Genomic DNA, 115,343 nt, shown 5'->3' on the forward strand with positions numbered 1-115,343 from the left:
AAAATCAGTTTCAGAAACTGGGATCACCTGTGTTTTGTCTTGTAAACTTCTAAATGAAGATGAGAATACAATTCTGTCAAAATCTACTTCAAAACCAAGTCTAGTTTCATCTTGCTTATTCCTATCGCGTTTTTTTGTGTCTCCTGCTCTTTTCAAAGACAGCAATTGCTCCCAATTCATATATATTCTTTCAATTATGTTCTAGCTGCAATATACAATTTGAAATTGTAAATTAATTTTTTACGAATACAAAAAAAGGAACTCTATTAGAGTTCCTTTTTTTATTTTTAACAAGTATGATTTAAGAACCACACATCTCACAATCGTCGGGATTGTTTTGAGATTGAATAATCATTTGTTTTAATTCTTCCGCTGTTAATGGAGCATCTTGAACAGTTTCCGCTGCTACCGGTGCTGCAACTCCCGGCGCTTGAGCTTTCTTATCTGTAGCCAAAGAGAATTTAATCGCATTTACTGCTGATTTAGTCCTCAAATAGTACATTCCTGTTTTTAATCCAGATTTCCAAGCATAAAAATGCATTGAAGTCAATTTAGAGTAATCTGCATCTTCCATAAACAAGTTCAACGATTGAGATTGATCAATAAAGTATCCTCTCTGACGAGACATATCAATAATATCTTTCATACTCATCTCCCAAACTGTCTTATATAAGTCCTTAATATCTTGAGGAATCACATCAATATGCTGGATAGATCCATTTGCTCTCATGATATCTTCTTTCATTGCATTGTCCCATAACCCAAGTCCTACTAAGTCTTCTAACAAGTGTTTATTTACAACAATAAACTCACCTGATAATACTCTACGAGTATAGATATTAGAAGTATAAGGTTCAAACGCTTCGTTATTCCCTAAAATTTGAGAAGTCGATGCCGTTGGCATTGGAGCCATTAAAAGTGAATTACGAACTCCATGTTTTTTAACATCTTTACGCAACTTAACCCAGTCCCAATTACCACTCAATTCTGTTTCAGAAACACCCCACATATTAAATTGGAATTCTCCTTTAGACATTGGAGAACCTTCATAAGAAGAATATGGTTTATCAACTTTTGCAATCTCCATAGAAGAAGTTACAGAAGCAAAATACAATGTTTCAAATATTTCTTGATTTAATTTTTTAGCTTCATCAGAAGTAAAAGGCATACGCAACATGATAAAAGCATCTGCCAATCCTTGCACTCCTAAACCAACAGGTCTATGACGCATATTAGAATTTTCAGCTTCTTTTATTGGATAGTAATTTCTATCAATTACAGTATTTAAGTTTCGTATAACTTTCTTAGTAATTTTATACAGTTTTTTATGATCAAAAAACTTAACCCCTTCCGCATTTTCAGAAACGAACATAGGTAAAGAAATAGACGCTAAATTACATACAGCTACTTCGTCTTTGGCTGTATATTCCATTATCTCAGTACACAAGTTAGAAGAACGAATGGTACCTAAATTCTTTTGATTTGATTTTCTATTCGCTGCATCTTTATACAACATATACGGGTTTCCGGTCTCAATTTGTGATTCTAGAATTCGCTCCCAAAGTTCACGAGCCTTGATTGTTTTACGACCTTTTTGTTTCTCTTCGTAACCGACGTATAGTTTTTCAAACTCATCTCCATAACTATCATATAAACCTGGACATTCATTTGGACACATTAACGTCCAGTTCCCATCTTCTTCCACACGTTTCATAAACAAATCTGGAATCCAAAGTGCTAAGAATAAATCACGCGCACGTTTCTCTTCAGCTCCAGTATTTTTACGCAAATCTAAAAAGTCAACTACATCTGCATGCCAAGGCTCTAAATAAATAGCGAAAGAACCTTTACGTTTTCCTCCACCCTGATCTACATATCTAGCAGTATCATTGTACACTTTTAACATTGGAATAATTCCATTAGAAGTACCATTTGTACCTCTAATATAAGAACCTGTAGCTCTTACATTATGAGCAGATAAACCAATTCCTCCTGCAGATTGAGAAATCTTAGCTGTTTGTTTTAATGTATCATAAATCCCATCAATACTATCATCTTGCATCTGCAATAAGAAACAAGAAGACATTTGTGGTTTCGGTGTACCTGAGTTAAACAAAGTTGGCGTTGCATGTGTAAAAAACTTTTTACTCATCAACTCATACGTTTCAATCGCAGCTTCAATATCTTCTTTATGAATACCAATAGCTACACGCATCAACATATGCTGAGGACGTTCAGCTATTTCTCCATTTAATTTCAATAAATAAGAACGCTCTAAAGTTTTAAACCCAAAATAATCATAGTTAAAATCTCTACTGTAAATAAGTGTAGAATCTAATAAAGCAGCATTATCTTTAATAATTTGGTACACATCGTCTGCCAATAAAGCAGCATCATTTCCTGTTCTTGGGTTGATATATGTATATAAATCATCCATTACTTCAGAGAAAACTTTCTTTGTGTTTTTATGTAAATTAGACACAGAAATACGTGCCGCTAATTTTGCATAATCAGGATGAGCCGTAGTCATAGTAGCCGCAATTTCAGAAGCCAAATTATCTAATTCAGAAGTAGTTACTCCATCATACAAACCTTCAATTACGCGCATCGCAACCTTAACCGGGTCAACTAATGGATTTAATCCATAACAAATTTTTCTAATTCTAGCAGTGATCTTATCGAACATTACTAATTCCTTCTTCCCGTCTCTTTTTACTACGAACATCTTTGTGGTTTTTTTGATTTGTATTTTTTAACTCTAGGGGCTAAAATCCCTCCTCCAGCTTCTTAGGGCCGAATTAACTTATTAAAATTTCTCTATTTTGTTCTTAGAGAAAATATGTATTCGCTTTTATTTAAAAATCAGCATCAAAACTGATTGATCCTGTACCTCCAGATTTCACACCTGCTTTTTGGTACTCAGATACTCTTTTCTCGAAGAAATTTGTTTTCCCTTCCAAAGAAATCATATCCATAAAATCGAATGGATTTGATGATCCATACACTTTATCACATCCAAATTCTGATAAAAGTCTATCCGTAACAAACTCTAAGTATTGAGTCATTAATTTCGCGTTCATTCCAATCAAACTAACAGGAAGTGATTCTGTAATAAACACACGCTCTATATTCAACGCATCTACAATAATCTCAGTAATCCTTTCTTTTGGAACTTTATTCACAATATGATTGTTGTGTAAGTGTACAGCAAAATCACAATGTAACCCTTCATCTCTCGATATCAGCTCATTCGAAAATGCCAAACCAGGAAGTAATCCTCGTTTCTTTAACCAGAAAATAGAACAAAAACTACCTGAGAAGAAAATCCCCTCCACAGCAGCAAATGCGATCAATCTTTCTGCAAATGAATCAGATTCTATCCATTTCAATGCCCATTCTGCCTTTAACTTAATCGCAGGAAAAATTTCAATAGCTCTAAACAACTGATCTTTTTCTGATTCATCTTTCACATAAGTATCAATCAATAAAGAATACACCTCTGAATGAATATTCTCCATCATGATTTGGAAACCATAAAAGAATTTCGCCTCAGAATATTGCACCTCAGTCACAAAATTCTCTGCTAAATTTTCATTTACAATTCCATCTGAAGCGGCAAAAAATGCTAAAATATGCTTGATAAAGTAACGTTCATCATCGCTCAACTTATTTTCCCAATCAATTACATCTTGATGTAAATCTATTTCTTCAGCTGTCCAAATACTTGCTTCTTGTTTTTTATACCATTCCCAAATATCTTGGTGTTGAATGGGAAAAATCACAAATCTATTGTCATTTGGCTGTAAAATCGGTTCTATTTGAGACATTTTTTATGGATTTTTTTTAAAGAGTAATTAATTCATTTTATTGCGCTTCACAAAGATTGGAAAAAATGCTGCTAAATGAAAGTCTTACTTATTCACAAAACCACGAAGTTCTTAACAATACACCTAAAAATCGAGGAAAAACTTAAAAACACCACCACAAACAACTATCTATAAAACAGCCTATTAAACACAAGAAAAGAAGCTAAAACCCTGATAATATTAATATTCAAAACCCCTGCTTAAATGATAATCTCAAGACAAAAAAATGAACTAAAACAGCTCTTCAAAAAAAGCAAAACAAAACTAAAAACACGTCTCTGAAAACACCAAATCACCAACAAAAAAGAAGTTTAAAACACTAAACTCAATAACAAAAAACAATATTACTTTACTTTCATCGTTGTGGCTTTATAACCAGCTATTTTTTATCTTTATTAAGACCTTCAGCTACTTTTTCTAATTCAGCATACCAATCCTCACCAAATTTTCTTACCAGTGCTTGTTTCACAAATTTATAAATAGGCACCTGTAATTCTTTCCCTAAACTACATGCATCATCACAGATATCCCATTTATCATAATTCACCCCGGAAAACTCAGAATACTCACGTACTCTAATAGGATACAAATGGCATGAAATCGGTTTTTTCCAATCGATTAAACCACTATTATAAGCTTCTTCTATCCCACAAAGCGCCGTGTTTTTATCATCAAAAATTACATAAGCGCAATCCGCACCATCAATCAAAGTTGTTTCATGCTCACCATACTCATTGGTAGTGTAAACCCCTTGTTCTTCAATAGCCTTTACACCTTCTTCTCTTAAAAAAGGTTTGACATCCTTATAAATATCTTTCATTATCTGAAGTTCACTTTCTTCTAAAGGAGCTCCTGCATCTCCAGCAACGCAACACTCGCCTTTACAAGCTGAAAGATTACAAACAAAATCTTTTTCTATTATATCTTCCGATACTATGGTTTTTCCTAACTGAAACATGCCACAAAAATACAGATTCAAATGGAAAAAATCCCATGGAATTATTCAAAATTAATTCATTTTTACTTTTTGTAAATTCATACCTCATTTAAAAAATTTATGAGTTTCAACTTGAAAGAATTATTCGAGTCACTGGAATCTAAATTATTCAAAAAACTTTTTTGATGTAATACTACCCGCCATCACCATAAAATTATTCAGCAATAACATTCAAGAATTATTTTTGGACACAAAAAAATCCCAATACATAAAGGTATCGGGATTTTATTATTTAAAAATTCAAGTTACTATTACTCTACCGTAACTGATTTTGCCAAGTTTCTTGGTTGATCTACATTACAACCCCTTAACACAGCTACATGATAAGACAATAACTGTAGTGGAATCGTTGTTAGCAACGGACTCAAAGCCTCATCTACTTCAGGAATCTCAATCACATGATCTGCCATTTCCTTTACTGTTACATCTCCTTCAGTTACAACAGCAATAATCTTTCCTTTACGAGATTTAATCTCCTGGATATTACTCACTACTTTTTCGTAATGACCTTTGTTAATAGCTACCACTATAACCGGATAACCATCTTCAATCAACGCAATAGGTCCGTGCTTCATTTCAGCTGCAGGATACCCTTCTGCATGTATATAAGAAATCTCTTTTAACTTTAAGGCTCCTTCCAAAGCTACAGGAAAGTTATATCCTCTACCTAAAAATAAACAACTTGGAGTTGTGGCAAATTCAGAAGCAATCTCTTTTATAATTTCATTCTGCTTTAACAACACCTCTACCTTCGATGGAATCAATTCCATATTTTGCAAATAAGCATGAAAATCAGAATTGGATAAAATCCCTTTTTCCTTACCTAGCTTCAATGCAATTAAAGTAAGCAAAGTAATTTGCGTAGTAAATGCCTTGGTAGATGCCACACCAATCTCTGGCCCTGCATGTGTATAAGCACCTGAATGCGACTCACGAGCAATAGAAGACCCCACAACATTACAAACCCCAAAGACATATGCTCCACTCGCTTTAGCCATTTTAATAGCGGCTAAGGAATCTGCTGTTTCTCCTGACTGAGAAATAGCAATTACCACATCTTTTTCAGTTATTATTGGGTTTCTATACCTAAACTCAGACGCATATTCAACTTCTACTGGTATCCTAGCAATATCCTCAAATAAATATTCTGCCACCAAACCAGCATGCCATGATGTCCCACAGGCAATTATTATGATCCTATTTGCACTTTTAAAACGATCAATATATTCTTCAACTCCAGCCATCCTAATAATTCCCTCATTCGCTAATAGTCGCCCCCTGTAGGTATCTACAATAGCTTTTGGCTGCTCATAAATCTCTTTTAGCATAAAGTGATCGAAACCTTCCTTTTCAATCTGAGCTAAATTTAATTTTAAAGCATGGATCTCAGGCTCAACGGAAGAGTCATCATGAATTTTTCTTACTTCAATCTCTTTACCTTTTTCTACAATAGCCAACTCCTCATCCTGTAAATAAATTGCATTCTTTGTATACTCAATAAAGGGAGAAGCATCTGAAGCAATGAAAAACTCTTCATTATTTTCACCAATACCTATCGCTAAAGGAGAACCTAATTTTGCCGTAACTATTTTTTTATCATCTCTTTTATCAAAGACAGCAATTGCATAGGCTCCAATCACATCATTCAACGCCAACTGAACCGCTTTAGCCAAAGGACATTTTTCTTGAATCTGAACTTCCTCAATAAGATTTACAAGTACTTCTGTATCTGTATCACTTTTAAAAACATAACCTCTTTGGGTTAACTCATTTTTAATCGTGTCATAATTCTCTATAATCCCGTTATGAATTATGGTAATATTTCCAGAGTTAGACACATGAGGATGTGAATTTACATCATTAGGAACTCCATGAGTAGCCCATCTAGTATGACCGATACAGATATTCCCTTGTTGATTCTCTTCACTTACAATCCCCTGTAAGTCTATTACTTTTCCTTTGGTTTTAAAAACTGTTGATTCACCATTGTTATACAACATTAAACCAGCACTATCATAACCTCTATACTCTAATCTTCGTAATCCTTTTATAACTATTGGATAGGCATCTCTTGAACCTATATACCCAGTAATTCCGCACATAGCATTGTATTTTTATCTATTCTGATATGAATAATTTATATTCAATTTCACTCTTTTTTCATTTGTATCACCATCCCCGGTACCCCCAAATAAAACAACCCCTCTTGGGTTCCAATTTGGTGTTCTAACTAGAGAATCAATCGTAGAAGTTGGGTAATCCCCAGGGTTATAAATTTTCAAACCAAAATTATCAACATTACGGTTGTTCTTAACTCCAGCTGCATCCTTACCCGACAACAAATCTGTTAGATAATCCGTGATTTTAAACTTATAATAATACCTTGTTTTATTCTCCTCATCAATTTCCTCGGTCAAATTCCCATCTACAACAGATAAATTAGAAGCGGTAATATAATCTAGCAACTGAGAATTGTATGGCAGCGCTCCATTGATAGAAGGAACTTTTTTATACAAAAATAATTTATCAATACTGGGCTTATCCTCTCCGTCTACATAAAACAAAAGATTCGCTTCATTGATCAACCACAACATATTATCATTATCATCATTTGCTAAATTCCTTAAATCCATCAATTCATCACTAACGATAGTCTCATTACCCGGTTGATCATCATAATCAAACAACTTTATATTAGCCAAAGACCCTGCAGTACCTTGAATATATATCTTATCTGACGCTCTAGGGTACGAAGCTTTATCAAGTGACTCATGCTTACTTGCTTTTACTCCACCTAAATCAAATCTTCTTGTAGCTGCAATTGTATCTATATCCAACCCTGTAGAGACCAAAGAAATAACATTAGAATAATGCATATCTACAAAAGCATCCGTCAAAGGAAAAGTAACAGTTGAAGCACCAACCGTAGAAGTTACTTCAACATACAATCCTTTCATATATCTAATAAAACTTTCTTGACTTTGCAACACACTTGGTACCGTTCCGTCTTTTTCTGGAAGAATATCCAACAACTTCGTTTCAAAATACGAAGGATCTAGGTGCATAGACATAAATGGAGATTTATCAGTAAATGACTTTCGCCAGACATCTCCTGTTAAAGACTTAACAAAATAAGCCGCTGTATCCAAAGGTGAAACCGTAACAGCAGCCTCAGCTCTTAACAAAGCAGCGACATCATAATCTCTATTTGAATAGTATTTATTTACAGCAGAAGGATCACTTGGATCTAGTGGATTCAAAAATGTAGCCAATTCATGTACCTTAACATTAAAGCCATTATAAATCAAATTATCATCGGTATCCGTTGAGCTTTCACCAAAAACAGAATCTAATTGGTAAATATTAACCTCGTCTTCTATGGTTCTAACGGTAGAATGATATGGAATGTTAAGAATTACAGCATCCATATGTCTTGTTACAATGGTATCCGGATGAATCACCTCTGAATAATACTCAATGGTATCAGGCAACATTAACTGGGACACAAATGACGATCTTATTTTACCGACATTAGCCTCATCGTAAACACCCAATAAAAACTGACCACTTAATTCTGACTCTACACTATCGATATACTCATTAACGAACTCGACTTCAAAAACAGTATCTTTCGTAACAAAATTTAAGTTATCAATAAATCCAGCATCGATACTATTTAAATCATCATCAGAACAAGAAACTATTAACAATAACAGCAGTGAAAGTAAACTAATACTTTTCATAGCATTCCAAACTTTTATTGTCATAAAAAATAATTCGGTATTTAACTTAAAACTTCGTTCGAATAGAAGTCTAAATAGGCATCTGCGAAAGTTTCTTCAGGTTGAAAATCTAAAGTAGGCTTATTCTGCTCTGACACAAAATCCGTCAACTCAGAAGAAAGTTCTTCAGTTGCCTGAATCACACCGTCTGAATTTTCGATCGCACTCTTTAAAATATTCATATGACTTGGATCTTTCAATATTTCAGCTTTTTCATCAGAAATATTATCAAATTTCACTTTGTTGATCAACTCAGAATTCAACGCACCCTCAAAATCAGATTTATATAATGAAGTCACAATTTTACTTTCCGCAAACAAAGGATCGTCCTTGTAATATTCTTTTAGGTATAAAGGTAAAAGAGAAGCCATCCAACCGTGCACATGAATAATATCTGGCGCCCAGTTTAATTTCTTAACAGTTTCAACAACTCCTTTCGCAAAGAAAATAGCACGCTCATCATTATCTGAAAACAACTCACTGTTTTCATCTTTCACAGTCCCTTTTCTTTTAAAGTACTCTTCATTATCTATAAAGTAAACTTGCATTCTCTCTTTTGGAATAGACGCAACTTTAATGATCAATGGCATATCCATATCATTTACAATTAAATTCATTCCTGACAAACGAATTACCTCATGCAACTGATATCTTCTTTCATTAATAACACCGTATCTTGGCATAAAAATTCTTGTTTGAACACCTTTATGATGCGCTTTTCTTGCAGCTTCAAACGACGTTGACGACATCTCTGTCTCTGGTAAATAGGGTAAAACTTCAGAAGAAACGTACAATACTCTCTTATCTTTCATGGTCAAAACACTTAAATTTATAGATTCTTGCAAAAATACGAATTTTTATGCTAATTTCATGTTAAAATACTAAGTTTGCACACAATTTAGCGTTACACCAAATGAAAGTAGTTACAAATATTAAGGAAATCAACAAGATTATAACCTCCTTAAAATCATCTCAAAAGACAATTGGACTCACCCCTACGATGGGAGCACTGCATAAAGGACACATCTCTTTGATTGAAAAAGCCGCTAAAGAAAATGACTTTTCCATTACTACTATTTTCATCAACCCAACTCAATTTGATAAAAAAGAAGACTTGGACAACTACCCAACTACACTTGAGGCAGACTTAGACCTTTTGAATAAAACTGACTGCGATTTGGTTTTTACCCCAAGCGCTTCAGAAATGTATGATGACAAAATCAACCCAGAGTCTTTCTCATTTGATGGACTTGAAAAGGAAATGGAAGGAAAACATCGTGCTAATCATTTTGACGGAGTTGGTACAATTGTAAAGAAATTCTTTGAAATAATTCAACCTAACAAAGCCTATTTTGGTGAGAAAGATTTTCAACAATTGCAGATCATCAGAAACATGACAAGCAAACATGAACTTCCAATAGAAATTATTGGTTGCCCTATTTTTAGAGAAAAAGACGGACTCGCAATGAGTTCAAGAAACACCAGACTTACTCAAACCCAAAGAGCAGCAGCACCCTTTATATACAAAACACTCACTCAAGCGTTTCAATTATTTCAAACAGATACTATTCAAAACATCAACCAATGGATACAAAAGGAATTCGAATCCCATCCTTTTCTAGATCTTGAATACTTTGAAATAGCCAACGAACAAACACTACAAACTGTTGACTCCAAATCTGCAACAATTAACTATCGAGCATTTATAGCCGTCTATGCAGGAAAAATAAGATTGATTGACAATATATCACTACAATAAAGAACTTGTTCAATTTCTAACAAATTGAACTCCCTATGTTTCTACTTATATACAAATTCACTAATTTTGCAGCATGCAAATAGAAGTAGTAAAATCTAAAATACACAGAGTTACCGTTACTGGTGCTGATTTACAATACATTGGAAGTATCACTATCGATAAAGACTTGATGGATGCATCAAATTTAATTGAAGGTGAAAAAGTTCAAATTGTTAATATCAACAATGGAGAACGATTAGAAACTTATGTGATCCCTGGGCCGAGAAAAAGTGGAGAAATAACTTTAAACGGACCCGCAGCAAGAAAAGTAGCAAAAGGAGATATTGTTATCATAATTTCCTATGCAACCATGGACTTTGAAGAGGCTAAATCTTTCAAACCGTCCTTAGTTTTCCCTAACGAAACAAACAATTCCCTTTCATAATTTGGCACTATCTGTAAAAAGCCTTGTAAAAAAAACAATCCCATTGGCTTTGGGTGTATTTTTAATATGGATTTCATTATCCAAATTAACCCCCGAAGACATTGAAAGCGTAAAAACATCCTTCAAAACAGCCAATTATTGGTGGGTATTACTTTCTCTAGTTTTAGGTGTTTTGAGTCATTTTTCTAGAGCTTACAGATGGAAATTTATGCTTGAACCCCTTGGATACAAGCCTAAATTCTTAAACAGTGCCATGGCAGTTATTATTGCCTATTTGGTAAACTTAGGCATCCCAAGAGCGGGAGAACTATCTCGAGCGGCAGCTTTAGCCGAATATGAAGATGTTCCATTTGAAAAAGGTTTCGGAACTATTGTAGCAGAAAGAGTAGCAGACTTAGTAATGTATGCCTTATTCATTTTTCTTGCCTTTTTTGCTCAGTATGATTTAATCAAAACAGAACTCTCGAAAAAACTACCCAATAACCCTGTATACACCGTTATTGGACTAGTTGTTATTGGAATCATCGGATATTTATTTTTAAAATGGTTAAAAAACTCTAAGAAAGAATCTGTTTTAAAATTGAAAACCTTTATTTCTGGATTGATTGTAGGAGTCAAAAGTATCTTTACTATGAAGAAAAAATGGGCCTTTATTTTTCATACTTTCTTTATTTGGATCATGTACATAATGATGCTCTATGTTGCAAAATTCGCAATTCCAGAAACTGCTGATTTATCTATCAATGCTGTTCTAATAAGTTTTGTTATCGGAACTTTTAGCTATGCTGCAACTAACGGAGGTATTGGAGCTTATCCCCTTGCAATTCAAAGTGCACTTTTACTTTATGGTGTAAACGAAGTGGCTGGACTTAGTTTTGGCTGGATTATGTGGGCCTCTCAAACACTTATGGTTTTGGTCTTTGGAGGACTCTCCTTCTTACTGCTTCCACTTTACAACAAATCAAAAAAGATAAGCGCATAATATTTCAGAGTATTTTCTTTTCTTTGCCATAGAAGACTTTCATTATGGCAAAAACAAAAACGACTTTTTTCTGTCAAAGCTGCGGAACACAATTTCCGAAATGGCAAGGACAATGTTCATCCTGTAAAGAATGGAATACGATTGTTGAGGAAATAGTTCAAAAGGAAGAAAAACGTAATTGGAAACAATCTACAAGTAAAAAGACAGCCAACGTACCACTTCCTGTTTCTGAGATAGAAATCAATAAGGAACACAGAATCCATACACATAACAATGAACTAAATAATGTTCTTGGAGGAGGTTTAGTACCCGGGTCAGTTATTTTACTAGGAGGAGAACCTGGCATCGGAAAATCTACTCTGCTATTGCAAATTGCATTAGAAATGCAACAACAAGTCCTATATGTATCCGGAGAAGAAAGCCAATCTCAAATAAAAATGAGAGCCGAAAGACTGCAAAACAAAAACTCCAACTGCCTCATTCTAACAGAGACGAACACGCAGAACATTTTTAAAAACATAGAAAATTTAGACCCAGATATTCTGGTTATTGACTCCATACAAACACTTCACACAAACCAAATAGACGCCTCTCCTGGAACCGTTTCACAAATCAAAGAGACGACTGCTGAACTTATAAAATTCGCGAAAGAAACAGCAACTCCAGTGCTTGTGATTGGCCACATTAATAAAGAAGGAACGATTGCTGGACCAAAAATACTTGAACACATGGTAGATGTGGTATTACAATTTGAGGGAGACAGAAACCACACTTATAGAATTCTAAGATCTCAGAAAAACCGTTTTGGCTCTACAGCGGAGCTTGGAATTTATGAAATGCTTGGAACAGGCTTAAGAGAAGTTACAAATCCTTCTGAAATTCTTATTAGCGAAAAAGATGCTGACCTAAGTGGAACAGCGATTGCTGCGACGCTCGAAGGAATGAGACCTTTAATGATTGAAGTACAAGCTTTAGTGAGTACCGCGGTTTACGGAACCCCTCAACGCTCTGCAACTGGATATAACTTAAAAAGACTCAATATGATTCTTGCTGTGCTAGAAAAAAGAGCCGGATTTAGATTAGGAGCTAAAGATGTCTTTTTAAATATTACTGGGGGAATTCAGGTTGCAGATCCAGCCATTGATCTAGCAGTTGTCTCCGCCATTTTATCTTCTAATGAAGATGATGCAATTCCACAAAACTACACTTTTGCCGCTGAGATAGGACTTGCCGGTGAAATACGTCCGGTGAACAAAATAGATCAACGAATCGCAGAAGCAGAAAAACTTGGATTCGACAAAATATTTATCTCAAAATTCAACAAATACAAAAAAGACACCAAGGGAATTCAAATAATTTGTGTCTCTAAAATAGAAGAAATTTACGCTTTGTTATTCTAACAAAAAAAGCCGTTTGTAGTACAAACGGCTTTTATATTTTGTTGTCAATATTATTTTGACTTGTTCACTTCTTTTATATACTTCTCAAGCGCCATTGTCATAGAAGGAGTCTCTGGCGTAGGTGCAGAAATATCAATTTTCAACCCAGCTTCTGTCGCTGCTTTTACAGTTGTATTTCCAAAAACTGCAATTCGGGTATCATTTTGTTTGAAATTTGGAAAATTCTTAAATAAAGAATCAATTCCTGATGGGCTAAAGAAAACCAACACATCATAAAACACATTCTCTAAATTAGAAAGATCACTCATTACCGTTTTATATAAATCTAAACGAGTCCACTTTACCCCTAACTCCTCTAAGGTATTCGGAACCAATGCCTTTAATTTATCTGATGATGGCAATAAAAAGTTCTCAGTCTTATGCTTTTTAATCAATTTTCCAAGCTCTGGAAAAGTTCTTTGACCTACATAAATTTTTCTCTTTCTGTAAACAACATATTTCTGTAAGTAATAAGCGACTGCTTCAGACTGGCAAAAATATTTCATTTCAGCAGGTACAGTAAACCTCATTTCTTCAGCAATTCTAAAAAAATGATCTACAGCATTTCTACTCGTTAAAATAACTGCGGTAAATTCTTTTAAATCGATTTTTTCTGCGCGAACTTCTTTTACAGAAATACCTTCAACATGAATAAATGATCTAAAATCAATTTTTACCTTTTGCTTTTCTGACAATTCAAAATAAGGAGAATTCTCTTTAGGCTCAGGTTGTGAGACTAGAATAGTTTTCACTTTCATATAATATACTATTTATCTACCGTGATCTTAAAAATTAATAATATCGGTACTATTTCAAGTGTGCAAAGATACACAATAAAATAAAACAAATTTTCAATTATAACTTTAATATTCTTAAACACAACAAACACAGCTATTAACACCATTAACAGTATAAAAACACAGACAGACAACATCATATAGAAAGACTGATGGTTAACATCCGCATAAATCAGAAACCATAAAAATGGCATCATAATAAGAGTACTTAATTTAAAATATGTGAATTTCTGAATATGAAAAACCTTCAAAACCTCAACAAAATTAAAAACCTTTGCAATCACTAATGTGATTAAATATTTGATTATTAAAAACGCGCTCAAGCCTAAAAAAATATTACGCAGCAAGGGCCACAACTCCATATGACTGTCTATTATCCTAACTTGATAAAGCTTTGTAAAAAAAACTGAAAAAATTAAATTTTGCACAAGAAACAGCAATAGTTTAAAACCATTGAAATTAGATTTTAGCTCATTATCATAGTCTAAAAAAAAAGTTTTAGAATAGACACTAGTAAGCATTCCGTGAAAAATCTTTGGATATTTAAGTTTTATAACCGTCAACAGCAACAATATAAAAACAAAAACAATACTGTAAATATCGTTGTTCTCAAAAGACCTTTCTATCCCGTACCCCATAGCAAACAATCTCTTAAAACTAAATCCAAATTAACAAAACCTTTAACGCAAAATTAGTAATAAAAAGTTATACATTTGTAGTCAATTTTTAAGTCTATGTCTGATACTATTGTAATAATTCCAACGCTAAACGAGATTGAAAACATTAATGAAATTATTTCTGCTGTTTTCAGCGACGAAAAGAAATTTCATATTTTAGTGGTAGATGACAATTCTAAAGACGGAACACCGGAAGCTGTTGAAGAATTAATGCAAAAATTTCCAGAGCGTCTTTTTTTAGAAAAAAGAAAAGGGAAAAAAGGCCTTGGAAGCGCATACATACATGGTTTTAAATGGGCTTTAAAAAAGCAATATGAGTATATCATCGAAATGGATGCTGATTTCTCTCACAACCCAAAAGACTTGATAAAGTTATACAACGCATGCATTGAAGATGGAGCAAAATTATCAGTCGGCTCAAGATATGTGAATAATAATGTAAACGTGATTAACTGGAATATCAAAAGGTTATTACTTTCTTATTTTGCATCTAAATATGTTCAATTCATTACAAATATACCTTTATACGACACCACAGCGGGTTTTGTATGCTACCATAGAAGTGTTCTAGAAACCATCGACCTTGATAAAATCCAATTCGTTGGATATGCGTTTCAGATAGAAATGAAATTCAAGACTTGGAGACATAAATTTCCAATTAAAGAGGTTTCTATCGTATTTACAGATAGAACAAAAGGTACTTCTAAAATGAGCGGATCTATTGTGACTGAAGCTATTTTTGGAGTTATAAAATTAAGATTAAAAGGACTTTCCTAAACATATATCATGAAAATTACACTTATAAAAAACGCAAACATCGTAAACGAAGGTAAAACCATCAATGCTGATGTTTTAATTGAAGGTAAATTCATAAAATCCATTGGCGACGACATTACCGCACCAGAAAATGCGCTAATTATTGACGCTAACGGAAAATACTTGTTACCAGGGGCTATTGATGACCAAGTGCACTTTAGAGAACCAGGATTAACACATAAAGCAAATATTGCTACTGAAAGTAGAGCTGCCGCAGCAGGTGGTATCACTACTTTTATTGAAATGCCAAACACAGTTCCGCAAGCAACAACGCAAGAAGAATTAGAAAAGAAATTTACGACAGCAAGCACAGACTCTTATGTAAATTATTCATTTATGTTTGGAGGAACGAATGACAACCTAGAAGAATTATTAAAAACGGACCCTAAAAAAGTTGCCGGTATCAAATTATTCCTAGGATCTTCTACAGGAAATATGCTTGTTGACGATGAAGATGTTTTAAGAAAAATATTTTCTTCAACCAATATGGTTATTTCTGTTCACTGTGAAGACGAAGGAACTATTCGAAGAAATTTCCAAGAATACAAAGATAAATTTGGAGATGACATTCCATTAAAATATCATCCAATTATTAGAAGTGAAGAAGCTTGTTACTTATCTTCTTCAAAAGCAATCGAACTTGCAAAAGAAACAGGCGCTAGACTACACATCTTTCATCTATCTACAGCAAAAGAAACTGCTTTATTCAGAAATGACATTCCGTTAAAAGATAAAAAAATCACTGCTGAAGTTTGTGTTCACCATTTAACCTTTGAAGACAAGGACTATGAAACGAAAGGTACTTTTATCAAATGGAATCCCGCAGTAAAATCTGCCTCGGATAGAGACGGATTATGGAAGGCTCTATTAGATGATAGAATTGACGTTATCGCTACAGATCACGCTCCACATACCTTAGAAGAAAAACAAAATGTTTACACCAAAGCCCCTAGTGGTGGTCCTTTAGTACAACATGCATTGCCAGCCATGATCAATTTTGTAAAAGAAGGCAAAATAACATTAGAAAAAGTGGTTGAAAAAATGGCACACAACCCAGCGATTCTTTTTGAAGTTGAAAAAAGAGGATATATTAAAGAAGGATTTTATGCTGATTTAGTATTAGTTGACCTAGAGAAATCATGGACGGCTACTAAAGAAAATACACTCTACAAATGTGGATGGACTCCTTTTGAAGGAACAGAATTTAAATCTACGATCACACAAACTTTTATCAACGGTAATTTAATCTATAACGAAGGAAACTTTGATGATATTACTAAAGGAGAAAGAATCACATTTAATCGATAAAAAAAATGAAAAATAGTATACTTATACTTTTAATTACTTGCATGATTTCTTGTACAAGTAATACTATTTTCAAAAAACCAGATGACCTTATCTCTAAGGATTCAATGGTTCTGTTACTTTCAGATTTATATCTCGCGACTTCTTCCAAAGTTTATAGAAATAAATTCGATGAAAGAAATATTGATTATACATTTTTAGTATTTCAAAAGTACGGGATAGATAGTGCCAGGTTCAGAAGAAGTAATCACTATTACACCACTAAAATCGATGATTACGAGAAAATCTACAAAGAGGTAGAAACCAAAATAAAAGCTTTAAACGTCGAATTCAAAGCCATCAAAAAAGTAAAGGATTCTATCAACAGAGATAGTACAAAACGTGCTAGACACATAAGAGATTCTATAAAAAAAGCCAAAAAGAAAAACCTAAAAACTCAAGACAGTTTAAAGCTATCTAAATCACTAGACTCCTTGCAACCTGAAAAGATTTTGAATGCTATAGATTCTGTACAAAAAGAAAATTTTATCCAGGAAAATCATTCACAAAGGGAGTAATTATACGATATCCTTTTTAAATTGCTCGGCAGTATCTTCTATTACTTTTGCCACTTTTTGAAACTTAAAATCTAACATTTTCACCACTTTATCAGAATTGTAATAGCATTTGTTATTGGCTGATTTAGCAGCATGACGTGTAAAACTATTTGACTTACCCGTAATAATAGATTTGACCAAAGACAATCTCCAGCCTATTTCTGCCAAAAATGTATTTAATTTGACACTTGGTTTTTTCTTTTGCAATGCATCCGCTATTAAATGAAACACTTCTTTAAAACCAATGTTCTCAGAAACTAAAACAAATCGTTCATTTGAAATAGTAGATTCCATACCTTTCACCATGACAGACACAACATCATCAACTCCTACAAAACCAGTCACACCCTCTGTATAAAATGGAGTTCCTTTGTTTATCATTGAAAACAAAACACCTGAATTCTCATTCCAAAATCCAGTTCCCAATATAACTCCAGGATTTACAACAAAAACTTTAAGACCTTCTTGGGCCCCTCTCCAAACCTCCATCTCGGCTCCGTACTTAGTTATAGCGTAACTATAATTATTCGTCATTAAATTAAAGTCATCTTCTTCATCAATCAAAGGCTTCTCAACAGCCTTCGCAATCGTTGCAATTGAACTTACAAAGCACAACTTTGAAACCTTGTGTGCAATACTCAAGTTAACTATGTTAGCGGTTCCCTCAATATTTACAGTACGCATTTGTTTGGCCAACCTTTCATCAAAAGAAACCAAGGCAGCAATATGATAGACCTTTCCAACTCCTTCAAAAGCAGTTTCTAAAGCAGGTACATCGGTAATATTAGCCGCAACCCACTCTATTTTTGAAAACAATGTCTCAGCATCTTTTCCAACATAAGAAAACACCTTCCTCGTTTTTTCTATAGACTTTTCTTTCCGGTAAATTGCTCTTACCACATGCCCATTTTGTGTCAATCGCAACAACAAATGAGCGCCTACCATTCCTGTACCTCCTGTAACTAAAATCATACAACGAAAATAGCCTAAAATAATGAATTCTCCTTGCTAAATCTCAACTGTTGTCCCTTTGTCTCTTACAAGCGAATCACTATATTTGCCAAAAATTTACACATATGACTACAAATTTTGTTGAAGAATTAAGATGGAGAGGTATGCTACATGACATCATGCCTGGAACAGAAGAACTTTTAAATAAAGAAGCAACTTCTGGTTATATCGGTTTTGATCCGACTGCTGATTCTTTACATATAGGTAGTTTAATTCCTATCATTATTTTAATGCATTTCCAGAAAGCAGGTCATAAACCAATTGCTTTGGTTGGTGGAGCTACTGGAATGATTGGAGACCCTTCAGGAAAATCTGCAGAAAGAAACCTATTAGATGAAGCTGCCTTAAACAGAAATGTTGCCGGTGTAAAAAGCCAACTTGAAAGATTCTTAGACTTTAACAGCAACACAGAAAACGGAGCCGAATTAGTAAACAATTACGATTGGATGAAAGAATTTTCATTGATTGATTTTGTTCGTGATATTGGAAAACATTTGACCGTTAACTATATGATGGCCAAAGAGTCTGTAAAAAAACGTGTAAGCGGAGAAGGAGATGGAATGTCTTTTACAGAATTCACCTATCAATTATTCCAAGGTTACGATTTCTTGCATTTATACGAACACAAAAACTGTAAGCTTCAGATGGGTGGTTCAGATCAATGGGGAAACATCACAACCGGTACTGAGCTTGTAAGAAGAAAAGCCCAAGGAAAAGCATATGCTATGACTTGTCCATTAATCACCAAAGCAGACGGAACAAAATTCGGAAAATCTGAAGGAGGGAATATCTGGTTGGACAAAGAAAGAACTTCAGTTTATAAATTCTACCAATATTGGTTAAATTCTTCCGACGAGGACTCTGTTGATTTTATAAAAAAATTCACATTCTTATCTAAAGAAGAAATTGATAAACTTATTGCAGAACACAACGAAGCTCCACATACTAGACTGCTTCAAAAAACAATTGCAAAAGAGGTAACTATATTAGTACATTCAGAAGAAGATTATGAAAATGCAGTAAAAGCATCTTCTATTCTTTTCGGAAAATCTACTGCTGATGATTTAAAATCATTAGATGAACAAACATTTTTAGATGTCTTTTCTGGAGTCCCACAAGCGGAAGTAAATAAATCTCTGATAGAGGAGGGATTAGATATCGTAGCGGCTTTTGCTGATACAGGATTTTTAAAATCTAACGGAGAGGTTAGAAGAGCACTTAAAGAAAATTCTATCTCTGTGAACAAAGAAAAAGTTCAGGATGGATTTTCAATTTCAAGCAATGATTTAATTGCAGATTCTTATGTTTTATTACAACGAGGAAAGAAAAAATATTTTTTACTCAAAGTAATTTCATAATAACGATTACTGAAAACACAAAAGCCTCTAAATAAAATTTAGAGGCTTTTTAAATTACTAAACTACCCCTAATCTAATAATTATTCCAATTTTTATCAGCTTGGGCCTTTAAATTTTCAGCCCCTTCTTTATTCCACAATTTGAGCGTATTGATACCCCATGAATTATAGAACAAATACAATTTACCACCTCTAATCTCAAACGTTTTTGGGTTAATTTCAACTTTTTCGTTTTTTGCACCAATTGCATAAGCACACCAACCACCATATTGAGGCATGTACCTTTCTTGGTTACTTTTAAAAAGCTCTAAATTTTTCTGACTTGAAAATTTGTATTTCACACCTTCAATTTCAGTTTGGAAATTTTTATCTCCTTCCACTGCCGTATTTTCAAAATATGCAACTACATCATAGCCATTTGCGGCATATCCTTTTTTATCTATATTAATCTCTTTTTGAGCAACAACTGATATTGCAGATAGTATAAATAGTAATAATGCTAGATTTTTCATAATTATAGTTTACGTAAACATTTGGACGTATAAAATCAACACTCATTACATCAATAAAATTTAAATAATTCACATTTATCAAGTTTCATTTTATTTTGAAGCATAAAAAAAGTCCAGATAATAATCTGGACTTTTGATCAACAAAATAGCATTGCATTTACTATTCTTTTATAATTTTTCTAATCAAGCCATTATCAGTCTTCAAAATATAAATACCAGCAGCTAAGTCAGAAATATCAATTGAATTTTGAGCTCCAAAAGTTTTAATAATTTGACCGTTTACATTGGATATGGTAATCAAATTTACGTTAGAAACATCAGAAACATTAACAATTCCTGAGGTTGGATTTGGAAATAAACTTATTTCATCTAATCTCTCATCTTCATCACTAAGAACGTCCACTACATTAAAACTCATGCTTTCAGCCGATATTTTAGGACCAAATTGTGAAGCTCCCCAGGTCATTACATCGCCTATATTCACCGTACCCCATACGTTTAAACCCGTGTAATTTACAGTTGTTTCAACCCCAACTACTGGAGTGGTAATATTTTTTCCGGCCACCGATACATCGTTTTGATTTTTCAGTTCTGCATATATTGTTCCGCTATGATTCACGTAATAAGTTATACTATATGCACCATTTAAATCAACCAAAGTCTGTTCTGGAACTGTAATACTAATAAAGGGAGTAGTGGTTTCGGTTATTGTTATCTGAGTCTCATCAACACCTCCCCAGACTCCATTTGAATTCTCCATATACAACCTCAATACATAAAAATTATCTGCGGGTAAATCAGCACTAGGTGTCAATTCATTTGGGATAGTGATACTTGCTGTTATTGAACCGCTCTCTAGGCCATTTTTATTTTGACTTGTTGCTGCTCCACTCACTTGCGTAAAACTAACTCCATTATTTGTTGTCAAAGCTAAATCTACAAAAACATTGCCGTTAACAGTAATTCCGGTGCCACCTGCATCAAATGTCCCCTCAAGACTTAACGTAGCTCCCTGTCCCTCAGTAGTTGGAGGAGTTATTGTCCAAGCTCCTGTTGGACTTTGTGCGTTTGAAATTGATGTTGCAATAATTGCAATAAGTAAAAGTAATTTTTTAATCATAATAAATTTGTTTTAGTGGTTAAAATACGAGTTCAAAACTACCCTAATATCTCCCTTACAAAGGAATGATATGGTTTTAACAACAAAACAAATGACTTACCTAAAAACACAGTTACCTCTCAAAAAACCAGCAAATTAAGGGGTTCTGAAGACCAACAATTATTTATTTTAAAAAACTAATTTATTCTATCAAAGTAAAATTTGATTCTAAATCTGTTAAAGAACTACCTCCTACAAAAACCTTAAAATCACCTTGCTCAGCTTCCCATTTATTATTGGCTGAATAAAACTGAAGCATTTTGGAATCTATTATAAATCGCACTTCTTTTGATTCTCCTGGCGCTAATGAAATCATTTCAAATCCTTTCAGTTCTTTTACAGGCCTTGTTACACTTCCAAATAGATCTCTAATATACAATTGAACAACCTCCTTCCCTGAGTATTTACCCGTGTTACTTACGGTTACGGAAACTTCTATGGAACCGCTGGCTTTCAAAGTTTCAGAGCTTAGTTGCAACCCACTGTATTCAAAAGATGTGTATGACAAACCATAACCAAATTCGTACAAAGAAGCATTTGAAACATCTTGGTAATGGGAATGAAAAACATCATTTGCTTTTACTTTTAAAGGCCTACCTGTATTTTTATAATTGTAATAAATAGGTACCTGCCCCACATTTTTTGGAAAAGTCATCGGTAATTTACCTGATGGATTATAATCTCCGTACAGAATTTGTGCGATCGCATTTCCACTTTGTGAACCGAGTTGCCAAGCCTCTACAATAGACGGAATATGTTTGTCTGCCCAATTGATTGCTAACGGACGTCCGTTCATCAACACCAAAACTATATTTTTATTTACCTTATATATCTCTTCTAATAATTCCTGCTGTAAACCGGGTAATTTTAAATCACTTCTACTTCTAGCCTCTCCTGATTGAAAACCATGTTCTCCTAGAACCATTATAACTACATCCTTATTATTTGCTGCTTTCACTGCTTCACTTATTCCAGATCTATCCGTAGAATTAATCATAACCTCCTGTGTAAAACTTGGATTCCCAATAGCTAATTTTGGTCCTTGCTGATAGGTTACTTTGTTATTTGGATAAGCTGCTAATCCCTCTAATACTGAAATAGCTGTATGATCCTCAGCTGCAATCCTCCAACTCCCTAAAGGACTTGTTTTATCATCAGCCAAATCACCAATCACGGCAATATTCAAACCTTTTTTATCAAGTGGTAAAAGTTGTGTTTCATTTTTCAATAAAACGATAGATTTTTTGGCCATATCCAATGAAGCCTCATGCAATTTAGCACTCCCTGTAATCTCTTTCTCTCTTGCTAGATCACAATATTTATAGGGATCATCAAACAACCCTAATTCAAATTTCACTTTTAATATTCTTCTAGCGGCATCATTTACATAAGATTCCTTTACTTTTCCCTCCTCAACCAACTCCTTTAAATAAGTCACAAATGAGTAGGATTCCATATCCATATCCGACCCTGCATTTACCGCTAACTCCGCAGCATGCTTATCATCTTTTGCATAACCATGCGCCACCATTTCACCAGCTGAATCCCAATCCGATACAATAAAACCATCAAAACCCCATGCTCCTTTAAGCACATCTCTTTGTAAAAATGCATTCCCTGTCGCAGGAACTCCGTTCAACTCATTGAAAGAATTCATAAAAGTTCTAACTCCTGCTTCAGTTGCTGCCATAAATGGCGGAAAAATAATATTATACAGAGTACTAGTACCAACATCTACAGTATTATAATCTCTACCAGCCTCCGCAAATCCATATCCTGTAAAATGTTTGGCACATGCGACAATCGTAGTTGGATCTGACAAATCATCACCTTGAAAACCTTGAATTCTAGCCTTTGCAACCAAACTACCTAGAAAAGGATCTTCACCTGCCCCTTCCATTACACGTCCCCACCTTGCATCTCTTGAAACATCAACCATAGGTGCAAAAGTCCAATTGATTCCTGCTGCAGATGCTTCCAAAGCGGCATTCTTAGCAGACGCTTTAATAGCTTCTAAATCCCAACTTGCTGATTCTGCTAAAGGAATTGGTGTCAAAGTTTTGTATCCATGAATCACATCAAAACCAATAATTAGGGGAATTCCCAGCCTTGTTTTTTCTACAGCAATTTTCTGAACTGCTAATACATTTTCTACCCCTCTAACATTTAACATAGAACCAACTAAACCTTCTTCTAGGTGTTTGTATTTCAATTTAGCAGCTCCCTTTTTAGGACTTGGACCTGTTACATTCCAAAAGCCATTGTATTGGTTCATTTGACCGATTTTTTCTTGAAGCGTCATTATTGATAATAACGAATCAACTTTTACATCTATTGAAGTATTATTCGGTGACTGTTTCCGATCATTACAACCAAACAAAAGCGAGATTACCAACCCACTGAGAAAGATATACCTTTTCATATTTTTAATTTTTGCTTTACTGAAATTTCTAAAAAAAAGTTCGTTACCTAAACACCACAAACAAAAACCGAATATAATTATGACTTATAAAAACGGAAGTTATTTATTAAGAAGATTTCTGTCTCACTTAAATATTTCGATACATAGAAAGATAACTAATTATCAAAATCTATTCAATAAAAAAAAGTCTTTTTCGCTGATTTTTTTTCTTTAAAAGAAAAAAATTAAGAAATCAATAAGTTACAACCGCGAATATCTGAGTTATCAAATCTTCCTAAAATCTCAAAAGAACCATCTTCTAAAACTTTGCCTAAATCTTGAGTTGCAATAAAAGAACACGAATTTTTATTCGCCAAATCGATCACATTTATACCGCCAGTTTTACCATTAGACAAAAAATGAAATGGATCTTCAGTATCTCTGATCAATATGTACATCCAAGGTGGACAATCAAAAACACCATGACCTTTAGAATATCCTTGACTTAATAATTCGGTCATACCATACTCCGAATGAATCGTATCTACACCGAAACCTTCTTTTAATACTGCATGCAATTCTTCTCGAATCATTTCTCTACGTTTTCCCTTCATTCCACCCGTCTCCATAACAATGGTATTTTTTAGAGCAAACTGATGTTTTTCTATCAAATCTAACAAAGCAAAAGACACTCCTATTAGCAGTACCTTTTTACCTCTTGTCTCTAAATCTAACAATATTTCGCACAACTCATCCAAATTATCCAGATAGAAGCCACTCTCCACTTGTTCTGATTTTTGTATCAAATCATTAACCATATACACTAAAGAAGAACCATCCCTTTCCAAATAAGAAGGCAACAAGGCTAACACTACAAGTTCTTTGACATCTCCATAAAAGTGAGTAAAGCCTTTCAAATAACTGTCTTCATAAAGAGACAAATCCGAAACAAAATGCTTACTTTGAACTGAACCAGTTGTTCCACTGCTTAAAAATATTTGTTGCTCTACATCTCTTGAGGAAACTACTTTATGAGATTTAAAAAACTGTATCGGTAAAAAAGGAATTTCAGAGAGATTTTGAACAGCATCTATTGATACTTTCAAATGAGATAAATACTCTTTATACACCAAATTATTCTTCGCTTGAAAACGGAAAGTCTCCAAAGCTTTTTTATTAAAATCTTGGCTAGATTTTATTTCAAATATATCTCTAACTTTATCACTCATTACTAATGACAAAAATAGATTAATTTTGGATGTGCCACACTTTATTATAAAATGATGTTTAAAAAAATATTTTTTCTACTTACCTCCCTTATAACAACCGCCTGTTCTGAGAGTAAAATAGACAACCTTAAAAATGATTGCCATCTTATTGATATCGTTTGTACAGAAGAGTTTAGAACAATTACTTTAGAAATAGTTGATTCGCAAGATAACCCTGTGATTTTAGACTCTTACAGAATAACCAGAGAAGACACAGAAGAAGAAAATGAATTAAATGAAAATTCCCACCAAAATTTCTATCCTATTATCAATGACAGTTATCAAAATGAAATCGCACTCAAAGAAATAAAAATAAAATTTTCAGGATCTATAAACAGTAAAGAAGTAGTTTCTGCCAACTACGTGGTCACTGCAGATTGCTGCCATATTGATTTAGTTTCTGGTCCAACTAAAATTGTTCTGAAATAACAAACTACTAATCTTAAGAATTAGTCTTTAGGTTTGTAATTTTTATTCTTAGTCAGAATAAATTTATCAAATTCAAATCCATCCTCCCTCATTGAAAAAATAACAATATATTCACCTCTATGAGGAAACTTTAGATAAATGGTATTCGGAACACCACAATGATTCTCAGGTACCCTTTGAGCTGATGTCCACGTCCATTTATTCTTTCCTTGACATAATTGAATTCTTTGCCCACTTTCTGGCCATGTATTGTTCAACCCAACATGCAAACCATTATCTTCTGGCCCACTAGAGTAAGCCCTTGTCCAAACGTAATATTTCCCTGGTGATTTAATTTTAACCTTATAGGCAACCACTCCTCCATAACCAGGAAATGGGAAAAAATTTTCACCAACAATTAACGCATCACTATGGGTAACTCTAGTATCAGGCAAAGCCTCTAAATAACTTTCTCCGCTAGCACCTGCCATGTGATTTTCTAATTTTTCAATACCAATAGTCTCTCCAGATTTTCTCACATACCAATCTCTTGGAGACCCATTATTACTTTTAAAATGATAGGCTTCTGCCTCTACTTCTATAACACCGTTCTTCGACCCAAAAGCTTTGGCATTTTTCAATTCATTTCTTAAATTTATAACTGGACTGGGTGTTAAAAAAATAGATTGCCACCTACCTCTAGCCCATGCTGTTTCATCTTTTTCCGGAATTTTCCCATTCGTAACCGCCCTTGACATCACTTCAATAACATCTCCATGTTCCAAGTAAAGCAAACCAAGATTACTATCAAATTTAGCCAATGGCTTTTCCGTTTCTTTATTCTTTACCTTCGCAACAGTTTCTCCATTCACTTTAATCCTATAATCGGATTCCCCATCATTTTCGGTATAGGATACGAAAACAGCTTTATACATTCCGGTCTGTCCTTTAAAGCTCATTTTAGCAGCGGCATAAACATCTCTATACTTCTTGTTACCAGCATTAATCCCAAGAACTTTTGATTTTTTATCTACATAATAAACTGCATCTGAATTTTGAGAAATAGTAAAATCTTTTAAGGCATTTAACTCCATTTTTTCAGGAGCAAGTGTTATACTTGACTTTCCTTTTTGCTTGCTAATCACCAAAGCTACCCAATCTCCATTTTTAGCAGGAGGAATCCCTAATGAAACTTCCTTTCCCCCATAAACTCTTTTAACAGAGCCTTTCTGTAATTTTCCTCCTGTTCTCGGGTTGTACCACTTTACGTCAAATTTTGCATCAACACCGAATAAATCTAAAACAACATTATCTTTTATTTCAGGAATATAAATTGCGTAACAACTTCCGTTTTTTGCAAAAACATAATCACTCTTATCTTTAGTCAACTCATCGGCTGATTTCATTTCTGTAAAAGGAAGATATTTTTGAAAAAAATCTAAGGCATGATGCGTTTGCTCCCAAAGAATATCCCTAGACCTCCAATCCTCACAATTCAAGTCATTATGTGCATATTTATAACCAAAATACCATTCTACACCAGCTCCGCCAGCCATAAGGTTAGACCATAAAACATGATTTCTTATCTCATTATGCTCTGGGTCAACTGCATCAGGAAGTGCACCTTTATCTGCAGGGCCTATTTCGTCCTGGCAAGCAATCCAACGTTTCCCTGCCTTCCTAGACTTATCAATCCATTTTTTTGTGATTTCATGAATAGTTTTAGGATCATGGGTTTGAAATGATGGTCCATCTAAATAGTCATAACCTAATAAAGGCTCTAAAAACAAGTCTTGTGCCTTTGGATCGGCATGTGTATGCAATACTACAAATCCTTTGTAAGGATCATGGGTTTTAATATAACGTGCCATATCCTCACGATCCTTATCAGTTTGCCCTTTTGGTGTCCAATGCAAAGGACCATTTTCTTCTCCAAGATTCCAAGTCACACCCAAATGATGTCCAAATCTAGCAATCAACTCTCTATAATAAAGCTTGCGTTGTGTTTTTAACTCACCAATATCCAACAATAATTCATTCTCTGTTTCTTGGGTTACGATATGCAACATCAATCCTAGCGAATCCATATGATCAAAAACCACTTCCCATTGATCCAACTTACTACAATCAAAACGATAACGTTCATTGATATCATTCCATGGCCATACATCCTTTCCATCTCCTTGCACATTCATTGTCAAAAAATAAACAGAATTCATTTGTTTCGACTTTAAATAATTCAAGGCTCCCACAATATTCTTTCCCTTTCCGTTTTTCCAAGTTGGATCTCCTTCTTTCCAATCCTTAGCATGCGCTTCATATTTATGAGAAGCTGGGGTTTGATCAAACTCATAATACCCTAAAAAACTCTCCGGGCTATCAGCTCCTCCCTTTAAGAAATAATCCTTTGTTTCTTGAAAATGTAAATAACCTTTATCAGTATGAGTCAACCTTCCTTTTGCTCTAAAATCACCTCCTTTTTTATCAGACTTATCTATATTAAATGTACCTGAAACACCATCAAACCAAATAGGTTTTCCCGCCTTTACATCATCACTTACCGCAATAGCCTTTGCTTTTCTAAACGAAACCTTATAACTCCATTCCCCTGTTAAATTAGGCCTAAACCGAACTTTCCAAATAGAACCTTTAGTTGCACTTGACTCTCCTGCATTACCATCCGCTGCAAAAAAACCAGGAACGTTCATTGTTGTTTTTCCATTGGTAAAAGTCACCATTAGTCGATAATCCAAAAACGGATTGCTATCACCATTTTCAGAAAGAATCTCCCCCTGAAAGTTTAATGTTACTTTATGCCACTTTTTGAGCTCGCCATCAATAACTACTTTCTCTGTTTGTGCAAAAATTGCATTAAATACAAAAAGGATTGATACCAAAAGAGGAATTTGCTTTTTCATTAGTTTATGGTTTTGACATAGTTTAAGATGTGCAAATTAGTAAAAATGATTTATAATGATGTTTATAAAAACTCACATATAAAACAAAAAGAGTGCAATAAATTGCACTCTTTTGTTTATTTAAAAACTAAAAATTACTTTTCTACAGACAAAACATCTGCAATAATTCTTTCCAATTCTTGTTTCGGAAGTGCTCCTTGCGCCATTTGAGGTTGTCCTTCCATCGGAACAAACAACATAGAAGGAATACTTCTAATTCCAAAAGCACCAGAAAGTTCTTGTTCTGCTTCTGTGTCAACTTTATAAATATTGACCTTTCCCTTATATTCCTCGCCCAACACTTCTAAAATAGGAGCTAACGACTTACATGGCCCACACCAATCTGCATAAAAATCTATGATACATGGGATCTCCCCGTTAAATTTCCAGTCTTTATTTTCTTCGAAATTAAACACCTTTTCAAAAAAGGCTTGTTTTGTTAATAATTCTGTCATGTTTTTTTTGTTTTATTTTCAATTTAAGTCGTAAAATTCCATCAATCTTACAAGCTGCAAATATGATAAATATCATAACAAAGCCCTATCTTTGCAGGCAAATAATTTAATTCAATTTTTAAGACCTACAAATGTCTAAAACTATAAAACATTCTGAGTTTGTATTGATTGGTGGAGGAATCATGAGTGCCACATTAGCAATAATGCTCTATGAAAGATTTCCCGGTAAAAAGATCACAATCATTGAAAAACTTCCAAAAATGGCTGAAGAAAGTTCTGAAGCTTGGAATAACGCAGGAACAGGACATGCAGGTAACTGTGAATTAAACTACACACCGGAAAAAAACGGAGAGGTTGACACTTCAAAAGCTGTAAAAACGGCAAAGCAATTTAATGAAACATTAGCCTTCTGGAAAGAGTGCGCTGAAAAAGGATACTTACATAATATTGATAAATGTATCTCAACGGTTCCTCATATTAGTTTTGTAGAAGGAAAAAGCAATTGTAAATATTTAGAAAAAAGATATAATGCCTTGAAAGAAATTGAATATTTCAAGGAAATGATTTTTTCTAAAGACTATGATGAAATTCAAAAGTGGCTTCCATTGATGATGGAAGGAAGAAGTAAGAAACAACATGTTGCTGCTACTTTTGTAAAAGAAGGATATGATGTGAATTTTGGTGAAATAGCAGAGCAATTATTCAGATTCCTTTCTAAGCAAGATAATGTTCAATTATTGAATAGAAGTAATGTTTACAACCTACAAAAAACCGACAACAAACGCTGGTTGCTTACCATCAAAGGACAAAGTGTTGGTAAACACTGGAAACTAGTTTCTAATTATGTTTTTATTGGTGCTGGTGGTGGTGCGCTTTCTTTATTAGAGAAATCAGGAATTAAAGAAGCAAGAGGTTATGGTGGATTCCCAATTAGCGGATTATGGCTACGTTGCACCAACCCAGAAATTATAGAACGACATGAGGCAAAAGTATATGGAAAAGCAAAAAAAGGCTCTCCTCCTATGTCTGTACCTCATATGGATACAAGAATGATCAATGGACGTAAAGAATTATTATTTGGACCGTATGCTGGTTTCACAACAAAATTCTTAAAACATGGTTCTATGTTCGATTTACCTAAATCTGTAGAATTTGATAACATCATGAGTCTTTTAGGAGCTGGTTACAAAAACCTTCCTTTGGTAGCTTACTTGATCAAACAAGTTAGCCTTAATTTTAAAGACCGAATGGAAATGCTAAGAGAATTTTACCCTGAAGCAGATGATAATGATTGGAAACTTGTAGTAGCAGGACAACGGGTTCAAATTATTAAAAGAGACAAAAAAGGTTTCGGAAAACTTGAATTTGGTACGGAAATAATTATTTCTAAAGACAAGACTATTGGAGCATTATTGGGAGCTTCTCCTGGGGCTTCTACTTCGTACTCAGTTATGAAAAAAGTTATGGAAAAAAGTTTTAAATAAATGATATCATAAATTTTAAAAAAGCTGCTTGAGAAACCTCAAGCAGCTTTTTTAATTTAAACCACAACATCTTTTGAATTTCATTCCACTATCGCAAGGACATGGACTATTTCTACCGACCTCAACTGTTTTAGGATTTAAATTTCTCTCTGACATATCTTGATTGAAAAAATACCTCAGGTGGTCATATAATTCGGGATGTTTTCTTTTTAACAATTTTGGTCTTTCAAAAAAATACTCACTTGCAACCGAAAAAAATTCAGCTTTATTTGTACCACCATAAGGATTAATATCTGAATCACCAGAATAAATTTCTTTCAGTTTTGAATCTATAAAATCCAACCAAGGGATTGCATACTGCTTCTCCATCAACACAGAAGGAAGTCCATCAATAGTACCCCCTCTTTTATCAATCAAATGGACAAACTCATGAATTGCCGTATTTTTTTTATCTGATTCATTTTTAAATCCAATCCTTAAGGCTTCTTTAGATAAAATCATTTTTCCAACCATAGGACCATTTCCAACCATGCCTAAAATTTTTCTACCAGCACCAACTGTCTCTAGTTTTTCATTAAAAGTAGTCGGATAAATCAAAACCTTCTCTAAATCATAATACCTCCAATCTTTAAATCCAAAAACGGGAATAATTGCACTCGCAGCCACCAACAACCTATCTACATCATCAATACTTGTCCTTACCGGAATAATTTTACAATTCAACAAAAACTCCTGCACTCTTAATTCAAATTTCGCTCTATCGGAATCTCCTAAAGAAACATAAAAATGAACCTTATCTATAAGTATTTCCCTCCACTGGTCAGAAAATTGCACGCTTGGTTTCTTCCACAAACTTTTATTATTCGGAAACCAAATAAAAAACCACAACCACAAAAAAATCAATAAAAGAGCAATCAATATAAAAAGAAACATAAATTTGATTTAAAACAATTCAACAACTTGATATTCTTTCTCTTGAAAAGAAAAAACCTCCCCCACTTTCTTTCCTAACAGCAAACGACCTAAGGGAGATCCAGGAGAGATTACAAAATAATCTTCATCTGCAACTGTAATCTTACCGATACTAATTCCCATAAAATAAGTACCTAAATTTGTTTTAATCACAGAACCCAAAGCCGCTATCTTAGATAAGTTAGATACATCTATTTTTTCTACCATCAATTTCATTTGACGTACTTGACTTAATTGCTGACCAGCTTTCTCCATCTCAAGTTGCAACATGGCTCTTCCTGTTTCATGCTTGTCACCTGCTGAGCTCTTTGACTCTGAATCTAAAGATTCTTTATTTGATTGTATCGTTTTTTGAATTGTATCCATTTTTGAGGACACAAAACTTTCACAGGCAAACTTTAATTTATTTTTTAATTTTAATTGCATCAGTTAAAATTTTAATTTTAGTTGAACATCGTCAACCGTCTTATTGTTATTTGTAGCACTATTTAAATTAGTCACAGAAATTCCTAACAGCCTAACCGAATCTTTAAGTTTATCTTGATATAATAATTCTCTAACTGTAGCTAATAATATTGACCTTGATTTCACAAAATAAGGCAATGTTTTACTCCTAGTTTGCTGAGTAAAATCACTATATTTAATTTTTAACGTTACTGTTTTCCCGGCAACATTTGCTTTTAAAAGGCGCTTTTCTAACTCTATGGAAATACGTTCTAACTTCTCAATCATAAAAACTTCAGAAGTTAAGTTTTCAGAAAACGTATGCTCTGCTGCAACCGATTTTCTAATTCTATTAGGCTGTACTTCACTTTTATGAATACCACGAACAATATCGTAATAATAAGCTCCAGATTTATTAAAATGGGTTATTAAAAATTCTTTAGATTTTAACTTCAAATCTCTTCCTGAAAAAACACCTAATTTAAACATCTTCAATCTTGTTACCTTTCCAATTCCATAAAATTTTTCTATCGGCAATTCCTCTAAAAAAGAGGTAACCATTTCTTGTGGAATCGTTTTTTGTCCATTAGGCTTATTTATATCTGAAGCTATTTTTGCAATAAACTTGTTGACAGAAATCCCTGCAGAAGCATGCAAACCAACTTCATCTCTTATTTTATTTCGTATCTCAGTCGCAATATGTGTGGCAGAAACCATCCCTTTTTTATTCTTGGTAACATCCAAATATGCCTCATCTAAAGACAAAGGCTCTACCAAATCAGTGTACTCAAAAAATATTTTTCTAATTTTTTTAGAAATCTCTTTATACCTCTCAAACCTAGCAGGTACAAAAATCAAATCTGGGCATAGCTTTTTTGCTAAAACCCCAGCCATTGCTGATTTAACGCCAAATCTTCTAGCCTCATAGCTTGCTGCTGAAACAACACCTCTGATCTCACCTCCACTTACCGCAATCGGCTTCCCTCTTAACTGTGGATTATCCAATTGTTCTACAGATGCAAAAAAAGCATCCATATCTACATGGATAATTTTCCTTGAAATTATTAGATCTGTTCCATTTTCCGATTCCATACTTCTACAAAGTTATGAAACACTAAAGAATTAAAAAGATAAAATCAGATAATCCAACACCCTTCCTTCATTAATAACTTAACACAAACTCTACATATAAAGCAAATCAACAATTGTATTATATTTTTTTTGTAAATTTAAATCAACCACACATGCCATTTTTACTAAACTTAGCTATCAATTTATGTTGTACCACATCAAAAAAACACTCTTTGTACTATTTATTTTCACCTTTACAAACAGTATATCGCAAGAAATACCTCCAATTCTTAACTATACACCTGAAACTTACAATGCAGAAAACCAAAACTGGTCAATTTCTCAAACAGAAAACAACTTTATTTATGTTGCCAACAACAAAGGCTTGCTAGAGTTCAATGGTGCATCATGGAATTTATACAACTCTCCTAATCACTCTATTATTAGATCGGTAAAAGTAATCGATGAAAAAATCTATACCGGCTGTTATATGGATTTTGGTTATTGGAAAAAGAACAACTCCGGTATTTTACGATACCACTCTCTCTCCAAAGAACACAATCTTAACCTTATTGAAGATGAAGAGTTTTGGAATATTCTTGAAATGGGAGAATGGATCCTATTCCAATCTTTAAATAGAATATATATCTACAATTCAATAAATAAAGAATTTAAAATCATCAATTCTAAAACACTCTTATCCAAAATATTCAACATAGATAATACTATATATTTTCAAAAATTTAACGATGGATTATACAAAATTGAAAAGGGAGAAAGTCAATTAATTTCAAATGAAAAAATTGTACAACAAAACATCATTGTGGGTATTTTTAGTCACAACAAGAACCTCTTAATACTAACACAAGAAAAAGGGTTCTTCATTTTAAAAAACAATAAAATTACTAAATGGAAAACTAAATCAGACTCGGTACTATCTAATACTAGCGTCTATAGCTGCTTGGAGACCACAGATAAAAAAATCATAATTGGAACTATATCTCATGGGGTATATGAGCTTGATCAATTTGGTAACATTGTAGCAAAAATAGACCAAGAAAAAGGACTGAACAACAATACTGTTTTAAATATCTTTGAAGACAGCAACCAAAACATTTGGGCTGGACTTGATAACGGTATTAGCTGCCTAAATTACAATGCACCATTTCAAGTTTTTTATGACAAAAACGGTAAACTCGGAACTACATACACCTCCTTAAAACACAAAGATTTTCTATACCTTGGAACAAACCAAGGTTTGTTTTACAGAAAAAACCATTCAAAAGATCATTTTCAATTAATCTCTGGTACAGAAGGTCAAGTTTGGAATCTCCAACTTATAGACAACACGCTTTTTTGTGGTCATAATTCTGGGACTTTTACAATTAAGGAAAATGAAGCCAAACTGATATCCTCCATTCCTGGAACTTGGAAACTAGAAATGATTCCAGAATCGAAAAACATAATAATACAAGGAAATTACAAAGGGTTCTGCATCTTAAAAAAGAATAATGGCATCTGGAGTTTCTCACATAAAATAAAAAATTTTGATATTTCTAGTAGATATTTCGAGTTTATAACCCCATCAAAACTGATAGTTACACACGAACAAAAAGGAATTTACAAATTGGATCTAAATGATCTAAAAACAAGTTTTACAAATGTAGAAATCAACACGCAATTAAAAGGTGAAAAATCAAGTATCGTAAACTATCAAGGCTCCCTGTTGTACCATTTCGACAAGGGACTTTTAAAATACAACAGAAACTCGGATACTTTTAAAATCGACTCAATATTCCATATCCCATTAACAAGAAACGAATCTTATATCTCTGGGAAACTTGTAAACACTAATAATTCAAAACTATGGGCCTTCACCGAAGAAAACATATTGTATTTTTCGCCAGGAAAAATCAATTCAACCCCAGAGGTAACAAAGATTTACCTACCAACAAAACTAAGAAAAAACTATATAGGCTTTGAAAATATAACTCCTCTTTCAGAAGAAAAATTTCTTTTAGGAACTTCCTTTGGATTTCTTATCATTGACACTAAGAAACTTAACAAAAAAAAATACAAAATTGAATTAACAAAAGTAGAAAAGAGACAATTAAATGATCTTACTGAAATAGTTCCGTTGATAAACAACAACAACTATTCTTACCAATACAACAACCTTGATTTTTCATTTAGCGCTCCTTCCTATGAAAAGTTTTCGGAAATCAAATATCAATTTATATTAGAGGGGAGACACAAACACTGGAGCGAATGGACAAATGAAGGCAAGGCTTCTTTTAAAAATTTACCTTTTGGAAAATACACTTTCAGAGCGAAGGCAATGGTTGGTAACATTATTACTTCAAATGAAATAGTTTTTGATTTCACCATTGAACGACCATGGTATTTAAGCAACCGATTTATTCTGTTGTATCTAGTATTATCCGTTATTTTCATTATTATCATTCATAATATTTATAAACAGTATTACAAAAGGCAAAAACAAGAACTGCTAGACAAAACTCAAAGAGAATTTGAACGCTCTCAACTAGAAAACGAAAAAGAAATCATGAAACTGCGTAACGACAAATTACGTGGGGATATTGAAGGTAAAAATCGTGAATTGGCTGCATCTACCATGAGCATTATAAAAAAGAATGAATTCCTCAATAGTATTAAAAAAGAGTTAACAGAGCTTGAAAACAACGATTTGATAAAACCTGTTATTAAAATAATTGATAAAAATTTAAATAATACTAGTGACTGGAAACTATTCCAAGAAGCATTTAACAATGCTGATAAAGACTTTCTTACCAAGGTAAAAGATAAATACCCTGAATTAACGCCAAATGATTTACGTCTTTGTGCCTATTTGAGATTAAACTTATCCTCAAAAGAAATAGCTCCTTTACTAAATATTTCCCACAAAAGTGTTGAAATAAAACGTTACCGTCTTAGAAAAAAGATGGGATTAGCAAAAAAAGACAATTTAATTCACCATATCTTAGAAATATAGTCTTCTTTTTTCTCATACATTACCTTAACATAGGTAATTATAAGTAACAACAAACTCTAAACCAATGTTTTATTAACATTGGTTTATTTTTTTTATAAATAGCTGTTTTTCAGACTGTTATATTATTTATTGTAAATTTTACATTAAAAAAAATATTATTTGTAGTGTCTGTGTATAGGTGTTTTTTTATTGTTTACATCTTTACGTTCGTAATTTAGAGATAGAGATTTAGCAAAAACTATTCTCGTTATTTATCACCTCATATATAGTTCTTATTAAGGTTATAAATAAGTTTTAAAATCAGAAAAAGGCTCGAGACTTTTATCTACAAAAAACAACCAACTAACGAAACTTCGGTTTCAACGAACGAAAGAAACTAAATAAAATTCCAATTATTTGGAAATTGATTTAACTAAAACCAAAAACCAATGAAAATTAAACTACTCTATTTTTTGTTTTTCTGCGCAGCCGCAACTGTCACTGCTCAGCAAATGCAAATCTCAGGAACCGTAATTTCCTCAGAGGACAATTTTCCTATCGCCGGAGCTAACATTCTAGTTCAGGGTAAAAATGCAGGAACCACAACGGACTTTGATGGTAACTATCAACTGACTGTGGAAAAAGGAGATTCTATTATAATAAGCTATATCGGCTTTGCATCATCCACTATTCTTATTGATTCACAAGCAACGATTAACGCTACTCTTTCTCCTGACAATCAACTATTAGACGAAATAGTAGTTATTGGTTATGGATCTCAAAAAAAGAAAGAAATTACTGGAGCTGTTTCCGTAATTGATTCCAAAGCTATTGAAAAATTGAATCCAGTACGTGTGGAACAAGCCCTACAAGGACAAGTTTCAGGGGTGAACGTAACAACTTCATCCGGATCTCCAGGTGCTGCTTCGAATATTAGGATTCGTGGAGTCTCAACTAACGGAGATAACAATCCCTTAATTTTGGTTGATGGAAACAGAATCACAGATCTTTCTGTAATCAATCCAAATGATATTGCTAGTGTGAACGTACTTAAAGATGCGACTGCCGGTATATATGGTGTACAAGCAGCAAATGGTGTTATCTTGATCACAACCAAAAGCGGAAGAAAAAACACAGAATTAAAATTTAATATTGATTCCTACATTGGATTTCAAGAAGCCAGCAACTCAATTGACGTACTAAAACCTAGAGACTATGCTATTCTAGTGAATGAAATGTCAACCAATGGAGGAGGGGACCCAAAATATATCGTTTATCCTGAGGATGGAACAGATTGGCAAAAACAAGTTTTTACAAACGCACCAATTGCAAATGTAAACTTTGATGCGAACGGTGGTACAGAAAAGGCAGCATATTCCTTTGGTGCTTCTTACTTAAACCAAGACGGTATTGTAGGGGGAGACAAATCAAACTACAACAGAGCAACTGCCAGATTGAATTTCCAATATGATATATTGAAAAATTTAAAACTATCAACTACTGCAATTTACACTCATTCAAATAAAAATAATTTGAGTGAAGGTGCTGCTGGTTCTGTATTATTTAACGCCATCAATATGAACCCTGTAATGCCTGTTTATAATGCTTCAGAAGAAGATGGATTTCAAAAAGCTTATAATTTAGGTGGAGAAATAATAAATCCTGTTGCACAACTTGCGAACACCTACGACAAGACTCAAGTGAATAAAATTAGTGCAACTTTAGGTCTAGATTATTCCTTTTTAAATGATCATTTTAAAGTGAGTTCTAAATTCCAAATGAATCACTCAGTGGTAGATGGGCACGTATTTAAACCTGAAGTTTATTATGGACCTTCCAAAAGCTTTAACATCACCACAAACGAAGTCTATGAAAATAAAGACTATTATGATGACTATACTTGGGATAACTTCATAACTTATTCAAACACCTTCAATGAAGATCATTCTTTGACAGTTCTTTTAGGAATGTCTGCATTTAAAACATACGGAACATTTACAGGAATGTCTGGAACAAACTTACTAGTTGACGGTCAACAAGTAAACACAATAGAATATGCAACCGTTGCTAATGCTGAGACGCAAATCAATCGATTCACGGACGAACAGCTTGCACGAGGTTCTAATACTTTTGACACCAGACTACTTTCATATTTTACAAGATTACAATACAATTACAAAGGAAAATACCTATTATCAGGTGTACTTCGTAGAGATGGATCTACTAGGTTTGGACCAGAAAACAGATTTGGATATTTCCCTTCTGGATCATTAGGTTGGAATATCTCTGAGGAAGACTTCTTAGTAGACAATAGCTTTGTTAACCTATTAAAATTAAGAGTTAGTTATGGTATCATCGGATCTGACAAAATTGGAGATTACCGATACTTATCAACTTTATCAGGAGAGGCAACTTATGTAAGAAATGATGAAACAGATGCTTCTGAATTACTTCAAGGTTTAGCAGAAGGAGCCCTTTCAAATCCTGAAATTCAATGGGAAAAGCAAAAGACATTTAACATCGGTATAGACACTCGATTGTTTGGAGATAGAATTAGCATGACTATGGATGCCTTCGATAAAAGAACTGAAGATTTACTTATTACATCTCAGGTATCTGGAATTTTAGGTTCATCAGCACCAGGATCTGCTCCTCCAACGATTAATGCGGGTACCGTTCAAAACAAAGGATTTGAATTTCAAATTGCATACAACAGTAAATTTTCAGAAGATTTTAAAATCAATGCGAGTTACAACTTTACAACTTTGCACAATGAAGTCTTATTCGTTTCAGGAGAAAATGGTTTTGAAGCTGGTGGAGGATTTGGTGTAGGTATTGGGGTTGACGATGCTGGTAGAATGGAAGCAGGATACCCAATTGGATACTTTTATGGCTACAAATCAGACGGTGTTTTTACTTCACAAGAAGAAATTGACAATAGCCCTGTATCAGCAACAGCTACAGCTCCTGGAGATTTAAAATTGGTAGACGTTAACAATGACGGGGAAATAACTGCCGATGACCGAACTTATATCGGAGACCCAATAGCAGATGTTACCATGGGACTGAATTTAGGTTTCAATTATAAAAACATTGATTTCAGTGCTTCTGCTTTTGCTTCATTAGGTGCAGAAATGGTTCGTGATTATGAACGTCAAATTTTAGAAGCCAACAAAGGAACGTACAATTTAGATCGATGGACACCAACCAACAGCAACTCAAGTGTGCCTAGACTCAGTACAGGGGGAACCCCTCAAAGCAGCTACTTTTCAGATCTATATGTAGAAGATGCTTCATATTTAAGAATTCAAAACGTACAAGCAGGATATACATTCCAAGAAAATGCAGTTTCAAAAATTGGATTAGACAGATTGAGGTTATATGTATCCGTAAATAACCTATACACCTTTACAAATTACAAAGGGTATGATGCTGGAGCTTCTTCAGGAGCCCCTATCGGAGCAGGAATAGACAAAGGGTTTTATCCAGTAGCTAGAACATATATGTTAGGTCTAAACTTAAAATTTTAACACGTAGATTATGAAAAATTACAAGATATATATTACAGCTTTCATTATCGCAATGGTAACGCTTACTGCGTGTAGCGATGATTTTATTGACGTGCCTTCTAGAAATCCAAATTCTGATGATTTCTTTAAAACAGAACAAGATTACCAAGATGTTTTAATTGGCGTATATGATTTACTTCAATCCTCCTTTTGGAATGTTATGGTCGGAGAAATTGCTTCGGATAATACATTGGCTGGTGGTGACCCTGACAATATTGATGGTCCCTCAATGCAAGATATTGACAACATGGTTCACAATGATGTGAACGAACAATTAAGAGATATTTGGCGATGGATGTATGCTGGACTAAATAGAGCAAATTATATGCTTGAATTTAGAGACAATATTGATTTTGACACGAAAAATGACATGATCGGTCAAGCATTGTTCTTAAGAGCATATTTTACCTTTGAATTGGCAAAATGGTTTGGACCACTTCCATTACTAGTCGAGAACGGAAGGATTCAAAACAAAAGAATGCAGTTTGGTGAACAATTCACAATCTCTAGAACAGCAAATATAGGAGACACTTATGCACTAATAGAAGCTGATTTAATTGAAGCGATTGGTTTGCTTAACACTACTCAAGATTTAGAATATAAAGTAACTAAAGGTGCCGCCCAATCTTTATTAGGGAAAGTTTATCTATATCATGCAACTTTTGATGCTACTAAATATACTGATGCTGCAACAGTACTCGATCAAGTAATATCAGACGGGAACTACACCTTAGCATCGAATTTCGGAGACATTTTTGAACATCCAGGTGAAAATGCAGATGGGTCAATTTTTGAAGTTCAATATACCGATGTTGAAGGTGCTGGGTTTGACTGTTTACAATGTAGTGAAGGAAATGTAGCTGTCGGGTTTAGCGGAGTAAGAGAATATGTTGGTCCTACTTTTGACTCTGGTTACGGATTCAATACTCCCACAGCTGAGGCTGCAAGTATTTTTACTACGGGCGACTTAAGAAAGGATGCCACCATTTTTGATGCAGAAGCAATTGCTACAAGCTACCAACCAAGTAGAGGGGCAACTAAATTATACAATAGAAAATACCTTCCGAGAAAAGGAGATTTAGGACTGGGAGACAACAACTTAACAAACCCTAATAACTATAGAGCGATCAGATATGCAGATGTTCTTCTGATGGCTGCTGAAGCTAATGTGCAAAAAACGGCTCCAGATGTAACAAAAGCTAAAGGCTATTTAGATCTTGTAAGAGACAGAGCTTTTGGAAATACTACGAATAGAATTGATGCCACTCTTGCAAACATCCTACAAGAAAGAAGGCTTGAGCTAATGGGAGAAGGACACAGGTTCTTTGACTTAGTTAGAACGGGAAATGCAGATGGAACTATTGATGGATTCACCCCAAATAAAAATGAACTGTTTCCAATTCCGCTTATTGAACTTGAATTGGCAGGGGCAGTTGAAAGATGGGGACAAAACCCTGGATACTAATATCACAATTAAGACAATAGAGATAACCAAAAACAAACTAAATTAAAAACAGACATTATGAATTTACTAAAAAACGGGATGTACATCCTACTAGGATTAAGCTTGACTATAGCTTGTAAGAGTGACGACGAAGGTAATGGAGATTCTACTACCATAACAAACTTAGATTTTGTAATAACGGAGGAAAACGACAACGGAAATAGCGTTGGAGTTACTCCTTCTTCTACAGGGGGAACTTCCTATTCAATTGACTTCAATGATCCTAACGCAACAGGAAACGAAGATGTAATTGCCTCAAGTGGCCCGAAAGCAACTTATACATATGCAGAAGAATCTGCAACGTATGATATTACTGTTACGGCATCAGCTGCAAATGCCGCAGACGTTTCGAAAACTAAATCTCACTCGGTGCAATTTGAAGCTGCAACTGTTTTAGCAGATTTTGAAGATGCCGCAAGTTTAAACTTAAGAGACGATGCAGGTGGAGGAGCAGTAATTACAGTTGAATCTCAAACTGGAATGGATGGTTCCGCTTCAAATGTAGGTGTCGCTGTTTATAACGGTGCAGGTAACTGGGATGCTTTCTCGATCAACCCTACGAATTATATTGACGTAAGAACTAAGGGAATTATTACTGTTGAATATTATCAAAGTGAAGGATTAGCAAGAGACATTTTATTGAAATTAGAAAATCCTAAAACAGAACAAGATGATATTTTTGCTATCGAAGTATTAACTACATCTACAGCAGATACAGGATGGCAAACATTAACTTTTGATTTCCACTCGAACAGCGCAGTAGGAAGTCACCCAAATGGTGCCCTTGACGTAATCTTAGATCAATATGCTACAATGGCTTTATTCGTAGATTTCGGAACTCCAGTTGCTGGTACATACTGGTTTGACAATATTGAGGGAGCAGAATGGGGAATTGCTGTACCTGACTCTGATCAAGATGGTGTTATTGATTCTATCGACAAATGTAAAGATGAAGCAGGACCTGCAGAAAACGATGGATGCCCAATAGTTGCAACTCCGTCTACACCAGCTCCAACTCCTACAGACACCAACACTATTTCTATCTTTAGTGATGCATATACAAATATTGCAGTAAGCGAGTGGAACCCAGGATGGGGCCAAACTACTACATTAGAAACTATTTCTATTTCAGGAAATGCCACGTTAGAATATGGCCTATTTAACTATACTGGAATTGTAACTAGTTACGATAACCCAACGGATGTTAGTGGTAAAACGTATGTTCATATTGATTATCATACACCAAATGCTTCAAGCTTATCTATTAAATTAGTAAACACAGCTGAACCAGATGGGGCTACCAAAGAAGATATTGAAAGCGTAGGAACAATTGTAACAGGATCTTGGCAATCAGTTGATATCCCATTAGCAGACTATACTACAAATCTATCAGGGGTAACTCAGATTGTATTAGAATCTTCAGGAGGAACTGTATTTATTGATAATATTTACTTCCACTAAGAGTATACTATCATATTTAATAAACTCCACGTTTTTAAACGTGGAGTTCACTAAAATTCTTAAAATATGTTTAGACCATTTTTAATTCTTTCTTTCTCATTTTTACTTCTAAACTGTTCTAGTTCTGACGATGGAAATGGAGAAGAGGTTATCGTACCTCCTTCTGAAGACTCTACTTGCCCGGCAACAACAGGCCTCACTCCTACTGGCAACTACGATGTCTTAATTTGGGCAGATGAGTTTAATGAAGATGGAAGCCCTTGCTCTAATAACTGGACCTATAATGTTGGTGACAATGGTTGGGGTAATAACGAAAAACAATACTACAAATTCAACGACCCTGATAATGTTATTGTTGAAGACGGATTATTAAAAATAACAGCTAAAAGAGAAAGTTATCGTGGTGCAGAATTCACTTCTACTAGAATGCTTACTCAAGACAAGTTTAGTTTTGTTTATGGAAAAGTAGAAGTACGTGCAAAGCTTCCAGATGGAGGTGGTACTTGGCCTGCAATATGGATGCTCGGAGATAACATTACCACAGTTGGGTGGCCAGAATGTGGAGAAATTGATATTATGGAACATGTTGGTAATAGACCTGGATGGACTTCTAGTGCCATACACAATAATGCTGGTCATGGAGGTGGATATTTTGGTGAAGAACAATACATTCAAGATGCTACTTCAGAATTTCATGTATATGGAATCTTATGGACACCAGAGAAAATTGAATTCACTGTAGACGGAGTTGAACACTTTACATACAACCCTGCTGACAAAAACACAAATAACTGGCCCTACACGGCTAAACAATTTTTAATCTTAAATATTGCGATGGGTGGAGACCTAGGAGGAAACATTCCTTCTTCTTTTACCGAAAGCACCATGGAAATTGATTACGTAAGAGTATATCAATAGCCAAAAATAGCATAAACTTAAAATTAAGTTTGGTTAAGCGGAAAAGTGTGGAAATCATTGGTTTCCCTCTTTTCACTTGATCAACTCTTAATACAATACAACCTAACAGTTATGACATATTTTTCACATAAAAAATACGTTCTATGGGCGATTTGTGCTCCTATTTTACTTTTGTTTTTATTTTTTGTAAAACCTAACAAAACTTCAATCGACTACACATCTAACATATACACCACAGCACACAAAAGCAATTTAAAACTTACTGAAACGGACAATATTGTATTCTCTGATTTTCAACAAGCGACTGAAACTGAAGTGGTGATTGTAGTAAATCCTAAAAGACAATTTCAGACTTTACTTGGAATTGGAGGAGCTTTAACTGATGCGTCTGCTGAGACTTTTTTTAAACTGCCTAAAAAAGCTCAAGAAAAAGTTTTAGAAAGCTATTTCGACAAAGACAAAGGAATAGGATATAGTCTTGGGAGAACTTCCATTCATAGTTGTGATTTCGGTTCAAAAAGTTTCACCTATATAAAAGAAGGTGACACGAAACTAAAAACCTTTTCTATTGCTCAAGATAAAGAGCAAAGAATACCTTTTATAAAAAAAGCCATAAAAAAAGCTGGAGGTTCACTTACCTTCTATGTAAGTCCATGGAGTCCACCGGCATTTATGAAAACAAACAACAATATGTTACTTGGCGGCAAACTAAAAAAAGAGTTTTACCAACCATGGGCAAATTATTATGCCAAGTTTATCAAAGCATATGAAAAAGAAGGAATTCCTATCTGGGGATTGACCATTCAAAACGAACCTATGGCGAAGCAAATATGGGAATCTTGTATTTACACTGCCGAAGAAGAAAGAGATTTTTTAAAAAACAACTTAGGTCCTACTTTAAAAAACAAAGGATTAGGAGATAAAAAAATAGTTGTTTGGGATCATAATAGAGATTTATTATTTCAGAGAGCCAACACGATTTTTGACGATCCTGAAGCATCAAAATACGCATGGGGATCTGGTTTCCACTGGTATGAAGACTGGAAGGATGGAAAACCTATGTTTGACCAAGTGAAAAACGTACAAGAAGCATACCCAGACAAAAAGCTACTCTTTACAGAAGGCTGTAATGAAAGTTATGACATCAATAGAATAATAAACGAAGATCCGAAATTAGCGGAACGATATGGAAAATCTATGATCAATGATTTCAACAATGGAACTGTAGGTTGGACAGACTGGAATATTCTTTTGGATCAAAATGGAGGGCCAAATCATGTGGGAAATTTATGTTTTTCACCTGTACATGGAAATACAGAGACAGGAGAATTGACTTTCACAAATTCTTATTACTACATAGGTCATTTTTCAAAATTTATTAGACCTGACGCTAAACGAATTTCAAGCGTCTCGAGTGGTAATCAAATACTCTCAACAGCATTTAAAAACATTGATAATAGTATTGTTATTATCGTGATGAACCAAGGTGACGAAAATCAAAGTTTCACCATCGAATTAGAGGGGAAAACAGCCAGTGCTAATGCATTAGCACACTCAATTCAATCAATTGTTTTGAAACCTAACAACTAAACCTTACTACTATGCAGAAATCTTATACCATTACCATCAGTTTTATAGTTGCCTTAGGAGGATTCTTATTAGGATTTGACAGCGCCGTTATTTCTGGAGCTGTAGGAGGTATAAGAAATTATTTTGACATGTCGGACTGGGAATTAGGTTTTTCTGTAGGTTGTGTGATATTTGGCGCAATGATTGGAAATATTTTTGCCGGCCCACTAAGTGACAGATATGGTAGAAAACTAATACTTATCCTTACGGCAATTCTATTTACAATTTCTGCTGTCTGGTCTGCTTTAGCAACTGAATATTATATTTTTATAATAGCAAGAATCATTGGAGGAATCGGAATTGGCGCTGCAATTTTAATTGCACCAATCTATATCGCAGAAATTGCCCCACCGAAACTTAGAGGTAGTCTAGTATCTTTAAATCAACTTAATATAGTTTTAGGCATCTCTGTCGCATACTTTTCCAATTATTATTTAAAAGATCTAGATGGTGAAAGTTGGAGATGGATGCTAGGAGTGGAAGCAATTCCCGCAGTTATATATTTCCTAGCTCTTTTTGGTGTTCCTAAAAGTCCTAGATGGCTTATTAAAAAACTCAATAAAATATCTCTTGCCGAAACAATACTCATCAAAATTGGAGGGAAAGATTTTGCTATTGAAACGATTGAAGAAATCATTAAGGGAAAAAATAGCAAGGTAAAAACAGGATCTATCTCAGATTTGTTTAAAAGCAAGTTTAGTAAAATTTTATTAATCGCTTTTGGTTTAGCATTCTTTCAACAGATAACCGGTATCAATGCAATTTTTTATTATGCACCAACAATTTTTGAACAAGCGGGTGGTAGCTCTGACGCTTCATTTTTACAGGCCATCGTTGTAGGCCTCATCAACTTAGTATTTACTTTTGTAGCAATTTTTTTAATTGACAGACTAGGTAGAAAGCCACTATTAATAATAGGAACGGCAAGCATGACAATCGCCCTTACAATGGCAACAATTGCATTCAATAATGCCACCTACGATATCAATCAAAATAATTTACAAAAAATACAAAATACAGAAATTTCAAATGCCATTTCATCATTAGAAGGATCTCAGTACAATAACCAAAACGAGTTATTTAAAGCGGTAGATCCATTGCTAAACATACCTCAATTAAAAGAGTTTAAACAAAATGAAATAAAAAGTCTAATTTCAATAAATGCCACACTGGTACTATTTGCTATTTTATTATATGTAGCCGCATTTGCCATCTCTCTGGGCCCTGTTATGTGGACGATGTTATCTGAAATTTTCCCGGGAAACATAAAAGGGATTGCCATATCCGTTGTCGGGTTTTTCAACTCTCTTGTCAGCTACACCGTAACACAATTCTTCCCTTGGGAACTTACAAATCTAGGGCCAACTTTAACGTTTGCCATATATGCCATCATGGCACTTCTTTCTTTAATTTTTGTTTTCAAGTTTGTGATAGAAACTAAAGGAAGAAGTTTAGAAGAAATTGAAAACCTATTAACACAAAATTAAATGAAAACATTTCAAACAATCGTATTGCTTTCTGTTTTCCTATTGGTAGGTAAAACAAGTTATGGACAACAAATGAAACCAGCAAAAGTTACCATCGAAAACCTACATGGAGCTTTTAAACTAAAGGTAAACAATGAACCATTCTATATTAAAGGAGCCGGTTTGGAATTTGGAGCTATAGACGCCCTTGCAAATCATAATGCCAACTCCTTCAGAACCTGGAGAACTGATAATGGAAAGCAATCGGGAAAAGAAGTTTTAGATAGTGCATATAGCAAAGGACTTTATGTAACAATGGGTATAGAAATTGCCAGAGAACGACATGGTTTTGATTACAATGACAAAGCTGCTGTACAAGCACAGTTTGATCGGGTTAAAGCCGAAGTTTTAGAATTAAAAGATCATCCGGCACTCCTTATTTGGGCTATTGGAAATGAATTGAATCTACATCATACCAATCCTAACGTTTGGAATGCTGTTAATGATATTTCCAAAATGATTCATGAAATAGACCCAAACCACTTAACCACTACTACACTCGCAGGAATACAACAAAAAGAGGTTGACCTTATCAAAAGTAGATGTGGAGATCTAGACCTACTATCTATTCAATTGTATGCCGATTTACCGGAACTCCCTATGAGAATAAAAAAGTTTGGGTGGACTGGACCATATATTGTTACAGAATGGGGAGCGACAGGTCATTGGGAAGTACCAACCACTGAATGGGGTGCTCCTATTGAAGAAAACAGTACTATCAAAGCTGCTAAGTATTTAGACCGATACAATAAAGCTATCGCAGTTGATAAAACACAATGTTTAGGGTCTTATGTCTTTTTGTGGGGACAGAAACAGGAAAGAACCCCTACATGGTATGGAATTTTCTCTCCCAATGGAAAAGAAACAGAATCTGTAGATGTAATGCATTATATCTGGAATAATAAATGGCCAGAAAACAGATCTCCGCAGGTTAAGAGTTTTCACTTAAACGGAAAAACTGCTTATCATAATATAAAACTAAAATCCAATACCTCTGCTAGTGCCTCTATCGTTGTTGAAGATCCTGACAATGACAAAATTACTTATACCTGGGAAATCTTAAAAGAAAGTACCGATTTGAAAGAGGGAGGAGATTTAGAACAAAAACCTATTGGAATTAAAGTTGAAATTTTAAAAAATAAAGAAGGAAAATTTGAATTTAAAACTCCAAACAAGGGTGCATATCGATTGTTCGTTTATGCCAATGACGAAGATAATAATGTGGCAACCACCAACATTCCTTTCTTAATAGAATAACTAAAACAACAGTGCTAGTTTACTGTTTTTAAACACATATAATGAAGACTACTGACATCAACCTAGAAAACAAAAAAACTCGTTTAGAATCTACGAAAATTGAAGGTAAATTGATTTTTTTTGAAAACGAAAAATATTACAAAATCACAAACAGTGATGAAATGCGTCCATTTTTTATGAGTATTGTAAGTGACTCTAATCATTGGATGTTTATTTCTAGTAATGGTGGTTTAACCGCTGGAAGAAAAAATTCAGAATTTGCCTTATTTCCATATTACACAGATGATAAAATTACTGAATCGGCTGATATCACAGGAAGCAAATCAATTTTTCATATCCAAAAAAATGAAAATAATTTTCTTTGGGAACCTTTTTCCATAAGACAAGAAGGACTGTATAACACGCAGCGTAACCTCTACAAAAACAGCTTTGGAAATAAAGTTATTTTTGAAGAAATCAATATCGACCTTGGTGTAACCTTTAGGTACCAATGGAATTCAAGTAATCAATATGGGTTTGTGAAAAAATCCACCTTAATCAACAACTCGACTGATTCCATCAGCATAAAACTTATTGATGGAATTCAAAACATAATTCCTGCAGGAGTAACTTCAGACTTACAAAACAGCCGCAGTAATCTAGTTGACGCCTATAAAAAAGGTGAATTAGAAGCAGAAGTAGGTTTAGGAATCTATGCTTTAAGTGCAATTATAGTTGACAAAGCAGAGCCAAGTGAGGCGTTAAAAGCAAACATAGCTTGGTCAACGGGTCTCGACAATCCAACATATCTAATTTCATCTTCCCAACTAAATAATTTTAGAAAAGGAAAAGAACTACATCAAGAGGAAGATATAAAAGCTGAAAAAGGTGCCTATTTCGTTTCTACCGAAATCGAATTGTACCCAGAAGAGCGAAAAGAGTGGATGTTAGTTGCCAATGTAAACCAAACCATGGTGAATATCATCGAAATCTCTAATTTGATTAAATCCGATAAAAATCTTTCTGAAGTTTTACAACTCGATATTGAACAAGGAACCCAAAATTTAATCGACCTAACCTCAACTTCTGATGGACTTCAATTATCTGCAGATAAATTGAGAAACACAAGACATTTCTCAAACACACTTTTCAACATCATGAGAGGTGGGATTTTTGACAATGACTACAATATTGAAAAGCAAGATTTCATCAAATACATCTCAAAGGCGAACAAAAAAGTTTTCAAAAAAAGAGAGGAAGTTCTGAAGCAACTACCTGAAATTTTTACGCTAAAATTTTTAAAAGAATTTGCAGAAAACGATAGAGACAAAAATTTTATAAGACTGGCATTTGAGTATATGCCTTTAAAATTTAGCCGAAGACACGGAGATCCGAGTAGACCTTGGAACAAATTCTCAATAAATACAACAAGTGATGATGGAACCAAAATATTAGATTACGAAGGGAATTGGAGAGATATTTTCCAAAATTGGGAGGCCCTTGCTCACTCCTATCCAGAATTCATTGATAGTATGATTCACAAATTTTTGAATGCTACTACTTTTGATGGTTACAACCCATATAGAGTTACCAAAGATGGTTTTGATTGGGAAATTATTGAACCTAATGATCCTTGGTCTTATATTGGGTATTGGGGAGATCATCAAATCATTTACCTTCTTAAGTTTTTAGAGTTTATTGAAAATCATTATCCAGACAAACTAGAAACCTACTTCAAGCAAGAGATCTTTGTATATGCAAATGTTCCTTATAAAATAAAAAGCTACGAAGACATTCTGAAAAACTCAAAAGACACAATTCTTTTTGATGAGGAACTAGATCTTGAAATCAATCAAAGAAGAAACCAGCTTGGCGCAGATGGAGCTTTAATTACAGATAAAATTCACTCTATTTACAAAGTAAATATGATTGAAAAGTTATTGGCAACTGTGCTAGCGAAAGTTTCTAATTTTATTCCTGAAGGGGGAATTTGGATGAATACGCAAAGACCTGAATGGAATGATGCAAACAATGCTTTGGTTGGAAATGGAGTTTCTATGGTTACCCTCTATTACTTAAGAAGATTTTTAAATTTCTTCGAAGAAATTGTAAAAAAAACCTCAACGGAAGACAATGACGTTTCAGAAGAATTAGCTCAGTTTTTCCATCAAGTTGTTAAAAGTCTAGATGAGAACAAAAACATACTAAAATCAACTATCTCAGATGCTGATAGAAAAAATGTTTTGGATGGATTAGGAAGTGCTGGAAGCGTTTATAGAAATTCTATTTATGAAAATGGTTTTACGAGTCATAAAAAATCAATTACGAAATCAGAACTATTAAATTTCTTTTCACTTACTAAAGAATATTTAGACCAAACAATCGCTTCAAATAAAAGGAAAGACAATCTATATCATTCTTATAATTTAATGACCATTGAGAATGACAATGAGATTTCTATCTCCTATCTACCAGAAATGCTAGAAGGTCAAGTGGCTGTTTTAAGTTCTGGTTTTATTTCAGGAAAAAGCTCTTTAGAATTGTTAGATGCCTTAAAAAATAGCGCCCTATTCAGAGAAGATCAGTACAGCTATATTTTATATCCAAACAAAGACCTTCCAAGATTTTCTTTAAAAAATAATATTTCCAAGACCACCATTAACAATTCAGAACTATTAGCTCAGCTTCTAAATGATGGCATCTCAACAATTGTTGAAAAAGATGCTAATGGAAACTTCCATTTTAATGCAAACTTTAACAATGCTGATAGCTTAAAATCAGCCTTAAATGAATTACCTGAAAGCTATAGCTCACTTATAGAAAAAGATACAGATTACCTATTACAATCCTTTGAACAAATTTTTGATCACAAATCTTTTACAGGTAGATCAGGTACTTTCTTTGGATACGAAGGTTTAGGATCCATCTATTGGCACATGGTCTCAAAATTAGTTTTAAGTATTCAAGAAACTTGTCTAGTTGCTGTTGAAAAGCAAGAAGACTCAAAAATAATCGGAAGATTATTCGACCATTACTACGAGGCCAATGAAGGAATCGGAGTACACAAATCTCCTGAATTATATGGAGCATTCCCTACCGATCCTTATTCACATACTCCTGGAGGAAAAGGAGCACAACAACCTGGAATGACAGGGCAAGTAAAAGAAGATGTATTAAGTAGATTCGGTGAACTAGGTATTTATGTTAAAAATGGGAAAATTGGTTTTAACCCTACTATGTTACGCAAAGAGGAATTTTTAAAAGAAGCCAAAACTTTTCGATACAAAAACCTCATGGGAACTTATAAAGAATTGCTTATTGAGAAAAACTCCTTATGCTTTACTTACTGTCAAACGCCTATCATCTATAAACTGAGCGACAAAAACACAATTGAAATCGCACTTTCAAACAAGCAACAAATTACAATTAACCAACAAGAACTTGAGCAAAATCTAAGCAATAAACTCTTTAGTCGTTCGGGTGAGATTGAGCAGATAACCGTATCAATCACTAAATAAATTTTACATAAATGCGAATTATTAATAAATCACTTCTTATTGTACTTATTAGTTTTTCTCTTTTAGGATGTTCAAATAAGCATAAAACCATGAATAAAACTGCTTCAGAAATATTAGGAAATCCAGATTACTTAGAGATGTCTTACGGAGGATATCGTCAAAACTCTAGATCCATCCAACCTAGTCTTAACGAACTTAAAGACGACATGAAAATTCTTGCTGCTATGGGAGTAAAAATTATCAGAACCTACAACGTTCAACTGGATCAAGCAAAAAACATTTTACAAGCCATTACAGAATTAAAAAAAGAAGATGAAGGTTTTGAAATGTATGTAATGCTTGGAGCTTGGATTGATTGTAAAAATGCCTGGACAGAATACCCGGTTGACCATAATCAAGAAAGTGAATTCAACCAAGATGAAATAAACAGAGCCGTTTCTCTAGCTAAAAAACATGCAGATATTGTAAAAATTATTGCTGTAGGAAATGAAGCAATGGTGAAATGGGCTACAAGCTATTATGTACAACCCAAAGTAATTTTAAAATGGGTAAATCATTTGCAAGAATTAAAAAAATCAGGTGAATTACCCTCAGATATTTGGATTACAAGTTCCGATAATTTTGCCTCTTGGGGTGGAGGTGACGGAGAATATCACACAGAAGATTTAAATAATCTGATTCATGCTGTTGATTATATTTCTATGCATACCTATCCTATGCATGACACCCATTACCATCCAATATTTTGGGGCTTGGAAAACGATGAATCTAAACTAACATCAATTCATAAAATTGACTCCCTAATGTCAAGATCTAAAAATTATGCTATTTCTCAATATGAAAGTGTAAAAAACTATATGCAAAACATTGGTGCTAACAAACCCATACACATTGGTGAAACAGGATGGGCTAGTTACTCAAATGAACTCTATGGAAATGAAGGATCTAAGGCCACAGACGAATACAAAGAAGCTATCTATTACAACCTTATGAGGGAATGGACAAACTCTAAAAACATATCCTGTTTCTATTTTGAAGCTTTTGATGAACCATGGAAAGATGCAAATAACCCAGGAGGATCAGAGAATCATTTTGGATTATTCACGCTAAACGGAGAAGCAAAATATGCTTTATGGGATTTAGTAGATCAAGGAAATTTTAAAGGACTTTCAAGAAATGGACATTCCATTAAAAAAACTTACCAAGGGAATCTGGAAGCGCTTTTAAACCAAGTTCAATTACCAGAAAATTATTATGAACAGTTAGATTATTAATAAACATGAAGAAAAAAATCATTTACATAATTCTAGTGATCTGCTTCAGCTTGGTTAGTTGTGGTGAAGATAAAACTCAAGATAAAATCTCGGTTCATAAGAGATCTATCCTTGTTAACAACCAACCATATAGTATCAGAGGTATTTGCTATCATCCTGTTTCTAAAGGCGAAGACAGCAGAAGTTTTTCCAATTTAGACGTGGATTTAACACTCATGAAAGCAGCACACATCAATACAATACGTGTGTACCAACCTATTCATGACAAGACAGTTTTAGATAAGATTCATCAGGCCAATATGAAAATCATCATCGGTTTTGGGTACAACCAAAATGGCAATTATGATATACGATCAGGAAGTTATTTACAGTATATAGAAAAATTTAAAAACCACCCCGCAATCTTAATGTGGGAACTTGGCAATGAATACAACTATCATCCTGAATGGTTCGATGGGGCCATAAAAAACTGGTATAATGCGATGAACAATGCTGCGAATGAAATAAAAAAAATTGATCAAACGCATCCTATCACAACTGCCCATGGCGAATTACCAGATGCTTTGGCATTGGAATTGTCGCCAAGTATTGATGTTTGGGGCATGAATGTATACCGTTGGGATAACCCAGAAAAAATATTCTCTGAATGGGAAGCTACCTCGAACAAACCGATGTATTTATCGGAAGCTGGTGCTGATAGTTATATGACGATTGAAAAACTAAACTACGCTGAGGGAGTCAATGAGAAAGCACAAGCCGATGCTACTAAAAACATATTAAAAAGTGTTTTCAACAATGAAAATATTTGTTCTGGTGTTACACTATTTGCCTTCGTGGATGAACTATGGAAAGCGGGTAACAACAATCAACTTGACCCAGGAGGATGGGCTCCAAATAGTAGCGGAGTTCCCTATGACGGCACACCAAATGAAGAATATTGGGGTATTGTTACAATTAACAGAACACCAAAGCAAGCCTATTACATCGTAAAAGAAAAATACCATACAGTTTCTAAAAATCATTAACCACGATTTTTAATATAACAAAACTACACTTATGAAAAAACCAACAACAGCACCTGAAGATATTGTACCAATTGGCCAAAAAGTTGCCTTTGGAGCAGGGCATTTAGTATTAAACTTACTACCTGGATCTCTTGCTATTTTTATGTTCTTTCTTCTAACTGCCTTTGGTATGGACCCCTTTTTAGCAGGTCTCTTGGGAGGTCTTCCCAGGATATTTGATGCTATTACAGATCCTATCATGGGATTTATATCGGACAATACAAAATCAAAATGGGGACGTAGAAGACCTTATATTTTTATTGGAGCCATCGCAAGTGGAGTTCTTTTTGCTATTCTGTGGCAACTAGATCCTGAAAATTCACAAATGTTCAATTTTTGGTATTTCTTAATTTTATCTATGGTATTTTTAATTGGAAATACCATGTTTGCCACACCCTTAATCGGACTTGGTTATGAGATGACTTCTGACTATAATGAAAGAACTAGATTGATGGCGTTTTCTCAGATCATTGGTCAAATCGCCTGGATGATTGTTCCTTGGTTTTGGGTATTAATTGCAAATCCAAACGTATTTGAAACGCAAGCCATAGGAGTTCAAAAACTATCGGTAATCGTAGGTTCTATTTGTATCGTTCTTGGACTACTACCTGCTTTATTTTGTAAAGGAATTGATTCTGCACATATGGAAAACAGAAAGAAAATAACCTTTAAAACCATGTTTTCTAACGTAAAAGATTTATTTCAAGGAATTATTCAAGTATCTAAAAACAAACCGTTCATGAAGTTATGTGGCGCTACCTTTTTAGTTTTCAACGGATTTCAACTAGTTGCATCCTTCAGTTTTTTCATCATTGTATTCTTTATGTTTAACGGTGACTATGGGTTGGCTGGTACTTGGCCTGCTTGGTTTTCAACTGTAATGGCTTTTGTCACTGCTTTTCTTGTAATTCCGGTAGTTTCTTGGATGTCTAATAAATTTGGAAAACGAAAAGCATTTATATATTCAACACTAATTTCAATTGTTGGTTATATTCTAAAATGGTGGGGATTCGACCCTGACATGCCTTGGTTACTGTTTATGCCAATCCCTTTTATTTCTTTTGGTATAGGAGGCCTATTTACCTTAATGATGAGTATGACGGCTGATGTATGTGATTTGGACGAACTAGAGAATGGAATGCCGAGGAAAGAAGGAACCTTTGGAGCTATCTATTGGTGGATGGTAAAACTTGGACAGGCTTTAGCCTTGGTCTTAGGTGGTTTGGTATTAAAAATTGTTGGATTCGATCAAAATGCAGCCATGCAATCTGTTGAGACTTTAACCAAACTGAGACTTGCAGATATCATTATTCCTGCAATAACAGCGGCTTTGGCTGTTTGGGTCATGTGGAGTTATAGTTTAGATGAAAAAAGAGCAAGAGAAATCAAAGAAATTTTAGTAAAGCGTAGAGGAAAACTATAACAAATCTCATCTTCTCACATAAAAAAACACCCCATTTTTTCAAATGGGGTGTTTTTTTATTTTATTCTAAAATTTCATGTTTTCATCTTTATCCCATAGTCCCCAGTAGGCTCCTACATCACCTTCAGCTCCAGTTTTCCATGATTCATCAAAAGAAGAAAAATAAAACAAATCAATATCCTCTTCAGCAGACCATTTTTGGGCATTTATAAAATATTTTATAGCATTTTCATAAGAAGGAACCGCACCATGAAAAGTTTGTCCTTTATTTGTCCAACCTGTTTCAGACACAATTACCTTTTTCCCTTTTGCAGCCTTTACCGCTCTAGCATACATTTCTTTCATATATATCAATGAATATTCCATGCTACATCCCTCCCAGTAAGGATAACAATTTGCAAAAATAACATCACAAGCTTCGGTTACTTTTGGCTTCTGCTCAAACTCATAGTAAGCATCCACATAGCCCACTGGAACATTTGGCAAAGCATTTTTGACCTCATAAATAAACGATAATAACTCATCTTCCTCTAGATCTCCTCTATACAAAACCTCATTACCTACTGCTGCCAAATCAACGTATCCCTCTTGCGCTATCTTGATTAGGTTCTCTATTTCTCTTTTGTTTATTTCTGCATCATCACCAAGCCAAGCACCCACCATCGTTTTCATTCCTAGTTCATGTGCTATTTTTGGAATCAATTCGTTTCCATCTGTGCACGAAAAAGATCTTACCCATTTCGTATACGGTTTTATTATTTCTAACCTTCTTCTAATTTGAGTTTCAGTAAGAATATCTCCTGGTTGTTGTCCTTCTTCATAGGGGCTAAAACACAAACCATGCATTCCTTTATTCAATACTTCTTTAAACAATAGCTCTAATTGCTCTTTTGATTTGTTTGACGTCTCTACTCCGGTCAAGGACATCATTTTTTCATACCTAACTGACATATTTCTATTTTTAGTTTAATTAGTAATATTTATTGATTTCTCAACAAAATGTTAGGTTTGCAAATTACCATAGTATAAATTTTAAAAGCCGAACATTACCTCTACAACCACTTAACATGATGGTATAAAAAACTATACAAAAAAAGGTCAGTGATTTATCACCGACCTTATATTAAACTAATATTATTTTTTTTACTTGCTATGCATTATCTGAAGCAAACCATTCTGCGTAAGAGGTTCCTGTTTCTTGTAAACGCAAAGAATGTAGTTTCACTGACGATGGAATTTTTGCATTAATTTTTGCTGCAAAATCAATCAACATCATTTCACTTGTAGGTTGATAGTCCACAAGAATAACAGAATGTCCTCGTGTTTCAAGTTCATGAGCTAACTCAACATGCGGAGTATTTTTATTAAAAACGGTAGCATGATCAAAAACATCCACAATCTCATTTTTAACGATTTTTTTCAAATCTCCAAAATCAATTACCATTCCGTATTTAACATTGTTTTTATCATCTATTGGTGTCCCAATTACAGTTACAGAAAGCTTATAACTATGACCATGTACATTTCTACATTTCCCATCATAGCCATATAAGGCATGTCCTGTTTCAAAATCAAATTGTTTGGTAATTCTAATTTTATTCATTCGGCAAAGTTACATTATTTCTTAAACTTACTAAGCGCTTCTTTCGTAAAGTCTGATAATACTAAATCACCACTAATAGAGGCTCTTTCTTTCAATAATTCATTCCAGTTTTCCGTTCCTTCCCAAAAAACTTTTTTCATTTGTTTTAAGGCTTCGGGATTATAACCAGCCAATTGTTTTGCAAGATGATAAGCCTCGTGCAACATCGATTCTTGATCAGTGGTAACCTTTGCATATAAGTTTTTCTCCTGAGCCCATGTAGCAGAATGCCATTCCGCTGCCTCCATAGACAATTGACAAAAAGAGGCCTTTCCCATTTTTCTAGTGACCGCAGGTTCAATTACAAATGCCCCTATACCAATAAAAAACTCAGATAATTTAATTGATGCTCCTTCAGATGCGACAACATAATCACAAGCTGAAGCCAAACCAACGCCTCCACCAACAGCTTTTCCTTGAACACAACCAATTATCAATTTAGAACATTCTCTCATGGCGTTTATCAAGTTAGCAAACCCCATAAAAAATGCCATTCCTTCTTCTTTTGTTTTTATAGACAAAAGCTCATCAAAAGAAGCACCAGCACAAAAAGCTCTATCTCCTTTACTTCGTAAAACGATTACTTTTACGTCTTCTCGACTACTTAACACTTTAAACTCGTTACTTAACTTTTCCAACAAGGAGCTTGGAAAAGAATTGCTTGCAGGATGGTAAAAAGTTACTGTAGCAATTTCATTTTCTATTTTTGTATCTATTGTTCCTAAACTCATAATTCAAATTTACATTATTATAGGATATCGAACAGCTACCCTACCTATCTTTTTAAAAGCAGACTGACATTTTTCTTAAAATAAACATATAAAATTCCGGATCTAAATAACATCCACACGGTAAAAGCAAGCCACACACCTATCAATTGTAAATTAAAATAATCTGCAATTAGTAGCGTTGGAACAAAACCTAAACAAGTAGCTATGGCAACTGTATTTCTTAGCACAACAGCTTCTGCCAAACCTTTAAAAACACCATCATACACAAAGGCTATTGCATTTAATGGCTGTGTTGAGATCACTAACCAAAAAACCATATAAAACACTTCTAGCACATCCGTATCCGAGGTAAATACTTTTCCTATTTGATTGTAAAACAGAAAACAAAGAGACATCAACACCAAGGCAACTATGACTCCATATTTACATAAATCCTTTACCAAAAAGCTTAGTTTTTTCTGAGAACCTTCTCCTTTTAATTTACCTGAAATGATACTACCTACGCTAGCATAACCATCAACAAAAAAGGCAAAAAACAACCAGACTTGAAAACATATGGTTTGCGCTGCAATATATTCTTTTCCATAATCGGTTGCATACGAATTGGCTAAATACAAAGCCAAATTTAATGCCAAAGCACGAACAAATAAATTTACACTTACCAACAAAAGACGTTTTATCTCGAAATGGAATTTTTTAAAAGCCACCAATTTAAAAGGTGTTTTATTCAAATAAAATAGTAAGGCCATAAAAGCCATTACAAACTGAGAAATCACACTCGCATATGCAGCTCCTTCTACATGCATAGGACTCAACACTCCCTCAACTCCATACACCAACAATATGTCTAGAACAGCATTAATAACCGCACCTGTAATACTTATTAACATGGGTATAAATGTATTTTGCAGTCCTGTAAAAACCCCCATTACAGTAAACACAAATAAGGACAAAGGCAATCCCCATGCTCTAATTTTATAATAACTAACCGAATAGTCTAACACCAAACCTGATGCATTGTATAATTCAAAAATCTGATGGGCAAAAAATGAAGTTGTAAAAAATAAAACCAAACTCAACACTAAGTTGATACCAATCATCTGAGCAGGCAGGGAAATAATATTATCTAATTGATTTTTCCCAACATACTGGGCTACAATAGATGAAATAGCTGCTCGTGTTTGACCTATCACCCATACAATTGCAGAGATAAAAGAGCCAGCAATACCGACAGCTGCCAAGGCCTCAATAGAATCAAAAGACACATTACCCACCACGGCTGTGTCAATTATTGATAATAATGGTTCTGCTATGCCAGCGATGATGGATGGAATGGCCAGCCTATTAATTTCTTTAAATCCAACTCTATTGGTTTTACTCATTTTCTGTTTTGATAAACGCTATCGTATTTACAAGAACCTCAGCAAAATCTTTAGGCAACTCTGAACTTTCCCATGGTTGTTTGGCTCCAAAACCATGATCACCACCTGCTACCACATTCAAACTACTTTTTGCACTCCAATTTTGAATTCTCCGAGCCTCTTCTATAGACACCGTAGCATCTTCTGTTCCATGTACAATTAAGTGCGGTATACGAAGTTTTTTAGCTGCCGTTTTGATTGTCAACTTCTCTTCATTTTTCACAAAATCCTCGTAAAACTGAATATAATGAGGCATCTGCTGCAACGTTCTTGCGTTTTCAATGTAGGCCACACCTTCTTTTTTCCAATGTTCTAATATGGGGCCTTCAGGGAATCTTAATTTGTAATCTGACACCGCAGCCCATGTTACTAATTTCGTTATTCTAATATCATAAGCTGCTTTAAGAATCACAGCTCCACCTCCTCTAGAATGACCAATCAATACGACGTTTTTAATATCAATTTCATCTGAGAATTCTTGACTTGACAACACCCAATCTATTACTGAATTTAAATCGTCTTGTTCTATAGAATAATTGTTTTGTCCAAAAGCCTCCAAATCCGGAAAATCAATTGGATTCTCTACCGTTCCACCGTTATGAGAAAAATTAAATTTCACCAAAAACAGATCATTTTCGATAAAATTTTTCGACATCAAATCAAAGGCTCCCCAATCTTTATAGCCTTTATACCCATGACAAAAAATAACCAATGGCTTTTTAGTATGATTTTTCTGATAACAAACATCAATTAAAATGGGCTTGTTATGCACTCCTTGAATACTTCTATTTTTTATTTTCATTTATTGAAAGGGTCTATCTTTATTTTCCTTAAAAGGAATATTCTTATCAAAAATCTCAGCAATTAATTCATGTATCACATCCATAAATTCGGTAATTCTTTCCTCTGTCACCATACTATCCATACTCCTACCTTTTCCGAAATTTAATTTTAAAAATCCAGCGTTTCTATTTTTGAAAGAAAATATCCCGGCCTCTAAAGGTGTTGCGAAAGTATGATTGTTATTTTTGGTATACAAGAATGCATATAACATTACTTGCATTGCTTTGGTGTATTTATAATCTGTCGGAATTTTATCAAATTCTAATATTTTTAATTCTGACTGAGTAACCTTTCCTGTTTTGTAATCTACGATTCGTAATACACCATCTAACTCATCAATCCTATCAACAGATCCACCAATATTTACAGGAAAATCAAGGTTTGGAATCTTAATACCATAAGAATAAACCGTTTCCGTACCTAATATTTTTAAAGAGCTTCCGCTTTTTAAAACTTCTAATTCCTGTTTTAAAAAGCGGTAAATAAAATCTTTTGATACTTCAAAAATTAATTTGTTCTTACCTGAAACAATGTTTCCATTTACAAAGTGTTTTTTGAAATAAAACTCAGTTTTCTGAATATATTGAGACAGCATTAATTTTACATCGTCTATTTTCAAAAATTGATTGATATAAGGTTTGTAAAAATCTTCTAAAACATCATGGATAATCGTTCCCATCGTATTTGCAGCGATAGTCTCCTCAATTTCATCTAAATCTTTTATTTTCAAAACATATCTTTTATAATAAGATAGTGGATCTTCAATATATTTTGCTAGCGCAGAAGGAGAAAAGCCATTCGCGGCAATTTTTTTTAACGCTGATATAACTTCGTCTGTCTTTTCTACAATAATTTCATCTTTTGAATCACTAGTAACCAAGGGAGCAATCGATTTTTTAGTAATATCAATCCCGTCAATCTCCAATTGAGTTAAAAACCTACTTTTTTCTCCCGCACCATAGGCATCAGTCTCGGTATTATAAAATAAATAAACGTTATTTGCCCTTTGAATCAGTCTATAAAAATGGTAAGCAAAAATTGCATCTTTCTCTTGATATGTTGGCAGTTTATATTGCTGCTTAACATCAAAAGGGATAAATGAATTATCAGACTTACCAGCAGGTAAAATCCCTTCATTCATAGAAGTCAGAATCACCGTTTCAAAATCTAATACACGTGTTTCTAGCATCCCCATTAATTGTAGTCCGCTCAATGGTTCTCCCTGAAAGGAAAGTTTCTCTGTAGCAACCAGCTGCTTGTAAATGGACTTTAATGTTTTAATAGATTTTATATGATTATAATCTCCATTTAAATTTTGCAACTGAATAAAAAGATTATAAAAACGATACAAACATTCCTTTTCAAAACCTTCAAAATTCTCTTTTTGAGCATCGATCAAACTAATTAATGAAGCTAAAAATCTCTCAACAGATTGAGACATTTTGAACAAACCTCCAACTAGATGAAACATCTCACTCTCACGCATATATCCATCCACTAACTCCGAAGATATGAAAACTTGATTTTCTGTGATCAGGTTCTGTTTGAGTTTCGACAACCATTCGCTATTAGAAAAAAGTTTTACTGTAAATGGATTTTCCAACAACCTAAAAACATCCTTAAAATAAAATTCATTTGCTTCAATTTTATCCAATTTCACTTGATTCAAATACAAATCAAAAATTGTTTCAAAAAAGCTTGATATGGGCATATCCTTTAAAAGATACCCCATGGTTATATTTAATTTATCAACATTCGCAGGTAGAGAATTTAAAGTTAGCGACAGTAAACTTTCATCAGCTAAAACAAGTGCGGTACGTTCACTACTATCTAATTTCTCTAACAACTCTCCAACTCCTTTAATCTGTGTAATATTTTTAGAAGCAGCAATTTCAGTGATTTTTTTATTGGAATTAAAGTTATCTGAAATTTTATTAAAAAGATGTGATTCAAAATATGTCCAGCTAGATTTATAGCTCCTTAAAAAAGAACCAGCCTCTTTTTTTGAATTCACATAATACGCATCACAATCCCAATAAATATTGGCAATTTTACTATCTAATAAAGCCTTAAAAATTTTCTCTTCTGCTTTGTTTAAAGCATTAAATCCAATCAAGGCTATTTTATTATGTTCATTTACTTTTATATAATCTTGTATATTATTCGCCGCCTCCCTATATAAAAGTCCTTGATATCCCTTTTTTTCTTTTTTTAAGTATTCATAAAAGTTAAAATAATAACGACCTAAGTTTTCCATAAAACTTAGATGTTTTGTCATCATTTCGGTAGATTTTCCGTTTTCAACATCCCAATCTTCAATTCGTTTAATATCTTTTAAATAGCTAAATAGATCATTGCAATCAATCAAATGACGATCTACCTCATTAAAATCCTGCAAACCAATAGATGCCCATTGCGCAAAAGAATCAAAGCTCTCTGGGTTATTCTTTTCTATGCTAAGATAAACTTTATAGAACTCAAACAATAGCGGAACCGTTTCAGCTTTTTGAAACCCAGAAATGGTTTCAATAAATTTTTCAATACTAATTATTTTAGGAAGAAAAGTAGTTCCTCGAATTTGCTTTTTCAACTCTTCTCTTAAAAAAACTCCAGCCCTTTCACTGGGCAAGACACACACCATATCCACAATGGAGGTATTATTTTTTAACAATTGCTCTACTACTTCAGACAAAAAACTTTTCATACACGAATATAAAAAAATAACCGTTTTCAATTGCTTGAAAACGGTTATTTAAAAATTATTTACATGGTTCTCACCATGATTTACAGAGACTATTCGTCACCGTTAAATTTGATAATCAATCCTAAAGAGTGTTGGAAGTAACTAGAAGCATCAACTCCATTAAAATAACCTCCGGTCCAACCAGCAGAATTATAAGTACTACTAAAAGACAACCCTACATTATCATTAAACCAGCTATTGAATCCCCATCCTGGAGTAATTGTGAAAGCCGAGTCTTCATCAACCCATGCGCCACCTACACCAAAACTCACGAATGGATCCCACCAACCAGTTTGTCCAAACAATGCGTTTAAATCATAAATAGCTGCTGCATCTAACGCAAAGAAAGATAAACCATCAGCCTCTACTTTAGTACCAGCTCCTTTATCAATTTTATTCAAAGATCCAGCTATTTTAACACTCAACCCATAGTTCATATATCTTGATACTGAAACTGTTGAGATAGCAGGTAACACATTCCAATCAGAAGTACCTAAATAGTCTTTAATCATACCTCCGATATCATTCAGACCTCCTTTATTAAAATCAACAGCATTGATTCCGAAGCTTAATGCCCATTTGTTATCTTCATCCTGCGCTTGTACCGAACTCACACCAGCAAACATAAGGAATGCTAGCATTGCAATTTTAATTTTTTTCATCTTTTGTAATTTAAATTAGTTTAGTTTCGTTTTAAATCTGAAACCATTGCATTAAACAGCTCAGAATGAAACAAATCTACGAAAAAATATTAATTTTAAACAAAAATTTAACTTTACAGAAAATCAAGAACCTATCATACTGAAAATCAGACAAAAAAAACAAACTCAATAAAAAAAACGTTCAAAACTTAAGTTTTGAACGTTTTCTATTTTTTTTAAATTCAGCTATTATTGAGCAATTATCTCCACTCTTCTATTCGCTTCTCTTCCCTTTGCTGTTTTGTTAGAGGCAATTGGGTTTGCGATTCCAAATCCTTCTGATTTCAATCTTTTAGCATCTACCCCTGCTTTTACCAATCTATCTTTTACTGCTTTAGCTCTAGCTTTAGAAATTTCAAGATTTTTTGCTTTAGAACCTGTGCTATCTGTATATCCATTAATAACGAAATCTGTTGTTGGATACTCCTTCATTTTTTCTGCCAATTGATCCAAACGATCTCCTACTCCTGGCTTAAATGTTGCTTTTCCTGAATTAAAACTAATCGTTTTTGAGAACTCACCTAATTTCTTCACCTGAGCTTCTGTCAATTCTGGACATCCTTGTTTCTCAACACTTCCTGCAACTTCCGGACACTTATCATCCTTATCTGGAACTCCATCTCCATCTGTATCTGGCCAAACACAACCCTTATTCTCTGCAGGACCAGCTACCTCAGGACAAGCATCATCTTTATCAACAACTCCATCACCGTCTGTATCAGGACATCCTCCATTTTCTGGGGTACCAGCTGCATCTGGACAAGCATCATCCTTGTCTAAAACACCATCACCATCTGTGTCTGGACAACCTCCGTTTTCCTTTGTTCCGGCTGCTTCTGGACATAAATCGTCTTTATCTAAAACACCGTCACCATCTGTATCTGGGCAACCTCCGTTTTCTTTTGTTCCAGCAGCTTCAGGACATGCGTCTTTTTCATCTGCTACACCATCTCCGTCAGTATCTTGTTTTGTTGGACCACCGAATTTAAAAACAACTCCCAACGAATGTTGAAAATAACTCGATGCATCTACAGATTTAAAATTTCCTCCCGTCCAAGCAGAAGAATTATAAGTGCTGCTAAATGCAATCCCCACATTATCATTAAACCAACTATTGAATCCCCATCCTGGTGTGATGGTAAATCCTGAATCTCCATCAATCCAAGCATTTCCAACTCCAAACGTTACAAAAGGATCCCACCAACCTGTTTCTCCAAACAAATGATTTAAATCATAAACAGCAGCTGCATCCAATGCAAAGAATGAAAGTCCATCTACATCTCCACTAGGAGCCTTATTGATTTTATTTAATGATCCTGCAAGTTTTACACTCAAACCATAATTCATATATCTAGAAACAGATACCGTAGAAATTGCTGGAATAACATTCCAATCACTAGTTCCTAGGTAATCCTTTACCATATTTCCAAAGTCGTTAAAACCACCTTTGTTAATATCCACCGCATTAATTCCAATACTCAACGCCCACTTATTATTTTCATCTTGGGCTTGTACTAAATTTAAAGAAAATAAAATAGCACAAATAATACTTAATTTGATTGTTTTCATAATTGTTTGTTAGATTAAACGAAAAAAATTCAACGGCGAAACTAGGTAAAAATATTAGCTAGACAAGACACAACAGGCATCACTAAACATTTGTTATCCCTTTTAAAAATCACAAAAGAACAACAAACAACACTCTTTTTAAAACAAATAGTATATTTCATGTAAAGTTTAGTCTGATTAAATATTTTTGGCTTTAGCTCCGATATTGATACATCAAAAGTAGCGGAACCCAAAAAAAATAAAATTAGTTTTCGTTCAATCCCGGATAAATGCCGTTTAAAAAATCAGATCTTACGTTCAACCGTTGTAGAAAGAATTTACAGAACGGTCAATAAGAAACTATTTCTACATCTTGATCGATATAAACACAATATTTAGCTACCACATTAAAATTCATTTGTTCAAGAACATTCGCATAGGCCTCTAATTGATATTGGTACTTTTGCATTTTTTTCCCTGTTTTAAAATCAACAATCACAACATCATTCTGCATGAATATGAGCCTATCAGGAATTAATATGTTTTTGTTTTCATCTAAAATTTCTCTTTCTGTATAAACAGAAACTCCTTCTTGAAAATAAGAATTTAGCTGTTCATGAAACACCACCTTTTTAATTTTTGTTTTTATCGGCAACACTTCACTTTTCAATATCAAACCTGAATCAACATAAGATTGAATAACATAATCGATATCGGTTTCCAAAATTATTTTTGAAAACATTTCATGTACTAACAATCCATAATTTACAGCCGATTCATATTCTTCTCCCCAATGCTTAGAAGAATTTGCTACCATTTTTATATCATGACTTTCCCAAGGACTGGAAATAAAATTTTGTTGAAATTCAAATCCATCATTTTGATCTTCTTTCTTTAAAGAATTTGATTTTTCTTTTGCTCCAAATTGATAGCATAATTTGGCTACATCCCATGAATTTTCATCCGTTAAAGTTTTTAAATAATTTATAAATAACCCAGAGAAAAAATTTAAATTCTCTTCTCCTGTTTTGGCATCCAATTTATATTCTGTAACGATATATAATTGTTCTACAGATCTGGTAAGGGCCACATATAGTAAATTAAAATTATCCAAAAACAATTCTGACTGCCTTTCTTCGAACAACTGCTCTCCTTTTTCTCCAGTCAAGCCAATATTTTTACTACAAGAAACTCTTGACACTTGTAAATCTCCAAATATGGATTCCTCTAAAGCATCATACCAAACCTTAGGATTTAATTCTGTATTCACACTTCTTTCACTGGGGAAAATCACGACTGGAAACTCCAAACCTTTGGACTTATGTATCGTCATTATTCTAACAGCATCTTCACTTTCTGAAGCAGCAATGCTTAATTTTTCCTTTTTTTGATCCCATTCTAATAAAAAAGCAGCTAAATCATGATGGTTTTTCCTTTGAAAATCCAAAACAAAATCTAAGAAAAACTGAACATAGGCATCTGTAGAGTTTAATAATTTAAAGCCTCTTACAATATATTCGATACACTCATAAAAGGGCATTTGTAAAAACAGCTCATAATTAAATCGAATGTCATAATCCGAAAGTTTCTCAAAAAAAGAAACAGGCTCTAATTGCAACAATTCATCGTAATAAGAATGGTCAGATGTGTCTAATGAAATAAAATATTTTATAAAATTAAGCAACTTAAATTTTGCATTCAAATTCATTGGGTTTTGAATATAGATCAATAGATCAATAATAAACTGAACCTTTAAACTATTCTGCAAAAGCAAGGTTTCAGAAGAAATAATTGACACATTATTTTCCGTAAGATAATTTGCAATTTGAATACCATCTTTTTTAGTTCTAACAATTATACAGACATCCTTCTTTCTAAAACCGGAATCCAATCCCTCAATTATCTCTAAAACTTTTCTAGGATAAGAAAGATCCTTTGCTTCTTTCTCTAGATCTGTCTGATCTAAAAAATCCAGCTGAACATAGCCTCCTGTATTCTTGTTCAACTTTTGCTGATTCCCTATTTCATATAAATATTCGTAAGTTGGATTGGTTAAAAAAGAAGCAATATGTGAGAAAAAAGCATTATTGAAGCCGATTACTTCACTAAAACTTCGATAATTGGTTTCTAAATTTTCTAATTTTTTCTCAATAAAGAAAGGATTTCTGGCAACACTTTTATTCCCTTCTAAAGACAAATCAATAAATTGTTCTGCTTTTCCACCACGCCAGCGATATATTGCCTGCTTTGCATCTCCAACGAGCATCAAACTACCCCCTTCTTGTGAAAGAGTATTACTAACCAATGGAATTAAATTCTGCCACTGCATAGAGGAAGTATCTTGCATTTCATCAATAAAAAAATGCTTAAACCTCTCTCCAATTCTTTCATAAATAAATGGAGCTGGCTCATTTTTTATTTTTTCGCTGATCAACGCATTGAACTCCGCACTCAAACAAATTGAATTTTGATCTTTGATCTCATTCAACTCCTTTTGTATGTGATTCAATACTGCCAAAGGAATAATATCACTTAAAACCATGTTGATTAAAACATAATTTCCATGATGTTTTTCATACAACAATTTACCGTCTTCGTATACCTGCAATAATTCAGAACTAATGGCATCAATGCTATTTTGAACATCCTTTTTTGCTGATTTAGAATAAAAAACGCCATTATCTAAATTCTTTTGTAGACGCCCAACATATTTTATATCATCATGCTTTAAACTTGCTAATTTTTTGAATTTTATAAAATGTTTCGGTAGCTCTGAATAAGAGAAATTCTTATGTTCTAATCCATTTTGGTCAATTATACTTAATCCTTTTTCTCCATTTTCAAAGAAGAGACTTTCTATTTTTGATTTATTAGATTTTAATAATTTTTCAATTTTTTGAAAATCTGCAATTGACTTCATTTGCAAATTTTGAATATAGCTTGCATTAGTTTCATTTATCAATATAGAAGCAATCGTATTAAGCTCTTTTGATATATCCCATGCCTTATCATCTTCCACTTTCTGCAATGAAAAGGCTACTAAAATATCCGTTAGTTCTTTATGCAACCCTATTTCTGATATTAACACATCTACGGCTTCACTAATCAACTTCGTCCCATCCATTTCTACCTCAAAATTTAAGGGCAAACCCAAATCAAAGGCAAAAGTTCTAATTAATTTATGCGTAAAGCTATCAATGGTAGTTATATTAAACGCTGAATAATTTTGTAAAACATTTTCTAAAATCCTTTTAGCTTTATGCCTTAGCTTTACCGCATCTAAACTATTCTCAGCAACAATCAAATCAAACATATCATTTGGATCATTGTCTGCGAAACTTCTTAAATTCTCCAAGATACGCTCCTTCATTTCAGCAGCTGCTTTATTGGTAAAAGTAATGGCTAAAATATTTTGAAAAACATACTCACTCTCAGAAGTAAGTAAAATTTTCAAATATTCTTTTACCAAAGTAAATGTTTTACCACTACCTGCAGAAGCATTATAAACTTGAAAAGATGTTGAATCAACCATAAATGAATATCACAAAAAAATACCGAATCCAATATTGAATTCGGTAGTTAAAATTAACTTATTTCTTTAGAATTATAGAATTTTTTTCATCTCCAATGAAAATTTTTCTAACTCATAACCTTCCACTACAAAATTAACCGCTTTCGAAACTATTCTTTTTGTATCGGAAACTACAAATCCCAACCCTATTGATATTCTTTCTAACAAGCGAAGTTGTTTTTCCTTTATTTTATTATCTGCTATCACAACAGAAATCAAATTAAAAAAACGCTCCAATCTTGCATTTAAATTTGCCGGCGGGTTGATTGGAATAGAATTAGGAGCCTTCAAAACTTTTTTATAATCTGCATCAGAAATATGTAATTGACGTTTTAAATGACTAATTACCTCCTGTTCTTTCTCTGAAATTTTATTATCTGATAATGCTAATTTAATAATATTAGCAAAGTGTCCTAAATTCCTTTTATGCCCTCCTGTCTTGTATATATCTGCAAATGCCATATGTTATAATTTTAAAGTTACCCTCCCTAAGATACAAAATATCAAAAAAAGAATACTTAAAATTATCCTAAAGCGACATCCATACTCATCATAATAATGAAGCCTGCAATAAATCCCATCGTGGCAATATCCGTATATTTATCTTGTTGTGTTTCTGGCACAACCTCTTCAATTACAACAAAAATCATCGCTCCAGCAGCAAAAGCCAAAGCGTATGGCAATATAGGTTGAAAAGACAATACCGCCCAGGCTCCAAGAACACCCGCCATCGGTTCTACAATTGCTGATAACTGACCAAACCAAAAACTTTTAAACCTACTTACACCTTGTCTTCTTAAAGGCATAGCCACTGCAAAACCTTCAGGAAAATTTTGAAGTCCAATACCAATAGCGAGAGCTACTGCTCCTCCAATTGTTGCACCGTCAAAACCAGCAGCAACACCTCCAAACAAGACTCCCACAGCAAGTCCTTCAGGAATATTATGCAAGGTAATAGCCAAAACTAACAATGTTGTTTTATGCCAAGGTGTTTTAATTCCTTCTGCTTCTTTAAAATTAATATGAATATGTGGTAACACCTTATCCAATCCAAACAAAAACAAAGCACCAAGAAAAAAACCAATGGCCGCAGGCATAACTTTTACAAACCCTTCACCAGAACTCATCTCAATTGCAGGAGCTAGCAAACTCCAAAAACTGGCTGCTACCATTACACCTCCTGTAAAACCTAACATTCCATCTAAGACCGCCCTGTTCATTGTTTTAAAGAAAAACACCAATGACGCTCCCAAACCAGTCAAAAACCAAGTAAACAACGTGGCATACAAAGCCGCTAATACAGGATCTATCCCCTCTAAATAATCTACAATCTGATCTAACATTCTACTTCTTTTTTAACAAATAAATTTTTAGTAATCTGATGCGATATAGACACAACCCTATCCCCTAATTCTATTTTCATAGAGTTATCAAACACTTCAATATTTATAATTTTAATACTACTTCCTAATTTAATCTCCAAACCATCTAGATATTTCAAAAATGATTTAGAAGAATCTTTTACTCCCAAAACAACACAGCAATCACCTTTCTCTAATGAAGAAAGCATTACATCTGTATGGTGGGCAATATTTCCGTTTTCATCTGGTATTGGATCTCCATGAGGGTCATGCGTTGGATACTCTAAAAAACGATCTAACTCTTTCGTTAACTTAATAGATTTCACATGTTCCAATTGTTCGGCTATTTCATGTACTTCATCCCAATTAAAATCCAAATGTTTTACCAAAAAGACTTCCCATAAACGATGTTTTCTTATGACACGAACTGCAATTGCTTTCCCTTCTTGGGTTAAAGAAACTCCTTGGTATTTTTTATAATCGACTAATTTTTTTTCGGCCAATTTTTTTACCATATCCGTAACAGAAGATGCCTTTGTTTCTAATTTGTCTGCAATAGCATTTGTACTTACTGCCTTTGAGACAGTAAAAGACAAACTAAATATTGCCTTTAAATAATTTTCTTCAGTTTGAGATAGCTCTAAATTCATGGTCCGCAAATATATACACAAAATTTATATTTACGAAAACATATTTTTAGACTAATCTAAAAATATGTTTTATATTTGCGAAAATTTATTCTAAAAAGCTAACTGTTTGGGTACAAGACCTAAAACAACATCGTATACAATTTCAATAGAAATGAAACACTTATTTATCTTTTCAATCTTATTATTCTCCATAGGAATACAAGCTCAGACAAGTATTCTTGAAGGGGTGATTCGCTCAAAAAACACCCCAGTGGTTGCTAATATTATTGTAAAAAACACACAAACGGGAACCACTTCAGATTTCGACGGAAACTATAGTCTAAAAATATCTAGCGAAGCAAAAACAATTCTAGTTACCGCTGTAGGATTCAAATCAAAAGAAATCGAAATCAACCTTCTGGAAGGAGAAACAAAAAACTTAAACATAGAACTTAAAGAAGATATCCTAGGTTTAGATCAAGTTGTTGTAACAGCTACTAGAGGACATTTAAATAGAAAAAAGGCACCCGTAATCGTAACTGTTACAGACGCTAAAACACTTGAAGCTACTCAATCTGTTAGTCTTTCAGAAGGATTGAACTTTCAACCTGGTTTAAGAATAGAAAACAACTGTCAAAACTGTGGTACCTCTGAAGTAAAAATGAATGGTTTAGGAGGGGCATATTCGCAAATCTTGATTGATAGCAGACCCATTTTTAGTTCCTTAAATAGTGTATACGGACTTGATCAAATCCCAGCAAACATCATCAAACAAATTGAAGTTGTTCGTGGCGGTGGTTCTGCCTTATATGGATCTAATGCAATTGCCGGAACCATAAATATAATCACCAAAGACCCACTTGAAAACAAATTTTCCATTGGAACAAACCTTGCTTTGATTGATGGTCAATCTAGCGACAATTCCATTCTATTCAATGGAACAATTGTAACCGAAGACTTTAATTCTGGGATCGCATTGTTTGGTATGAAAAGGAAACGAGATTCTTATGATGCAGACGGTGATGGCTACACTGAAATCCCGAAATTAGAAAATACTTCTTTCGGATTCAAAGCATTCAACAGACCCGGAGAAAGAAAAAAAATCACTGCAGAATTCAATGCTATAAATGAGTTTAGAAGAGGAGGTAATAAACTAAATGAACTTCCGTTTTTAAGCGATGTAACCGAAGAAATTTACTCTACCGTTGTTGGAGGAGGACTTACCTATGATTATCAAAGTAAAAATCTTAGAGATAAATATTCTTTATATGCCTCAACATCAATCTCAAAAAATAATAATTTTTACGGCGGACTTACTGGTGAAGATGCTACCGATGAAAATATCATTCAAAGCATAGAGGGCTATGGAAAATCTAAAGACAACACCTTTGTCACTGGCTTTCAATTTTCACATTTATTCAAGCAATTCTTGAACAATAAGGGAACCTTTACCGGAGGAATTGAATACAAATACAACGATATTGACGACAGAAAAGAAAACCCTGATTATGAACCAATCATTCAGGTAACTAGATTATACGGTATCTATGCACAACAAGAATGGATTGTAAATAGCAGACTGAGATTGCTTGGTGGTTTAAGAGCGGACATGCATAATTTGGCCGACGAAAAAGTGGTTTTTAATCCAAGGGCAAACATTCTATACAACATTAGTAAAAACCTAAGATGGAGAACTAGTTACGCTAAAGGATTTAGAGCTCCACAAATTTACGGAGAAGATGTACATGCTGGATTGGCAGGAGGAGAAATCAGTAGAGTGAGAAACGCTGATGACTTAAAATCCGAAACTTCACATAGTTTCTTAACTTCATTAGACTGGTCTCAAGAAATTGGCTATGGTGACTTTTCTTTAGTTTCAGAACTTTTCTTTACACAATTAAACGATGCTTTTGCTTTGGAGCAGGGAACTGAAACAGCACCAGACTCAGGAATTTTTGAATGGATTAGAGTGAATTCATCTGGTGCAAAGGTCTATGGATTAAATGTAGAGTTAAAATATGCTCCTAATGAAGAATGGCTGATACAAGCAGGAGGAACCCTGCAAAGATCCTTCTACAATGAAAAGATAGAATGGTCTGAAGACGAACCGGACCAAGCAACAAAAGAATTTAACGAAACTCCAAAAGCCTATGGTAACTTCATAATTACCTATGCTCCTATCAAAGAATTTCAGAATAATATATCTGCAGTCTACACGGGTCCTATGTATGTGCAACATTTAGCAGGATACATCCCTAATGACAAATTAGAAAAAACACAATCCTTTTTCGAATTGAACTGGAAGAGTTCTTACGAATTCTACCTAGACAACCACAAGCACACCTACCTAGAAGTTTCCGGGGGAATACAAAATATTTTTAACTCCTATCAAAATGATTTTGACCAAGGACCAGAAAGAGATGTAACATACAACTATGGTCCACAAAGGCCTAGAACATTTTTCGTAGGACTAAAGTTTGGAATATAAAAAAAGGGTGATTGAAAATTCAATCACCCTTTTTTATTCTTTATGCGGTTCTAATTATTAGTTGTAAAACCATATCCTATTCTTCTTTTATTTCTTTTCCCAGTACTTTCTCCAAAGGTCAATATCAAACTTCCAGAAACCTGAGTATGCGATCCAAAATTTTCATTGGTTGTTTCGGAAACAAATCTATGTACAATTTGACCATTCAACCCAAGTTTAGGCAACACCCAATAGGTTAACCCAACACCACCATTAAACGAAATAGACCTATCATTTCCATCTTTCACCAACAACCCAACTCCTCCTATTAATTTTGGAACCCACTTTTCTTCAGACAAACCAAAATCATATTTTGCAAAAAAGTCCATGATAGTTACATCATATTGATTGGTATAAAATCCATCAATACTAGAAATCCCAGTAATAGTCATACCTGCTCCAATCGTAAATCCCTTATCAAGGTAACGCATAATACTAATATTCGGAATTTGAAAATTAACTCCTTCTCCTTCAAACCCAGAAGTATCAGAAAAATTAATAAAACTACCTCCAAAACTAACAGCCCACTTTACAGTGCTATCTTGAGCAAAGGTTTGAACTCCCCAAAAAAGAAGCATTATTAAAACAATATTTTTTCTAAACATATTTTCTAATTTTTTATAGAAAACAGAACCTCTTTAAAATTCTTATTCCCTATACTTTACCAAAACAAAACCCTCGTTATATTCTGATTTCTTGTTACAAATCTATTTATAATTAATTTATCTTTGACAAAATTTTTTTCTTTTGAGCAAACAAATAATAACAGATAAAATTTCTCAAGCGAATAATACGCAAAAGATAGCAGAATTACTATCCAACGAGAAAAATCATCTCCATATTTCAAATCTTCTCGGTTCTTCTTTAGCATTCAATATTGCTGAAATTTTTAAAAAAACTGAAAAACCTTTTTTAGTTATTCTTAACAACAAAGAAGAAGCCGCTTATTTCTTAAATGACATAGAAGAAATATTAGGTAAAAAAAATGTACTATTCTACCCGGGTTCTTACAGAAGACCTTATCAGATAGAAGAAACGGATAATGCCAACATTTTATTGCGTGCTGAAGTATTAAATAGAATTAATTCTCAAAAACAGCCAGCGATAATCATCACCTATCCAACTGCATTATTTGAAAAAGTAGTCACAAAAAAAGAACTTGAAAAAAACACTTTAAAAATTGGTGTAGAGGATCAAATATCCTTAGAATTTGTAAATGAAGTATTGTTTGAGTACGAATTCAACAGAGTAGATTTTGTTTCAGAGCCAGGAGAATTTGCTGTAAGAGGAGGTATCATTGACGTATTCTCTTTTTCTAATGATGAGCCTTATAGAATCGAATTTTTTGGGGATGAAGTTGACAGCATAAGAAGTTTTGATATTGAATCACAACTATCTACGCGTTCGCTAAAAAAGGTAAATATTATGCCTAATGTTGAGAACAAGCAACTTCAAGAAAATAGAGAAAGCTTTTTAAAATATATTTCAAAAAACACTGTTGTTTTTACAAAAACTACGGATATTTTATTTGACAAACTCGATAGTCTGTTCAAAAAATCAGAAGAAGCATTTGAAAACCTAAACAACACTGTAAAACAATTTTCGCCAAACGAGCTTTTTATCAATAGTAACAGTTTAAAAAATGACCTTTTAGACTACTCAAGAGTTTCAATTAGTACCAACCAAAAGGAAAGCACTTCCAAAGGAGCTTTTAATTTCAATACAAAACCCCAACCCTCATTTAACAAACAGTTTAATTTACTAGTAGAGGATTTGAATGCAAATACAAATAATGGCATCACCAATTATTTGTGTTGTATGAATGAAAAACAAACACAACGATTCCATGATATCCTTTCTTCTTTTACCGAAGGAGATACTCAAGAAGAAATAAAATACAAAGCCATTGTTTTCCCACTTCATGAAGGATTTATTGACTACGAAAATAAAATAGCCTGTTATAGTGATCATCAGATCTTTGAACGCTATCATAAATTCAATTTAAAAAACAACAGCTCCAAAAAACAAACGATAACATTAAAAGAACTGACCAATCTCGAGGTTGGGGATTATGTTACTCATATGGATCATGGAGTTGGTAAATTTGGCGGTTTGCAAAAAATAGATGTTGAAGGCAACAAACAAGAAGCCATCAAATTAATTTATGGAGATAGAGATATCTTATATATCAGCATTCACTCGCTACATAAGATTTCTAAATTCAACGGGAAAGATGGAACACCTCCAAAAGTTTACAAATTAGGATCAGGAGCTTGGAAAAAAATCAAACAAAAAACCAAAGCTAGAGTCAAAGAAATAGCCTTTAACTTGATCAACTTATACGCGAAAAGAAAACTAGAAAAAGGGTTCCAATACAATCAAGATAGCTACCTACAGCATGAGCTCGAAGCTAGTTTTATGTATGAAGACACCCCCGACCAATTCAAGGCAACTCAAGATGTAAAAAAAGACATGGAAGGGGAACAGCCGATGGACAGATTGGTTTGTGGTGATGTTGGTTTTGGTAAAACAGAGGTGGCCATTCGTGCTGCTTTTAAGGCTGCCGACAACGGAAAACAAGTCGCTATTTTAGTTCCTACTACCATTTTAGCATTTCAACACTTTAAAACATTTTCTGAACGATTAAAAGATTTCCCAATAACGGTAGATTATTTAAACCGATTTAGAACAACCAAACAACGAAATGAAGTCATCAAAGATCTAAAAGATGGAAAAATCGACATTATCGTAGGTACCCATCAATTGGTAAGTAAAAAAGTAGAATTCAAAGACCTTGGACTACTTATTATTGACGAGGAACAAAAATTTGGTGTAGGTGTAAAAGACAAACTAAAAACAATCAAAGAAAATGTTGACACACTTACTTTAACAGCAACACCAATCCCTAGAACTTTACAGTTTTCTTTGATGGCCGCTAGAGATTTATCTGTAATTACAACCCCACCACCCAACAGACATCCAATTGAAACAAACGTTATTCGATTTAATGAAGATGAATTGAGAGATGCCTTAACCTATGAAATCTCTAGAGGTGGACAAGCTTATTTTGTACACAATCGTGTAGACAACATAAAAGAGGTAGCTGGCATGATCCAACGACTTGTACCGGATGCAAAAATAGGCATCGGTCATGGACAAATGGATGGAAAAAAACTTGAAGAACTAATGCTTGCATTTATGCGCGGAGATTTTGATGTTCTTGTTGCTACCACAATAATTGAAAGCGGTTTAGATGTACCGAATGCCAATACCATATTCATCAACAACGCCAATAATTTTGGTCTTTCTGACCTACATCAAATGAGAGGAAGAGTTGGAAGATCAAACAAAAAAGCATTTTGTTATTTCATTACGCCTCCATATCATATGATGACTGATGAGGCCCGTAAAAGAATCGAAGCCCTAGAATTATTTTCTGATCTAGGAAGCGGTATCAATATTGCCATGAAAGATCTTGAAATCCGTGGAGCCGGAGATTTATTAGGTGGGGAGCAAAGTGGATTTATCAATGATATTGGGTTTGACACCTATCAAAAAATTCTAAAAGAAGCTATTAGTGAACTTAAAGAAAACGAATTTAAAGAACTCTACCCAACCGACAAATCTATTCCTAAAGAATACGTAAAAGACATACAAATAGATACCGATTTTGAAATTTTATTCCCTGATGATTATATCAATATTGTTTCTGAAAGACTATTGTTATACAAAGATTTAGGAGAATTAGAAACAGAATCTCAACTCAAAGAATTTGAGAAGAAACTTGTAGATCGTTTTGGAGAATTACCTAGTCAGGTAGATGATCTACTGGATAGTGTTCGCATCAAATGGCTCGCCAAAAAACTTGGGATTGAAAAACTTATTCTTAAGAAAAAAAGAATGATTGGTTACTTCCTTTCAGACCAACAAAGTGAATTTTACAACACCGATGAATTCAACTCCATTTTAAAATACGTTCAAAAGAATTCTAAAATGTGTGTTATGAAAGAAAAAGAGACTAAAAACGGACTAAGACTGCTAGTAACTTTTATTAGAATTGATTCTGTTAAAAAAGCATTACAAACGTTAGAAGATATTTAAGACAATTACAAAATGAAAAACAACACTTTAAAAAACATTGCAGAACTTAACTTTTCTGTAATACTAATAAGTAGTGCAGCAGTATTAGTTAGGTTCATACCATTGGATCCCGCTTTGATATCTTTTTGGAGAGGACTTATTGCTTTTATAGTGCTGGGAGTAGTAATGCTATTAAAAAAAACCTCCTTTAAGGTTGCTAACAAAAAAGACAGACAAAGGCTCTTTGCTTCCTCTGCTCTATTTGCCTTACATTGGGTAACCTATTTTTATGCCTTGCAAGTTTCATCCGTAGCAATAGGAATGTTATCTCTATTTACCTTCCCTGTAATTACAGCTTTTATTGAACCCATTTATTTCAAAACAAAATTCAACCAAAGACACTTAATACTTGCCATTATTGTTTTATTAGGACTCTATATTATGGCTCCAGAAATTAATTTTGAAAACAACAGCACCAAAGGTATCATTGCAGGAGTTTTGTCGGGGTTATTTTTTGCGATGAGAAATCTAATGATGAAATCCAGTTCATCTAAATACGACAGCTCTGTATTAATGTTCTATCAATTTTTATTTGTTGCTATTGCCTTTACTCCATTTTTGATGTTCATCCCAACCAATCAAACCCAAGAGTACATGCCATATATTATTTGTCTCGGCGTTTTAGCAACCGCAATTGGGCATACTGTATTTGTAAAAAGTCTTAAAAATTTTGATGTAGCAACTGCAAGTATCATAGCTAGTTCCCAACCCGTTTTTGGAATTCTATTAGGGGTTCTTTTTCTAAAAGAAATACCTAACTTTTTAACAATAATTGGAGGAGCATTGATACTTTCTACTGTCTTTATCGAAAGTTTTTTAGCTAATAAAAAATAATTCCTTTCGGAGGACTCCCCCTGCCTCCATTCAAATGAACAAATTTTACCCTAAATTGTAGCAATATTAAATATCATGGTAATTTTTGATTTAAAAAGTTACATAATATTTAGTAGCTTTACATTCTCTTTTATAAATGTATTTTTTACAATTATAAAAAATAACTTAAACACAGAAAAATGAACAAATTACATTTCATCGCAATTGTTGCATTGAGCATCCTTACAGGGTGTAAGTCGAACGAAAAAGCAGAAAAGAAATCTGCTACCAAACCAAATGTTATCGTTATTTATACAGATGATCTAGGGTATGGAGATATTGGAGCCAACGGAGCTACTGAAATAAAAACACCTAATATTGACAAACTTGCTGCTGGAGGTATGCGTTTTACAAACGGATATGCTAGTTCTGCAACGTGTACACCTAGTAGATACGCTTTACTAACAGGAGTATATCCATGGAAAAACAAAAACGCAAAAATACTTCCTGGTACTGCACCTCTTATCATTGGCACAGAACAAATGACTTTACCAAAAATGCTAAAATCTCAAGGATACCAAACAGGAATCGTAGGGAAATGGCACCTTGGATTAGGTTCAGGAAATGTAGATTGGAACAAAACTGTTTCTCCTGGTCCAAATCAAGTAGGATTTGATTATTCTTATATCATGGCAGCAACACAAGATCGTGTGCCTACAGTGTATATTGAAAATGGTGATGTTGTTGGGTTAGACCCTAACGATCCAATTGAAATTGACTACAAAAACAATTTCCCTGGTCAAACAAGCGGTAAAGACAACCCAGAGTTAACAACTATGAAATGGCACCATGGACACAATAATACAATTGTAAATGGGATTCCAAGAATTGGTTACATGAAAGGTGGTGAAGCTGCAAAATGGAGTGATGTTGATATGGCAGATCACTTTTTAAAAGGAGCTCAAGAGTATGTAAAAAAACATAAAGACGGACCATTCTTCTTATACTATGGTATGCAACAGCCACACGTGCCAAGAACTCCTCACCCACGTTTTGTAGGTAAATCTGGATTAGGACCTAGAGGTGATGTTATTGTTGAAGCTGATTGGATCATCGGTGAATTTATCAAAATATTAGAAGAAGAAGGAATCTTAGAAAATACATTGATTGTTTTTTCTAGTGACAACGGACCTGTTTTAAATGACGGTTATTATGATGATGCTGTTGAAAAACTTGGAAAACACACACCTGCTGGAGTATTAAGAGGTGGGAAATATAGTTTATACGAAGCAGGAACTCATGTTCCATTTATTACGTCATGGAAAGGAACGATCAAGCCAGGTGTATCTGATGCCTTAGTTTGCCAAATGGACTTGTTATCTTCTGTAGCTGCCTTAATCGGTTCAGATGTAAGAACAGGGGATAGCGAAAACGTAATCGATGCATTGTTAGGAAAATCTGCACAAGGAAGAAAAGACTTGGTATTAGAAGCTAGTGCTAAAACAGCCTATCGCAATGGAGATTGGGCAATGATCCCTCCATACAAAGGAAAAGCCGTATTAACTCAAGTGAATATTGAATTAGGAAATTCTTCAGAATATCAATTATACAACCTAAAAGAAGATCCAAGTCAACAAAACAATCTAGCAAACACAAACAAAGCAAAGCTAGAAGAAATGATAGCTGGATATACCGCTATTAGAGGAAAACAAACTGGAAAAATAAAAGAGATCGAATTGAAATAAATTCTTCTTGATTTAGCATCTATAAAAACCACTTAGTTTCTCTAAGTGGTTTTTTCATTTAATAATAATGTATTTTTGCACCAACACTGAATCACTTTTGATGCATACATTAAAATGGACAAACTGGTCTAATTCATTTAGTTCTTTTCCAGAACAAATTTTATTTCCAACTTCTGAACAAGAAATTATTGGAATCGTAAAGGATGCGTATGACCAAAAATCAAAAATAAAACTTGTTGGCTCAGGGCATTCTTGCTCTAAAATTGCTGAAACACATTCTGGAATACTATTATCATTAGAAAAATACAACTCCGTAATTTCTTTTGACCCAAACACGCTTTCTCTGACGGTTCAAGGAGGTATTTCACTTAAAGACATCTGTGTATTCTTAAAGAACAACAATGCTGCTCTCGCAAACATGGGAACCATAGATCCGCAATCTATCGCTGGAGCCATAAGCACAGGAACACACGGAACCGGAATCAAATACGGATCGTTAGATCAGCAAATCATTAGTTTAGAACTTATAAACTCCAAAGGAGAAATAATTAAAATCAAGAAAACCGAAAACCAAACACTATTTAACGAAACAATCATAAATTTGGGCGCACTCGGAGTTATTTCAAAGGTTTGTATACAATGCGTACCCTTTTATAACTTAGAAGTAAACGCCAAAAGCATCTCCTTTGATGAAATGCTCCACAGCTTTCAACTTATTCATTCAAATGATTATGTAAGATTTTGGTGGGTACCCCATACAGATAAGGTTCAATTATGGAAAGCCAACAAAACTCAAAAGCCACCTACAAAACAAGATAAATTTTCTAACTGGATTAATGGAATCCTTAAAGGAAACATCATTCATGAAATAGGACTTTGGCTGAGCTCATTTCAGCCAAAACTAGTTCCAAAACTAAATAATTTCATGCATCATTTATTGTTTGCTAAAAGGAATTATGAAGTTGGAGATTTTCACAAGATGTTCACATTGGACATCAACGTAAAACAATCCGTTATGGAGTATGGAATCCCTTTAGAACACACAAAAGAAGTAATCTCAGAAGTTAGAGAACTTATATCAAAAGAAAACTTCAAAGTCCACATGCCAATAGAACTTAGGTTTGCTCCAAAAAACGATGCTATCTTAAGTATGTCATACGCAAGGGAAACCTGTTATATCGGTATCATTTCATACAAACCTTTTGGAAAAGAAATTGAACACGATACTTACTTTTATAAAGTACATGAGATATTTAAAAAATATAAAGGTAGACCACATTGGGCAAAAAAACACTTTTACAATTCCCAGGAATTAGCAAACCTGTACCCTCAATGGAATACATTCGACACTCATAAAAAAAATATCGATCCTCAAAAAATGTTTGAAAACGACTTCCTTAAAAATCTTTTCAGTTAAGTACTTTTCATTTTAAACTCGAATTACCCCCCTCCTTAGATCAAAATCCCCCTTCTAGTAAGATTTGACATATTGTAATTTTGTTTCACAACGTTTTCACACTTAAAAAACAAAATGAAACAATATCTATACACCTTAGTACTCACACTGATAACTCTTACTTCCTGTAAGAAATCTGAAATCACAAAAACCTCAGAAAACAAACTTCCTAACATCGTTATCATTTATACAGATGACCTTGGCTATGGAGACATAAGTGCAAATGGCGCAAAACATCTTTCTACCCCTAATATTGATTTTTTAGCCCATGGAGGAATACGTTTTACAAATGGCTATGCTAGTTCTGCAACATGCACACCTAGTAGATATGCACTATTGACAGGCGAATATCCTTGGAAAAACAAAGAGGCAAAAATCCTACCCGGAACAGCACCATTGTTAATAAAAACAGAGCAAAACACAATTCCTAAAATGCTTCAAACTAAAGGATATTTTACGGGAATTGTAGGAAAATGGCATCTTGGATTAGGAAACGGCTCTGTTGATTGGAACAAAAAAATTACCCCGAGTCCAAATGAAGTTGGATTTGACTATTCATATATCATGGCCGCCACTCAAGATAGAGTCCCTACTGTGTATATAAAAAACGGAAATGTTGTAAACCTTGACCCCACAGACCCTATTGAAGTTAACTATCAACAGAACTACCAAGGGCAACCTACAGGAGCCGAAAATCCAGAACTTTTAACTATGAAATGGCACACCGGACACAAAAACACAATTGTCAACGGAATACCCAGAATTGGATTCATGAAAGGTGGAGAGGCCGCAAAATGGAAGGACACAGAAATGGCAGATCATTTTTTGCAAAAAGCACAACAATTTGTAAAATCCCATAAAGAAAATCCATTTTTTCTTTATTATGCCATGCAACAACCACATGTACCTAGAACACCCCATCCAAGATTCAAAGGAGCTTCTGGTTTAGGACCTCGAGGAGATGTAATTTTAGAAGCTGATTGGTGTATTGGACAATTCATCAACACATTAAAAACAGAAGGAATTCTTGATAATACATTGATTATCTTTTCTAGTGATAATGGACCTGTTCTTAATGATGGTTATTACGATGAAGCAGTTGAAAAACTAGGAAAACATACTCCATGGGGACCATTTAGAGGCGGAAAATATAGTTTATTCGAAGCTGGCACACATGTTCCTTTTATTACCTATTGGAAAAACAAAATCAAACCCAAAACTTCCGATGCTCTCGTCTGTCAAATGGACTTATTAAGTTCATTAGCACAACTAGTTGGCAGCGATATCAAAACCAAGGACAGTGAAGCAATGATCAACACCTTTTTAGGAACCTCTGATAAAGGAAGAACCGACCTTATAATTGAAGCTACTACACGCACTGCCTTAAGACATAAAAACTGGGTGATGATTCCTCCATATGAAGGAGAAGCAATTATTGAATCTGTAAATATCGAAGTTGGAAACTCAAACGTATATCAACTTTATGATCTTTCACTAGACAAAGGACAACAAACTAACCTTGCAGAAACACATCCAAAAAAACTAAAAGAATTGATACAAATATTTGAGCAACAACGAGGAAAAGACTTTGGAAACATAGAATTGATTGAATTAAAATAAGACAACTATATCACTTCAAAAAGCTTCCCTGGGAGTGGTCTTATTAGGCCTTTCATCTCAAGCTGAAACAAAATTGAAGCCGTTTTATGAATTAAAATATCACATTCTAAAGCAATAATATCAAGTAGTTCCTTTTTCCTCTGACTTAAATAATCAAATACCTTTTGCTCATCCTCTTTTAAGTCAAGGAACAAGGTTGGTTGAATCACCTTCTTTGATACTACTTTTTTCCACCCTAACATTTCTACCAAATCAGAAGCAGAAGTAATCAAAGCAGCTTTATTAGATTTCACCAATTGATTACATCCAGCACTATAAACATCGGTACTTCTCCCTGGTACCGCAAATACATCTCTACCATAAGAATTTGCAATAGTTGCCGTAGCCAGAGAACCACCCCTAGCAGCAGATTCAACAACTATGGTAGCTTCTGAGATACCAGCCACAATTCTATTTCTTTTTAAAAAATTTTCTTTCAATGGCTGTTCCTCACTCCAAAACTCAGAAATAAAACCACCACGCTCACACATGTTCGCCATATATTTTTTATGAACTTTAGGATACACTTGATCCATACCATGAGCAAAAACGCCAACGGTTTGAAGATTATTTTCAAGCGCTGCACGATGCGCACAAATATCCACACCATAAGCAAAACCACTAATTATCATTGGATTATAGGAAGAAACACCTGCAATTAATTCATTGCAAACATCTCTACCATAATTGGTCATATTACGAGTTCCGACTATACTCAATATTTTCTTATCCTCAAAAACAAAATCTCCATCCTGAAAAAATAAAAAAGGACCATCAATGCAATTTTTTAAATGTTTCGGATAGGATTCTTCTAAAAAATAACACGTTTTCAATTTTTGTTTTTGAATAAAATCCAATTCTCTCTCCGCTTCATTCAAACACTTAGAGTTGAAAATATTTTTCAACAAAACAGTTCCAACTCCATTTATTTTTTGCAACGAATTAGCCCCCTCCTTAAACACACTTTTTGGACTTCCACAGGTCTCAATAAGCTTTTTTGCGATAATATCTCCTACCCCTTTAACCCTTTGTAGGGCTAGGGCATATAATAATTCGTCCTCTTTCATCTTGTAACAATTTGATATATAAGTTACAAAATAAATGTTCATAATTTTTTAATAACATCATCATTCTCAAATAAGATTTTATATATATTTGTTTTATGCAGTTATCAAAATACATCAGTGATTTATTATACCGTTACGAATGCGTAATCGTACCTGGTTTTGGAGGATTTGTTTCAAATTCAATTTCATCTACTATCAATCAATTCACTCATACATTTACCCCTCCGACTAAGAAACTTAGTTTCAATAGTCAATTGGTAAACAATGATGGACTACTTGCTAACTACATTGCTGCATCAGAAAACATTTCGTTTGAAGAGGCGGTTACTAAAATTGAACTAGCAGTTGCTCATTGGAATAAACTACTACAAAACAATCCTATAGACCTAAAAACTATTGGAACGTTACGTTTAAACAATGAAAATAAAATCATTTTTGCTCCAACTGAAACAACAAATTACCTAGCAAGTTCCTTCGGACTTGGGAGCTTCCAATCAAACGCAATAAAACGCGTAGAATACAAACAAAAGGTAACACAACTGGAAACCTCTGAGAAACGAAAATCGCCAGGTTATTTGAAGTATGCAGCTACTGTTGCAGCATTTTTAACTATTGGAGCTCTTAGCTGGAACTCAGTATACCAGAAAAAAGCATCAACTCTAGCTAAAGAATACCAAGAAACCGTTTCTAGAAAAATACAAGAAGCAACTTTTGTAATTAGCAACCCTTTGCCAGAGATCAATCTTGATGTTGTTAAAAAAGAACTCCCTAAAAAGTTTCATTTAATTGCAGGTGCTTTTTCAGAAAAAGCGAACGCCTTAAAAAAAGTAAACCAACTAAAGGAAAAAGGCTTCAATGCTCAAATCGTGGGAGTTAATAAATGGGGCTTAACTCAAGTAAGCTTTGAAAGCTATACCACTAGAAAAGAAGCTGCTGAACATTTAGAAATCATCAAAAAGAGTATTGCAAAAGACGCTTGGCTTTACATAAAATAAGCATTAATTCTTTTTCAAAAATTCTAAAATTGCATTAAGCATTTCAGTTTTGTTTTCAATATGAGACATATGTCCTTCTGAAAACCTATGCACAACGGTTTCTGTTCCTGTTACCTGATCTAATAAATCTTCCAATTTTAATACAGGATCTTTTTCACCAATTATCATCATTTTTGGATAGGGACCGAAATGCAATAACACCTCTCTGTCATTTCTAATTTTCATCCCTTCTAAAGCGGCTATGATTCCTTGTTTCGAAGTTTTTAAAGCTTCCTTTTTCACTTCATTTATTGCTGATCGAAACAACTTTCTATTCTTTGATCTAAATAACATTGGAATAGAGTTTCTAATAAATGATGTGTGATTTTCTTTTACAATTTGAATCGCTCTATCTCTACCTATTTGCTTTTCAACTGAATCAGCACGACTTGTTGAATTCAACAAACAAAGTCCTTTTACATTATCCGGAAAAAACTCAGCAAACGCCAATGCAACATACCCTCCCATGGAATGACCTATCAAAAATGATTTTCGAATTTTTAAATGATATAAAACTTCTTGAACAGCCTCCGCCATTTGCTCCATTGTATGCACATAGCCTAAGTTTTCCGACAAACCATGCCCTAACAAATCTATGGCAATAACTCGATATCTCTGAGATAAAAATGCAATAGTAGTATTCCACATTGTTGTATTCTCTAAAAAACCATGCAATAAAACAACAGCAGTCCCTTTACCCGATTCTGTAAAATGGATTTCTGTATTTTTATAAGAAACGAACATCTATAAAATATTTACAGTTTTTTACCTCCTAATTCAAAAGCTCTGGCAACAGCAGTTTCAACACATTTTTGAATCTCTGGACCCACACTAGCATCCGCTAAATGGTTTAATCCGGCAATAGTAGTACCTCCTTTTGAGGAAACTCTATCCATCCATTCTGTTAACGAGATGTCATTCTCTTCATATAACTTTACAGCACCTCCAAAAGTCTGAGACACCAGTACTTTAGATTGCTCTGCAGTAAAACCAAGATTTTCTGCTGCCGTAACCATGGCACTCATCATGTAAAACACAAAACCAGGTCCGCTTCCAGAAACCCCTGTCGATTTATCAATATCATCTTCACTTGCCACTAAAACCGCTTCACCAGTTGTCTTTAAAATCGCAGCAACCAAATCAAGCTCTTCTTTAGAAACCTGATCTGAACCAACATAAGTAGTCATTCCAAGTTTTACTTGAGCAGGTAAATTAGGCATCGCTCTTACTACTTTATCCAAACCTAATCCTTTTTGAATTGTTTCAATTGTTGTTCCTGCCATAATTGACACAACCAATTGATTCTCATTCATCAAATGCTTTATCTCTTCAAACACTAATGGAGCTATCTGAGGCTTCACAGCCAAAAAAATAACATCCGCATCTTTCAATACTTCAAAATCATCTCCAGCAGAAATAGTTTGCAAAGCATTTATTTCCTCAATTCTCTCTTGAGACTTTTCCAAAACTTGAATAGACGCTTCCAATTGAGAATTGTATATAGATTCCGCATATGTGAATCCCATATTTCCACCACCGATTACTGTTATTTTTTTCATATTCTAATATCTAAAATTACTCCTCTATTGTATAAGATCGCAAAAGTACACTTTTAGAAAATCATAAAGAAACTTTCATTTTCACGAATTCATTAATTCTTCAATTTCTTCTACTTCGATAGGAATATTAGCCATCAAATTTAATGGAGCTCCTGCTTTTTGAATCACCACATCATCTTCTAACCTAATTCCAAACCCCTCTTCTGGGATATAAATACCTGGCTCTACCGTAAACACCATATTTTCTTGCATTGGATCTGTCAAAACTCCATAATCATGAGTATCCAACCCCATATGATGAGAAGTTCCATGCATAAAATATTTTTTATAAGCAGGCCATTCAGGATCTTGATTTTTCACGTCTTTTTTATCAATCAACTTTAAATCAATCAATTCAGATGTCATCATTTTACCAACTTCTTCTTGATAGTCTTTCCAGATAGTGCCTGGAACCAACATTTTTGTAGCGGCTTTTTTAATTTTATTGACTGCATTGTACACTTCTTTCTGACGTTCAGTATACCTACCTGAAACCGGAATCGTTCTTGTGAGATCCGAAGAATAATTTGCGTATTCCGCAGCCACATCCATCAATATCAATTCACCAGACTTACACTGTTGATTGTTTTCAATATAATGCAACACATTGGCATTGTTCCCTGAAGCCACAATTGGTGTATAAGCAAAACCTTTAGATTTATTTTTTATAAACTCATGAATCAATTCCGCTTCAATCTCGTATTCCCAAACACCTGGTTTCACAAAAGATAGCAGCCTTCTGAATCCTTTTTCAGTAATATCACAAGCCTTTTGAATCAATTCTAGTTCTTCTACCTCTTTCACAGATCTTATTCGTTGTAAAATGGGATTACTTTCTTCGTAATTTTTACCACCAAAATCTTTTTTAACCTTTTTTATAAATCGATCTTCTCTTGTTTCTGTCTCTACCTTTGCTCTATAATGACCATTGATATTAACATAGACATTCTCAACCTCCTGCATCAATTGAGACAAAACCGAATCCATATCATCCAACCAAAGTACAGTCTCCACACCAGAAGTTTTGGTAGCTTCTGACTTGGTCAATTTTGCACCTTCCCAAATCGCAATATGTTCATTTGTCTCTCTCACAAACAAAATCTCACGATATTCTTTTTTCTTAGCACCCGGACACAAAAACAAGACACTTTCTTCTTGATCAACACCTGTCAAATAAAATATATCTCTATGCTGAGCAAAAGGCAACGTACTATCGGCGCTCACCGGATAGATATCGTTTGAATTGAAAAACGCAATTGAATTTGGCTTCAAATGAGAAACAAACTTATTTCTATTTTTAACAAATAAACTACTGCTGATTGGATCGTATTTCATAATAAAAATTTTGTCTCGTAAAAATATAAAACCTTAACCCAAACTATACCTACAATTCCATAAATTTGTATTGTTAGATTTAATTTAGCATTGCCTTGAAAAAACACCTCTCTTCTCTATGTATTCTAATTTGCTTAAACATAAGTTTTGGACAGTCCAAAGCATCTGGGTTTAAAAAACTCTCATCTGCAGAAAAGTGCTGGGTGATTTTTCATCCTTTCAAAGCGAAAAAAGCCTATAAAGCTTCAATTGCGGCACAAAAAACAGCAGACTCTATTGCAACTACAAATCTATTAGATGGAGATAAAAACGGAGGTCAAGTAGATGCTTTTAGACATGCTTATTGGATGGCAACCTTATCACAAAAGATCGGAAAAAGATCTGCAAAAAGCTTAGGCAAAGCACACGAAAAAGGAAACTACAAATATTATAAAAAAAACAAACTAGAAGACGGCACTATTCCTGATGAAGCCTCTTCGGAAATGGACTTATACAATAACCAAGTTGGCATCTCAATTTTCAAAGAAAACAAAAAAGCCCCAAAAAAGGAACTTATTGAGATCGTTATCCAGCATATAAACGAAGGTAAATTAAAAATCATAAAAAAAGACTCCTCAGGCAACTATCAAAATTGTTACGGAGAACAAATAAATTTAGAAGAATATAAAGGCGAATGGAACAATCCTAAATGCTTGATAAACTCAAACCAAAAAAAGATATAAATATTTGAAATTATCTACGATATCGTATTCGTAGCTAGAAAACAAGAGGTTACAAGCCTTCAATAACATCATTAAAACGCCGCAATAACAGAAGTGACATATATCATAATTGTCCATTTTTGTTAGGTATAAATTTGTAGAATAAACATCAGAATTATGGAAATTACATTTATCATTTTAGCAATCACAATCGTTCTTTTCGTTTCAGGAAAGATAAGACCTGATATCGTTGCCCTCACCAGTATGATGGCACTAAGCATGACAGGGGTTTTAACAGTAAACGAAACTTTTTCAGGCTTTAGCAACTCTAGTATCATCCTGATTGCAGGACTATTTATTGTTGGAGAAGCGATGAGTAGAGCGGGACTTACGTCTTGGCTAGGAAACAAAATCATTCAACTTTCAAAAAACAATTCAAACAAGCTTTTAGTTTTAATTATTATTGGCTCTGCAATTCTCTCAGCTTTTATGAGTAATACTGGAACTGTAGCTTCCTTGATGCCCGTAATTATTGCTGCAGCTTGGCGTTTAAAAACTCCAGCTTCTAAAATGTTGATTCCATTATCATTTGCCGCGGCAACAGGTGGTTTGTTAACCTTAACAGGAACACCAACCAATATTGTTACCAACCAAGCCATGATTGATGCAGGTATTCCAGAATTCGGATTCTTTGAGTTTTCATTAATTGGAGTTCCGTTACTTATTCTAACTGTTGTTTACATGAGATATTTTGGAACAAAATTACTTCCAAACAACGAATCTAGAAGAATGGAAGATATTGACGAATCTATTCAGAATATCGAAGATTCTTATCAATTGTTCGAAGGGTTTTGGAAAGTTAGAATTAGACCCAATTCTTCTGCAATTGGACAAACAATCAAACAGATGAAACTTGGCTCTACAATGGGAGTAAATATTATAAAAATTATTCCGCAAGAAGACTCTACAACCTCTTTCCTTAAAAAAGTAGGTTTTAAAAAATCTGAACCAGACGAATTTCCAGATCTTGATAGAGCCTTCAAAGCAGGAGATGAACTTTTAGTGAATTGTAGCGAAATGCGTATCAATAGATTTATTGACAAACACAATGTTGCTGCTACAAAGCTTGAAGAAGTTGATGGCGAGTTTGTAAAACAAAATGTACTTTCTGATGAAGTTGGTATTTGTGAATTGATTGTCGCTCCAAAATCTAGCTATAAAGGAAGACATATTAACACTGGGCGATTTGGAGAAAAATACAATGTTCAGGTTATGGCTTTGAACAGACATAATAAACGTATTAGAGGTAGAGAATTTGACCTGCAAGAAGGAGATTCTATTTTGGTAAGAGCCAAATGGGAAGACATTAAAGCGATTCAAGAAGAAAGTAGAGATTTCTTAATTATTGGATCCCCAGAGGAATTATCAAAAGAAGTTGGTAAAATCACCAGAAAAGGAGTTATTTCAATTCTAGCCATGGTGTTTATGGTATCTATGTTTATTTGGGGACCTTTTTCTTCTTCAATTACCGTTATGCTAACGGCGTTTATAATGATTGCGGGAGGATGTATCAACATGAACCAATCTTACAGAGCAATTAACTGGAATGTAATTATTATCATGGCAGGTATGATTCCGATGGGGGTTGCCTTGCAAAAAACAGGTGGTGCCAAATACATTGCGGACTCAATGATTACCCTTTTAGGAGATATGCATCCTACCTACTTTTTAGCCGGAATATTTCTAATCACCTCATTCCTAAGTCAGGTAATGAGTAACACTGCAACTGCAATTTTAATGGCGCCAATCGTATTGGTAGCTTCGTTAGAATTAGGATATTCTCCGCATCCATTTATGATGGCCTTGGCGGTAAGTGCTTCCACAGCATTTTTAACACCTTTTGGAACCCCTACAAACACAATGGTTATGAATGCAGGTAACTATAAATTCACAGATTATCTTAAAAGTGGAGCCATCCTATTAGGTATCTTTTTTATCGTTAGCATCATTCTAATTCCAATGATTTGGCCTTATAATTAGCCACCAAACAAACGAATAACTACGTATAAATACGTAGTTATTCGTTTTTTAAAATGTAAATAAAACAATTAAAACACCCCAAATTCATCAAAAGATTCAAAAACCAAAGAGCTACTAATCACTGAGATAATGGGCACGAAATCGTTTTCTTAAAACCATTCTAAATAAGCAAAAAAAAAGCGTCTTTTTTTCTCAAAAGAAAATCTAAGTAGTACATTTGTGCGATTCATAAAACTAAATTAAAAATGAGCGGATTTCTATCTTCATCAATTGCAAGGAAAGTGGCCATGGCACTGTCAGCACTGTTCCTTATCTTTTTCTTAATAATGCATTTATCGGTTAATTTAACTTCATTATTTAGCGAAACATTATTCAACCATTTATCTCACTTTATGGGAACAAACCCAATGGTTCAATTTGTATTACAGCCTATCTTAATTTTTGGTGTTGTATTTCATTTTGTAATGGGATTTGTATTAGAATTAAAAAACAAAAAAGCAACTGCAGTAAAGTATGCAAAAGACAATGGAGCTGCCAACTCAACTTGGACTTCAAGAAATATGATTTACAGCGGATTGGTAATTCTTGCTTTTATCGTTTTACACTTTATTGATTTTTGGATTCCTGAACTAAACACAAAATATATTCATGGAGACATGAGCGGTTTATTAGAGGGTACTCAAGACTTCAGGTACTTTGAAGAGTTACAACATAAATTTGTAAATCCATTACGAGTACTTGCTTATGTAGTTTCTTTCGTATTGTTAGGATTGCATTTATCTCATGGATTTCAATCGGCTTTCCAGTCTATGGGATTCAATAACAAGTACACAAAAACAGTGAAAGCTGCAGGTAAACTATATTCTATTATTATTCCTGCTGGATTTATTTTAGTAGCAGTATTTCATTTCTTAAACCATTAATCTTAGATACATATGACGACTTTAAATTCAAGAATTCCTAAAGGTCCAATTAAAGATAAGTGGACAACATACAAAGACAAAATCGACTTAGTAAACCCTGCGAACAAGCGTAACATTGATGTTATTGTTGTTGGAACAGGATTGGCTGGTGGTTCTGCTGCCGCTTCATTAGCTGAGTTAGGATATAACGTAAAAGCATTTGCTTACCAAGATTCACCGCGTAGAGCACACTCTATTGCTGCACAAGGAGGGATCAATGCTGCAAAAAACTATCAAGGTGACGGTGACTCTACTTACAGATTGTTTTATGACACTGTAAAAGGTGGTGACTACCGTTCTCGTGAAGCAAACGTACACCGTTTGGCAGAAGTATCTGGAAACATTATTGACCAATGTGTTGCTCAAGGAGTTCCTTTTGCACGTGACTATGGAGGATTGTTAGACAACCGTTCATTTGGTGGTGTATTGGTATCTCGTACTTTTTATGCTAAAGGTCAAACAGGACAACAATTATTATTAGGAGCTTATTCTGCCATGAACCGTCAGATTGCTCGTGGAAAAATAGAAATGCACAACCGTCACGAAATGCTAGATGTAGTTTTAGTAGACGGAAAAGCAAGAGGAATTATTGCTCGTAACATGATTACTGGTGAAATTCAACGTCACTCTGCTCACGCAGTAGTAATTGCATCTGGAGGATACGGAAATGTATACTTCCTTTCTACAAATGCCATGGGATCTAACGTTACCGCTGGTTGGAAAATCCACAAAAAAGGAGCATTTTTCGCAAACCCTTGTTATACTCAAATTCACCCAACTTGTATTCCTAGATCAGGTGACTACCAATCTAAATTGACTTTGATGTCAGAGTCTTTGCGTAATGATGGTCGTATCTGGGTTCCTGCTAAATTAGAGGATGCAAAAGCAATTCAAGAAGGAAAATTAAAAGCGACAGAAATTGCTGAAGCTGATAGAGATTATTACTTAGAAAGAAGATATCCTGCATTTGGTAACTTAGTACCTCGTGATGTTGCCTCAAGAGCAGCAAAAGAACGTTGTGATGCTGGTTACGGAGTTAATGCAACGGGAGAAGCTGTATACCTAGATTTCGCAGCGGCAATTGATCGTTACGGAAAAGAACAAGCTAAAATCAAAGGTATTGACAATGCATCAGCATCAGAAATATATGACTTAGGTCAAGCTGTTGTTGAAGCGAAATACGGAAACTTATTCCAAATGTATGAGAAAATCGTTGATGAGAATCCATACAAAACACCAATGATGATTTACCCAGCAACTCACTACACTATGGGTGGTGTTTGGGTTGACTACAACTTGATGACTACCATCCCAGGATGTTACTGTATTGGAGAAGCAAACTTCTCTGATCACGGTGCAAACAGACTTGGAGCATCTGCCTTAATGCAAGGTTTGGCTGATGGATACTTCGTATTACCATATACTATTGGTGATTACTTATCTGATGATATTAGAACTGGAAAAATCTCTACAGATTCTCCAGAATTTGATGAGGCTGAAAAATCTGTTAAAGAATTGATTAATTTCTTTGTGACGAATGAGGGAACACACTCCGTAGATTATTACCATAAGAAATTAGGAAAAATCATGTGGGACAAAGTAGGTATGTCTCGAAATGAAAAAGGCTTGAAAGAAGCAATGGCTGAAATCAAAGCTTTACGTGAAGACTTCTGGAAAAACGTAACTGTACCTGGAAACTCTAACGAAATGAACCCGGAATTAGAAAAAGCAACTAGAGTTGCAGATTTCTTAGAATTAGGAGAATTATTTGCTAAAGATGCCTTGAACAGAAACGAATCTTGTGGAGGTCACTTTAGAGAAGAATCTGTTGAATTAGACGGAGAACAAGAAGGAGAGGCAAAACGTAACGATAAAGATTTTGCTTATGTTTCTGCTTGGGAATACAAAGGAGAACCTGGAGATGCGGTACTTCATAAAGAAGAATTAGAATTTAATGACATTGAACTAAAACAACGTTCATACAAATAAGAAGACACTATGAATTTAACACTAAAAATCTGGAGACAAAAAAACGCTGATGACAAAGGTCAATTAGTGGATTATAAAGTAACTGATATTTCAGAGCATATGTCGTTCTTAGAAATGATGGATGTCTTGAATGAACAATTGATCAATAAAGGTGAAGAGCCTGTTGCATTTGACCACGATTGTCGTGAAGGAATTTGCGGTATGTGTTCTATGTACATCAATGGTGAAGCTCATGGACCTGATAGAGGAATCACTACTTGTCAGTTACACATGCGTTCTTTCAAAGATGGAGATACGATCCATATTGAGCCATTTAGAGCTACTGCTTTCCCTGTAATTAAAGATTTAGTTGTAGACCGTACTGCTTTTGATAGAATTCAACAATCAGGTGGTTATATCTCTGTAAATACTTCTGGAAATACACAAGATGCCAACGCTACGCCTATTTCTAAAATTGATGCAGACAAAGCAATGGATGCTGCAACTTGTATCGGTTGTGGAGCTTGTGTTGCAACTTGTAAAAACTCTTCTGCAATGCTATTTGTTGGAGCCAAAGTATCGCAGTATGCTTTATTACCACAAGGGCAAGTGGAAGCAACTGAAAGAGTTTTAAGCATGGTTCAGCAAATGGATGATGAAGGTTTCGGAAACTGTACGAATACAGGTGCATGTGAGGTAGAATGTCCTAAAGGAATTTCTTTAGAAAACATTGCTCGTATGAACAGAGAATTCTTAAAAGCTAGTTTATAAAACTACTTTTTAACTTAAATATTAAAAGCCCTTTTCATTCATTTGAAAAGGGCTTTTCTTTTGAACTCTATCAAATCCAACCCTTTAAATAAGTGAATTTATTAATATATCGTTTTCGTTAAAAAGACTATTTAGTCTTTTTTTAACAGTGTGGTTTGATAATTTTACAGTATCAAAATCACAAGACTATGTTACAAAATTTTAAAGGAGATTTATTAGGAGGAATAACCGCAGGAATCGTAGCGTTACCTCTAGCACTCGCATTCGGATTACAATCAGGTTTAGGGGCATCAGCTGGATTATACGGAGCAATTTTTATAGGATTTTTCGCTGCATTATTTGGAGGTACTTCCACACAAATAAGTGGCCCAACAGCCCCCATGACCGCTGTAAGTTTAGTTGCAGTAGCTACCATACTTCATGCAAATAACGGTGATATTTCTAAAGCTTTACCACTTATACTTTTTGTGTTTTTTGCAGCAGGCTTATTTCAAATTCTTTTTGGTATCTTAAAATTAGGTACGCTTATCAAATACATACCTGCAACCGTAGTATCCGGATTTATGAGCGGAATTGGTTGTATCATCTTAATTACCCAACTTCCAAATGTATTAGGATTTAAAACTGGAGGTGTCATAGCCTCTATCAAAACAATACCATACGCAATCACACATATCAATACAATAGAATTTTTGCTTGCTGTGGCAACTATTGCAATCATATATGGATTTAAAAGAATTACAAAGGCAGTACCTAGCACTTTAGTTGCATTGTTAAGCGTTAGTATATTTTCTATTCTATTTCTTCCAGCCGAATCTTTCGGAATAATAGGAAATATCCCATCCGGATTTCCTAAACTAAACTTCGATCTTTTTACAAGTTTTTCAATAGCTTCTTTTTCACCATATTTATTGACAGCACTTTCTTTAGCTCTTTTAGGAACAATAGACTCTTTATTAACCTCTGTTGTCGCAGATAATATGACAGACACAAAACACAACAGTAACAAAGAATTAATCGGACAAGGAATAGGAAACTCCATAGCCGCTATATTTGGAGGAATTCCAGGTGCTGGAGCCACCATCAGAACAGTTGTCAATATAGATGCTGGTGGAAAATCTAGGGTATCAGGTATGGTAGCCGCTGCATTACTTCTATGTTTCTTGATGTTATTAGGTCCACTTGCCTCGCATATACCTAACGCAGTACTTGCAGGAATATTAGTAACCGTGGGAATCGGTGTTTTGGATAAAAAGGGTTTAAAAAGTCTTCATTCCCAACCCGTAAAAGACACCATAGTGATGCTTCTAGTTTTAACCTTAACCGTGTTTTGGGATCTTATTTTCGCAGTTGCAATTGGTGTTCTAGTCTCCTATACTTTTAAAGTATTTTCTAACTTCAACAAAAGAAAAAAAATCAAAATGGCTTAATTTAATAAAATCAATAAACCCAACCCTATAGATACAACTCTATAGGGTTTTCGTTTTTCAAACTGTACCGCTTCATTTGTTATAAACTCCGGAAAAACACAGTTAAACGTAAAAATAACATTTGTTAAAAAACAAACCTTTAACAATTCATTTTATTACTTTTACACCTTCAAAACAAGCTATGAAACTACAACAATTACCCCTATTTTTTTTGGTGTTTCTGATATCGAATACCGACTTACTTTCTCAAGAAATCTCGTTAGCTTCATTTTTAATTCCAAAGGAATTAAAAGAAAATGCAAATGCTGTTGTTAGGTTAAACGAAACTACGGCTATTATTGAGGATAGTGACAAAATGAAAATTAAAAAGAAACGTATAGTAACCATCCTAAATAAAGTAGGGAAACGAAACCTAAATGGAACTTTCTATTATAGCGACCATCAAAAAATAATTGCCCTTCAAGCAACAATTTATAATTCAGCTGGTAAAAAGATTAAAAAATACTCCAAATCAAAATTCCAAGATGTGACTGCAACAGATGGTGGAACATTAGCTTCTGACGGCAGGTATAAATACTTAGAATATACGGCTAGCTCCTATCCTTATACTGTTGTTCTAGAGTCTGAAATTGAGACCAATACAACAAGTGCTATAGCACGCTGGTTTCCCATAGAAGGCTTTCATGTTTCCGTAGAAAAAAACCTATATACTATTCTAAACCCTAAAGAAATAAACTTAAGAACAAAGGAAAGAAATTTTGAAGGTTTTGACATCCAATCAACAAAACAACCAACCAGAGTTAGTTATGAGATAAACAAACAAAAGGCGCTGCAATATGAGCGTTACGCTCCTAGCATTTCAAAATTATTTCCCACCGTTTTATTTGGGTTAGATACGTATGCCATAAAAGGCTTAAAAGGAAGCGCCACAAATTGGAAAGAATTTGGAAAGTGGGAATACGATGTTTTGATCAAAGAAAAAAACAATCTATCAGACGAAGCCAAATCAAGAATTCAAAAACTTACAGAGCATATAACGGACACCTTAGAAAAAGCTAAATTTATCTATAATTACGTTCAGCAAAACACAAGATACATAAGTGTTCAATATGGTATTGGAGGACTAACACCGGCGTATTCCAATGATGTTGACAAATTAGGCTATGGAGATTGCAAAGGCCTTACAAACTACACTAAATCGCTATTAGAAGCCGTTGGAATAACATCTTACTATACAGAAATCTACTCCAAAAGTAGCAAAAGAAATATTGAAAAAGATTTTCATTCTATCCAAGGAGATCATATAATATTAAATCTACCTTATAAGGGAAAAGATTATTGGTTAGAATGTACCAGCCAGACGATACCCTTTGGATTTCTTGGTACGTTTACAGATGATAGAGATGCTTTGATATTAAGTCCAGAAGGAGGGTTTATCAAACACACAGCTATTTATAAAAATGCGACCAATCTGCAAAAAACATTAGGAAAAATAAATTTAACTGAAGAAGGAAATATTGCAGCTAATATAAACATTGAAACAAAGGGTACGCAATACAACCAACATTATCATTTAGAAAACAACAACCCGAAAGAAGTACAAACCTATTATATCTCTAATTATTGGAAAAATCTCAATAATTTAAAACTTGAGTCTTACACGTTTAAGAACAACAAAGATTCTATAATTTTTAATGAGCATGTTGCGGTTAAAATAAACAACTATGCCTCTTTTGCCGGTAACGATTTACTCCTTAGAGTTAATATTTTCAATAAGTATCAAAAACTACCTCCTAGGGTTGCTTCTAGAAAATTACCTATTGAGGTTTCTAGGGGGTTTAAGGATGTTGATGCATATACTTTTGAAATACCAGCATCTTATCAAGCATCCTACTTACCAGAAAAGAAAGAGGTCATAAATGACTTTGGGCATTATGAAGTTTATTTTGAAAAAATAGATGAAACTCATTTTACCTATCATAGAAGCCTATCAATTTATGATGGCACTTTCCCTAAGGAATCTTATAACACTTATAGGAATTTTTTAAAAACCATATCAAAATACGATAACCTAAGAATTGCACTAACTAAAAAATAAACATGAAAAACCTACAAATATTGTTTGTTATGTTACTCGTAACAACATTGACTTTTGCCCAAAAAAGAAAATTTGGAAAAATACAAAAAGAAGAACTTCAAGAAACTTCTTATGCAAAAGACAGTCTTGCCAATGCATGTTATCTCTATAAAAAACGAGAAACAAATTTTGTATTTAACGAACAGAAATTCAATTTTGAATTGGTTACCAAAGTCCATGAAATTATTAAAATATATAATAAAGATGGTTTTGATAATGCAACAGTAACCATTAATTATTATGACCCTGAAACGGGCTCTACCGATGAAGAAGTACATAAAATAAAAGCCTATACTTATAACCTTGAAAATGGCAAGATCAAAAAAGAAAAACTTTCTTCTCAAAATGTCTTTCAAGATCAAACTAACAAATTTTGGGCAAATAAAAAATTTACAATGCCTAATATAAACGAAGGATCTATTATTGAATACAGCTATACAATAATTTCTCCCTACTGGGATATTCGTGATTTGGACTTTCAATATGAAATACCAATCAAAGAACTTTACTATTCTACCGAGATTCCTGAATACTTTAATTTTAGCAAACGCAACAAAGGCTTTTACTTTATTCCAGCACAAGAAGAAACGTTAAACAGAAGTATCAGCTGGACGAATAAAAGTAGATCAACTGGGGATGTTGTTTCTACCACTTATGACGATCAAAAAATTAACCATACCTCAAAACACACGGTTTATAGTAAAAAAGACATCCCTGCACTTAGAGACAATGAACCCTATATGAGTAGTATCAACAACTATAGAGGTGGTGTAAAATACGAACTAAGTTCTACTAGATTCCCTAACTCAAATACCGAGCAATACAGTACCACATGGGAATCAGTAAGCAAAACTATTTTTGAAAACTCAAGTTTTGGTCAAGAGTTAAAATATTCCAATTATTTTAAAGAGGATCTAGCCAGGATTCTTGAAGGAAAAACAACCTACCAACAAAAATTAATCACCATTTTAGAATTTGCTAAATCAAAGGTAAAATGGAATGGATATTCAGGAAAATACACCAACCAAGGTGTGCGAAAAGCTTACAAAGAAGGATCTGGAAATGTTGCAGAAATAAATCTAATGTTAGTCTCTATGCTAAGAGAAGCAGGCTTTACAGCGAATCCTGTTTTATTGAGTACCAGAGACCATGGAATCCCATTTTTCCCAACTTTAGAAGGATATAATTATGTCATTGCCGCTGTTCATGCTGAAGGATCTGGCTATATTCTATTGGATGCAACAGAAAAATACAGCTCACCAAATAACCTTCCGTTAAGAGACTTGAATTGGGACGGTAGAATGATTGCAGATGATGGGCGTTCTAAGCCAATTAGTTTGGTTCCTAAAAAATACTCTGAAGAAACGAACTCTTTGAGTATCTCTATCGACGAAAATTTTCACGTAAAAGGTTTGCTTAGGTGTAAAATAGATGGACTTAAGGCTTTTTCTTACAGAAATAAAAACGGCAAAAAAAAGGATGAAGATTTGATTCAAAAACTAGAAAACAAATTTCATGTTGAAATCAATAATTTTAGAATTAGCAATAAAGATCTTCCATACAAACCTATTTCTCAAATGATTCAGTTTGAGAGCGATGATATCATTGAAGTGATTAACGGAAAAATGTACATTGATCCTTTATTTTTCTTTACTACAAGAGTAAATCCGTTTAAAACAGAAGACAGAAAATTCCCTGTAGACTACGGTAGCCCATGGAAGGAAAAAAACATTATTTCAATTAAAATACCTGACGGATATCAGATTGAATCCATTCCAGAAACTTTTGGAATTGGCTTACCAGAAAATCTAGGAGTCTACAAGTTTCTAATTAATGCTAATGGAAACAGCATAAGTATCAAAACCGAAGAGGCTATTAACAGTCCAATTATTTCACCCTTGTTCTATGCAGACCTAAAAAACTTCTATGCTGAAATGGTGAACAAACAAAAGAAAAAAATTGTTCTAACAAAAATCTAAATCTAAATCCTCTTACCTAAAAAGTAAGGGGATTTTTTAGTTGAAACAAGGCTATATTAAATATTATTCTTAGTTTGTAACCTTAAATTACCTCACAAACAAAATAGCTTATGCGTCAATGGATTGTATTTTTTTTATGCTGTTTTTCATTTATTTCATCAGCGAAATCAAAAGATACAACTTTTGTTAAAGACAGCCTTGTTTTAAAAATTCAACAAGATCTAAAAGAATCTAAGCACCTTACTTCACTTGCTTATTACCCAGAAGCATATGACAAAATATGGGATGTTTTAAAAACTTCTGATTCTTTACAAAACCCAAAAATAAAATACGATGCCTATAAAAACCTGACCCTTTTATACTCTATTTTTCATAAAAAACACAAAGCTATTTCTGCTATTGATTCCATGTTATATAATGCTAAAAAATCTGGCATCTATAGCAATCCGAAAGAAAAATCCAATCTTTATTATACCGCAGCGCTTACCTATAGAATGAATCAAGAATATAAATTAGCGCAACAATACCTTACGGTTAGTAAAATAATTCTTGACTCACTACATACCCCTTTAAAAAGCCAAATTTATGTACTTACAGAGCAAGCGCATCTGTATACCCTTACTGGCGATTATAAAGCTTCTGAAAAATTAATTTCTTCTCTTTTGAAGGAAATTCCAGAAAAGCATAATTATGGATCCATCATATACTCTATGTTGGGTGATTTGTACGCGAAGCAAAATCGAACAAAAGCTGCATTACAATCTTACAAAAAAAGCTTACAGTTAATTTCTGAACAAAAAATCAGATTGGGACTTAGAGTAGGTTTATTAGAAAAAACATCACGGCTTTATAAAGAACTTGGAAACTACAAACTAGCTTACGAACAGATTAACGAAGCCAAAACCCTTGGCGATAGTTTATTTGGAAGCCAAAGCGAACGAAACAAACAATTATTTGAAATAAAAGATTCTTATAGAAAATCGATTATTGCTAACAATAGAATCAAAAAAGAACAAGAATTAAAATTAGTCAATGCCCAAAAAGCAACTCTGAATTCTCAATTATTATTCTCTATCGTATTAATCGTAATTTTAATTATTTCTGCATTTATTGTGATTAAATTATTGAGAAAAAAACACCACATAGAGAAAAAACTGACTGAAGAAAGAGCCTTGGCAGCAATTGAAATTAAGAAAAAAGAACTAGCTGTTACTGCACTTCAATTAATAGAAAAAGACAAATTATTAGAGGAAATAAAAAAAGGTTTAGATGAAGTAAACAAACATAATTTTTCTTCTGTTGACAAAATAAAAAGTACCATAAAAGTCAATTCTACCAAAACCTGGGATGAGTTTGAGGCTAGATTTATCCAAGTAAATAGTTCTTTTTACGAACGACTGGGAATAAAGCACAAAAACCTGAGCAGAAATGAATTGAAATTATGCGCTCTAGTAAAACTTAATTTTTCTACAAAGGAAATGGCCGATCTACTTGGTATATCACCAGACAGTGTAAATAAAGCTAGATATCGTCTCAGAAAAAAACTAGATTTACAAAGAGATGACAACCTTGTTTCCTATATAAATTCTATTTAAAAAAATTCGGATAAACCTAAGTCTACCCGAATTTCACTAACTATAATCTACTCACAAAACTTATTTCTTAGACCTATTCACAATTTTTGTGATCACAAAAGGTTTCACATCACCTGGTGGAATTATTTTAATTGACTCATGATCTACAACCCCTTTTCTAGTGTTAATTCTTAACCTTACAGGTTGACCATATTCTGGTGGAATCGGAATCTTAATTTGTAATTTTTGTTGTTTATTCAGAATCGTATAGGTTTTTATTGAATTCCCTGCCATAAAAGTCTCAATAATTGCTTCTTTACTTGCCGACTTAAAAGTTAACTCTGCATCCCAAGTATTCACATAAAAACCAGGATCAAGAAAAGTAATCTCATACTCAACCCAGCTTGAAGTATCTTTTTCCTTTTTAGATACACTATTCATATCTGATGGTTTAGAATAAAGATAATCCCAACTTCTACCATGCTTTGCAGGATCAAAATTATAGTAACCACTTTTGTCACCCACTTTAATGTCTGGGATGGTACCTGCTTCCACCTTTATCGTTTTCACTTCACTAATTGCCTCACTAGAATTTCCAACTAAAATTTCAAACTTCCCAGCTTCCACTTTAAATTTCTCTTCTGAAACATTATAATATGAAAACGCTTCATAAGGTATTTTAACCTCAACCGTCTTGCTTTCTCCTGCATTTACAGACACTCTTTGAAATCCTTTAAGTGCTTTCATAGGAGTTTTTTGAGACGACTTAACATCTTTAATATATACTTGCACAACCTCATCACCAGCTACTTCACCTGTGTTGGTAACTGTTGCTGTAACCGTAAGAAATTGTTCTTGTTTTAAGGTTTTCGTATCAAGAGTCATTTTTCCTATTTCAAAATCAGTATAGCTCAAACCATAACCAAATGGATACAAAGCATCTCCCTTAAAGTACATATAAGTCCTTCCGTTTTGAACATTATAATCGTTGAAATCTGGCAAATCATTATCAGATTTAAACCAAGTTGCATTCAATTTCCCTCCTGGATTTACATCTCCAAACAACATTTTAGCCAAAGCTGTTCCTTGTTCTTGTCCGTTTGCCCAAGCGCATACGATCGCAGGTACATTATTCTGCTCCCAAGAAACATCCGTTGCACCACTAGGAATCAACACAACAATCACATTTTTATTTACCTTTTGTACGGCTTTTATCAACTTATGCTGATTTCCTGGTAATTTCAATGATTTTCTATCTACATTTTCCGTAGCCGTAGCCTCATCATTACCAACCAAAACCACAACATATTCAGATTTTTTGGCAACCTCAACAGCTTCAGCTATTTTTTTTGCATCGTCTTTATCTTTGGCCAAAGCACAACCTTCAGCATATAATACTTCCGCAGAAGTACTATTTTTAATTCCTTGTAAAGGGGACACTTTACTTTTAGGATTTCCTGAATAAATCCCTAACCAACATCTATCAGCAAATGGACCTACCACTCCAATGCTCTTGATGGCCTTTTTTAAAGGAAGTATGTCTTTTTTATTTTTCAGTAATACGATAGATTGTTCAGCCGCTTTTAACGCCAATTCTTTATGAGCATCACATTCCAAAACGCTTTTTGGTATTTTAGAATAAGGATTTAAGGAAGGAGCATCAAAATCTCCTGTTCTAAACCTTAATTTTAACATTCTCCTTACAGATACATTGATTTCTTCTTCTGTTAATAAACCTTGCTTAATAGCTTCCGGTAAAGCATTTACCATCGGCGCTTTTTTCACTGCATTTCTAAAACACTCTTGATCTACACCCGCTTTAATCGCCATCGCTGCAGCCTCTGCCTGTGAAGAAGCATAACGCATACGAGTTTCTAATCCTTGAACTGCCGCCCAATCTGCAATCACATATCCTTCAAATCCCCATTCATTTCTCAAAACACCATTTACTAACCATTCATCCGCAGAACAAGGAACTCCGTTTAACCCGTTCAAAGCCGTCATTATTCCGGTAGCATTCTCATCTACGATACATGTTTTATATGCTGGAAAGTAATATTCATACAAATCTTTTTTTCCAATCATTGAATGAGACCTTTCTCTTCCTTTATCTACATTATTAGCTACATAATGCTTTACAGTCGTAACTGTTTTTAAGTAATTTGGATCATTACCTTGCATTCCTCTAATATACATTCGAGCCATTTCTGACATTAAATAAGGATCCTCACTATAGCATTCTTCATTCCTTCCCCATCTTGGATCACGAGCCATATTTACAGTAGGAGAGAACATCATAACTTCTTTTTTACCCATATTTTTGAGGGCTCTTGATTCATTTGAAATTGCAGTTGCAACGTCAAACATCAAATCAGGATTCCAAGTAGATCCCATCGCAATATTTTGAGGAAACTGTGTACAATTCCATGCAATAATTCCATGCAACGCTTCACCATACCATTCAAAATAAGGAACGTCTAAACGCTCTATAGCAGGAATTCTTGAACCGCAATAGCTTATTTTTTCTTCTAGCGTCATCTTAGACAATAGATCTTCTACTCTTTCATCAATGTTTGCATTTGCATCTTTCCATACTTGAGCATTCATGGAGAATACCGCCAAAAGTAAGACAACAACAGAACTCATTTTTTTTAAATAAATCATAAATAAATAGGTGTTTAAATAATTTCTTCCAAAATTACCACCTCGTCTTTACTAAGGAAAAAATACAGTATGGACATAATTTGGACACCCTCCTATATTCTCAAATAAACTACACAAAAACTGCATCTCTAAAAAAAACAACAGAATAAATGTCTTATTCTCAGCAATTAATTTCTAACATTATGGAAGATTCATGAAAAGATATTATTTTTATAAAACATGTTTACTTCAAAATTGTTCGAAAAAACCAAACAATTAACACGGATTAAATTCTGTAAAACAATAACCAATAGAACTAATATGAAATCAATCTCACTAAAAATGATGCTCCTTGGAGTCATCTCAATCTTTTTTTGCGAAAGCATCTTCTCGCAAGAAAAATTAACCTTTGAAGGCCTTATCAAGGACACCAATGATTACACAATTCCTTATGCGGCGATTACTATTCCATCTAAAAACATTGGTACCTCTAGTACTGATGAAGGAACATTTTTATTATCCATCCCGAAAGAAGTTGTAAACGATACTTTAGAAATTTCAACAATTGGTTACAAAACCTTTAAAATTCTAATAAAAGATTTTATTGAGCTTGACGACAAAACCATAATTATTGAAGAAGACATCATGCAGCTTGATGATATTGAAATTCTAGCAACAGGAGAATACCCAAAGCTTGCAATAAAAAACATCAAAAACACCACCCTTAGAAATACCTTTCAATACAATGTTCTTTATAGAAGATCATCGGTTGAAAACAATGTTTCTCGTTTTTTTGTAGAACATTATTTGAAAATAAAAGACAACGGTCCTTCATCTCCTACAATGCGAAGTATTGAATTAGTAGAAGGAAGAAAATCTGCAGACTATAGATTTTTAAAAACAAAACAATGGGAACATGCCATAAAATATATGGCTGATCAAAACCTTCTTAGAAAAAAAATCAAAGACAAAAATTATACCTGGACCAAAATTGATGATACAAGTTATGATGGAGAAAGTGTTGTTATTGTTGAAGGTCAGAGTACAAAGCACAAATGGTTACGCATCAAACTTTATGTTGGTTTAGATAATTATAGTGTTTACAGGTTTGAAACAACACTTAACAACGCTGTATATATCTATAAAAAAAACAAAGATGGAAAACTATATTTAAGCTATCACAAACGAGAAATGAAGCATAGTAAAAAATTAACACCACAACAGCAAGCGGCCTTGAACACAACAAAAACTAGTCTTCCAGTTGCCTACAAACATGAAGCTTTTGTACTTGAAGTTATTACAGATAAAGACAAAATAAAAGTAAAAGATAACATGGTTGAAGGTGTTGACATGGGAGATATTAAGGTTCCTTATCACCCTGAATTTTGGAAAAATTTTAGTGTTCCTCCGATGACTAAATTTTACGAAAAAATCAAAAATGATCTTGAATCATTGTATGGTGTACCAATAAAAACACAATTTGAGTTAGTTAACTAAGTCAATTTATCGACAAACAACCCAAAAACATAGACATAAGTACCTTCTCATAATTCATTTGATTTTAAATTCTTTGTAAATTTAAAAAAAGTGAATTATGAGATTTTTCAGTTACTGTACCCTTCTATTTTTTATCTTTTCTTGCTCTGATTCATCTTCAGAAAAGAACACAGAAAACACCATTTTATTTAGTAAAGTTCCTGTTGCAACATCCAACATAGATTTCTCCAACCAAGTAACGGAAAACCTATCTTTTAACTTTTTAAACTACCCTTATATTTACAATGGTGGTGGTGTAGCTATTTTAGACTTCAATCAAGATGGACTAGAGGATATTTACTTTTCTTCAAACCAAAATTCAAATAAACTATACTTAAATAAAGGAAATTTTATTTTTGAAGACATCACGCAAAAAGCAAACGTAGCAGACAAAGAAGGATGGACCACTGGAGTAACCGTTGTAGATATCAATCAAGACTCTTGGCCTGATATGTATGTTTGTAAATCAGGATCTTTAAGAAATAGTGAAAAAAGGAAAAATAAACTCTTTGTTAATAATAAAAACGGAACATTTACAGAATCTGCAAAACAATACCAGCTAGACCATCAAGGGTTCTCAACGCAGGCTTATTTTTTTGATTTTGATATCGATGGAGATTTGGATATGTATTTAGTCAATCACAGACCAGATTTTAAAAACAATGCCATTATTGAAAAGAAAGAAACCTCAATATTGGAAATGTCTGATCAACTTTTCGAAAATATAGAAGGAACCTTTAAAAACATCACAGCTGAATCAGGAATCAAAAATTGTGCTTGGGGCTTAAGTGCTTCCATCGGTGATTTTAACCAAGATGGCTATCCAGATATATTTGTTGCTAATGATTTTTTACAACCTGATTTCTTATATATCAATAATAAAAACGGAACATTTACAGAATCTGCAAAACAATTTTTCAATCATATTTCTGCCAATAGTATGGGATCGGATTTCGCAGATATCAATAATGATTTATTGCCTGATTTAATTGTTTTAGATATGATGGCTGCCGATCATAAGCGAAGCAAAAAAAATATGGCTACCATGAGTACTGATAATTTCAATGCTTTGGTAACCTCAGGATATCATTATCAATACATGGCAAATATGCTTCAAATTAATAGAGGTGTTAAACAATTTAGTGAAATAGGTCAACTTGCAGGAATCTCAAAAACAGATTGGAGCTGGGCACCCTTAATCGCTGACTTTAATAATGATGGCTACAAAGATATCTTTATCACTAATGGAATAGAAAATGATCTATCCAATCAAGATTTCAGAAACAAACTGAAAGGAAACATTCAAAACAAAAGAAAAGTTTCCTTGCAAGAAGCAATCAATATGATGCCTTCCGAAAAATTACATAATTACCTTTATTTAAATTCTAAGGACCTTCGTTTCAAGGATCATTCACAACTATCAGGGTTAGAAGAAAAAGTAAACTCAAATGGCGCAGCCTACGCAGATTTAGATAATGATGGTGACTTAGACTTGATTGTAAATAATCAAAACGAAAATGCTTTTATCTACAAAAACAACAGTAAAAATAATTATATCAAGGTAATCTTAACAGGCTCCATAAAGAATAAAAATGCCTTAGGTGCTGATGTGATTTTGTATCATAACAACCAAAAACAATTACTCTCACAAAATACCAGTAGAGGATATCAATCGAGCATCAGTAACATCCTTAATTTTGGAATTGGATCTAGCACAACTATTGATAGTATTCAAGTGATATGGCCTGATAAAACCACAGAAATTAAAAAACAAATTAGCGCAAATACTTGCATTGAGTTTCAATATACACTGCAGAAGAATCAATACTTAAAACCAAAAGTAAAAAATTCTTTTCTTGAAATCTCTGCCAAAGATCTGGGTATTGAATTTCAACATTTTGAAAATAATTTTAATGATTACAAACTTCAACTATTACTACCACAAAAACAATCAACTCAAAGCAAGGCTATAGCCATTGGGGATGTAAATAACGATGGATTACAGGATTTATTTTTGGGAAATGGATTTAGAAAACCCGGGCAAATTCTGTTACAAAACAACAAAGGAACCTTTAGCCAAATCCATAATCCAATTTTTATAAAACATGCCAAATACGAAGATCAAAATGCGATTTTCTTCGATGCCGATGGAGACACTGATTTAGACTTGATTGTAACCAGCGGTGGTTACGAATTGAAACCCAACTCTCCTTTGCTACAAGATAGAATTTACCTCAATAATGGAAGTGGCGTTTTTTCAGAAGGTTCATTTCCCAAAATGCTGTCTTCTACCAATGATATAACCATCGCTGATATTGACCAAGATAATGATTTAGATGTTTTTATTGCAGGTAGGGTGGTACCTGGAAAATATCCAACCGCACCCAACTCATATTTACTACAAAACAATCTAGGTGTTTTTAAAGATATTACAGATGAATACTCAAAAGGATTAAGAGATTTTGGGATGATCAACCAAAGTTTATTCAGTGATATTGACAATGATGGTGATCAAGATTTAATACTCGCTGCTGAATGGAAATCTATTGGCATATTTGAAAACACAAATGGTAAATTTCAAAAACTAAACCTCCCTAAACTTGACAAAAATAAAGGCTGGTATCAATCCATTAAAGCTTATGATTACGATGGAGACGGAGATCAAGATTATTTCATTGGAAACATGGGTTTAAACAATAAATTCCATCCTAGTCATACAAAACCCTTGCATATCTATGCGGACTATTTTGACAATAATTCTAGTTTCGATATTATCCTAAGTAAAACCTTAAATGGTAATTTAGTACCTGTTAGAGGAAAACAATGCTCTACGGAACAAACCCCTTTTTTAGCAAAAAAAATTGCTACGTACCAACAATTTGCAAATGCTACTTTAGATCAAATTTATGGGAAAGAAAAGCTAGAAAAGGCCCTGCACCTGTACGCCAATACTTTTGAATCTATTTTACTAGAAAACTTAGGAAATAAAAAATTTAAAGAAATTAAATTACCTATCAACTGTCAACTCGGTCCTACTTTGGATTTTGTAACACATCAAGACAAACAAAATAACAAGAAACTTATTGGAGTTGGTAACATCTATGAAGCCGAAGTAGAAACAGTTCGATACGATGCCGCTAAAGGTTTTGTTTTAAATATTCAAGATAAAGAATTAACTAGTAAACTAACCCCTTTCTTTCCTGTCCAAAAAAACACCAAGGCCATGAAAAAAATAGAAATTCAAGGAACCACCCATTTTATATTGTTTCATAATAATGATAATCTTTCTATTTTTAAATATCTAGAATAGTATCATACAAAAATCCCAAATAAAAATCTCTTTCCATTTGGGACACCGAACTAAACATACTAAACTTACATTATCTCAATGTTGAGACACTGTATTTGACTCTAAATATTTTTTATTCTTCAAATAATCACTCAATGACTGCAAGCTTTCTAAAATCGCAAACTCAACATCAATAGTGTTTGCATTCAGCTTTAAAATAGCCGCATCCAATTCCTTAAATCGATCTGCATCATTTTCAGTAGCCTCAATACTATTTAACAACAATTCAGAAACCGTCGCTAAATCTGCAACCATTGGCTCCAACTGCTGTAATTTTGGATTACTTTTCAGTTTCATAAATTCATTATAATTGTTTTTCCATAGCAACAATAGTTCTCTCAACTCACTGGTTTTTGTTCCATCGGACACAAAAGAATCAACCAAAGAAGCAAAATTTCTTTTCTGTTTGGCATCAGCAATACATGCATCAGCAAACAAGGTAAACGGAGAATACATTTGATACTCCACTCCATCTTTATTTCTAGTATATCCCTTTAGCGGCTCACACACATCAGACAAAACCCTAATAGACTCAACAGACTGATTATCGGTTAAATTCCTAAATATCACTGCTCGGTTAGAAATATGTAACAATCCTAATTCTTCTAATTGATGATTTACAACTTCCAATCTTCTATACATACTTTCGATAGATACTATTTCTTTTGGAGACCAAAATCTTTCTGCAATTGCAGCGGTTCTAGGCCAAATTCTTGAATCTATACTTCTAGACGTCGTTAATTCGCTCCACATGGTAGCCTCCCCTCCCAATATTCTATTTTTTTCTTCCTCTGTCAAACTAACATTTGGCATAGGATCTACCTTATAATGATCTTCTACCGAATACATCAAATCAATATAATACCCATTAGATAATATTGTCTGATTTCCATTCTTAGTAGCATTCACTAAAGATTGCTTTGCTGGTAAGCCTTCATTTTCACCTCTCCACGAATGAATAATTGCTGAGGTAGGAATGGTAGGTGTTAGGATCTCTTCCCACCCAATCATTTGTTTCCCATTCTTTTGAAGGATTTTTTGAAGTTTGATATTAAAATACGTTTGTAAATCATGATTTGTTTGTAAACCATTTTTTAACATAAACGCCTGAATATCCTTATTACTGTCCCAATCTTTCCCTTCGTTTTCATCCCCACCAATATGCACATAATTACTAGGAAATAAAGCTGCCAATTCTTTAAAGATATCAGCCAGCAACTTATACGTTCTTTTGTTTGTTGGGTCTAAAGTTGGATCAAAAATTCCAGCATTCCTTTCTATAGAATTTTCTCTCACGGCACTTCCAAGTTCTGGATAGGCTGTTAACAATGCAGAAGCATGACCTGGCACATCAATTTCTGGAACTACTTGTATCCCTCTAGCTGCAGCATATGCAACAACATCTTTTATTTGACTCTGCGTATAAAAATCCCCATCAGACCCTAACTGTGTCAATTTTGGATGTTTTTTTATCTCCACTCGAAACCCTTGATCATCCGAGAGATGCCAATGAAACAAATTCAGCTTCACTGCCGCCATCGCATCCAAATTTCTTTTAATAACATGCACAGGTTGAAAATGACGAGAAACATCAATCATCAAACCTCTCCATGCAAAACGCGGTGCATCAGAAATCGAAACCAAAGGAAAATAATAGTTGTTTTCAGTATAGGATTGTAACTGCAATAATGTTTCCAAGGCTCTTATGGCTCCAATATCTGTAGTTGCATTTATAGTAATTCCATCTTCGGCAACCTTTAAAGTATAAGATTCATCTTCATGCAACTCTACAATTCCAGCGCGTTCAATTTCAATATTCAAACTTGCCTCATCAGAAAAAGATGTTTTATTATCAATAATTCCTTGTGCAAAAAACAAGCCTGTTCTTCCATCAAGTCTCCTTAAAAACGAATTGGAATAACTAAGAATTCTGTCATTATAATTCCCGTTAATACGTAAATTAAAATTTTCATTTAATAAAAACTTCCCTTCTTGTATTTCAACTTTCTGAGGCCAAGGCATAAGATTCAATTTCTCTTCCGCCTGTTGAGCGTGTATTGAAAAAGGGAATAATATTCCTAAACCCAAAAACAATAGATATATATAGTTTTTCATGGTCTTATTTTTTTGTTCTGACATAGGTTTCAATAATTTCTTGATCAATTCCTACCTCTTCATTTTTTTCAAATCCTCTTTGGATCAATGTGTCATTTTTAAATTCCATTTCAAAAGAAAAATCTTTTCCTTCCCAACTTCTTCCTGTGCAGAACTCAAGGTTTTCTTTATACGTTTTTCCATCAAAACTATAAGAACCACCTCCCGCAATAAAAATGCTATTAGTACCTGTCCCGTTTTTCAAATCATGTCGTAAAAAGGAAAAATGGGTATTATTAATAATTTTTATCAAACGTTGTTCTTTCGTGTAATCTGTAAATACGGAATCACCTTGTTTGATAATAATTCCTGTCTGTAACTCCCAAGTCCCAACGACGCTATTCTTCGGTTCTTTTTCACAAGAAACAAGTCCAACCAACAGCAATAACACAGCTAGCTGTTTCATCAGAAATGATAGCGTTTAAATGCCTCGATTGCAGCATAGTCTGCCAAGCCTAAATGGTTGTATTTATTTGCTGTAAGCCTATTTCTATCTTCTACACGTACCCAAAACTCACGTGAGTCATCTCCTTGAAACATAACTCCGTCTTTCTGAGATTGATGAAAAAATATTGCATGACGCTTTTTTAATACTTGATCTGGACTCATTGGAACCGCCATTTCTATCTCATGTGTTTCCCATTCATGCCAAGCTCCACGATATAACCAAACCCAACAATCGTCCATAAACTTCTGTGGTTTTAACTCCTCCAAAGAGGCAAAAATAGCATCTAAACATACTTTATGTGTTCCATGCGGATCCGCTAAATCACCCGCAGCATAAATCTGATGCGGTTTGATGTCAGTTATCAAATCACTAATAATTGTAATATCAGCCTGAGTAAGATTTCCTTTTTTAACCGTACCTGTTTCATAAAATGGAAGATCTAAGAAATGAACATTTTTATCTGGCAAGCTTAAATAACGTGTAGCAGCAAGAGACTCTCCTCTACGAATCATTCCTTTTAGTTTTCTAGTTTCTGGACTATCAATACTATAAGGTTGTTTGCTTTGAATATCATTTATTACCCCTTTCATTAGATCAGATTGAATATTCATGTATCCCGTAACCTCAGCAAACTTTAATGCTTCATCATCTGAAACAGCAATATTTCCTGACGTTTGGTAGGCAATATGCACTTCATGACCTTGTTCAACCAACCTATCAAAAGTCCCACCCATAGAAATTACATCATCATCAGGATGTGGACTAAAAATAATCACTCGTTTTTTTTCTGGAGTCGCTCTTTCTGGTCGTTTGGTTTGATCAGAATTTGGTTTACCTCCAGGCCAACCTGTAATGGTATTCTGCAAGGCATTGAACATCTCTATATTCAACTCATAGGCACTTCCTTCCTCAGCAATCAAACTAGACATTCCATTATTATTATAATCTTTGTCTGTTAATTTTAGAATGGATTTATTCAACAATTCACTCAACCAACAAATAGCCTTCTTCTTTAAGTCTTCTGTCCATATACAAGAGGTAACTAACCAAGGGGTTTTATTTCTTGTTAATTCCGAAGAAGCCTCCTTATCCAAAATAAATGTAGTATTCTCCTGACTCTGAAGATAGGTAGCCGGCACTGAAGAAGTAACTTCACCCTCAATTGTTTTTTTTATGATATCTGCTTTGGTGATTCCCCATGCTAAAAGAACAATTCTTTTCGCCTTGGTGATCGTCCCAATTCCCATTGTAATGGCTTTTCTGGGCACATTGTCTAAACCTAAAAATGCGGGTGCAGCATCTTCTCTTGTCATCGAATCCAAAGTAATGGTTCTTGTACCTGAATTATAATGAGACCCGGGTTCATTAAATCCGATATGCCCCGTTCTACCAATTCCTAACAATTGAAAATCTATGCCTCCTAATTCCTTTATTTTTAATTCATAATCGATGCAATATTGATGTAAATCTGTGCCTTGTAAAGAACCATCAGGAATATTAATATTTTCAGGTAATATATCTACATGCTTGAATAAATATTCATGCATAAAGTAATAGTAACTTTGTATATCTTCAGGATTCATTGGATAATATTCATCCAAATTGAAAGAAATTACATTCTGAAAACTAAGGCCTTCTTCTTGATGCTGTCTTATCAACTCTTCATACACTTTTATCGGTGTAGAGCCCGTTGCCAACCCAAGCACACAAGGTTTGTTTTCTTGAGCCTTTAGTTTGATTAAACTAGCAATTTCATTTGCAACTTCAATTGAAGCCTGCTTAGAATCATCGAAAATAACATTGTGTATTTTCTCAAATCTTGTCTCTTCAAATTTCCCAGCTGGACTATATGCGATATTATTTTTTTTCGACATTTTAATTAGTTTAGCTTTTTCATTTTCTGTTTCTTTAATAAAACGGGAGCTTTTTAAGGCTCCCGCCTATCACTAATCGAAACTTCCTAACTTAAAATAACCAGTGGTTATGTTTTAAAAATTACTTCCAGCAACATCCCACCATAAACGTGTACCTCCTGTATCAGGACCTCCTAAGTATCCTACAGCAATATCAACATTTGCTCCATTGGTGTTTCTTTCGCTTTCCACAAAATTGATTCTTCTTATTTGAATGTCTGTATCAATAGTACCTCCACTATTGTTCACCATTACCGGAAAAATTCTCGGGTAACCTGTTCTTCTAAATTCCGACCAAGCCTCTTGACCATCAGGGAACATTGCAATCCATTTTTGAGTAATGATTTGCTCTAACTGCTCTTCATTAGTACCAGATGCGTTATAGGCTATTTTTACATCACTTGCATAAGCAATATCATTATCACTATTCAAAGCATCAACAAAATCAGCTGGTGTGCTCGTATTATCTGCCAAGTAAGTTGCCACATCTGACACTCCATGCTGAGCAAAAGAAGCGGTTACACCATTCTCATAATGCGTAGCTGCAGTTCCGGCACCTGCCCAACCTCTTAAAGCAGCTTCTGCTTGTAAAAAGTCTACTTCAGCAGCAGTCATCCATTGCATCGTTTCTCCTTCCACAACAGAACCAATTGCAGAGTGAGCTCCGTATTCTGTTTTTGCCTCAATTTCAATTCCCATACGGATTCCCTTGTAGGCACCCGCTAAAGCTTCATCCTCCGCTGGAGAAAAATATTTCTCTATTCTACCATCGTTATAACCTGTCAAAATAGATTCCATTTCTGCTCCCATTCGAATATCTCCCCATGAACCACTAATTACTGTTAAAGGGTGTGCAAATCCGGTATTGATAAACATATCAGACTCCAAAAAACCTGCATCAGAAGCCAAAGACAATTCTCCTTGGGTTTTCGCAAGTGTAGGATCTACCTTAGCAACTCTTAAAGCCAAACGTAATCTTACAGAATTTGCAAATGCACGCCATAAAGCAATATCTCCTTCTAAAGAAGACATATCAAAAGGCACAAATTGAGTATCTGCTTCAAAAGTCTTTAAACCTGTTATTGCCTCTTCTAATTCAGCGAAAAAAGTGGCATAAGCAACATCTTGCGCATCATATTCTCCAGTAGTAGCAAAATCATCATACTTAGAATAACGAATTGGCCCATATACATCAGAAACTCTATGCATTGCGGTAACTTTGATGATATTTGCCAAATACACAAATTTCACTCCCGTAGGATCTCCTCCATTATCTACCGCATTTTTAATATCCAAAACAAAAGGCATCACATTCCCATAGGCATCAGACCATGGAAACCCATTCCAACCATCTACCAAAGAATAAGTCATGTTATTCACGTTTCCTGCAAAAGGGGTCGGTGGTGTCATATAACCAGAGTACACATCCCCATTTAAATTTTGCTGTAACTGAAAGTTCCATGCAGGTGTTACATTCATTACATTTAAAAACATAGGAGTAAAAGAACCTCCAATATGATTATTCATTTGTGTCAAACTCTCATTAGAAACCCCTGATGGGTTTGTATTGATGTTTTCAAAGTCGCTAGTACAATCCACTAAAGTCAGTGCAATCATAGAAGCTAAAGTATATTTTATTAATTTTTTCATCGTCTTAGAAATTTACGTTAACATTTAATCCTACACTTCTAGTTGAAGGTTGACCGTAGATGTCAACTCCTTGCAATCCATTTCCTGTACTAGCCGCAATATTCGGATCGAATGGCGCATTTTTGTAAAAGAAGAAAAGGTTGTTTGCTATTAAAGAAAGTCTTAAGTTTTTCACAACACTTTCTTTAAAGTTTAAATTATACCCTACAGAAAACTCCCTTAAACTAACATTGGTAGCATCGTAAACATACTCACCCAACATACCGGCTCTACCACCTGTTTTCAGGTAATAATCTTGTGCTGTCATTTGTAAAGGATTTCCGTCCGTATCAACAACATTTACCATACCTCCATTGGTATTTCTTGTATCTGCAGAAGCTTGAGACACTCCATAAAAGTCATTTACCGCCTCTGTAACACTTACAACATTACCTCCAACTTTGGCATCAATCAAAAAGCTTACATTAAAGT

At 34.0% G+C, this 115,343-nt stretch carries 82 protein-coding genes (2 of these 82 running past the window's edge); 40 read left to right on the forward strand and 42 right to left on the reverse strand.

Going from position 1 to position 115,343, the window contains the following annotated elements:
- The 7 genes from AC2DGP_RS09740 to AC2DGP_RS09770 form a co-directional block, all read right to left on the reverse strand.
- On the reverse strand, nt 1-180 hold the beginning of the coding sequence (locus AC2DGP_RS09740) for a deoxyguanosinetriphosphate triphosphohydrolase (RefSeq protein WP_484489867.1). Its footprint begins 1,155 nt before the window's first position; only the first 180 of its 1,335 coding nucleotides appear in the window; the start codon lies at nt 178-180; the stop codon falls past the left edge of the window.
- Between the two features lie 121 nt (nt 181-301).
- The gene (locus AC2DGP_RS09745) at nt 302-2,725 is read right to left on the reverse strand and encodes a ribonucleoside-diphosphate reductase subunit alpha (RefSeq protein WP_484489868.1); all 2,424 of its coding nucleotides are present in this window, start codon (nt 2,723-2,725) and stop codon (nt 302-304) included.
- Between the two features lie 130 nt (nt 2,726-2,855).
- Entirely contained in the window at nt 2,856-3,827 is a 972-nt protein-coding gene (locus AC2DGP_RS09750) for a ribonucleotide-diphosphate reductase subunit beta (RefSeq protein WP_484489869.1), read from the reverse strand.
- A 418-nt stretch (nt 3,828-4,245) separates the two neighbouring features.
- The gene (locus AC2DGP_RS09755) at nt 4,246-4,824 is read right to left on the reverse strand and encodes a DUF3109 family protein (RefSeq protein ID WP_484489870.1); all 579 of its coding nucleotides are present in this window, start codon (nt 4,822-4,824) and stop codon (nt 4,246-4,248) included.
- Between the two features lie 290 nt (nt 4,825-5,114).
- The gene (gene glmS / locus AC2DGP_RS09760; RefSeq protein WP_484489871.1) at nt 5,115-6,965 is read right to left on the reverse strand and encodes a glutamine--fructose-6-phosphate transaminase (isomerizing); all 1,851 of its coding nucleotides are present in this window, start codon (nt 6,963-6,965) and stop codon (nt 5,115-5,117) included.
- A 12-nt stretch (nt 6,966-6,977) separates the two neighbouring features.
- A complete protein-coding gene (locus tag AC2DGP_RS09765; protein WP_484489872.1) occupies nt 6,978-8,630 on the reverse strand; it encodes a DUF4270 family protein in 1,653 nt (550 codons plus the stop codon).
- A gap of 17 nt (nt 8,631-8,647) precedes the next feature.
- Entirely contained in the window at nt 8,648-9,457 is an 810-nt protein-coding gene (locus tag AC2DGP_RS09770) for a glycogen/starch synthase (RefSeq protein WP_484489873.1), read from the reverse strand.
- Between the two features lie 101 nt (nt 9,458-9,558).
- Here AC2DGP_RS09770 and panC point away from each other — a divergent pair, with 101 nt between their 5' ends.
- The 4 genes from panC to radA all read left to right on the forward strand — a co-directional run bounded on the left by panC (nt 9,559) and on the right by radA (nt 13,210).
- Entirely contained in the window at nt 9,559-10,404 is an 846-nt protein-coding gene (panC, locus tag AC2DGP_RS09775) for a pantoate--beta-alanine ligase (protein WP_484489874.1), read from the forward strand.
- A 73-nt stretch (nt 10,405-10,477) separates the two neighbouring features.
- Nucleotides 10,478-10,828 (forward strand): aspartate 1-decarboxylase, encoded by a 351-nt coding sequence (panD, locus tag AC2DGP_RS09780; RefSeq protein WP_484489875.1) that lies wholly within the window; start codon nt 10,478-10,480, stop codon nt 10,826-10,828.
- Between the two features lies 1 nt (nt 10,829).
- Nucleotides 10,830-11,810: a lysylphosphatidylglycerol synthase transmembrane domain-containing protein gene (locus AC2DGP_RS09785; protein WP_484489876.1), complete on the forward strand. Its 981-nt coding sequence runs from the start codon at nt 10,830-10,832 to the stop codon at nt 11,808-11,810.
- Nucleotides 11,811-11,854: 44 nt separating this feature from the next.
- Nucleotides 11,855-13,210: a DNA repair protein RadA gene (gene radA, locus AC2DGP_RS09790; RefSeq protein WP_484489877.1), complete on the forward strand. Its 1,356-nt coding sequence runs from the start codon at nt 11,855-11,857 to the stop codon at nt 13,208-13,210.
- Between the two features lie 50 nt (nt 13,211-13,260).
- On the opposite strand, the gene AC2DGP_RS09795 is transcribed toward radA, so the two are convergent.
- Nucleotides 13,261-14,007, reverse strand: coding sequence for a uroporphyrinogen-III synthase (locus AC2DGP_RS09795; protein WP_484489878.1), 747 nt, complete (start codon nt 14,005-14,007; stop codon nt 13,261-13,263).
- Nucleotides 14,008-14,015: 8 nt separating this feature from the next.
- Nucleotides 14,016-14,684, reverse strand: a complete 669-nt coding sequence (locus AC2DGP_RS09800) for a DUF4271 domain-containing protein (RefSeq protein WP_484489879.1) — start codon at nt 14,682-14,684, stop codon at nt 14,016-14,018.
- 96 nt (nt 14,685-14,780) lie between these two features.
- Here AC2DGP_RS09800 and AC2DGP_RS09805 point away from each other — a divergent pair, with 96 nt between their 5' ends.
- Genes AC2DGP_RS09805 through AC2DGP_RS09815 form a run of 3 tightly spaced genes read left to right on the forward strand, consistent with a single transcriptional unit; the run spans nt 14,781 to nt 17,401 of the window.
- Nucleotides 14,781-15,500 (forward strand): polyprenol monophosphomannose synthase, encoded by a 720-nt coding sequence (locus tag AC2DGP_RS09805; RefSeq protein WP_484489880.1) that lies wholly within the window; start codon nt 14,781-14,783, stop codon nt 15,498-15,500.
- Between the two features lie 9 nt (nt 15,501-15,509).
- The gene (locus AC2DGP_RS09810; protein WP_484489881.1) at nt 15,510-16,847 is read left to right on the forward strand and encodes a dihydroorotase; all 1,338 of its coding nucleotides are present in this window, start codon (nt 15,510-15,512) and stop codon (nt 16,845-16,847) included.
- Nucleotides 16,848-16,852: 5 nt separating this feature from the next.
- Entirely contained in the window at nt 16,853-17,401 is a 549-nt protein-coding gene (locus tag AC2DGP_RS09815; protein WP_484489882.1) for a DUF4296 domain-containing protein, read from the forward strand.
- Here AC2DGP_RS09815 and AC2DGP_RS09820 read toward each other — a convergent pair whose 3' ends face one another.
- Nucleotides 17,402-18,412, reverse strand: a complete 1,011-nt coding sequence (locus AC2DGP_RS09820) for an NAD-dependent epimerase/dehydratase family protein (protein ID WP_484489883.1) — start codon at nt 18,410-18,412, stop codon at nt 17,402-17,404.
- Between the two features lie 104 nt (nt 18,413-18,516).
- Here AC2DGP_RS09820 and tyrS point away from each other — a divergent pair, with 104 nt between their 5' ends.
- On the forward strand, nt 18,517-19,809 hold the full coding sequence (tyrS, locus tag AC2DGP_RS09825; protein WP_484489884.1) for a tyrosine--tRNA ligase: 1,293 nt from the start codon (nt 18,517-18,519) through the stop codon (nt 19,807-19,809).
- A 73-nt stretch (nt 19,810-19,882) separates the two neighbouring features.
- Here the strand turns inward: tyrS and AC2DGP_RS09830 are convergent, their stop codons facing one another.
- The 4 genes from AC2DGP_RS09830 to AC2DGP_RS09845 form a co-directional block, all read right to left on the reverse strand.
- Nucleotides 19,883-20,320, reverse strand: coding sequence for a YHS domain-containing (seleno)protein (locus AC2DGP_RS09830; RefSeq protein WP_484489885.1), 438 nt, complete (start codon nt 20,318-20,320; stop codon nt 19,883-19,885).
- Nucleotides 20,321-20,480: 160 nt separating this feature from the next.
- Nucleotides 20,481-21,440: a T9SS type A sorting domain-containing protein gene (locus AC2DGP_RS09835; protein WP_484489886.1), complete on the reverse strand. Its 960-nt coding sequence runs from the start codon at nt 21,438-21,440 to the stop codon at nt 20,481-20,483.
- Nucleotides 21,441-21,621: 181 nt separating this feature from the next.
- Complete coding sequence (bglX, locus tag AC2DGP_RS09840) at nt 21,622-23,901, reverse strand: beta-glucosidase BglX (protein ID WP_484489887.1); 2,280 nt, start codon at nt 23,899-23,901, stop codon at nt 21,622-21,624.
- Between the two features lie 224 nt (nt 23,902-24,125).
- The gene (locus AC2DGP_RS09845) at nt 24,126-25,109 is read right to left on the reverse strand and encodes a long-chain-fatty-acid--protein ligase (protein WP_484492497.1); all 984 of its coding nucleotides are present in this window, start codon (nt 25,107-25,109) and stop codon (nt 24,126-24,128) included.
- A gap of 54 nt (nt 25,110-25,163) precedes the next feature.
- Here AC2DGP_RS09845 and AC2DGP_RS09850 point away from each other — a divergent pair, with 54 nt between their 5' ends.
- Complete coding sequence (locus tag AC2DGP_RS09850; RefSeq protein WP_484489888.1) at nt 25,164-25,577, forward strand: hypothetical protein; 414 nt, start codon at nt 25,164-25,166, stop codon at nt 25,575-25,577.
- A 20-nt stretch (nt 25,578-25,597) separates the two neighbouring features.
- Here the strand turns inward: AC2DGP_RS09850 and AC2DGP_RS09855 are convergent, their stop codons facing one another.
- Entirely contained in the window at nt 25,598-28,474 is a 2,877-nt protein-coding gene (locus AC2DGP_RS09855; protein ID WP_484489889.1) for a DUF5060 domain-containing protein, read from the reverse strand.
- 134 nt (nt 28,475-28,608) lie between these two features.
- Nucleotides 28,609-28,968 (reverse strand): thioredoxin, encoded by a 360-nt coding sequence (gene trxA, locus AC2DGP_RS09860; protein WP_484489890.1) that lies wholly within the window; start codon nt 28,966-28,968, stop codon nt 28,609-28,611.
- Between the two features lie 131 nt (nt 28,969-29,099).
- Here trxA and mqo point away from each other — a divergent pair, with 131 nt between their 5' ends.
- On the forward strand, nt 29,100-30,452 hold the full coding sequence (gene mqo / locus AC2DGP_RS09865) for a malate dehydrogenase (quinone) (protein ID WP_484489891.1): 1,353 nt from the start codon (nt 29,100-29,102) through the stop codon (nt 30,450-30,452).
- A gap of 51 nt (nt 30,453-30,503) precedes the next feature.
- Here mqo and AC2DGP_RS09870 read toward each other — a convergent pair whose 3' ends face one another.
- From AC2DGP_RS09870 to dinB, 3 genes are read right to left on the reverse strand one after another with little or no spacing between them, the layout of a single operon-like run.
- A complete protein-coding gene (locus AC2DGP_RS09870; protein WP_484489892.1) occupies nt 30,504-31,385 on the reverse strand; it encodes a zinc-dependent peptidase in 882 nt (293 codons plus the stop codon).
- Between the two features lie 9 nt (nt 31,386-31,394).
- Nucleotides 31,395-31,850 (reverse strand): GreA/GreB family elongation factor, encoded by a 456-nt coding sequence (locus AC2DGP_RS09875; protein WP_484489893.1) that lies wholly within the window; start codon nt 31,848-31,850, stop codon nt 31,395-31,397.
- Between the two features lie 3 nt (nt 31,851-31,853).
- Nucleotides 31,854-32,960 carry a DNA polymerase IV gene (gene dinB, locus AC2DGP_RS09880; protein ID WP_484489894.1) on the reverse strand — a complete coding sequence of 369 codons (1,107 nt, stop codon included), beginning with the start codon at nt 32,958-32,960 and terminating at the stop codon, nt 31,854-31,856.
- 184 nt (nt 32,961-33,144) lie between these two features.
- Between dinB and AC2DGP_RS09885 the strand changes: the two genes are divergently transcribed.
- The 12 genes from AC2DGP_RS09885 to AC2DGP_RS09940 all read left to right on the forward strand — a co-directional run bounded on the left by AC2DGP_RS09885 (nt 33,145) and on the right by AC2DGP_RS09940 (nt 55,053).
- Nucleotides 33,145-35,952: a triple tyrosine motif-containing protein gene (locus tag AC2DGP_RS09885; RefSeq protein ID WP_484489895.1), complete on the forward strand. Its 2,808-nt coding sequence runs from the start codon at nt 33,145-33,147 to the stop codon at nt 35,950-35,952.
- A 428-nt stretch (nt 35,953-36,380) separates the two neighbouring features.
- Nucleotides 36,381-39,461, forward strand: a complete 3,081-nt coding sequence (locus AC2DGP_RS09890) for a SusC/RagA family TonB-linked outer membrane protein (protein WP_484489896.1) — start codon at nt 36,381-36,383, stop codon at nt 39,459-39,461.
- A 10-nt stretch (nt 39,462-39,471) separates the two neighbouring features.
- Nucleotides 39,472-40,965 (forward strand): RagB/SusD family nutrient uptake outer membrane protein, encoded by a 1,494-nt coding sequence (locus tag AC2DGP_RS09895; protein WP_484489897.1) that lies wholly within the window; start codon nt 39,472-39,474, stop codon nt 40,963-40,965.
- A 57-nt stretch (nt 40,966-41,022) separates the two neighbouring features.
- Nucleotides 41,023-42,465, forward strand: coding sequence for a PKD domain-containing protein (locus AC2DGP_RS09900; RefSeq protein ID WP_484489898.1), 1,443 nt, complete (start codon nt 41,023-41,025; stop codon nt 42,463-42,465).
- A 66-nt stretch (nt 42,466-42,531) separates the two neighbouring features.
- A complete protein-coding gene (locus tag AC2DGP_RS09905; protein WP_484489899.1) occupies nt 42,532-43,383 on the forward strand; it encodes a glycoside hydrolase family 16 protein in 852 nt (283 codons plus the stop codon).
- A gap of 111 nt (nt 43,384-43,494) precedes the next feature.
- Nucleotides 43,495-44,973: a glycoside hydrolase family 30 protein gene (locus tag AC2DGP_RS09910; RefSeq protein ID WP_484489900.1), complete on the forward strand. Its 1,479-nt coding sequence runs from the start codon at nt 43,495-43,497 to the stop codon at nt 44,971-44,973.
- Nucleotides 44,974-44,984: 11 nt separating this feature from the next.
- The gene (locus AC2DGP_RS09915; protein ID WP_484489901.1) at nt 44,985-46,499 is read left to right on the forward strand and encodes a sugar porter family MFS transporter; all 1,515 of its coding nucleotides are present in this window, start codon (nt 44,985-44,987) and stop codon (nt 46,497-46,499) included.
- Complete coding sequence (locus AC2DGP_RS09920; protein WP_484489902.1) at nt 46,500-47,795, forward strand: glycoside hydrolase family 2 TIM barrel-domain containing protein; 1,296 nt, start codon at nt 46,500-46,502, stop codon at nt 47,793-47,795. It begins immediately after the preceding gene.
- A gap of 41 nt (nt 47,796-47,836) precedes the next feature.
- Nucleotides 47,837-51,292, forward strand: coding sequence for a hypothetical protein (locus AC2DGP_RS09925; protein ID WP_484489903.1), 3,456 nt, complete (start codon nt 47,837-47,839; stop codon nt 51,290-51,292).
- Nucleotides 51,293-51,381: 89 nt separating this feature from the next.
- Nucleotides 51,382-52,566: a glycosyl hydrolase family 17 protein gene (locus AC2DGP_RS09930; protein ID WP_484489904.1), complete on the forward strand. Its 1,185-nt coding sequence runs from the start codon at nt 51,382-51,384 to the stop codon at nt 52,564-52,566.
- A gap of 5 nt (nt 52,567-52,571) precedes the next feature.
- Nucleotides 52,572-53,591, forward strand: a complete 1,020-nt coding sequence (locus AC2DGP_RS09935) for a glycoside hydrolase family 2 TIM barrel-domain containing protein (RefSeq protein WP_484489905.1) — start codon at nt 52,572-52,574, stop codon at nt 53,589-53,591.
- A gap of 31 nt (nt 53,592-53,622) precedes the next feature.
- A complete protein-coding gene (locus AC2DGP_RS09940) occupies nt 53,623-55,053 on the forward strand; it encodes an MFS transporter (protein ID WP_484489906.1) in 1,431 nt (476 codons plus the stop codon).
- A 66-nt stretch (nt 55,054-55,119) separates the two neighbouring features.
- On the opposite strand, the gene AC2DGP_RS09945 is transcribed toward AC2DGP_RS09940, so the two are convergent.
- The 12 genes from AC2DGP_RS09945 to AC2DGP_RS10000 all read right to left on the reverse strand — a co-directional run bounded on the left by AC2DGP_RS09945 (nt 55,120) and on the right by AC2DGP_RS10000 (nt 70,264).
- Entirely contained in the window at nt 55,120-56,004 is an 885-nt protein-coding gene (locus tag AC2DGP_RS09945) for a glycoside hydrolase family 17 protein (RefSeq protein WP_484489907.1), read from the reverse strand.
- 199 nt (nt 56,005-56,203) lie between these two features.
- Nucleotides 56,204-56,656, reverse strand: a complete 453-nt coding sequence (locus tag AC2DGP_RS09950) for a 6-pyruvoyl trahydropterin synthase family protein (protein ID WP_484489908.1) — start codon at nt 56,654-56,656, stop codon at nt 56,204-56,206.
- Nucleotides 56,657-56,670: 14 nt separating this feature from the next.
- Nucleotides 56,671-57,426 carry an enoyl-CoA hydratase/isomerase family protein gene (locus AC2DGP_RS09955; protein WP_484489909.1) on the reverse strand — a complete coding sequence of 252 codons (756 nt, stop codon included), beginning with the start codon at nt 57,424-57,426 and terminating at the stop codon, nt 56,671-56,673.
- A gap of 44 nt (nt 57,427-57,470) precedes the next feature.
- A complete protein-coding gene (locus AC2DGP_RS09960) occupies nt 57,471-58,808 on the reverse strand; it encodes an MATE family efflux transporter (protein ID WP_484489910.1) in 1,338 nt (445 codons plus the stop codon).
- A complete protein-coding gene (locus AC2DGP_RS09965; RefSeq protein ID WP_484489911.1) occupies nt 58,801-59,649 on the reverse strand; it encodes an alpha/beta hydrolase family protein in 849 nt (282 codons plus the stop codon). Before AC2DGP_RS09965 ends, AC2DGP_RS09960 begins: the two co-directional genes overlap by 8 nt.
- Nucleotides 59,650-62,394 carry a PD-(D/E)XK nuclease family protein gene (locus AC2DGP_RS09970; RefSeq protein ID WP_484489912.1) on the reverse strand — a complete coding sequence of 915 codons (2,745 nt, stop codon included), beginning with the start codon at nt 62,392-62,394 and terminating at the stop codon, nt 59,650-59,652.
- 89 nt (nt 62,395-62,483) lie between these two features.
- A complete protein-coding gene (locus AC2DGP_RS09975) occupies nt 62,484-63,095 on the reverse strand; it encodes a hypothetical protein (RefSeq protein WP_484489913.1) in 612 nt (203 codons plus the stop codon).
- A 228-nt stretch (nt 63,096-63,323) separates the two neighbouring features.
- Entirely contained in the window at nt 63,324-64,703 is a 1,380-nt protein-coding gene (locus AC2DGP_RS09980) for an OmpA family protein (RefSeq protein WP_484489914.1), read from the reverse strand.
- 328 nt (nt 64,704-65,031) lie between these two features.
- Entirely contained in the window at nt 65,032-68,214 is a 3,183-nt protein-coding gene (locus AC2DGP_RS09985) for a UvrD-helicase domain-containing protein (RefSeq protein WP_484489915.1), read from the reverse strand.
- Nucleotides 68,215-68,286: 72 nt separating this feature from the next.
- Nucleotides 68,287-68,715 carry a TerB family tellurite resistance protein gene (locus AC2DGP_RS09990; RefSeq protein WP_484489916.1) on the reverse strand — a complete coding sequence of 143 codons (429 nt, stop codon included), beginning with the start codon at nt 68,713-68,715 and terminating at the stop codon, nt 68,287-68,289.
- Between the two features lie 62 nt (nt 68,716-68,777).
- Nucleotides 68,778-69,596, reverse strand: coding sequence for a ZIP family metal transporter (locus AC2DGP_RS09995; RefSeq protein ID WP_484489917.1), 819 nt, complete (start codon nt 69,594-69,596; stop codon nt 68,778-68,780).
- Entirely contained in the window at nt 69,590-70,264 is a 675-nt protein-coding gene (locus AC2DGP_RS10000; RefSeq protein ID WP_484489918.1) for a metal-dependent transcriptional regulator, read from the reverse strand. The genes AC2DGP_RS09995 and AC2DGP_RS10000 overlap by 7 nt, the downstream gene beginning before the upstream one ends.
- A 151-nt stretch (nt 70,265-70,415) precedes the next feature.
- Between AC2DGP_RS10000 and AC2DGP_RS10005 the strand changes: the two genes are divergently transcribed.
- Entirely contained in the window at nt 70,416-72,731 is a 2,316-nt protein-coding gene (locus tag AC2DGP_RS10005; protein ID WP_484489919.1) for a TonB-dependent receptor, read from the forward strand.
- 50 nt (nt 72,732-72,781) lie between these two features.
- Here AC2DGP_RS10005 and AC2DGP_RS10010 read toward each other — a convergent pair whose 3' ends face one another.
- Complete coding sequence (locus tag AC2DGP_RS10010; protein ID WP_484489920.1) at nt 72,782-73,375, reverse strand: hypothetical protein; 594 nt, start codon at nt 73,373-73,375, stop codon at nt 72,782-72,784.
- Between the two features lie 142 nt (nt 73,376-73,517).
- On the opposite strand from AC2DGP_RS10010, the gene mfd reads away from it, so the two are divergent.
- The 5 genes from mfd to AC2DGP_RS10035 all read left to right on the forward strand — a co-directional run bounded on the left by mfd (nt 73,518) and on the right by AC2DGP_RS10035 (nt 82,544).
- Complete coding sequence (gene mfd, locus AC2DGP_RS10015) at nt 73,518-76,871, forward strand: transcription-repair coupling factor (protein ID WP_484489921.1); 3,354 nt, start codon at nt 73,518-73,520, stop codon at nt 76,869-76,871.
- Nucleotides 76,872-76,883: 12 nt separating this feature from the next.
- Nucleotides 76,884-77,744, forward strand: a complete 861-nt coding sequence (locus AC2DGP_RS10020; protein WP_484489922.1) for a DMT family transporter — start codon at nt 76,884-76,886, stop codon at nt 77,742-77,744.
- Nucleotides 77,745-77,923: 179 nt separating this feature from the next.
- Nucleotides 77,924-79,468 (forward strand): sulfatase family protein, encoded by a 1,545-nt coding sequence (locus AC2DGP_RS10025; RefSeq protein WP_484489923.1) that lies wholly within the window; start codon nt 77,924-77,926, stop codon nt 79,466-79,468.
- Nucleotides 79,469-79,568: 100 nt separating this feature from the next.
- A complete protein-coding gene (locus tag AC2DGP_RS10030; protein ID WP_484489924.1) occupies nt 79,569-80,885 on the forward strand; it encodes a D-arabinono-1,4-lactone oxidase in 1,317 nt (438 codons plus the stop codon).
- Between the two features lie 114 nt (nt 80,886-80,999).
- Nucleotides 81,000-82,544: a sulfatase family protein gene (locus tag AC2DGP_RS10035; RefSeq protein WP_484489925.1), complete on the forward strand. Its 1,545-nt coding sequence runs from the start codon at nt 81,000-81,002 to the stop codon at nt 82,542-82,544.
- Nucleotides 82,545-82,549: 5 nt separating this feature from the next.
- Here AC2DGP_RS10035 and dprA read toward each other — a convergent pair whose 3' ends face one another.
- A complete protein-coding gene (gene dprA, locus AC2DGP_RS10040; protein ID WP_484489926.1) occupies nt 82,550-83,650 on the reverse strand; it encodes a DNA-processing protein DprA in 1,101 nt (366 codons plus the stop codon).
- A 95-nt stretch (nt 83,651-83,745) separates the two neighbouring features.
- On the opposite strand from dprA, the gene AC2DGP_RS10045 reads away from it, so the two are divergent.
- Entirely contained in the window at nt 83,746-84,645 is a 900-nt protein-coding gene (locus AC2DGP_RS10045; RefSeq protein WP_484489927.1) for an HU domain-containing protein, read from the forward strand.
- A gap of 3 nt (nt 84,646-84,648) precedes the next feature.
- Here AC2DGP_RS10045 and AC2DGP_RS10050 read toward each other — a convergent pair whose 3' ends face one another.
- From AC2DGP_RS10050 to AC2DGP_RS10060, 3 genes are all read right to left on the reverse strand, one after another.
- Nucleotides 84,649-85,428 (reverse strand): alpha/beta fold hydrolase, encoded by a 780-nt coding sequence (locus AC2DGP_RS10050; protein ID WP_484489928.1) that lies wholly within the window; start codon nt 85,426-85,428, stop codon nt 84,649-84,651.
- Between the two features lie 11 nt (nt 85,429-85,439).
- Entirely contained in the window at nt 85,440-86,243 is an 804-nt protein-coding gene (proC, locus tag AC2DGP_RS10055; protein WP_484489929.1) for a pyrroline-5-carboxylate reductase, read from the reverse strand.
- Between the two features lie 81 nt (nt 86,244-86,324).
- Entirely contained in the window at nt 86,325-87,617 is a 1,293-nt protein-coding gene (locus AC2DGP_RS10060; RefSeq protein ID WP_484489930.1) for an aminopeptidase P family protein, read from the reverse strand.
- Between the two features lie 95 nt (nt 87,618-87,712).
- On the opposite strand from AC2DGP_RS10060, the gene AC2DGP_RS10065 reads away from it, so the two are divergent.
- From AC2DGP_RS10065 to AC2DGP_RS10105, 9 genes are all read left to right on the forward strand, one after another.
- Nucleotides 87,713-88,339, forward strand: a complete 627-nt coding sequence (locus tag AC2DGP_RS10065) for a DUF6973 domain-containing protein (RefSeq protein ID WP_484489931.1) — start codon at nt 87,713-87,715, stop codon at nt 88,337-88,339.
- 156 nt (nt 88,340-88,495) lie between these two features.
- Nucleotides 88,496-90,358, forward strand: a complete 1,863-nt coding sequence (locus AC2DGP_RS10070) for an SLC13 family permease (RefSeq protein WP_484489932.1) — start codon at nt 88,496-88,498, stop codon at nt 90,356-90,358.
- Nucleotides 90,359-90,603: 245 nt separating this feature from the next.
- A complete protein-coding gene (locus tag AC2DGP_RS10075) occupies nt 90,604-91,281 on the forward strand; it encodes a succinate dehydrogenase cytochrome b subunit (RefSeq protein ID WP_484489933.1) in 678 nt (225 codons plus the stop codon).
- Between the two features lie 12 nt (nt 91,282-91,293).
- On the forward strand, nt 91,294-93,309 hold the full coding sequence (locus AC2DGP_RS10080; RefSeq protein ID WP_484489934.1) for a fumarate reductase/succinate dehydrogenase flavoprotein subunit: 2,016 nt from the start codon (nt 91,294-91,296) through the stop codon (nt 93,307-93,309).
- 9 nt (nt 93,310-93,318) lie between these two features.
- Nucleotides 93,319-94,059 (forward strand): succinate dehydrogenase/fumarate reductase iron-sulfur subunit, encoded by a 741-nt coding sequence (locus tag AC2DGP_RS10085; RefSeq protein WP_484489935.1) that lies wholly within the window; start codon nt 93,319-93,321, stop codon nt 94,057-94,059.
- Between the two features lie 188 nt (nt 94,060-94,247).
- Entirely contained in the window at nt 94,248-95,489 is a 1,242-nt protein-coding gene (locus AC2DGP_RS10090) for a SulP family inorganic anion transporter (RefSeq protein ID WP_484489936.1), read from the forward strand.
- A gap of 181 nt (nt 95,490-95,670) precedes the next feature.
- Nucleotides 95,671-97,587: a DUF3857 domain-containing protein gene (locus tag AC2DGP_RS10095; RefSeq protein WP_484489937.1), complete on the forward strand. Its 1,917-nt coding sequence runs from the start codon at nt 95,671-95,673 to the stop codon at nt 97,585-97,587.
- A gap of 2 nt (nt 97,588-97,589) precedes the next feature.
- Nucleotides 97,590-99,605, forward strand: a complete 2,016-nt coding sequence (locus tag AC2DGP_RS10100; protein WP_484489938.1) for a DUF3857 domain-containing protein — start codon at nt 97,590-97,592, stop codon at nt 99,603-99,605.
- Between the two features lie 110 nt (nt 99,606-99,715).
- Nucleotides 99,716-101,200: a tetratricopeptide repeat protein gene (locus AC2DGP_RS10105; protein WP_484489939.1), complete on the forward strand. Its 1,485-nt coding sequence runs from the start codon at nt 99,716-99,718 to the stop codon at nt 101,198-101,200.
- Nucleotides 101,201-101,260: 60 nt separating this feature from the next.
- Here AC2DGP_RS10105 and AC2DGP_RS10110 read toward each other — a convergent pair whose 3' ends face one another.
- Nucleotides 101,261-103,843, reverse strand: a complete 2,583-nt coding sequence (locus AC2DGP_RS10110) for a glycoside hydrolase family 3 C-terminal domain-containing protein (RefSeq protein ID WP_484489940.1) — start codon at nt 103,841-103,843, stop codon at nt 101,261-101,263.
- Nucleotides 103,844-104,143: 300 nt separating this feature from the next.
- Here AC2DGP_RS10110 and AC2DGP_RS10115 point away from each other — a divergent pair, with 300 nt between their 5' ends.
- Nucleotides 104,144-105,319, forward strand: coding sequence for a carboxypeptidase-like regulatory domain-containing protein (locus tag AC2DGP_RS10115; RefSeq protein WP_484489941.1), 1,176 nt, complete (start codon nt 104,144-104,146; stop codon nt 105,317-105,319).
- A 97-nt stretch (nt 105,320-105,416) separates the two neighbouring features.
- Nucleotides 105,417-108,668 (forward strand): VCBS repeat-containing protein, encoded by a 3,252-nt coding sequence (locus AC2DGP_RS10120; protein WP_484489942.1) that lies wholly within the window; start codon nt 105,417-105,419, stop codon nt 108,666-108,668.
- Between the two features lie 75 nt (nt 108,669-108,743).
- Here AC2DGP_RS10120 and AC2DGP_RS10125 read toward each other — a convergent pair whose 3' ends face one another.
- The 5 genes from AC2DGP_RS10125 to AC2DGP_RS10145 form a co-directional block, all read right to left on the reverse strand.
- Nucleotides 108,744-110,822: a beta-N-acetylhexosaminidase gene (locus tag AC2DGP_RS10125; protein ID WP_484489943.1), complete on the reverse strand. Its 2,079-nt coding sequence runs from the start codon at nt 110,820-110,822 to the stop codon at nt 108,744-108,746.
- Nucleotides 110,823-110,826: 4 nt separating this feature from the next.
- The gene (locus tag AC2DGP_RS10130) at nt 110,827-111,267 is read right to left on the reverse strand and encodes a hypothetical protein (protein WP_484489944.1); all 441 of its coding nucleotides are present in this window, start codon (nt 111,265-111,267) and stop codon (nt 110,827-110,829) included.
- Complete coding sequence (nagB, locus tag AC2DGP_RS10135) at nt 111,267-113,183, reverse strand: glucosamine-6-phosphate deaminase (RefSeq protein ID WP_484489945.1); 1,917 nt, start codon at nt 113,181-113,183, stop codon at nt 111,267-111,269. The genes AC2DGP_RS10130 and nagB overlap by 1 nt, the downstream gene beginning before the upstream one ends.
- 114 nt (nt 113,184-113,297) lie before the next feature.
- Nucleotides 113,298-114,872, reverse strand: coding sequence for a RagB/SusD family nutrient uptake outer membrane protein (locus AC2DGP_RS10140; protein ID WP_484489946.1), 1,575 nt, complete (start codon nt 114,870-114,872; stop codon nt 113,298-113,300).
- Between the two features lie 4 nt (nt 114,873-114,876).
- Nucleotides 114,877-115,343 carry the end of a SusC/RagA family TonB-linked outer membrane protein gene (locus AC2DGP_RS10145; protein WP_484489947.1) on the reverse strand. It continues 2,629 nt past the right edge of the window, so the window shows 467 of its 3,096 coding nt (coding positions 2,630-3,096); the start codon falls outside the window, past its right edge; it ends in the stop codon at nt 114,877-114,879.

Source organism: Flavicella sp. IMCC45537, assembly GCF_057197705.1.

What these genes read in the sequence shown, in the direction of transcription:
- AC2DGP_RS09745 (WP_484489868.1), bottom strand. Translation starts at nt 2,725, where the DNA reads ATGTTCGTAGTAAAAAGAGACGGGAAGAAGGAATTAGTAATGTTCGAT.
- AC2DGP_RS09750 (WP_484489869.1), bottom strand. Translation starts at nt 3,827, where the DNA reads ATGTCTCAAATAGAACCGATTTTACAGCCAAATGACAATAGATTTGTG.
- AC2DGP_RS09755 (WP_484489870.1), bottom strand. Translation starts at nt 4,824, where the DNA reads ATGTTTCAGTTAGGAAAAACCATAGTATCGGAAGATATAATAGAAAAA.
- glmS (WP_484489871.1), bottom strand. Translation starts at nt 6,965, where the DNA reads ATGTGCGGAATTACTGGGTATATAGGTTCAAGAGATGCCTATCCAATA.
- AC2DGP_RS09765 (WP_484489872.1), bottom strand. Translation starts at nt 8,630, where the DNA reads ATGACAATAAAAGTTTGGAATGCTATGAAAAGTATTAGTTTACTTTCA.
- AC2DGP_RS09770 (WP_484489873.1), bottom strand. Translation starts at nt 9,457, where the DNA reads ATGAAAGATAAGAGAGTATTGTACGTTTCTTCTGAAGTTTTACCCTAT.
- panC (WP_484489874.1), top strand. Translation starts at nt 9,559, where the DNA reads ATGAAAGTAGTTACAAATATTAAGGAAATCAACAAGATTATAACCTCC.
- panD (WP_484489875.1), top strand. Translation starts at nt 10,478, where the DNA reads ATGCAAATAGAAGTAGTAAAATCTAAAATACACAGAGTTACCGTTACT.
- radA (WP_484489877.1), top strand. Translation starts at nt 11,855, where the DNA reads ATGGCAAAAACAAAAACGACTTTTTTCTGTCAAAGCTGCGGAACACAA.
- AC2DGP_RS09795 (WP_484489878.1), bottom strand. Translation starts at nt 14,007, where the DNA reads ATGAAAGTGAAAACTATTCTAGTCTCACAACCTGAGCCTAAAGAGAAT.
- AC2DGP_RS09800 (WP_484489879.1), bottom strand. Translation starts at nt 14,684, where the DNA reads ATGGGGTACGGGATAGAAAGGTCTTTTGAGAACAACGATATTTACAGT.
- AC2DGP_RS09805 (WP_484489880.1), top strand. Translation starts at nt 14,781, where the DNA reads ATGTCTGATACTATTGTAATAATTCCAACGCTAAACGAGATTGAAAAC.
- AC2DGP_RS09810 (WP_484489881.1), top strand. Translation starts at nt 15,510, where the DNA reads ATGAAAATTACACTTATAAAAAACGCAAACATCGTAAACGAAGGTAAA.
- AC2DGP_RS09815 (WP_484489882.1), top strand. Translation starts at nt 16,853, where the DNA reads ATGAAAAATAGTATACTTATACTTTTAATTACTTGCATGATTTCTTGT.
- AC2DGP_RS09820 (WP_484489883.1), bottom strand. Translation starts at nt 18,412, where the DNA reads ATGATTTTAGTTACAGGAGGTACAGGAATGGTAGGCGCTCATTTGTTG.
- tyrS (WP_484489884.1), top strand. Translation starts at nt 18,517, where the DNA reads ATGACTACAAATTTTGTTGAAGAATTAAGATGGAGAGGTATGCTACAT.
- AC2DGP_RS09830 (WP_484489885.1), bottom strand. Translation starts at nt 20,320, where the DNA reads ATGAAAAATCTAGCATTATTACTATTTATACTATCTGCAATATCAGTT.
- AC2DGP_RS09835 (WP_484489886.1), bottom strand. Translation starts at nt 21,440, where the DNA reads ATGATTAAAAAATTACTTTTACTTATTGCAATTATTGCAACATCAATT.
- bglX (WP_484489887.1), bottom strand. Translation starts at nt 23,901, where the DNA reads ATGAAAAGGTATATCTTTCTCAGTGGGTTGGTAATCTCGCTTTTGTTT.
- AC2DGP_RS09845 (WP_484492497.1), bottom strand. Translation starts at nt 25,109, where the DNA reads ATGAGTGATAAAGTTAGAGATATATTTGAAATAAAATCTAGCCAAGAT.
- AC2DGP_RS09850 (WP_484489888.1), top strand. Translation starts at nt 25,164, where the DNA reads ATGTTTAAAAAAATATTTTTTCTACTTACCTCCCTTATAACAACCGCC.
- AC2DGP_RS09855 (WP_484489889.1), bottom strand. Translation starts at nt 28,474, where the DNA reads ATGAAAAAGCAAATTCCTCTTTTGGTATCAATCCTTTTTGTATTTAAT.
- trxA (WP_484489890.1), bottom strand. Translation starts at nt 28,968, where the DNA reads ATGACAGAATTATTAACAAAACAAGCCTTTTTTGAAAAGGTGTTTAAT.
- mqo (WP_484489891.1), top strand. Translation starts at nt 29,100, where the DNA reads ATGTCTAAAACTATAAAACATTCTGAGTTTGTATTGATTGGTGGAGGA.
- AC2DGP_RS09870 (WP_484489892.1), bottom strand. Translation starts at nt 31,385, where the DNA reads ATGTTTCTTTTTATATTGATTGCTCTTTTATTGATTTTTTTGTGGTTG.
- AC2DGP_RS09875 (WP_484489893.1), bottom strand. Translation starts at nt 31,850, where the DNA reads ATGCAATTAAAATTAAAAAATAAATTAAAGTTTGCCTGTGAAAGTTTT.
- dinB (WP_484489894.1), bottom strand. Translation starts at nt 32,960, where the DNA reads ATGGAATCGGAAAATGGAACAGATCTAATAATTTCAAGGAAAATTATC.
- AC2DGP_RS09885 (WP_484489895.1), top strand. Translation starts at nt 33,145, where the DNA reads ATGTTGTACCACATCAAAAAAACACTCTTTGTACTATTTATTTTCACC.
- AC2DGP_RS09890 (WP_484489896.1), top strand. Translation starts at nt 36,381, where the DNA reads ATGAAAATTAAACTACTCTATTTTTTGTTTTTCTGCGCAGCCGCAACT.
- AC2DGP_RS09895 (WP_484489897.1), top strand. Translation starts at nt 39,472, where the DNA reads ATGAAAAATTACAAGATATATATTACAGCTTTCATTATCGCAATGGTA.
- AC2DGP_RS09900 (WP_484489898.1), top strand. Translation starts at nt 41,023, where the DNA reads ATGAATTTACTAAAAAACGGGATGTACATCCTACTAGGATTAAGCTTG.
- AC2DGP_RS09905 (WP_484489899.1), top strand. Translation starts at nt 42,532, where the DNA reads ATGTTTAGACCATTTTTAATTCTTTCTTTCTCATTTTTACTTCTAAAC.
- AC2DGP_RS09910 (WP_484489900.1), top strand. Translation starts at nt 43,495, where the DNA reads ATGACATATTTTTCACATAAAAAATACGTTCTATGGGCGATTTGTGCT.
- AC2DGP_RS09915 (WP_484489901.1), top strand. Translation starts at nt 44,985, where the DNA reads ATGCAGAAATCTTATACCATTACCATCAGTTTTATAGTTGCCTTAGGA.
- AC2DGP_RS09920 (WP_484489902.1), top strand. Translation starts at nt 46,500, where the DNA reads ATGAAAACATTTCAAACAATCGTATTGCTTTCTGTTTTCCTATTGGTA.
- AC2DGP_RS09925 (WP_484489903.1), top strand. Translation starts at nt 47,837, where the DNA reads ATGAAGACTACTGACATCAACCTAGAAAACAAAAAAACTCGTTTAGAA.
- AC2DGP_RS09930 (WP_484489904.1), top strand. Translation starts at nt 51,382, where the DNA reads ATGAATAAAACTGCTTCAGAAATATTAGGAAATCCAGATTACTTAGAG.
- AC2DGP_RS09935 (WP_484489905.1), top strand. Translation starts at nt 52,572, where the DNA reads ATGAAGAAAAAAATCATTTACATAATTCTAGTGATCTGCTTCAGCTTG.
- AC2DGP_RS09940 (WP_484489906.1), top strand. Translation starts at nt 53,623, where the DNA reads ATGAAAAAACCAACAACAGCACCTGAAGATATTGTACCAATTGGCCAA.
- AC2DGP_RS09945 (WP_484489907.1), bottom strand. Translation starts at nt 56,004, where the DNA reads ATGTCAGTTAGGTATGAAAAAATGATGTCCTTGACCGGAGTAGAGACG.
- AC2DGP_RS09950 (WP_484489908.1), bottom strand. Translation starts at nt 56,656, where the DNA reads ATGAATAAAATTAGAATTACCAAACAATTTGATTTTGAAACAGGACAT.
- AC2DGP_RS09955 (WP_484489909.1), bottom strand. Translation starts at nt 57,426, where the DNA reads ATGAGTTTAGGAACAATAGATACAAAAATAGAAAATGAAATTGCTACA.
- AC2DGP_RS09960 (WP_484489910.1), bottom strand. Translation starts at nt 58,808, where the DNA reads ATGAGTAAAACCAATAGAGTTGGATTTAAAGAAATTAATAGGCTGGCC.
- AC2DGP_RS09965 (WP_484489911.1), bottom strand. Translation starts at nt 59,649, where the DNA reads ATGAAAATAAAAAATAGAAGTATTCAAGGAGTGCATAACAAGCCCATT.
- AC2DGP_RS09970 (WP_484489912.1), bottom strand. Translation starts at nt 62,394, where the DNA reads ATGAAAAGTTTTTTGTCTGAAGTAGTAGAGCAATTGTTAAAAAATAAT.
- AC2DGP_RS09975 (WP_484489913.1), bottom strand. Translation starts at nt 63,095, where the DNA reads ATGAAAAAAATTAAAATTGCAATGCTAGCATTCCTTATGTTTGCTGGT.
- AC2DGP_RS09980 (WP_484489914.1), bottom strand. Translation starts at nt 64,703, where the DNA reads ATGAAAACAATCAAATTAAGTATTATTTGTGCTATTTTATTTTCTTTA.
- AC2DGP_RS09985 (WP_484489915.1), bottom strand. Translation starts at nt 68,214, where the DNA reads ATGGTTGATTCAACATCTTTTCAAGTTTATAATGCTTCTGCAGGTAGT.
- AC2DGP_RS09990 (WP_484489916.1), bottom strand. Translation starts at nt 68,715, where the DNA reads ATGGCATTTGCAGATATATACAAGACAGGAGGGCATAAAAGGAATTTA.
- AC2DGP_RS09995 (WP_484489917.1), bottom strand. Translation starts at nt 69,596, where the DNA reads ATGTTAGATCAGATTGTAGATTATTTAGAGGGGATAGATCCTGTATTA.
- AC2DGP_RS10000 (WP_484489918.1), bottom strand. Translation starts at nt 70,264, where the DNA reads ATGAATTTAGAGCTATCTCAAACTGAAGAAAATTATTTAAAGGCAATA.
- AC2DGP_RS10005 (WP_484489919.1), top strand. Translation starts at nt 70,416, where the DNA reads ATGAAACACTTATTTATCTTTTCAATCTTATTATTCTCCATAGGAATA.
- AC2DGP_RS10010 (WP_484489920.1), bottom strand. Translation starts at nt 73,375, where the DNA reads ATGTTTAGAAAAAATATTGTTTTAATAATGCTTCTTTTTTGGGGAGTT.
- AC2DGP_RS10020 (WP_484489922.1), top strand. Translation starts at nt 76,884, where the DNA reads ATGAAAAACAACACTTTAAAAAACATTGCAGAACTTAACTTTTCTGTA.
- AC2DGP_RS10025 (WP_484489923.1), top strand. Translation starts at nt 77,924, where the DNA reads ATGAACAAATTACATTTCATCGCAATTGTTGCATTGAGCATCCTTACA.
- AC2DGP_RS10030 (WP_484489924.1), top strand. Translation starts at nt 79,569, where the DNA reads ATGCATACATTAAAATGGACAAACTGGTCTAATTCATTTAGTTCTTTT.
- AC2DGP_RS10035 (WP_484489925.1), top strand. Translation starts at nt 81,000, where the DNA reads ATGAAACAATATCTATACACCTTAGTACTCACACTGATAACTCTTACT.
- dprA (WP_484489926.1), bottom strand. Translation starts at nt 83,650, where the DNA reads ATGAAAGAGGACGAATTATTATATGCCCTAGCCCTACAAAGGGTTAAA.
- AC2DGP_RS10045 (WP_484489927.1), top strand. Translation starts at nt 83,746, where the DNA reads ATGCAGTTATCAAAATACATCAGTGATTTATTATACCGTTACGAATGC.
- AC2DGP_RS10050 (WP_484489928.1), bottom strand. Translation starts at nt 85,428, where the DNA reads ATGTTCGTTTCTTATAAAAATACAGAAATCCATTTTACAGAATCGGGT.
- proC (WP_484489929.1), bottom strand. Translation starts at nt 86,243, where the DNA reads ATGAAAAAAATAACAGTAATCGGTGGTGGAAATATGGGATTCACATAT.
- AC2DGP_RS10060 (WP_484489930.1), bottom strand. Translation starts at nt 87,617, where the DNA reads ATGAAATACGATCCAATCAGCAGTAGTTTATTTGTTAAAAATAGAAAT.
- AC2DGP_RS10070 (WP_484489932.1), top strand. Translation starts at nt 88,496, where the DNA reads ATGGAAATTACATTTATCATTTTAGCAATCACAATCGTTCTTTTCGTT.
- AC2DGP_RS10075 (WP_484489933.1), top strand. Translation starts at nt 90,604, where the DNA reads ATGAGCGGATTTCTATCTTCATCAATTGCAAGGAAAGTGGCCATGGCA.
- AC2DGP_RS10080 (WP_484489934.1), top strand. Translation starts at nt 91,294, where the DNA reads ATGACGACTTTAAATTCAAGAATTCCTAAAGGTCCAATTAAAGATAAG.
- AC2DGP_RS10085 (WP_484489935.1), top strand. Translation starts at nt 93,319, where the DNA reads ATGAATTTAACACTAAAAATCTGGAGACAAAAAAACGCTGATGACAAA.
- AC2DGP_RS10090 (WP_484489936.1), top strand. Translation starts at nt 94,248, where the DNA reads ATGTTACAAAATTTTAAAGGAGATTTATTAGGAGGAATAACCGCAGGA.
- AC2DGP_RS10095 (WP_484489937.1), top strand. Translation starts at nt 95,671, where the DNA reads ATGAAACTACAACAATTACCCCTATTTTTTTTGGTGTTTCTGATATCG.
- AC2DGP_RS10100 (WP_484489938.1), top strand. Translation starts at nt 97,590, where the DNA reads ATGAAAAACCTACAAATATTGTTTGTTATGTTACTCGTAACAACATTG.
- AC2DGP_RS10105 (WP_484489939.1), top strand. Translation starts at nt 99,716, where the DNA reads ATGCGTCAATGGATTGTATTTTTTTTATGCTGTTTTTCATTTATTTCA.
- AC2DGP_RS10110 (WP_484489940.1), bottom strand. Translation starts at nt 103,843, where the DNA reads ATGATTTATTTAAAAAAAATGAGTTCTGTTGTTGTCTTACTTTTGGCG.
- AC2DGP_RS10115 (WP_484489941.1), top strand. Translation starts at nt 104,144, where the DNA reads ATGAAATCAATCTCACTAAAAATGATGCTCCTTGGAGTCATCTCAATC.
- AC2DGP_RS10120 (WP_484489942.1), top strand. Translation starts at nt 105,417, where the DNA reads ATGAGATTTTTCAGTTACTGTACCCTTCTATTTTTTATCTTTTCTTGC.
- AC2DGP_RS10125 (WP_484489943.1), bottom strand. Translation starts at nt 110,822, where the DNA reads ATGAAAAACTATATATATCTATTGTTTTTGGGTTTAGGAATATTATTC.
- AC2DGP_RS10130 (WP_484489944.1), bottom strand. Translation starts at nt 111,267, where the DNA reads ATGAAACAGCTAGCTGTGTTATTGCTGTTGGTTGGACTTGTTTCTTGT.
- nagB (WP_484489945.1), bottom strand. Translation starts at nt 113,183, where the DNA reads ATGTCGAAAAAAAATAATATCGCATATAGTCCAGCTGGGAAATTTGAA.
- AC2DGP_RS10140 (WP_484489946.1), bottom strand. Translation starts at nt 114,872, where the DNA reads ATGAAAAAATTAATAAAATATACTTTAGCTTCTATGATTGCACTGACT.